Annotated in this window: 91 protein-coding genes and 2 tRNA genes (1 of these 93 only partly in view); 63 read left to right on the top strand and 30 right to left on the bottom strand. The window is 68.2% G+C overall.

The window, feature by feature from the left end:
- Positions 1–542: RNase H family protein (locus tag D6T64_RS17570; protein WP_119975973.1), on the bottom strand; the 542-nt coding region annotated here is incomplete at its 3' end.
- A gap of 329 nt (positions 543–871) precedes the next feature.
- Here D6T64_RS17570 and D6T64_RS17565 point away from each other — a divergent pair.
- The 4 genes from D6T64_RS17565 to D6T64_RS17550 all read left to right on the top strand — a co-directional run bounded on the left by D6T64_RS17565 (position 872) and on the right by D6T64_RS17550 (position 7,558).
- Positions 872–1,825 (top strand): lipase family alpha/beta hydrolase, encoded by a 954-nt coding sequence (locus tag D6T64_RS17565; RefSeq protein ID WP_119975972.1) that lies wholly within the window; start codon positions 872–874, stop codon positions 1,823–1,825.
- A gap of 383 nt (positions 1,826–2,208) precedes the next feature.
- Positions 2,209–3,642, top strand: coding sequence for an MFS transporter (locus D6T64_RS17560; protein ID WP_119975971.1), 1,434 nt, complete (start codon positions 2,209–2,211; stop codon positions 3,640–3,642).
- Positions 3,643–3,681: 39 nt separating this feature from the next.
- Positions 3,682–5,883, top strand: coding sequence for a molybdopterin oxidoreductase family protein (locus D6T64_RS17555; protein WP_267900497.1), 2,202 nt, complete (start codon positions 3,682–3,684; stop codon positions 5,881–5,883).
- Positions 5,876–7,558, top strand: coding sequence for an FAD-dependent oxidoreductase (locus D6T64_RS17550; protein WP_119975970.1), 1,683 nt, complete (start codon positions 5,876–5,878; stop codon positions 7,556–7,558). Before D6T64_RS17555 ends, D6T64_RS17550 begins: the two co-directional genes overlap by 8 nt.
- A 105-nt stretch (positions 7,559–7,663) precedes the next feature.
- On the opposite strand, the gene D6T64_RS17545 is transcribed toward D6T64_RS17550, so the two are convergent.
- Positions 7,664–8,041 (bottom strand): hypothetical protein, encoded by a 378-nt coding sequence (locus D6T64_RS17545; protein ID WP_119975969.1) that lies wholly within the window; start codon positions 8,039–8,041, stop codon positions 7,664–7,666.
- A 150-nt stretch (positions 8,042–8,191) separates the two neighbouring features.
- On the opposite strand from D6T64_RS17545, the gene D6T64_RS17540 reads away from it, so the two are divergent.
- Positions 8,192–8,731: a DUF4287 domain-containing protein gene (locus tag D6T64_RS17540; protein ID WP_119975968.1), complete on the top strand. Its 540-nt coding sequence runs from the start codon at positions 8,192–8,194 to the stop codon at positions 8,729–8,731.
- 359 nt (positions 8,732–9,090) lie between these two features.
- Here D6T64_RS17540 and D6T64_RS22705 read toward each other — a convergent pair whose 3' ends face one another.
- Positions 9,091–9,585, bottom strand: coding sequence for a hypothetical protein (locus D6T64_RS22705; protein WP_158594912.1), 495 nt, complete (start codon positions 9,583–9,585; stop codon positions 9,091–9,093).
- Positions 9,586–9,680: 95 nt separating this feature from the next.
- Between D6T64_RS22705 and D6T64_RS17530 the strand changes: the two genes are divergently transcribed.
- Complete coding sequence (locus D6T64_RS17530; protein WP_119975966.1) at positions 9,681–10,043, top strand: antibiotic biosynthesis monooxygenase family protein; 363 nt, start codon at positions 9,681–9,683, stop codon at positions 10,041–10,043.
- Between the two features lie 50 nt (positions 10,044–10,093).
- Entirely contained in the window at positions 10,094–10,360 is a 267-nt protein-coding gene (locus tag D6T64_RS17525; protein WP_119975965.1) for a hypothetical protein, read from the top strand.
- A 22-nt stretch (positions 10,361–10,382) separates the two neighbouring features.
- Here D6T64_RS17525 and D6T64_RS17520 read toward each other — a convergent pair whose 3' ends face one another.
- Positions 10,383–12,014, bottom strand: coding sequence for a molybdopterin-dependent oxidoreductase (locus D6T64_RS17520; RefSeq protein ID WP_119975964.1), 1,632 nt, complete (start codon positions 12,012–12,014; stop codon positions 10,383–10,385).
- Between the two features lie 76 nt (positions 12,015–12,090).
- Here D6T64_RS17520 and D6T64_RS17515 point away from each other — a divergent pair, with 76 nt between their 5' ends.
- The 6 genes from D6T64_RS17515 to D6T64_RS17490 all read left to right on the top strand — a co-directional run bounded on the left by D6T64_RS17515 (position 12,091) and on the right by D6T64_RS17490 (position 19,095).
- On the top strand, positions 12,091–14,631 hold the full coding sequence (locus tag D6T64_RS17515) for a DEAD/DEAH box helicase (RefSeq protein WP_119975963.1): 2,541 nt from the start codon (positions 12,091–12,093) through the stop codon (positions 14,629–14,631).
- Positions 14,631–15,683: a Gfo/Idh/MocA family protein gene (locus D6T64_RS17510; protein WP_119975962.1), complete on the top strand. Its 1,053-nt coding sequence runs from the start codon at positions 14,631–14,633 to the stop codon at positions 15,681–15,683. The genes D6T64_RS17515 and D6T64_RS17510 overlap by 1 nt, the downstream gene beginning before the upstream one ends.
- 70 nt (positions 15,684–15,753) lie before the next feature.
- Positions 15,754–16,242: a histidine kinase gene (locus D6T64_RS17505; protein WP_119975961.1), complete on the top strand. Its 489-nt coding sequence runs from the start codon at positions 15,754–15,756 to the stop codon at positions 16,240–16,242.
- A gap of 76 nt (positions 16,243–16,318) precedes the next feature.
- A complete protein-coding gene (locus D6T64_RS17500) occupies positions 16,319–17,170 on the top strand; it encodes a DUF4097 family beta strand repeat-containing protein (protein ID WP_119975960.1) in 852 nt (283 codons plus the stop codon).
- Between the two features lie 48 nt (positions 17,171–17,218).
- On the top strand, positions 17,219–18,244 hold the full coding sequence (locus tag D6T64_RS17495) for an ATP-binding cassette domain-containing protein (RefSeq protein ID WP_119975959.1): 1,026 nt from the start codon (positions 17,219–17,221) through the stop codon (positions 18,242–18,244).
- Positions 18,241–19,095 (top strand): ABC transporter permease, encoded by an 855-nt coding sequence (locus tag D6T64_RS17490; RefSeq protein WP_119975958.1) that lies wholly within the window; start codon positions 18,241–18,243, stop codon positions 19,093–19,095. The genes D6T64_RS17495 and D6T64_RS17490 overlap by 4 nt, the downstream gene beginning before the upstream one ends.
- Positions 19,096–19,208: 113 nt before the next feature.
- Here the strand turns inward: D6T64_RS17490 and D6T64_RS17485 are convergent, their stop codons facing one another.
- From D6T64_RS17485 to D6T64_RS17440, 10 genes are all read right to left on the bottom strand, one after another.
- Complete coding sequence (locus tag D6T64_RS17485) at positions 19,209–19,688, bottom strand: LysM peptidoglycan-binding domain-containing protein (RefSeq protein ID WP_119975957.1); 480 nt, start codon at positions 19,686–19,688, stop codon at positions 19,209–19,211.
- Between the two features lie 160 nt (positions 19,689–19,848).
- Positions 19,849–21,261 (bottom strand): L-serine ammonia-lyase, encoded by a 1,413-nt coding sequence (locus tag D6T64_RS17480; protein WP_119975956.1) that lies wholly within the window; start codon positions 21,259–21,261, stop codon positions 19,849–19,851.
- A gap of 172 nt (positions 21,262–21,433) precedes the next feature.
- Positions 21,434–22,054, bottom strand: coding sequence for a WxL domain-containing protein (locus D6T64_RS17475; protein ID WP_147364606.1), 621 nt, complete (start codon positions 22,052–22,054; stop codon positions 21,434–21,436).
- Positions 22,055–22,263: 209 nt separating this feature from the next.
- Positions 22,264–24,609: an ice-binding family protein gene (locus D6T64_RS17470; RefSeq protein WP_158594911.1), complete on the bottom strand. Its 2,346-nt coding sequence runs from the start codon at positions 24,607–24,609 to the stop codon at positions 22,264–22,266.
- Positions 24,610–24,683: 74 nt separating this feature from the next.
- Complete coding sequence (locus D6T64_RS17465) at positions 24,684–25,820, bottom strand: DUF916 domain-containing protein (protein ID WP_199719212.1); 1,137 nt, start codon at positions 25,818–25,820, stop codon at positions 24,684–24,686.
- Between the two features lie 320 nt (positions 25,821–26,140).
- On the bottom strand, positions 26,141–26,761 hold the full coding sequence (locus D6T64_RS17460) for a WxL domain-containing protein (protein ID WP_158594910.1): 621 nt from the start codon (positions 26,759–26,761) through the stop codon (positions 26,141–26,143).
- A 162-nt stretch (positions 26,762–26,923) separates the two neighbouring features.
- Positions 26,924–27,517, bottom strand: a complete 594-nt coding sequence (locus D6T64_RS17455) for a CoA-binding protein (protein ID WP_119975952.1) — start codon at positions 27,515–27,517, stop codon at positions 26,924–26,926.
- Positions 27,514–28,836, bottom strand: a complete 1,323-nt coding sequence (locus D6T64_RS17450) for an O-acetylhomoserine aminocarboxypropyltransferase/cysteine synthase family protein (RefSeq protein WP_119975951.1) — start codon at positions 28,834–28,836, stop codon at positions 27,514–27,516. Before D6T64_RS17450 ends, D6T64_RS17455 begins: the two co-directional genes overlap by 4 nt.
- A 168-nt stretch (positions 28,837–29,004) precedes the next feature.
- Positions 29,005–30,105: a fatty acid desaturase family protein gene (locus D6T64_RS17445; protein ID WP_119975950.1), complete on the bottom strand. Its 1,101-nt coding sequence runs from the start codon at positions 30,103–30,105 to the stop codon at positions 29,005–29,007.
- A 157-nt stretch (positions 30,106–30,262) separates the two neighbouring features.
- Positions 30,263–31,855 (bottom strand): dolichyl-phosphate-mannose--protein mannosyltransferase, encoded by a 1,593-nt coding sequence (locus D6T64_RS17440; protein WP_233551336.1) that lies wholly within the window; start codon positions 31,853–31,855, stop codon positions 30,263–30,265.
- Positions 31,856–31,906: 51 nt separating this feature from the next.
- Between D6T64_RS17440 and rsmI the strand changes: the two genes are divergently transcribed.
- The 21 genes from rsmI (at position 31,907) to D6T64_RS17335 (ending at position 57,260) form a co-directional block, all read left to right on the top strand.
- Positions 31,907–32,773 carry a 16S rRNA (cytidine(1402)-2'-O)-methyltransferase gene (gene rsmI / locus D6T64_RS17435; protein WP_119975949.1) on the top strand — a complete coding sequence of 289 codons (867 nt, stop codon included), beginning with the start codon at positions 31,907–31,909 and terminating at the stop codon, positions 32,771–32,773.
- Positions 32,774–32,854: 81 nt separating this feature from the next.
- A complete protein-coding gene (gene metG / locus D6T64_RS17430; RefSeq protein WP_119975948.1) occupies positions 32,855–34,507 on the top strand; it encodes a methionine--tRNA ligase in 1,653 nt (550 codons plus the stop codon).
- On the top strand, positions 34,500–35,495 hold the full coding sequence (locus D6T64_RS17425) for a TatD family hydrolase (protein ID WP_119975947.1): 996 nt from the start codon (positions 34,500–34,502) through the stop codon (positions 35,493–35,495). The genes metG and D6T64_RS17425 overlap by 8 nt, the downstream gene beginning before the upstream one ends.
- A 158-nt stretch (positions 35,496–35,653) precedes the next feature.
- The gene (gene rsmA, locus D6T64_RS17420) at positions 35,654–36,454 is read left to right on the top strand and encodes a 16S rRNA (adenine(1518)-N(6)/adenine(1519)-N(6))-dimethyltransferase RsmA (protein ID WP_233551358.1); all 801 of its coding nucleotides are present in this window, start codon (positions 35,654–35,656) and stop codon (positions 36,452–36,454) included.
- A 266-nt stretch (positions 36,455–36,720) separates the two neighbouring features.
- Positions 36,721–37,335 carry a hypothetical protein gene (locus D6T64_RS17415; RefSeq protein WP_119975945.1) on the top strand — a complete coding sequence of 205 codons (615 nt, stop codon included), beginning with the start codon at positions 36,721–36,723 and terminating at the stop codon, positions 37,333–37,335.
- Between the two features lie 9 nt (positions 37,336–37,344).
- Positions 37,345–38,280, top strand: a complete 936-nt coding sequence (locus D6T64_RS17410; RefSeq protein ID WP_119975944.1) for a 4-(cytidine 5'-diphospho)-2-C-methyl-D-erythritol kinase — start codon at positions 37,345–37,347, stop codon at positions 38,278–38,280.
- A gap of 100 nt (positions 38,281–38,380) precedes the next feature.
- Positions 38,381–40,174, top strand: a complete 1,794-nt coding sequence (locus tag D6T64_RS17405; protein WP_119975943.1) for an ABC-F family ATP-binding cassette domain-containing protein — start codon at positions 38,381–38,383, stop codon at positions 40,172–40,174.
- Between the two features lie 213 nt (positions 40,175–40,387).
- On the top strand, positions 40,388–41,278 hold the full coding sequence (locus D6T64_RS17400) for a MetQ/NlpA family ABC transporter substrate-binding protein (protein WP_233551328.1): 891 nt from the start codon (positions 40,388–40,390) through the stop codon (positions 41,276–41,278).
- A gap of 110 nt (positions 41,279–41,388) precedes the next feature.
- Positions 41,389–42,417 (top strand): methionine ABC transporter ATP-binding protein, encoded by a 1,029-nt coding sequence (locus tag D6T64_RS17395; protein ID WP_119975941.1) that lies wholly within the window; start codon positions 41,389–41,391, stop codon positions 42,415–42,417.
- Positions 42,417–43,076 carry a methionine ABC transporter permease gene (locus D6T64_RS17390; protein WP_119975940.1) on the top strand — a complete coding sequence of 220 codons (660 nt, stop codon included), beginning with the start codon at positions 42,417–42,419 and terminating at the stop codon, positions 43,074–43,076. The genes D6T64_RS17395 and D6T64_RS17390 overlap by 1 nt, the downstream gene beginning before the upstream one ends.
- A gap of 213 nt (positions 43,077–43,289) precedes the next feature.
- Positions 43,290–43,778, top strand: a complete 489-nt coding sequence (locus tag D6T64_RS17385) for a hypothetical protein (protein WP_119975939.1) — start codon at positions 43,290–43,292, stop codon at positions 43,776–43,778.
- Positions 43,775–44,911 carry a phosphate ABC transporter permease subunit PstC gene (gene pstC / locus D6T64_RS17380; RefSeq protein ID WP_119975986.1) on the top strand — a complete coding sequence of 379 codons (1,137 nt, stop codon included), beginning with the start codon at positions 43,775–43,777 and terminating at the stop codon, positions 44,909–44,911. Before D6T64_RS17385 ends, pstC begins: the two co-directional genes overlap by 4 nt.
- Positions 44,912–44,919: 8 nt before the next feature.
- Positions 44,920–46,185 carry a phosphate ABC transporter permease PstA gene (gene pstA, locus D6T64_RS17375; protein WP_119975938.1) on the top strand — a complete coding sequence of 422 codons (1,266 nt, stop codon included), beginning with the start codon at positions 44,920–44,922 and terminating at the stop codon, positions 46,183–46,185.
- Positions 46,182–47,942 carry a phosphate ABC transporter substrate-binding protein PstS gene (gene pstS / locus D6T64_RS17370; protein WP_199719210.1) on the top strand — a complete coding sequence of 587 codons (1,761 nt, stop codon included), beginning with the start codon at positions 46,182–46,184 and terminating at the stop codon, positions 47,940–47,942. Before pstA ends, pstS begins: the two co-directional genes overlap by 4 nt.
- A gap of 10 nt (positions 47,943–47,952) precedes the next feature.
- Complete coding sequence (locus tag D6T64_RS17365; RefSeq protein WP_119975937.1) at positions 47,953–50,727, top strand: hypothetical protein; 2,775 nt, start codon at positions 47,953–47,955, stop codon at positions 50,725–50,727.
- A 130-nt stretch (positions 50,728–50,857) separates the two neighbouring features.
- On the top strand, positions 50,858–51,949 hold the full coding sequence (locus tag D6T64_RS17360; protein ID WP_119975936.1) for a hypothetical protein: 1,092 nt from the start codon (positions 50,858–50,860) through the stop codon (positions 51,947–51,949).
- A 33-nt stretch (positions 51,950–51,982) separates the two neighbouring features.
- On the top strand, positions 51,983–53,308 hold the full coding sequence (locus tag D6T64_RS17355) for an Ig-like domain repeat protein (protein ID WP_119975935.1): 1,326 nt from the start codon (positions 51,983–51,985) through the stop codon (positions 53,306–53,308).
- Positions 53,309–53,448: 140 nt separating this feature from the next.
- The gene (locus tag D6T64_RS17350) at positions 53,449–54,609 is read left to right on the top strand and encodes a hypothetical protein (RefSeq protein ID WP_119975934.1); all 1,161 of its coding nucleotides are present in this window, start codon (positions 53,449–53,451) and stop codon (positions 54,607–54,609) included.
- Positions 54,606–55,397, top strand: coding sequence for a hypothetical protein (locus D6T64_RS17345; protein ID WP_119975933.1), 792 nt, complete (start codon positions 54,606–54,608; stop codon positions 55,395–55,397). Before D6T64_RS17350 ends, D6T64_RS17345 begins: the two co-directional genes overlap by 4 nt.
- The gene (locus tag D6T64_RS17340; protein WP_119975932.1) at positions 55,394–56,389 is read left to right on the top strand and encodes a sortase; all 996 of its coding nucleotides are present in this window, start codon (positions 55,394–55,396) and stop codon (positions 56,387–56,389) included. Before D6T64_RS17345 ends, D6T64_RS17340 begins: the two co-directional genes overlap by 4 nt.
- Before the next feature lie 37 nt (positions 56,390–56,426).
- Positions 56,427–57,260, top strand: a complete 834-nt coding sequence (locus tag D6T64_RS17335; RefSeq protein WP_119975931.1) for a phosphate ABC transporter ATP-binding protein — start codon at positions 56,427–56,429, stop codon at positions 57,258–57,260.
- Between the two features lie 16 nt (positions 57,261–57,276).
- Here D6T64_RS17335 and D6T64_RS17330 read toward each other — a convergent pair whose 3' ends face one another.
- Positions 57,277–57,768, bottom strand: coding sequence for a MarR family winged helix-turn-helix transcriptional regulator (locus tag D6T64_RS17330; RefSeq protein WP_119975930.1), 492 nt, complete (start codon positions 57,766–57,768; stop codon positions 57,277–57,279).
- A 92-nt stretch (positions 57,769–57,860) separates the two neighbouring features.
- On the opposite strand from D6T64_RS17330, the gene D6T64_RS17325 reads away from it, so the two are divergent.
- The 3 genes from D6T64_RS17325 to D6T64_RS17315 all read left to right on the top strand — a co-directional run bounded on the left by D6T64_RS17325 (position 57,861) and on the right by D6T64_RS17315 (position 60,446).
- Positions 57,861–57,932, top strand: a tRNA-Gln gene (locus tag D6T64_RS17325).
- A gap of 93 nt (positions 57,933–58,025) precedes the next feature.
- Positions 58,026–59,468 carry a bifunctional UDP-N-acetylglucosamine diphosphorylase/glucosamine-1-phosphate N-acetyltransferase GlmU gene (gene glmU, locus D6T64_RS17320; RefSeq protein WP_119975929.1) on the top strand — a complete coding sequence of 481 codons (1,443 nt, stop codon included), beginning with the start codon at positions 58,026–58,028 and terminating at the stop codon, positions 59,466–59,468.
- On the top strand, positions 59,469–60,446 hold the full coding sequence (locus D6T64_RS17315) for a ribose-phosphate diphosphokinase (RefSeq protein ID WP_104178544.1): 978 nt from the start codon (positions 59,469–59,471) through the stop codon (positions 60,444–60,446).
- A 261-nt stretch (positions 60,447–60,707) separates the two neighbouring features.
- On the opposite strand, the gene D6T64_RS17310 is transcribed toward D6T64_RS17315, so the two are convergent.
- Positions 60,708–61,073 (bottom strand): hypothetical protein, encoded by a 366-nt coding sequence (locus tag D6T64_RS17310; RefSeq protein WP_119975928.1) that lies wholly within the window; start codon positions 61,071–61,073, stop codon positions 60,708–60,710.
- A 464-nt stretch (positions 61,074–61,537) separates the two neighbouring features.
- Complete coding sequence (gene gndA, locus D6T64_RS17305; RefSeq protein WP_267900496.1) at positions 61,538–62,995, bottom strand: NADP-dependent phosphogluconate dehydrogenase; 1,458 nt, start codon at positions 62,993–62,995, stop codon at positions 61,538–61,540.
- 222 nt (positions 62,996–63,217) lie between these two features.
- On the opposite strand from gndA, the gene D6T64_RS17300 reads away from it, so the two are divergent.
- The 4 genes from D6T64_RS17300 to D6T64_RS17285 are packed head-to-tail and all read left to right on the top strand — an operon-like array spanning position 63,218 to position 67,093.
- Positions 63,218–63,805: a gluconokinase gene (locus D6T64_RS17300; RefSeq protein ID WP_233551323.1), complete on the top strand. Its 588-nt coding sequence runs from the start codon at positions 63,218–63,220 to the stop codon at positions 63,803–63,805.
- Entirely contained in the window at positions 63,805–65,205 is a 1,401-nt protein-coding gene (locus D6T64_RS17295; RefSeq protein WP_119975926.1) for a GntP family permease, read from the top strand. Before D6T64_RS17300 ends, D6T64_RS17295 begins: the two co-directional genes overlap by 1 nt.
- Positions 65,205–65,996, top strand: coding sequence for an SDR family oxidoreductase (locus tag D6T64_RS17290; protein ID WP_119975925.1), 792 nt, complete (start codon positions 65,205–65,207; stop codon positions 65,994–65,996). Before D6T64_RS17295 ends, D6T64_RS17290 begins: the two co-directional genes overlap by 1 nt.
- Positions 65,997–66,034: 38 nt before the next feature.
- Positions 66,035–67,093, top strand: a complete 1,059-nt coding sequence (locus D6T64_RS17285) for an L-idonate 5-dehydrogenase (protein ID WP_199719209.1) — start codon at positions 66,035–66,037, stop codon at positions 67,091–67,093.
- Between the two features lie 10 nt (positions 67,094–67,103).
- On the opposite strand, the gene D6T64_RS17280 is transcribed toward D6T64_RS17285, so the two are convergent.
- Positions 67,104–67,847: a FadR/GntR family transcriptional regulator gene (locus D6T64_RS17280; RefSeq protein WP_119975923.1), complete on the bottom strand. Its 744-nt coding sequence runs from the start codon at positions 67,845–67,847 to the stop codon at positions 67,104–67,106.
- A 272-nt stretch (positions 67,848–68,119) separates the two neighbouring features.
- Here D6T64_RS17280 and D6T64_RS17275 point away from each other — a divergent pair, with 272 nt between their 5' ends.
- From D6T64_RS17275 to mfd, 3 genes are all read left to right on the top strand, one after another.
- Complete coding sequence (locus tag D6T64_RS17275) at positions 68,120–68,719, top strand: 50S ribosomal protein L25/general stress protein Ctc (protein WP_119975922.1); 600 nt, start codon at positions 68,120–68,122, stop codon at positions 68,717–68,719.
- A gap of 83 nt (positions 68,720–68,802) precedes the next feature.
- Positions 68,803–69,384, top strand: coding sequence for an aminoacyl-tRNA hydrolase (gene pth / locus D6T64_RS17270; protein WP_233551354.1), 582 nt, complete (start codon positions 68,803–68,805; stop codon positions 69,382–69,384).
- 736 nt (positions 69,385–70,120) lie between these two features.
- The gene (mfd, locus tag D6T64_RS17265; RefSeq protein WP_119975920.1) at positions 70,121–73,756 is read left to right on the top strand and encodes a transcription-repair coupling factor; all 3,636 of its coding nucleotides are present in this window, start codon (positions 70,121–70,123) and stop codon (positions 73,754–73,756) included.
- On the opposite strand, the gene D6T64_RS17260 is transcribed toward mfd, so the two are convergent.
- Positions 73,686–74,906 (bottom strand): Na+/H+ antiporter NhaA, encoded by a 1,221-nt coding sequence (locus tag D6T64_RS17260; RefSeq protein ID WP_119975919.1) that lies wholly within the window; start codon positions 74,904–74,906, stop codon positions 73,686–73,688. The two genes, mfd and D6T64_RS17260, sit on opposite strands and share 71 nt — an antisense overlap.
- Before the next feature lie 227 nt (positions 74,907–75,133).
- Here D6T64_RS17260 and D6T64_RS17255 point away from each other — a divergent pair, with 227 nt between their 5' ends.
- On the top strand, positions 75,134–75,862 hold the full coding sequence (locus tag D6T64_RS17255) for a MazG family protein (protein WP_119975918.1): 729 nt from the start codon (positions 75,134–75,136) through the stop codon (positions 75,860–75,862).
- Between the two features lie 142 nt (positions 75,863–76,004).
- Here the strand turns inward: D6T64_RS17255 and D6T64_RS17250 are convergent, their stop codons facing one another.
- Both D6T64_RS17250 and D6T64_RS17245 read right to left on the bottom strand, forming a co-directional pair.
- Positions 76,005–77,159 (bottom strand): ABC transporter permease, encoded by a 1,155-nt coding sequence (locus tag D6T64_RS17250; RefSeq protein ID WP_233551321.1) that lies wholly within the window; start codon positions 77,157–77,159, stop codon positions 76,005–76,007.
- Positions 77,156–78,094 carry an ABC transporter ATP-binding protein gene (locus D6T64_RS17245; RefSeq protein WP_119975983.1) on the bottom strand — a complete coding sequence of 313 codons (939 nt, stop codon included), beginning with the start codon at positions 78,092–78,094 and terminating at the stop codon, positions 77,156–77,158. The genes D6T64_RS17250 and D6T64_RS17245 overlap by 4 nt, the downstream gene beginning before the upstream one ends.
- A gap of 157 nt (positions 78,095–78,251) precedes the next feature.
- Here D6T64_RS17245 and hisS point away from each other — a divergent pair, with 157 nt between their 5' ends.
- The 7 genes from hisS to D6T64_RS17210 all read left to right on the top strand — a co-directional run bounded on the left by hisS (position 78,252) and on the right by D6T64_RS17210 (position 85,089).
- Positions 78,252–79,532 carry a histidine--tRNA ligase gene (gene hisS, locus D6T64_RS17240; protein ID WP_119975917.1) on the top strand — a complete coding sequence of 427 codons (1,281 nt, stop codon included), beginning with the start codon at positions 78,252–78,254 and terminating at the stop codon, positions 79,530–79,532.
- 126 nt (positions 79,533–79,658) lie between these two features.
- Positions 79,659–80,939: a phosphopyruvate hydratase gene (gene eno / locus D6T64_RS17235; RefSeq protein WP_119975916.1), complete on the top strand. Its 1,281-nt coding sequence runs from the start codon at positions 79,659–79,661 to the stop codon at positions 80,937–80,939.
- A 107-nt stretch (positions 80,940–81,046) separates the two neighbouring features.
- The gene (locus D6T64_RS17230; protein ID WP_119975915.1) at positions 81,047–81,595 is read left to right on the top strand and encodes an FtsB family cell division protein; all 549 of its coding nucleotides are present in this window, start codon (positions 81,047–81,049) and stop codon (positions 81,593–81,595) included.
- Positions 81,592–82,149 carry a DUF501 domain-containing protein gene (locus D6T64_RS17225; RefSeq protein WP_119975914.1) on the top strand — a complete coding sequence of 186 codons (558 nt, stop codon included), beginning with the start codon at positions 81,592–81,594 and terminating at the stop codon, positions 82,147–82,149. The genes D6T64_RS17230 and D6T64_RS17225 overlap by 4 nt, the downstream gene beginning before the upstream one ends.
- Entirely contained in the window at positions 82,146–83,435 is a 1,290-nt protein-coding gene (locus tag D6T64_RS17220; RefSeq protein ID WP_119975913.1) for a S8 family peptidase, read from the top strand. The genes D6T64_RS17225 and D6T64_RS17220 overlap by 4 nt, the downstream gene beginning before the upstream one ends.
- A gap of 39 nt (positions 83,436–83,474) precedes the next feature.
- On the top strand, positions 83,475–84,965 hold the full coding sequence (locus D6T64_RS17215; protein WP_119975912.1) for an NAD(P)/FAD-dependent oxidoreductase: 1,491 nt from the start codon (positions 83,475–83,477) through the stop codon (positions 84,963–84,965).
- Between the two features lie 47 nt (positions 84,966–85,012).
- Positions 85,013–85,089: transfer RNA gene (locus D6T64_RS17210), tRNA-Leu, on the top strand.
- A 29-nt stretch (positions 85,090–85,118) separates the two neighbouring features.
- Here D6T64_RS17210 and D6T64_RS17205 read toward each other — a convergent pair.
- The 3 genes from D6T64_RS17205 to D6T64_RS17195 form a co-directional block, all read right to left on the bottom strand.
- Complete coding sequence (locus D6T64_RS17205; RefSeq protein WP_119975911.1) at positions 85,119–85,562, bottom strand: YdeI/OmpD-associated family protein; 444 nt, start codon at positions 85,560–85,562, stop codon at positions 85,119–85,121.
- An 86-nt stretch (positions 85,563–85,648) separates the two neighbouring features.
- Positions 85,649–86,575, bottom strand: a complete 927-nt coding sequence (locus D6T64_RS17200) for a Ppx/GppA phosphatase family protein (RefSeq protein WP_119975910.1) — start codon at positions 86,573–86,575, stop codon at positions 85,649–85,651.
- 19 nt (positions 86,576–86,594) lie between these two features.
- A complete protein-coding gene (locus D6T64_RS17195; RefSeq protein ID WP_119975909.1) occupies positions 86,595–88,730 on the bottom strand; it encodes a hypothetical protein in 2,136 nt (711 codons plus the stop codon).
- A 238-nt stretch (positions 88,731–88,968) separates the two neighbouring features.
- On the opposite strand from D6T64_RS17195, the gene D6T64_RS17190 reads away from it, so the two are divergent.
- Together D6T64_RS17190 and D6T64_RS17185 are read left to right on the top strand one after the other, a co-directional pair.
- Entirely contained in the window at positions 88,969–90,282 is a 1,314-nt protein-coding gene (locus D6T64_RS17190; RefSeq protein WP_119975908.1) for a D-arabinono-1,4-lactone oxidase, read from the top strand.
- A gap of 19 nt (positions 90,283–90,301) precedes the next feature.
- Positions 90,302–91,819 (top strand): glycoside hydrolase family 1 protein, encoded by a 1,518-nt coding sequence (locus D6T64_RS17185; protein ID WP_233551319.1) that lies wholly within the window; start codon positions 90,302–90,304, stop codon positions 91,817–91,819.
- Between the two features lie 15 nt (positions 91,820–91,834).
- On the opposite strand, the gene D6T64_RS17180 is transcribed toward D6T64_RS17185, so the two are convergent.
- Both D6T64_RS17180 and D6T64_RS17175 read right to left on the bottom strand, forming a co-directional pair.
- Entirely contained in the window at positions 91,835–92,569 is a 735-nt protein-coding gene (locus D6T64_RS17180; protein WP_119975907.1) for an ABC transporter permease, read from the bottom strand.
- Complete coding sequence (locus D6T64_RS17175; RefSeq protein WP_119975906.1) at positions 92,566–93,369, bottom strand: ABC transporter ATP-binding protein; 804 nt, start codon at positions 93,367–93,369, stop codon at positions 92,566–92,568. Before D6T64_RS17175 ends, D6T64_RS17180 begins: the two co-directional genes overlap by 4 nt.
- A gap of 233 nt (positions 93,370–93,602) precedes the next feature.
- Between D6T64_RS17175 and D6T64_RS17170 the strand changes: the two genes are divergently transcribed.
- Positions 93,603–94,169, top strand: a complete 567-nt coding sequence (locus tag D6T64_RS17170; protein ID WP_119975905.1) for a LemA family protein — start codon at positions 93,603–93,605, stop codon at positions 94,167–94,169.
- A 28-nt stretch (positions 94,170–94,197) separates the two neighbouring features.
- Positions 94,198–95,082 carry a M48 family metalloprotease gene (locus tag D6T64_RS17165; RefSeq protein WP_119975904.1) on the top strand — a complete coding sequence of 295 codons (885 nt, stop codon included), beginning with the start codon at positions 94,198–94,200 and terminating at the stop codon, positions 95,080–95,082.
- An 81-nt stretch (positions 95,083–95,163) separates the two neighbouring features.
- Here D6T64_RS17165 and D6T64_RS17160 read toward each other — a convergent pair whose 3' ends face one another.
- On the bottom strand, positions 95,164–96,390 hold the full coding sequence (locus tag D6T64_RS17160; protein ID WP_119975903.1) for a winged helix-turn-helix domain-containing protein: 1,227 nt from the start codon (positions 96,388–96,390) through the stop codon (positions 95,164–95,166).
- 224 nt (positions 96,391–96,614) lie between these two features.
- Between D6T64_RS17160 and D6T64_RS17155 the strand changes: the two genes are divergently transcribed.
- A complete protein-coding gene (locus D6T64_RS17155) occupies positions 96,615–97,901 on the top strand; it encodes an AI-2E family transporter (protein WP_233551318.1) in 1,287 nt (428 codons plus the stop codon).
- Positions 97,902–97,917: 16 nt separating this feature from the next.
- Positions 97,918–99,183, top strand: coding sequence for a threonine ammonia-lyase (gene ilvA / locus D6T64_RS17150; RefSeq protein ID WP_119975902.1), 1,266 nt, complete (start codon positions 97,918–97,920; stop codon positions 99,181–99,183).
- Between the two features lie 123 nt (positions 99,184–99,306).
- On the opposite strand, the gene greA is transcribed toward ilvA, so the two are convergent.
- The gene (greA, locus tag D6T64_RS17145) at positions 99,307–99,795 is read right to left on the bottom strand and encodes a transcription elongation factor GreA (RefSeq protein ID WP_119975901.1); all 489 of its coding nucleotides are present in this window, start codon (positions 99,793–99,795) and stop codon (positions 99,307–99,309) included.
- Between the two features lie 116 nt (positions 99,796–99,911).
- Positions 99,912–100,364 carry a DUF4307 domain-containing protein gene (locus tag D6T64_RS17140; RefSeq protein WP_119975900.1) on the bottom strand — a complete coding sequence of 151 codons (453 nt, stop codon included), beginning with the start codon at positions 100,362–100,364 and terminating at the stop codon, positions 99,912–99,914.
- 103 nt (positions 100,365–100,467) lie between these two features.
- Between D6T64_RS17140 and mca the strand changes: the two genes are divergently transcribed.
- Entirely contained in the window at positions 100,468–101,340 is an 873-nt protein-coding gene (mca, locus tag D6T64_RS17135) for a mycothiol conjugate amidase Mca (protein ID WP_233551317.1), read from the top strand.
- Positions 101,337–101,615, top strand: a complete 279-nt coding sequence (locus tag D6T64_RS17130; protein WP_119975899.1) for a hypothetical protein — start codon at positions 101,337–101,339, stop codon at positions 101,613–101,615. The genes mca and D6T64_RS17130 overlap by 4 nt, the downstream gene beginning before the upstream one ends.
- A 15-nt stretch (positions 101,616–101,630) precedes the next feature.
- Here D6T64_RS17130 and trhA read toward each other — a convergent pair whose 3' ends face one another.
- Positions 101,631–102,332 (bottom strand): PAQR family membrane homeostasis protein TrhA, encoded by a 702-nt coding sequence (trhA, locus tag D6T64_RS17125; protein WP_119975898.1) that lies wholly within the window; start codon positions 102,330–102,332, stop codon positions 101,631–101,633.
- A gap of 91 nt (positions 102,333–102,423) precedes the next feature.
- Between trhA and D6T64_RS17120 the strand changes: the two genes are divergently transcribed.
- The 3 genes from D6T64_RS17120 to D6T64_RS17110 form a co-directional block, all read left to right on the top strand.
- The gene (locus D6T64_RS17120) at positions 102,424–103,209 is read left to right on the top strand and encodes an isoprenyl transferase (protein WP_119975897.1); all 786 of its coding nucleotides are present in this window, start codon (positions 102,424–102,426) and stop codon (positions 103,207–103,209) included.
- 1 nt (position 103,210) lies between these two features.
- The gene (locus D6T64_RS17115; RefSeq protein WP_233551316.1) at positions 103,211–104,386 is read left to right on the top strand and encodes an aminotransferase class V-fold PLP-dependent enzyme; all 1,176 of its coding nucleotides are present in this window, start codon (positions 103,211–103,213) and stop codon (positions 104,384–104,386) included.
- Between the two features lie 242 nt (positions 104,387–104,628).
- On the top strand, positions 104,629–105,866 hold the 5' portion of the coding sequence (locus D6T64_RS17110; RefSeq protein ID WP_233551315.1) for a PhoH family protein. It continues 112 nt past the right edge of the window; only the first 1,238 of its 1,350 coding nucleotides appear in the window; the start codon lies at positions 104,629–104,631; its stop codon lies beyond the right edge, outside the window.

Genomic DNA, 105,866 nt, shown 5'->3' with positions numbered 1-105,866 from the left:
GGCGCGGCCTTGACGGCGGCGCGGGCAGGCGGGGCATCCGCTGCCGCGATCGTGGCCCCGACCGGAACGGGCGGGCCGCCGCGGGTGTAGCCGGGTCCCTCGACCGGGGCGCGGCCGCGCTGGAACGCCTCGGCTGCGGTGCGGGCGCGGATGTCGGCGGCTTCGTTGAGCGGGTGTCCCACGTGCCCCTTCACCCACTCGAACCGGTAGCGGCGACCGGCGAGGGCTTCGTCGATCTCCTTGAGCAGGTCGAGGTTCATGACCGGCTTGCCGTCGCCCTTGCGCCAGCCCTTGGCCTTCCAGCCTTTCATCCACTTGGTGACGGAGTTGATCACGTACTGGCTGTCGCACAGGATGAGCAAGTCGTCGTCGAGGTGCGCGGTCGCGCGGAACAGCTCGAGTACGGCCTTCAGCTCACCCTGGTTGTTGGTGGCGTGTTTCCAGCCGCCGGCGCCCCAGTTGGCGTCGTCCACGTACCAGGCCCACCCGGCCGGCCCCGGGTTTCCGAGCGCGGATCCATCGGCGGCAGCAGTAATCGTCATCCCTCCAGTCTGCCAGCGCCCGCGCCGCGTCGTGACCCGCGCCTAAGGGTTCGGTGCGAGTCTGGTTCGACACGGATGAATGCGCTTACGCTCAGGGGACGGCAGCGTGAGCCTTCGTCACTTCTTCTCATTCCCTCTGCAGACTTCCCTCTGCAGGCGGGGGTTCATGCGTCCCGGCGGTCCCGGTGCAGAGCTGCACCCGCGGTGGGTCATCCCACCGCCTCAACCCCCGCCCGCACGTCTTCGGACGGCCGGACCCCGCGCAGCGCCGTCCCGGCCCGCGCAGATGACGGCGGCGCGCGTGGCGCCCGCCGCGAGAGGCTCCACCCATGTCCCCCCAGATTTCTCCTACAGTCCTGACCCGGGTCACGGCGCTCGCCGCGGCCGCACTGCTTGCCACCGGCCTCAGCGTCGCCACGACGGCGGCCGCAGCCGACGTCGAAGCCGGAGCCGCGGCATCCGTCACCGTCGAGTCAGCGATCATCGCTCCGACCGTCGACGGCACCGCCGTCTCCCCGGCCGGCGCCAACGACTGGTCCTGCGTGCCGTCGGCCGCGCATCCGTTCCCCGTCGTGCTTGTTCCCGGGACCTTCGAAACGATGGTCAAGAACTGGTCGACGCTCTCGCCCGTGCTGAAGGACGCCGGCTACTGCGTCTATGCGCTCGATTACGGCGAGGCGAACGGTATCGCCGCGTCGGGGCCGATCCGCGAGTCGGCCGCCGAACTGGCGACGTTCGTGGACACCGTGCGGGAGGCATCCGGTGCCGCCCAGGTCGACCTCGTCGGCCACAGCCAGGGCGGCATGATGCCGCGTTACTACATGGGCTTTTTCGGAGGCGCGGCCGCCGTGCACCACCTCGTGGGCGTCGCGCCCTCCAACCACGGCACCGAGGGCGTGCTGACCCCGACTCCCGACCAGGTGCCCGCGGACATGGGCGGCCTCGAGCCGGTGTGTGCGGCCTGCTCCGACCAGGCTGCGGGCTCGGAGTTTCTCGCCGAGCTCAACTCGATCGGTGACCTCGTCGCCGTGCAGGCCGGTGGTGGCCCGTTCTATACGGTGATCTCCACGGTCAACGACGAGGTCGTCACGCCGTATCAGAGCCAGTTCCTCGCCGGGCCGACCGACCGGGTGACCAACATCACCATTCAGAACCTCTGCCCGCTCGACCCGATCGAACATGACCAGGCTCCGAACGACCCGGTGGTGCACCAGCTCGTGCTGAATGCCCTCGTGCAGCCGGCCGGCCCCGCCGACCCGCTGTTCCAGCCCGCCTGCCTTTAATCTCCGGGTTGGATGGCCACGGTAGCTGTCCCCAAGCCCAGCCGGACCCGCAGCGAGACTCGCGAAGGGGCGTTTTTGGCATCTCGTGAGCGAGAAGCCAAAATCGGCCCCAGGGGCTCGCGCCCGGCCGCACGGCGACCGAACCGCGCCGCCCTCGCTCCCGGAATGAATCTGGTCCGTGCCCGGGGCCACCACCACGAGAGCGGATGCCCCGGACCGGGCCGCCCGAATGTGACGAACAGATGACAGCGCCCCAACACGCATCCCTCGCCCGTGTGATCATCTAGTGACCGAACGGTAATCGCGACCACGGCTCTCGGAAACACGCTCTCTGTAGCGTCTTCCATAAGCCAGTAGGCCACCAACCCTGAGGGAGCCCCGCGATGTCATCAACCGTCGAGTCTGCACCACTGCACTCTGGAACGTCGGGTGCGCCAGCCGTCGGCACCGCCGCCCCGTCCTCCGTTCTCGTGCACCGCCCCGGGCGCTGGATCGACAACTGGAACCCCGAGAACAAGGAACAGTGGGAAAACGGCGGCAAGCTCATCGCCGCCCGCAACCTCAAGTGGTCGATCTTCGCAGAGTTCCTCGGCTTCGTCGTCTGGCAGCTGTGGAGCATCGTCGTGGTGTCGCTTCCCGCCGCCGGCTTCACCTTCACCACCGCCGAGGTCTTCTGGCTCATCTCGATGCCGAGCCTCGTCGGCGCGACCCTCCGGTTTCCCTATACCTTCCTGGTGCCGAAGTTCGGTGGCCGCAACTGGACCATCATCAGCGCCGGCCTGCTGCTGATCCCCTCGATCGCCCTCGCCATCTGCGTCGGCAACCCCGACACCCCGTTCGGCGTGATGCTGTTCGTCGCCGCGCTCGCCGGCTTCGGTGGCGGCAACTTCGCCAGCTCGATGTCCAACATCACCTACTTCTACCCGCAGAGCCAGAAGGGCTACGCGCTCGGCCTGAACGCTGCCGGCGGCAACCTCGGTGCTTCGATGGCCCAGCTCATCGTGCCGATCGTGATCACCCTCGGCGCCGTCGGCACGCTCAACATCACGTTGGCCGGCTGGTTCTGGGTTCCCTTCATCGTGCTCGCCATGTGGGGCGCCTGGAAGTACATGGACAACCTGACCAACGCGAAGGCCGACTTCGCCGGTTCCGTCGCCGCGCTCAAGGAACCGCACCTCTGGATCCTCGCCGTGCTCTACATCGGCACCTTCGGCTCTTTCATCGGCTTCGCGAGCGTCTTCCCGAAGCTCATCGCCGACCAGTTCCCCGAGTACTCCACATTCCAGGTCGCCTCCGCGTCGCTGTCCCTCGCCTTCATCGGGGCTCTCGTCGGTTCGCTGGCCCGCCCGATGGGCGGCAAGCTCGCCGATAAGTTCGGCGGGGCATCCGTCACCGTCGTCGCCTTCGGCGTCATGGCCGTCGGCGCCCTCATCGTCACCCTGGTGCTGCCGCTCGGCAACTTCTGGGCGTTCCTCGGCAGCTTCGTGCTGATCTTCGTCGCCACCGGAATCGGCAACGGCTCGACCTACCGCATGATCCCGAGCGTGTTCTCGGCCCGCAGCGGTGTGGCCAACGCCCACCACAACTCCGGCGACGTGAACACCCAGCGCAAGACCGCCGCCGCCCTCGGCCTCATCTCGGCGATCGGTGCCTACGGCGGATTCATCATTCCGCAGGTGCTCGGCTACTCCAAGACCACCACGGGCGACTACACCAGCGCGATCTACGGCTTCGCGGTCGCCTACCTGGTCATGATGGGCGTCACCGCGTTCGTCTACATGCGCCGCGGCTCCTCGGTCGCCGGCCAGAAAATCTAGGCTGACCGCTTCACCGCCTCAATAAAAGGAGCACGACCCGTGACTGCCCCCGCTGCATCCGCCGCCCCCGTCGGAGTGACCGCCACCCATTGCCCGTACTGCGCCCTGCAGTGCGCGATGACGCTGACGAAACCTTCCGACCTGCCGGTGACGGATGCGGCGGGTTCCGTCGTGCAGGCCCCGGTCACCGTGAGCGGCCGCGCCTTTCCCACCAACCGTGGGGGCCTCTGCAAGAAGGGCTGGACCAGCGCCGAACTGCTCGCCTCGCCCGAGCGCATTCTCGAGCCGATGCTCAAGCAGCCCGACGGCGGCTTCGCCCCCATATCGTGGGAGGACGCCCTCGACCTCGTCGCCGAGAAGCTGCGCGGCACCCGCGCCGAGCACGGCGCCGACGCGGTCGGCGTCTTCGGCGGCGGTGGCCTGACCAACGAGAAGGCCTACCAGCTCGGAAAATTCACCCGGGTCGCCCTCGGCTCCAGCCGCATCGACTACAACGGCCGGTTCTGCATGTCGAGCGCCGCGGCCGCCGGCAACCGGGCCTTCGGGCTCGACCGCGGGCTGCCGTTTCCGGTAGACGCCCTCGACGCGGCGGCCACCATCCTGATTCTCGGCTCGAACGTGGCGCAGACGATGCCGCCCTTCATCGGTCACCTCGAGGGCGCCCGGCAGGCCGGCGGGCTCATCGTCGTCGACCCGCGCCGCACCGCGACCGCCCGGCTCACCGAAGACGGCGCCGGCATGCACGTGCAGCCGACCCCGGGCAGCGACCTGATTCTGCTGCTCGGGCTGACGCACATCGTGATCACCGAGAAACTCGCCGACCGCGACTACCTCGAGACCCGCACGACCGGGTTCGATGCCCTGCGCCGCAGCGTGAGTGCCTGGTGGCCCGAGCGCGTGCAGGAGAAGACCGGGGTTCCGGTCTGGCAGCTGCGCGACCTGGCCCGCCGACTCGCCGCCGGGCCGAGCAGCTCGACGCCGGGCACGGGAGCGGGCACGTACATCCTCACCGGGCGCGGCGTCGAACAGCACGCCGACGGCACCGACACCGCAACCGCCGCGATCAACCTCAGCCTCGTGCTCGGCCTCGTCGGCACGAGCCACTCCGGCTACGGCACCCTCACCGGCCAGGGCAACGGCCAGGGCGGCCGCGAACACGGCCAGAAGTGCGACCAACTGCCCGGCTATCGCAAGATCGCCGACCCCGCCGACCGCGCCCACGTCGCCGGCGTCTGGGGCGTCGACCCCGACACCCTGCCCGGCGTCGGGCTGCCGGCCGTGCAGCTGCTGCAGTCCCTCGGCCAGCCCGGGGGAGTGCGCACCCTGCTCGTGCACGCCGCGAACGTGGTCGTGTCCGCCCCGAACGCCGGCGCCGTGCGCGAGGGGCTGGCTGCCCTCAACTTTCTCGTCGTCAGCGACTTCTTCTTCTCCGAGACGGCGTCCCTCGCGAACGTGGTACTGCCCGTCACCCAGTGGGCCGAGGAGGAGGGGACCATGACCAGCCTCGAGGGCCGCGTCATCCGTCGCCGCAAAGCACTCGACGCGCCCGCCGGGGTGCGCAGCGAACTGTGGATCCTGCAGCAGCTCGCCGAACGCCTGGGCGCGCCGTCGACCTGGAGCGCCGAGCCGGCCGCGGTCTTCGATGAGCTGGCACGTGCGACCGCGGGCGCGCTCGCCGACTACTCCGGCCTCAGCCACGCCCTGCTCGACACCGACGTGCCCGCCTTCTGGCCGTTCCCGGTCGGGGCGGCCGGCACTCCGCGCCTGTTCCTCGAGCGCTTCGCCCACGCTGACGGCCGCGCCCACATCGTCGCCGTTCGGCCCGTCTCGACGGATGCCCCGGACCGAATTCTTCAGGGGCACGGCGACGGCACTCTCACCCTGATCACCGGTCGCCTGCTCGAGCATTACCAGTCCGGCGCACAGACCCGGCGCGTGCCCGAGCTGCTGGATGCCCAGCCGGCCGCGCGCCTGCAGGTGCACCCGGCGACGGCCGAGCTGCTGTCGATCGTCGACGGCGGCTGGGTCGAGGTGGGCAACGACCGGGGAACCGTGCGCTGCCAGGCGCAGGTGACCACCGACATCCGTCTGGACACGGTGTTTCTGCCGTTTCACTTCGCCGGCGAGGGACGGGCGAATTCGCTCACGGATGACGTGACCGACCCCATCTCGGGCATGCCCGAATTCAAGAAAACGACGGTGCACGTGCGTGCGCTGCAGGAAGCGGGCGCCCGTGTCTGATTCGAAACCCACCCCTCGCACTGCGGAACGCATCGTGCTCGTGGGTTACGGCCCGGTCGGCGCGCGTTTCGTCGAGGAACTGCTGCCGAGCGTGCGCACCGGGCGGGTGCAGCTGACCGTCGTCGGCGCCGAAACCGCCGAGGCCTACAACCGGGTACTGATCGCCGAATACGCCGTCGGTCACGCCGAACGCGAGTCGCTCGAGATCACCGACACGGATGCCGCCCGGGGCGCCGGGGTGCGCATCCGCACCGCCGTCAGCGTGACAGCGATCAACCGCTCCCGCCGCACGGTCACGCTCAGCGATGAGACGTTTTTGCCCTACGACCGGCTCGTTCTGGCGACCGGCGCCCGTGCGAACGTCCCTACCCTCGACGGTGTCAAACGGTTGCGCCGCGAACACATGATGCCGGCGACGGATGCCGCCGCCCTCGACTGGGCCGGATCCCCCCTCCCGCGCGGGGTCACCGTGCTGCGCGACCTCGCTGACGCGGAAACCGTGCTCGCCGCGGTGCAGGCCGGCAAACGCATCGTCGTGCTCGGCGCCGGCGTGCTCGGCATGGAGATCGCCCTCGCTGCCGCCCGCGCCGGTGCCGAGGCCTGTGTCGTCTACCACGGCGAGATCCCGATGGGCCGCAACCTCGACCGCGGCGGCGGCACCGTGCTCGCCCGCAGCGCCCGCCGCGCCGGGGTCAGCATGGTCAACCACTCCCGCGCTGAAAGCCTGCTCTTTCACATCGACGACGACGGTGTCGAACGCTTCGACGCCCTGATCTGCGCCGACGGCAAGCAGATCAACGGCGACCTGCTGCTGCTCTCCTGCGGTGTCGGCGCCCGTACCGAACTCGCTCAGATCGCCGGGCTGCCGGTGTCGACCGGAATCCTCGTCGACGAAGCACTGGTCAGCTGGGGCGACCCCTTCATCTACGCGATCGGCGACTGCGCGCACATCGCGCCGCGGCCTGAGGCGGGCGCCGGCAAGGCTGCGCTGACACCGTCGGGCGGCCCGTCGGGCCTGATCGGTCCGGGCTGGCGCCAGGCCGACTGGCTCGCCGCCCGCTTCGTGGCCGAGCTCGCCTGGGCGCACCCCGCCGATGCCGCTTCGGCGACGGATGCCGCGGTGCACGTCACCCTGCCCGCGAACCTGCCCGCCGTGGTCATGTTGAAGGCCGAGGGGATCGATGTTGTCGCCGTGGGAAACACGAGCGCCGACCCGTGGGATGAGCCGGCCGCCGACATCCGCTCTCATGCTGAGGGGTGCGGGCCGAGCCCGCTGCGGGTGGCGCAGTGGGCCGACCCCGAGCACGGCCGCTACGTGAAGACCGTCACGCGCGGCGGCATCCTCGAAGGCTTCGTCTGCGTCGGGATGCCGCGCACGGCCGCCGAGCTCACCCTGCTGTTCGAGCGCGGCAGTGAGCTGCCCGCCGACCGGTCGGTGCTGCTGCGCTACGACGGCCCCGACTACGAGCCCGCCGCGGGCAGCGCCTTCGCGCTCGACGCGACCGTCTGCTGGTGCAACGGCGTCACCGTCGGCGCGATCGCGGCCTCGCAGCAGGCCGGCAACGGCACCGTCGCGTGCATCGGCACCGCGACCCGTGCGGGCACCGGCTGCGGCGGCTGCAAGACGCGCATCGGCGAGGTGCTCGAGCGTTTCACCGCCGGCGCCGCCGCCTGACCCGCCGCTCGGGTCGCGAAGGGAGGACCAGAAGGCGAAGACTTATCAATTCGTCCTCCCGGCGGCGACACGCGTGCACTTCGTCCTCCTTTAGCCACAGCGGGATCAGGTGCGAACCAGGTGCTCGTGTGCCTGACGCAGCGCGGTGGTTCGGTAGAGGGCGACGGGAAGGGCGAAGCGGCCTGCGGCGGGCAGGGGTGAGAGACCCTCGGTGAGGCCCGCGAGGTGCTGGGCCAGAAGCGGATACGCGCTCTCGACCACCGCGGTGAACTCGGCTTCGTCCTCGCGCAGGCTGTGTAGTCCGCTGGCGATGGCGGCGGCCCAGGGACTGGCATCCGCTACGGTCTGACGCGTGATGCCCACGATCGAGACGCGATCGGCCGCCCGCACGGCGTCGAGTGAGGGTCGCAGCGGGGTGCGCGGCAGGCTGAGGATGATGGCGTTCCAGCGCGGGGCAGCGTTCCGGGGTGATACAGGGGTCATGGCGGGGTCCTTGCAGGTCTCGTCGACGCGATGCTTCGAGGCTACGGGCGTGCTGTTTCGGCCGCATTGCTCCGCGGTATCCGACTGTGTCGTGCGACTCTCGCCCGCCGGACCCCGATGTGAGTTGCGATTCGGGTGTTGACTGGCGGCATGGACCCCGCCCTGCAATCGATGATCGACAACCTGCCCGCCGCGACCGGCAAGAGCCTGCCGGAGTGGTTTGCGGTGCTCGAGGCGAGCGGCCTCGACAAGCACACGGCGCTCCTGAACCATCTCAAGTCCGAGCACGGAGTGAGTCACGGCTTCGCCAACGGCATCGTGCTGCAGTATCGCAACCGCGGGGTCTCGCAGGTCGATGAGGACCTGGTCGGCGCGCAGTACACCGGCGCGAAAGCCGCGCTGCGTCCGCTCTACGACACTCTGGTCGCGACCGTGTCCGACTTCGGAAGCGACGTCGAGATCACCCCGAAGAAGTCGAGCGTGTCGCTTCGGCGGCACAAACAGTTCGCCCTGATCGAGGCCCCGAGCGCCAAGCGGCTGCAACTCGGCATCAACCTGGGCGACACTCCGCCGACGGAACGACTGCTGCTGGCCGGCGGTATGTGCACCCACAAGGTCTCGGTCACCTCGGCCGCCGAGATCGACGCCGAGCTGCTCGGCTGGCTGCGCGCCGCCTACGACCGCGCCTGACTCGCCGGGCTGGCCCTCCACGCTGCCGGGCGCACGAGCGGCCGGAAGGTCATGCGCCGAGAACCTGCACGGGCGCGTGTGCTGGTGCGACGCACATCGGCTCCCGCGCCGACAAGCTGCACGTGCGCCGAAAGTGTGCCCGCCGACACGCGGCAGAAGTTGCTGCCGCGCCGACAACCTGCACGTGCGCCGTACAGGTGCGTCGCAACGCTGCTGCTGCGCCGGGAACCTGCACGCTCAGGTGGTCATGCGTCCCAAAACTGCTCGTGCGCGTGGCCGGCCACGCGCACGAGCAGTTTTGCGGCGCAGCAACCTTTCGGAGCATCCTCGGGCCGCTCAGTGAGATCGCCCAGCACGAGTCAGAACTCGGTCCAGGGGCTCGCGGCGACGTGCTCGACGGGCGGCGACGGCGTGCGCAGGTGCCGCCGCTCGGCCAGGTGCACCAACCAGCCGGCGGTGATCGCGGTCACAATCGTGACCGGGATGCTTGCGACGAACAGCCCGTACCAGACGAAGAAGCCGCCGCCACTGAACACCACCCCGAGCGCGAGTGCCAGCACCAGCACGCCCAGAACCGCGCCACCGGCGGCCTGCCCTGACCGAGCGCCGGCCGTTCTCATCAGGCCCCGGTCGCGGGCGGCCACGAGCGACCAGCCGCCGGCCAGCGCCGCGCCGGCGACGACGGCGCCCGTGACCCCGAAGGGAAACGCCGCGCCGACCGCCTCGAACAGGTCCAGGCCCTCGCGAAACTGCCGGTTACTTCCGAGTACCGTGATCGCCCAGGCCACCACGCCGAGCACGAAACCGAGCAGCGGAGCTATGGCTGCAAGCCAGCGGTACCGGTGCCACGTCATCACCCCACCCTATGGGCTCCGCTCGCAGCCGGACGTGCCACGATAGAGCCATCCGTTCGGCACCTCGACTCCACCTCCCTGACGAAAGCAGCGCTATGACCGTCATCAAGATCAACGCCATCACCGTTCCCGCCGACAGCGGCGACGAACTCGCCCAGCGCTTCGCCGCCCGCGCCGGAGCCGTCGACGGCCAGGCCGGCTTCGAAGGCTTCGAGCTGATGAAACCGACGGATGCCGACCGCCACACCTGGCTCGTCATCACCCGCTGGGCCGACGAAGAGTCCTTCCAGGCCTGGCTGTCCTCACCCGCGTTCGGCCACGGACACGGGCAGCGCCCAGCCGCGACGACAGACTCGAGCGCGACCGACGCGGCTGCAGACGCCAAGCCCGCCCCCTCACACGTCGGCCTCAGCAGCGAACTGTGGTCGTACGAGATCGCCGGCGGCTCGCAGGGCTGACCCGCCGTGATTCCGGGGGCCTGTGGATAAACCAGTCGTAGGCTGAGGTCATGACCTCCGCAGAGATGCCTCCGGCCGCCGCAACCCCGGCCGCCGCACCGTCGAATGACGCAGCGCTGACCGCCGTCCGTGGATCGGTGCGCTTCAACTACAGCCGCACCTCGGTCGTGAGCGTTCTCATCGCGATCCTGCTGATGCTGACCGGAGCGGTGCTGCTGACGTTCACCCAACTCGGCATCCTCGCCTGGACGCTCACCATCGTCGGCCTCGCGGTCGAGCTGTTCGCCATCAGTCGCCCCCGGGTGGAACGCTCGTAACTCGCACCCGTACCCGGCGCAGCTACGAGACGTTCACCCTGATCGCGTGATGCCCGGTTGCCCCGTCGGGGGCGACGTCGGCGGTGGCCGCCGTTTGAACGAGACCCTCGGCATCCGTCGCCCGCACCCGCACAGTGTGGCCGCCGGCCGTTGCGTTCCAGGTGTACATCCACTGCCGCCAGGTGTCGATCGAGATGGCATCGGCGAGCGTCGCCGCTTCCCATGGACCGTCGTCGACCTGCACCTCGACGCCGCTGACGCCGACGTGCTGCGACCAGGCCACGCCGGCGACGGTGATGGGACCGGCCGACAGGGGCGCGGTCGCTCGCGGCACGTCGATGCGGGACTGAAGTTTGACCGGGCCGAGCTCCGACCAGCCGCGCGGCGTCCAGTAGCCCTGTTCCTGGTCGAAGCGGGTGAGCTTCAGCTCCACGACCCACTTCGTGGCCGAGACATAGCCGTAGAGCCCGGGCACGACCATGCGCACCGGGTAGCCGTGCTCGAGCGGCAGGGGCTCGTCGTTCATGCCCACGGCGAGAATCGCGTTGCGCTCGTCGGTCAGCGCTTCGATCGGCGTGCCGGCGGTGAAACCGTCCTGGCTGGTCGAGAGCACCATGTCGGCGTCGGCGCTCGGGTTCGCCCGGGCCAGCAGATCGCGAATCGGGTAGCCGAGCCACTTCGCGTTGCCGATCAGGTCGCCGCCGACGTAGTTCGACACGCACGCGAGGGTCGTCACGCTCTCTTCGAGCGGCAGGGCGAGCAGGTCGGCGAAGCTGATCTCCACCTCGTTCTCGACCATGCCGGTGATCTTCAGCCGCCAGGTGCTCGGGTCGATGCGGGGCACCTGCAGGGCGGTGTCGATGCGGTAGAAGTCCGCGTTGGGGGTGATGATCGGCGCGAGCCCGTCAATATCGAAGCTCGCTCCGGCGGCGATCGGGGCGGCGGCGGCGGATGCCGCGGGCAGCGTGAACAGGGCGCGTGCGGCATCCGCTGCCCGCGTACCGGCGAGCATGACTTGGCCGCCGACCAGTGCGAGAAACCCGACGCCGGCGCTGACGCCGGTCCAGGTGAGGAAGCGGCGGCGGTCGAGGCCCGCCTCGGGATCGGGGGCGCGCTCGCCGTCGAGGGTGAGGCGGCCGGGCGGACGTTCGCCGTCGAGCAGGCCGGGCGCCCGCAGCTTGGTCATCAGAACGGTCAGCACGATGGCGGCGACGGCCATCGCCACGACCGAGGGCAGGGCATCGAAGCTCGACGCGCTCGCCCGCGACAGGGCCGCGAACAGCGCGATCGCGCCGGCCACCACGACGAGCACCCGGCCGAACGGCGGCCGACGGTACTCGAGCACCCCGGCCAGCAGCGAGAGTGCGAACAGGACCAGGCCGATCAGCACGACCAGGGCGATCTTATCGGCGGTGCCGAACACCGCGATCATGAAGTCCTTGACCCCGGCCGGTGCGAGGTCGATCAGCAGCGCGCCGACGGATACGATCGGGCCGGCCGTCGGGGCGAACAGCGCCGCGGTCAGTTCCGCCGCGCCGACGCCCGCAAGAGCGGCGGTTGCCCCGGCGAGGGCCGGAAACCAGAACCGGGTTCCGCGAAAGGTTCCGCGACGGAGGGGAACACGCGGAGCGGGGGAGACGTCGAGCAGGGGCATACCTGTGAGCCTACAAAGGCTGGCTGTGCGGGAGGAGTGGAAAAGGTTACGGAACATAGTGCAGTCTTAAGGGACCATGGCCACGCTTGAGAGACTCCCCGACACCGGTTCCGCCCCCGATCCCGACGTTCTGTTCGAGGCCTTCGAGGCCTGGGCCACCGGCCAGGGGCTGCGCCTCTACCCGGCGCAGGAGGAAGCGGTCATCGAGGTCGTCTCGGGCGCCAACCTGATCCTCAGCACCCCGACCGGAACCGGCAAGTCCCTGGTCGCCGTCGGCGCCCACTTCGCGGCCCTCTCGGCCGGCAAGCGCAGCTTCTACACCGCGCCGATCAAGGCCCTGGTCAGCGAGAAGTTCTTCGCCCTCGTCGAGATCTTCGGCGCCGCGAACGTGGGCATGATGACGGGGGACTCGAGCGTCAACGCCGACGCTCCGATCATCTGCTGCACCGCCGAGATCCTCGCGAACCTCGCGCTCCGCAACGGTGAGGACACCGAGGTCGACCTCGTCGTGATGGACGAGTTCCACTTCTACGCTGACCCCGACCGCGGCTGGGCCTGGCAGGTGCCGCTGCTCACCCTGCCGCGCGTGCAGTTCATCCTGATGTCGGCGACCCTCGGCGACGTGAAGTCGATCGCCGACGACCTCAGCCGCCGCACCGGCCGCGAGACTGCCCTCGTCACCGGCGTCGAACGCCCGGTGCCGCTGCACTACTTCTACGAGACCACGCCCGTGCACGAAACGGTTGAAGACCTGATCAAGACCGGGCAGGCGCCCGTCTACATCGTGCACTTCGCGCAGGCCGCCGCGCTCGAACGCGCCCAGGCCCTCGCGAGCGCCAAGGTCGCCACCCGCGAGCAACGGGATGCGATCGCCGAGCTGATCGGCGGATTCCGCTTCACGACGAGCTTCGGAAAAACCCTGTCCCGCCTCATTCGCATGGGCATCGGCGTGCACCACGCCGGCATGCTGCCCAAGTACCGCCGCCTCGTCGAGCAGCTCGCCCAGCGCGGACTGCTGCGCGTCATCTGCGGCACCGACACCCTCGGCGTGGGCATCAACGTGCCCATTCGCACCGTGCTGTTCACCGCGCTGACCAAGTACGACGGCGTGAAGATGCGCCAGATCAACGCGCGCGAGTTTCACCAGATCGCCGGCCGCGCCGGCCGGGCCGGCTACGACACCGCCGGAACCGTCGTCATCCAGGCCCCCGACCACGAGACCGAGAACCTCAAGGCCATCGAGAAGGCCGGTGACGACCCCAAGAAGAAGCGCAAGATCGTGCGCAAGAAGGCCCCCGACGGCTTCGTGTCGTGGGGTGAACCGTCGTTCCGGCGGCTCGTCGACGCCGAGCCGGAGACCCTGCACTCGAGCATGCAGATGACCGCCGCGATGCTCATCAACGTCATCGGCCGCGGCGGCGACGCCTTCGCCCACGTGCACGCGCTCGTCTTCGACAACCACGAGCCGTGGAAACGCCAGCTCGTGCTCGCCCGCCGGGCGCTCGGCATCTACAAGACACTGCGTTCGGCCGGGATCGTCGAGCAGCGGTACGACCCGCGCAACGACCGGTTCGACATCCGCTTGACCGTGGATTTGCAGGCGAACTTCGCGCTGAACCAGCCGCTGTCCCCGTTCGCGCTGGCCGCGTTCGAGCTGCTCGACCCCGATCCGGCGATGGAGACCGGCTCCGGCAACTACGCGCTCGATATGATCTCGATTCTGGAGTCAACCCTCGACAACCCGCGGCCGGTGCTAATGGGGCAGCAGTTCGCCGCCCGCGGCGACGCCGTGAACGCGATGAAGCGCGAGGGCATCGAATACGACGAGCGGATGGCGCTGCTCGAGGAGATCACGTATCCCAAGCCCCTCGAAGAGCTGCTGACGTACACGTTCGAGACTTACAAGCAGTCCCAGCCCTGGATCGCCGACTTCGAGTTGCGGCCGAAGACCGTCGTGCGGGACATGTACGAGCGGGCGATGTCGTTCGGCGAGTTCATCGCCTTCTACAAGCTCGCCCGCAGCGAGGGCGTCGTGCTGCGCTACCTGTCCGACGCGTACCGCGCCGCCCGGCAGACGATTCCCGATGAGGCCAAGACCGAAGACCTGCTCGACCTCATCGAATGGCTCGGCGAACTGGTGCGCCAGGTCGACTCGAGCCTGCTCGACGAGTGGGAGGAACTGATCCACCCCGACCTCGCCGAGCACGAGGCCGACTCGAAGGCGATTCTGCCGCCCGCGCCACGCCGCCTGACCACGAACACCCGGGCGTTCCGCATCCTGGTGCGCAACGAGTTGTTCCGCCGGGTGCAGTACGCCGCGCTCGAAAACTACGACGCGCTCGGCGAACTCGACCGGGCCCACGGCTTCACCGACGAAAACTGGGGCGCCGCGATGGACGGCTACTACGCCGAGCACAACGAGCTGCTCACCGGCGGCAATGCCCGCAGCTCCGACCTGCTCATCATCGAGGAGACGAAGACCGCCTGGATCGTGCGGCAGATCTTCGACGACCCGGCCGGCGACCATGACTGGGGCATCAGCGCCGAGGTCGACCTGGCCGAGAGCGACGACCTCGGCGAAGCCGTCGTGCGCGTCACCGGCGTCAACCGCCTCTGATGACCCACGAACAGAACCGAACCAGCGCGATTCGCACGGGCATCATCGGCTACGGGCTGTCCGGGCGCGTCTTTCACGCACCGTTCGTCGCGGCGCACCCCGAGTTTGCGCTCGACACGATCGTCACGGCCGACGCGGGCCGCCGCGGCCAGGCCGCGGCGCAGCATCCGTCGGCGCGCCTGGTGAACACCGCCGACGACCTGATGATGGATGCCGCCTCCCGCCTCGACCTGATCGTCATCGCCTCCCCGCCGGCCACGCACGTGCCGCTGGCGCACGCCGCCCTCGATGCCGGACTCAACGTGGTCATCGACAAGCCTTTCGCCGTCACCGCCGCTGACGGCCGCGAACTGATCGAGAAGGCCGAGCGGCTCGGGCTGATGCTCACCGTCTTTCAGAATCGGCGCTGGGACGGCGACTTCCTCACCCTGCAGGCGCTGATCGCGGCCGACCGGCTCGGCGAGGTGCGCCGGTTCGAGAGCCGTTTCGAATGGTTCAAACCCGGGCAGGGCAAGGCCTGGAAGGCCGTGGCGACCCCGCGTGAAGGCGGCGGCGTGCTCTACGACCTCGGCGCGCACCTGCTCGACCAGGCCCTCGTGCTGTTCGGGCCGGTCGAAGACGTCTACGCCGAGGTACTCACTCGGCAGCCGGGAGGCCCCGCCGACGACGACACCTTCGTCGCCCTACGGCACGCCAGCGGGGTGCACTCGCACCTCTGGATGAACGGCCTCACTGGGCAGAAGGGCCCGCGCTTTCGGGTGCTCGGCTCTGAAGCGGCGTACACCACCTGGGGCCTCGACACTCAGGAGCCGGTGCTCAAGCTCGGCGGTCTGCCGACCGACCCGGGCTTCGGCGAGGTGCCCGAAGGGCGCTGGGGTCAGCTCGGCCTCGACGGCGCGCTCGCACCCGAGCCGACTCTGCCAGGCGACTATGCCGCGTTCTATGCCGGAGTCGCCGACGCCCTGCTGCGCGGCGAGCCGGTGCCGGTGGACCCCTACGACCCGCTGCGGGTCATCGACCTGATCGAACGGATCCACGAAAGCACTCGCTGATCTCCTCCAGAGTCACAGGATGACACCATGAAACCTTGACATGACACCAACGTGGTGTCACCATGGTGTCATGGAACTTGAACAACACATCAGCGACCTGCAGCGCCAGCTCGTGGATGCCGCGGCGAACGGATCCGACGACACCCGTGTTGTCGCCGAACGGCTTGCCGCCGGCCTCGACGCCGCGGCTCGCGTTGTGATCCTCGACGCGCTGTCGGCTGCCGTGGCCGAAATCACTCGCGACCTGGCCCCCGGCTCGGTCGACCTGCGGCTGCGGGGCCGGGAGATCGACTTCGTCGTCACTGCGGCCGGCACCGAGCGGGACCACGACGACCTGCCCGCCGCGCCCGTCGACCTCGACGATGTGAGCACCTCACGCACTACCCTGCGCCTGCCCGACGCCCTCAAGTCCCGGGTCGACGATGCGGCGGCCGCCGACGGCCTGTCCGTGAACACCTGGCTGGTGCGGGCGGTCGCAGCGGCCCTGGCACCCAAACAGCGCCGATCGGCGCAGCGCACGCTGCGCACCGGCGACAATTTCGCCGGCTGGGCGCGGTAGCCCCTCTTCGCTCAGCGGGCGCAGCCCGTTCGTACCCGATCGACTCATGCACACCCAGAGAAAGGGAGGCGCCAGCGTGCCCACCTACAGCACCCCTACCCCGATCGACCTCGCCATCAACCTGCAGGTCGGCCGGATCGAGATCATCGCCGGTGACAGGGCCGACACCGTCGTGACCGTGACGCCGACCAACTCGGCCAAGGCCGTCGACCGTCGCGGTGCCGAAGAGACCAAGGTCGACTTCGACGGCCAGCGGCTCACCATCACCGGTCCGAAACCCCGCCTCAGCTGGATCGGCCCCGGCCCGACCGACTCGGCCGACGTGCAGATCGAACTGCCCAGCGGGTCTCGGCTCACCGCGGAGATCGCGGTCGGCAACGTGCTCACCACCGGCCGGCTCGGCGCCACCCGCATCAAGAGCTCCACCGGCAGCGTCGACGTCGACGGCACCGGCGATCTCTGGCTGCGCGCCGGCCACGGCAATGCCACGGTGGCACGGGCAGACGGCGGCATCGACGTCACCGCCGATCACGGCCAGATCCGACTCGGCATCGTCACCGGGGATGCGATGCTCAAGGCATCGCACGGCACGATCATGATCGGAGAGTCCGGCGGCGACGTCGAAGCCAAACTGTCGTACGGCGACCTCGAGATCACCCGGGCGCTCGCATCCGTCACGGCGAAGACCGCGTACGGCAACATCGACCTGCGCGAGGTCTCGGGCGGGTCGATCGAGGTCGAGAGCGGCTTCGGCCAGATCAAGATCGGCGTGAAGCCGGGCGTGCCCGCCTGGCTCGACCTGTCCTCGAAGGACGGCCACGTACGCAATGAGATCGCCGGCGACACTGCCCCCGCGCCTTCTGAGCAGAACGTCGCCGTGCGTGCGCGCACCCAGTTCGGCGACATCACCATCCAGCGCGCGCGCTGAACCACCGCCCACCGCCCACCACACGGTTCACCAAAGGAAACTCTCGACATGAACACCCCAGCGATTGACGTGCGCGGACTGCGCAAGTCCTATGGCTCCACGGTTGTGCTCGACGGCGTCGACCTCCAGGTTGCGGCCGGGTCGGTCTTCGCGCTCCTCGGCCCGAACGGTGCCGGCAAGACGACCATCGTGCACATCCTCTCCACCCTCCTCGCGGCCGATGGCGGCCAGGCTGTCGTGGCCGGCCACGACGTGAAACGGGACGCCGACGGCGTGCGCGCCGAGATCGGACTCACCGGACAGTTCTCCGCCGTCGACGGCCTGCTCACCGGCGAGGAGAACCTGCTCCTGATGGCCCGGCTTCGCCACCTCGGCGCGAAACGGTCGAAAACGCGGGTGGCTGAGCTGCTCGAACAGTTCGACCTCGTCGATGCCGCCCGCCAGCCCCTCGCCACCTACTCCGGCGGCATGAAACGCCGCCTCGACCTCGCGATGACACTGGTGGCAGCTCCCAGCGTGATCTTCCTCGATGAGCCCACGACCGGCCTCGACCCGCGCAGCCGCCGCACGATGTGGGACATCGTGCGCGACCTCGTCGCCAGCGGAACGACCGTGCTGCTCACCACGCAGCAACTCGAGGAAGCCGACCAGTTGGCCCACCGCATCGCCGTGCTCGACGGCGGCCGTATCGTCGCCGCGGGAACGCCCGACGAGCTCAAACGTCTCGTGCCCGGCGGGCATATCCGGCTACGATTCGCGGATGCCGCGGCGCTCGATTCCGCGTCCCGCCTGCTCGCGGGGTCCACGCGTGACGACACCGCACTCGGGCTCACCGTGCCGAGCGACGGCACGGTCGGCGCCCTGCGCACCGTGCTGGACCGCCTCGATGCCGTGGGTATCGACGTCGCCGACCTCAGCATTCACACGCCGGATCTCGACGATGTCTTCTTCGCCCTCACCGGCCAGAAAGACCTGACTGGTTCCCATGCCCCCGGGTCGAACGCCCCCGGCGACAACGCCCCGCGCTTGAACACCCGGTCCGACCGGGTCGACACGACAGGAACAGCATCATGACCACAACCACCGCCCGGCCGCCGGCCGCCCCGCGACCGCCGGCTCCGGGCATCCGTCGCCCGTCGCACGTCGTCGCGGACTCGATCACGATGCTGAACCGCAACCTGCTGCACATGGTGCGCTACCCGGGGCTGTCCCTGTTCACGATCGTGTTGCCGGTGGTCATTCTGCTGCTGATCGTGTTCGTGTTCGGCGGCACTCTCGGCGCCGGCCTGCCCGGAGTCGACGCCGAGGGTGGGCGCGCGGCGTACCTCGCCTACGTGATGTCGGGCATCCTGGTGATCACCATGGCCGGAACGGCGGGCGGCACCGCAACCACGGTCTCGATGGACATGACCGAGGGAATCACGGCGCGGTTCCGCACGATGGCGATCTCCCGCGCTGCGGTGCTTGCCGGGCACGTGCTCGGCAACACCATCCAGGCGATCATCGCCGTTTCCCTCGTGCTCGGGGTCGGCGTGCTCATCGGTTTTCGGCCCACCGCGTCACCCCTCGAGTGGCTCGCCGTCGCCGGTCTGATCGCGCTCATCGCCTATGCGATCAGCTGGCTCGGGGTCGCGATGGGGATCAACGCGAAGTCCGTCGAGGTGGCGAGCAACCTGCCGCTCATCCTGACCGTGCTGCCACTGCTCGGCAGTGGCTTCGTGCCGACCGACTCGATGCCGGCCTGGCTGCAGGGCTTTGCGCAGTACCAGCCCTTCACCCCGTTCATCGAGACCATCCGCGGTCTGCTGCTCGGCACCCCGCTCGGCTGGAACCCGGCGCTCGCGGTCGGCTGGTGCGTCGTGATCGTGATCATCGGCTACGTCTGGTCGACGGTGCTCTACGAGCGCAAGTCAGTGCGCTCCTAGGGCGACGAGGGGCCTCCTGCGCTGCGAAAAGCGGATGAAACTGACCAAAGTGGCTGAAGAGCGGATGTGTCGTGTGTTTTTTCACGCCGCATCCGCTTTTCGTATTAGCGGCTTTAGAGCTTGGCGGTCCAGTCGAGGTTGATCTTCTGGTTGATGTAGATGCTTTCGCCGAGGCCCGGCACGGAGGGGTTCATGGTCAGCATCAGCTGCACCGGAACGTTGAACCGCTGGGCGATATCGAAGAAGGAGTCGCCCTCGACGACCGTGTAGGTGATGAGGGCGCCGGCGCTGTTGGCCACGGCCGAGCCGCGGGCCCCCGGGGTGGCGCCGAGGTCCATCGCCGGGCCCTGGGGGAGCGGCTCCGGATCGTCGTTGGGCACGATCACGGGTACTTCCGGGTTGGGAATCAGCTCGGCCACCGGTTCCTCGGTCACCTCAGGAACGGGCTCGGGGGTCGGAGACGGTGTCGGCGTCGGTGAGGGGGTGGGCGCGGCGGTCGGGGTGATCGTCACGGTGACTACCGGGGCCGGTTCGCCGGCGCAGCCCGACAGCAGCACGGCCGGTAGCAGCAGCGCCGGGGCGAGTACAAGCATCCGTGTGAACCGGGGGCGCGCGCGGTGTGTCTGGCGGATGATGTCGGCCCCCTTGCGGATAGATTCCCCGGTCGAGCACCAAAACGCGCGGCCGTAGGAACGGTTCTCTCAGCTTAGGGGTATGACTAGACGACCCGTTGGCCCCTGATTGGGGGGCGTCTCAGCATTCGATGACGTTGACGGCGAGGCCGCCCTCGCTGGTTTCCTTGTACTTCGTCGACATGTCGAGCCCGGTCTGCCGCATCGTCTCGATCACCGTGTCGAGGGAGACCAGGTGGGTGCCGTCGCCGTGCAGCGCGAGCCGTGCCGCCGAGACCGCCGTCGATGACGCGATCGCATTGCGTTCGATGCAGGGCACCTGCACGAGCCCGCCGACGGGGTCGCAGGTGAGGCCGAGGTGGTGTTCCATCGCGATCTCCGCCGCGTTCTCCACCTGACGGGGCGTGCCGCCGAGCACCGCGCAGAGCGCGCCGGATGCCATGGCGCACGCCGATCCGACCTCCGCCTGGCAACCGCCTTCCGCCCCGGAGATCGAGGCGTTCGCCTTCACCAGCGAGCCGATGGCCACCGCGGTGAGCAGGTATCGGCGGAGCCCGCCGGCATCCGCCCCCGGAACGAACCGCAGATAGTAGTGGCCGACGGCCGGAATGATTCCCGCGGCACCGTTGGTCGGCGCGGTGACCACCCGCCCGCCGGCCGCGTTCTCTTCGTTCACGGCGAGGGCGAAGGCGTGCAGCCACTCGGTCGAGGTGTCCCGTTCGCGCAGCGGCAGCCGGTCGTACTCTTCGAGCCGCAGGCGCACCGCGGCGGCCCGGCGCTTCACCTTGAGTCCGCCGGGCAGCGTGCCGGCCGCGTTCAGGCCCGCCTCGGTGCACTCGTGCATCGCGTCCCAGATCGCATCGAGCCCGGCGTCGAGCGCGTCGGCGCCGTGGATCGCCTCCTCGTTGATTCGGGCGACCTCGCAGATGCCCAGGTCGTGCTCGTCGCAGAGGGCGAGCAGTTCGGCGCTCGAGGAATAGGGCAGCGGATGCGGCTGCTCATTCCGGGCATCCGGTGCCGCTGTCGGTTTCGCGCCGTCCTGCCGAATGAACCCGCCGCCGATCGAGTAGAAGGTGCGCTCGAAGAGGGCGACCGCGGGGCCCGAACCGGTCGACTCTGAACCGGTCGCGCCCCACGCGGAGAGGGTGAGCGCATTCGGGTGGCCCGGCAGCCGGGTGCGCGGCTCGAAGGTCACGTCGCTCGGCGCGACGGCGATGGTGTGGCCGCCCACCAGGGTGAGGGTTGCTCCGGGAGCCAGGCCCGACCACGCGGCACGCACGTCATCAGGGTCGCAGGTTTCCGGCCGTAACCCGGCGAGCCCGGCGAGAACCGCATCGGGGGTGCCATGGCCGAGCCCGGTCGAGCCGAGCGACCCGAAGAGGGCGCAGTGCACCCGCACGACCTGGGGCAGCAGTCCGGATTCGGCGAGCTGCTGGGCGAACACCCCCGCCGCGCGCATCGGGCCGACGGTATGGGAGCTGGATGGACCGATGCCGATGGAGAACAGGTCGAGAGCCGAGACGTACGCAGTCACCCGTCCATCGTACGTCCGCCCCGAAGGGGGACGTTCGCAGGGACGCGCACACGGACCCAGGGGGTGCACCCCAGACGGGTCAAGCCCCCCACGGATTGACAGCGGAGGGCTTGAGCTCGGGGCCGCGAGCTGCGGCGCCCGAGGGGCGCCGTTACAGCGGTGTGACTGAAGACTACGCGATGGTGAAGGTGATGGTGGAAACGTAGGGGTTGACGGCGGTGGAACCGACGGCGGCAGAGAAGTTGGAGCGGTAGGAGTTGGCCGGCACGGCGAGGCTGAAGGTCGGGGCGAGGGTGAAGCTGCCCTTGCCGAGGGTGCTGGAGGAGACGAGCGACTGCGCGGTGCCGCTCATGACGACGGCGCTCGTGGTCGGTGCGGCGTCGGAGCCCGCGCCGGCGCTGACGGTGCCGGGGGTGATGGTGAGGTTGCCGACCGGCAGGGTGCGGGCGGTCAGGTCGATGGTGCCGGCGGCGCTGGTGAAGTCGGTGGCGCTCGCGGTGAGGCTCCAGGCCGCGTTGGAGCCGCGGGCGTTGGTGATGTTCCACGCGGAGGCGGTGCCGGTCGAGGTCTTGGCGTTGATGCCGTCGAGGGTGACACCGGTCATGGCGTCGGGGGCGGTGGCGGTGGCACTGAGGTTGCCGGCCGAGACGGTCGAGTCGATCGTGTCGGTGCTGTCGACGGCGTTCGCGGGGGCGAGGGCGGCGAAGAAGAGGATGCCCGTGGTGGCGATGATTCCGAAGGCTGAGGTGCGAGCGCGCATGGTGTGGGTGTCTTTCAGAGAGGGTGCCGACACGTGTCGGAGAAAAGTGGAGAGCGGACTGTGCAGGCCGTGAGGCCGAATTCGTCATCCGCTGGAACGGGTTCCTGGGCGTATCCCAATACTCACACGGGGGGTGCGGGATCCCACGGTCGCCAGCGCAGGGTTGAATCAGGGTTGGCTCAAGATTTTCGCACCCCGCACACGGGGGTGCCGGAACGAGACCGTTCTGTTCCGCTGCGGGGTCAGCTGATGGTGAAGGTCAGCACCGAAACGTAGGGGTTCAGCGGCGATCCGTCGACGGCGCCGGTGAAATTCGAGCGGTAGGCGTTCGGCGGAATCGCCAGGCTGAAGCTCGGCGAGAGCAGATAGGTTCCGCGATTCGGTCCGCTCGTGGTCACGAGCGTCTGTGCGGTCTCTGAGAGAGCCAGCGCCGGAGCGCTGATCCCGTCGACCGGGCCGCCGTCGGTGCCGGCCGTGATCGTTCCGGGCGTGATGACGAGTCCGCCGGCGGGCAGGGTGCGGGCCACGGTCTCCACGGTGCCGGCGGCGCTCGTCGGCACGCTCGCGCTCACCGAGAGGGTCCAGGCGGCTCCGGTGCCGCGGTCATCCACGATCACCCACTGGTCCGAGGTTCCGGTGGAGTACTGGGTTTCGATGCCCTGCAGCACCACGCCCGACAGCGTCGCGCCCGAGGTCGTCGCGGTCAGTGGGCCGGCCACCGGCGTCGGGTTGGTGAACACGTTGTTCGACAGGGCCACCGCGCCGGCGAGGGTCAGCGCGCGGCCGGTGAAGGACGCATCCGCCCCGACCGAGATGGCGGCGAGGCCGAGGATCGTGCCGGAGAACGACGCGGTCGCCCCCAGTGACACCGCCCCGACGACCTGCCAGAACACCCGGCTGGCATCGGCCCCATTGATGAGTACGACGGAACTGCCCGCCGCCGAAGCGAAAGCCGCCTCGATCTGAAAGATGAAGACCGCGTTCGGGTTGCCCTGGCCGTCGAGGGTCAGGGTGGTGCTGTTGGCCAGCGCGGCGCCGGCCCGGTAGATGCCGGCCGTGAGCGTGCGGCCGGCGAGGTCCCCGGCGAGGGTCGCCGTCGGAGTACGCGAGGCGGCATCGTCGTAGGCCAGCTGCAGGTCGGCCTGCGCTGCCGCCGCCACGCTGTCGCCGGGGTAGAGCGACCCCGTCAGGGTTCCCGGCGGAAAACCGGTGATCGCCGTTCCGGGGAACACTCCGATGTCCCCGCCGATCGTGCTGCTGCCGGTGCTGGCGACGGATGTCGTGGCCAGCACCGCGAAGCTGCCCGCCGACCCGAGGTCCACGGGCTGGGCAGTGATGAACACGTTTGTGTTGAGGGCGACGGTGTCACCGAGGGTCAGCGCGCGGCCGGTGAAACCGGTGCTGTTGCCGATGCTGATGCCGGACTGGCCGAGAATGGTGCCCATGAACGTCGAGGCTGCGCCGAGCGAGGCGGTGCCGGCCACCTGCCAGATGACGCGGGCGGCCTGGGCACCGTTGATGAGCCGGATGACACTGCCCGCCGAGGTCGTGAGCCCGGCGTCGAGCTGGAAGATGAACACGCCGTTGCGGTTGCCCTGGCCGTCGAGCACGAGTTCGGTGCCGAGCGTCAGCGCGGCGGCGGCGTCGTAGACCCCCTCGGTGAGGGTGCGGCCGTTGAGGCTGCCGGCCAGGGTCGCGGTCGGAACGCGGCCGGCGGCATCCGTGATGGCGGTCTGCAGGTCGACCCTGGCCTGCGCCGCCAAGGCGTCGCCGGCGTGGATCGTGCCGGAGATCACGCCCGGCGGAAAGCCGGTCACCGTGTTGCCGGGGCTCACTCCCAGGTCGCCGCTCAGCGTCGTGCCGCCGCTGTTGGCGACGGATGCCCCGGCGAGCACCGAATACGCGGCCGCCGACCCGAGGCCTACGGTGGGTTCGGTCGTGAAGACGTTGCTCGACAGGGCGATGGCCCCGTTCAGGGTCAGCGCCCGGCCGGTGACGCTTGTGCCGGCACCGACGGCGATCGCCGCCATGCCCATGATGGTTCCGGTGAACGACGCGGTCGCGCCGAGCGCGACGGCGCCGACGACCTGCCAGATCACATTGGCCGGGCGGGCACCGTTCCGCAGCCGAATCTCACTGCCGGCGGCCACGTCGAACGCGGCGTCGATCTGAAAGATGAAGACCGCGTCTGGGTTGCCCTGCGCGTCGAGGGTGAGCGTGGTGCTGACCGAGATCGCGGCCGTGGCCTTGTAGACGCCGGCGGTGAGGGTGCGGCCGGCCAGGTCGCCCGCGATGCTGCCGGTGGCCGCCCGCGTGGCCGCGTCGCTGTAGGCGTTCTGGAGGTCGACCCTGGCCTGGGTCGCGGCGGCATCACCGGGATGGATGTCGCCGGTGACGATACCCGGCGGAAACCCGGAGACGGTCGTGCCGGGGCTCGTTCCGATGTCGCCGCTGTAGGTGGAGGGCCCGGTGTTGGCGATGGAGGTGCCCGCCAGCAGCGAGTATGTGCCGGCGGTGCCGAGGTCGACGGGCGACTCGACCGCGGCAGCGGGGGAGGGAGCGACGAACAGTCCGGCCAGAAGTGCCATGCCGGTCAGGGTTGCGAGCAGGGTGCGGCCGGTCCACCGGCGGCGGTGGGGTGCCCGCCGTCGGTGGGCGGGCATCAGCTGCGGGGCCGGCGGAGCGGTGGCTCGCCCGGCGCGGTGGTCGTGGCGGAGGTGGGGATGTCTGTCGTGGTGCCCGCGGCATCCGTCGTCGGCGTGGGCGACAGGGGGATAGCCGCGGGTGCCTGCGAGACGGGTGCCTGCGAGACGGATGCCTGCGAGACCTGGGCCAGGGCGGCGCGGGCCTTCTTCACGAACAGCACGATGCGCCAGATTGCGAAGCTGAGGGCGGCGAGCAGCAGCAGCAGTCCGGCGATGAACCACCAGGGCGCGTAGTTCACACCGGTGTCGGCCGTGTCGGTGCCGGCGGCGGAGGTCACGGTCGCGGTGGCGGTACCGAGCTGCAGGAACGGAGCGGGCGAGACCTGAGCGGTGAGCTCGAGGGTGGCTCCGGGCAGGATGCTCTCCGGCGCCGTGAACGTCACGGTCTCGTTCGCTCCGATGATGCTGTTGAGGTCGAGTTCGGCAGTGGGCGTGAGGATCGAGTTGCCGGTGTTGGTGATGGGCAGGGTGAACGTGAGCGCGCCGTCGGCCTTCGTATAGCTGAGGTCGCCGTGTTCGAGCGTCTCGACCGGGGTGCCGGCCACGGTCAGATAAATGCGCACACCCTGGCGCTGGATCACATCGATTCGTGTCGCGGCGTCGCCCCCGTCGGTGGTGGTGTCGCCCTCAACCGTGGGGCTCTGGATGATGAGTCCCCCCGGGTAGTCGCCCGGCCGGGTGCCGACCGGAACCGAGAGGGTGAAGGGAACCCTCGCCTCGGATTCGGCCGGAACGGTGATGCTGTCGGCATCCAGGGTCGTCCAGGCTCCCGAACCGACCTGGGTGTCGCCCTGGTCGGCGAGGGCGAAGGCGCCCTGCGGGGTGCTCATCCCGTCGACAGCGTAGGTCAGGAGGGTGACGGCTTCGCTGGTGTGGTTGGTCACAATGGCGGTCGCGTCGATGCTGGACCCCGCGTCGAGCGTGATGTGGAAGAAGTCGGCTTCGAGTTCGGGGCGGATGCCGAGGGTGCCGTCGTCGACGGCGCTCGCCGGAGTCGTCGGCGCGAGTGCGAACAGCAGCGGCGCGAGCGCGGCGATGGCCAGCAGCAGGGCGCAGCGCTGCCGGGCGAGGGCCCTCGAAGTGGGGTGAGTCATGGGGTGTACCTTAGCTGAGAATGCCGTTATGGCGCCCATCCGGGAGCCCGCGCGCGTTGGCAGCGCGGGGACCTGTCCATCCTCACACGGGGGGTGCGTCTCCCCGGTGTCGCGGGCGCAGTGTTGAATCAGGGTTGGCTCAAGATTTTCCGGAGCGGTGCCGAGGTCGAGAACCGGGCTGTTGGTGACCTGATCAGGCGTGGACTGGGCTGAGCATCAACTTGGCTCAGTGAGCGTCGGCAGCAGACGACGGTGGCGGCCCTCCCTCGGGATCTGTCTGCCCGCCGCCCACCCCGCCAGCCCGACAGCACGCCACGCCATCAGCTGATGGTGAAGGTGAGCACCGAGACGTAGGGGTTCTGCGGCGACGTCTCACGGTCGGCTGAGAAATTGGAGCGGTAGGCGTTGGCCGGCACGGTGAGGTTGAAGGTCGGGGTCAGGGCGTATGCGCCCTTGCCGAGTTTCGGTGACCATACCAGGGCCTGGGCCTCGTGTGACATGGTAACGGGCGCCGTAGTGGGAGCGGCATCGGCGACGCCACCATTGAAGGCCGTGACCGTGCCGGGCGTGATGGTGAGGCTCGCAGCGGGCAGGGTTCGGGCATCCGTATCGGTAGTGCCGGCGGCGCTCACGAAATCGGTGGCACTGGCGCTGAGGCTCCAGGCGGCGCCCGAGCCGCGGGCGTTGGTGATCGTCCATTCCGACGCGCTTCCCACGGAATTCTGCGCGGTCAGACCATCGAGGCTGACGGGGCTCATGGCTTGCGGCGCGGTGACGACCGCGGTGAGCGGGCCGCCGCTGATTGCGACGCTGATGGTATCGGTGGAGTCCGTCGCTGCCGCGGCGGACGGAGTGACGAGGGCAGACCCGGCAACGGAGCCGACGAGCGTGCCGAAAGACACCACGACAAGAGCGGAGAGTGCGCGACGCCAATTCGACATTTTACCCTTTTGACCTTGGGTTCCACTGATTTCGCGTCCGTGCTTATCAGGGTGATTCCCGGCTACCAGAGTCATATCGTAGCAAGATGCAGCGGCTGCAATTACCGCCAAAGGTCCTGACTTGGGGGACAGGCATTCAGCCGTCCCCCAGCGCAAAACCCGTTAGCGAATTGTCTTGCGTGCGGTGATCTGGCCGGTGTCGAATCCGAGCAGGTGCAGGCCGCCGTGGAACCGTGCGTGCTCGATCTTGATGCAGCGATCCATCACGACCGTGAGGCCCTTGGACTCGCCGTATTCGGCCGCGTCCTGGTTCCAGATGCCGAGCTGCACCCAGATGACGGGGGAGCCGATCGCGAGCACGTCGTCGATCACGGCGGGGATGTCGGTGCCGCGACGGAACACGTCGACGATGTCGGGTACCTCGGGCAGTGACGCGAGGTTCGGGTAGGCCTTCTGGCCGAGGATCGTGTCGGCGTTCGGGTTGACGAAGTAGACGCGGTAGTCGCTCGACTGCTGCAGGTAGGTGCCCACGAAATAGCTCGATCGGGCCGGGTTCGGAGACGCGCCCACGATGGCTATGGACTTCGCCTGGCGCAGGATCTTCAGCCGGGCCTTGGCGTCGGGGCCGACCCAGGTGCGCTGGGACTTCAGCAGCTTGGCCAGCGGTGAGTCTGTCGGCACCGAGCAGCTCAGGCCGTTCACGAGCTGGACGGTCTCGTTTGCCGGGGTCTCCGGGGTGGTCAGCGTGGTGCTCATACATTGCCTCCGATGGAGCTCGAAACGGACAGAGAAGCAGTGGCCTTGGTCAGCGCCTGGTCGAGGTCGTAGATGATATCGGCGACGTCTTCAATGCCGACGCTCAGGCGAACGAGCCCGGGAAGCACGCCCGCGTCGACCAGCTGCTGGTCGCTCAGCTGCGCGTGGGTGGTCGAGGCGGGATGGATGACGAGGGTCTTCGCATCGCCGATGTTGGCGAGGTGGCTGGCCAGGTCGACCGACTCGATGAAGGTGCGGCCGGCGTCGCGGCCGCCCTTCACGCCGAAGCTGAAGACCGAAGGGCTGCCGTTCGGCAGGTATTTGAGGGCGCGATCGTAGTGCGGGTGGCTGGGCAGCCCTGCCCAGTTGACGAAGTCGACCCGCGGGTCGGCCTCGAGCCATTCGGCCACGACGCGAGCGTTCGCGACGTGTGCCTGCATGCGGTACGGCAGGGTCTCGACGCCCTGTGCCAGCAAGAAGGCGGAGTGCGGGGCGAGGGCCGGGCCGATGTCGCGCAGCTGTTCGGCGCGCAAGCGGGTGAGGAAGGCGTATTCGCCGAAGTTGCCGGCCCACTCCAGACCGCCGTAGCTCGGCACGGGCTGGCCGAAGAGCGGGAACTTGTCGCTGTGCCAGTTGAACCGGCCGCTCTCGACGACGACACCGCCCATGGTGGTGCCGTGTCCGCCGAGGAACTTCGTGGCGGAGTGGATGACGACGTCGGCGCCCCACTCGATCGGGCGGCAGAGGTAGGGGGTGGCGAGGGTCGCGTCGATGATGAGGGGGATGCCGGCGGCGTGGGCGACGGCGGCGAGGCCCTCGATGTCGGCGACCTCGCCGGAGGGGTTGGCCACGATCTCGGCGAAGATGAGCTTGGTCTTGTCGGTGATCGCGGCGGCGTAATCGGCCGGGTCGGTGCCGCTGATGAAGGTGGTGTCCACGCCGAAGCGGCGCAGGGTCACGTCGAGCTGGGTGATCGATCCGCCGTACAGGGCGGCGCTCGAGACGATGTGGTCGCCGGAACCGACGAGGCTGGCAAAGGTGATGTACTGCGCCGAGAGGCCGCTCGCGGTCGCGACGGCGCCGAGTCCGCCCTCGAGGCTTGCGATCCGCTCTTCGAACGCGGCCACGGTCGGGTTCGAGAGACGCGAGTACACGTTGCCGTATTTCTGCAGCGCGAATCGGGCCGCGGCATCCGCCGTGTCGTCGAAGACGAACGCCGTGCTCTGGTAGATGGGTAGGGCGCGCGCGCCGGTTACCGCATCGGGGATGTTGCCCGCGTGAATTGCGCGGGTTGAGAAGCCGTACTCGCGATCTGCCATGGCCCTACGGTAGCCGTCGCCACCGACAGGGCGCCGCAGGGCCGTAACGCGACGACATTGAACGCGGCGACAGTGAACGCGGCGACATCGATCGCGGCGACATTGAGCACGGCAGAGGAAAGGCCGCCACCCCGCGAGGGGTGACGGCCTTGTCGGTCGAGAGTGGGCTCAGGTGCGGCGGTACTGGCCGCGCATCGGGCAGTCGAAGGGGTCACGGGCCGCGAGGCCGACTCGGTTGAGGTATTCGATGACGATTCCGTAGCTCTGGAAGAGTCCGGTCTCGGTGTAGTTGATGCTGTGCGAGTCGCAGTATTCCTTGGCGATCTCCCGAGCCTTCTTGAGGTGCGGGCGGGCCATGTTCGGAAACAGGTGGTGCTCGATCTGGTAGTTCAGGCCGCCCATGAAGGTGTCCATGGCCAGGCCGCCCTTGATATTGCGCGAGGTGAGCACCTGGCGACGCAGAAAGTCCACGCGGCTGTCGGCCGGAAGCTGGGGCATGCCCTTGTGGTTCGGGGCGAAGGAGGCACCCATGTACACGCCGAAGACGGCCATCTGCACGCCGATGAAGGCGAAAGCCATGCCCAGCGGCAGGAAGTAGAAGATCACGGCGACATAGAGCAGGATGCGGGTGGTCAGCATGGCGATCTCGGTGCCGCGCTTGTCGACCTTGCCCTTGCCGAACACGGTCTTGAAACCGTGGATGTGCAGGTTGATGCCCTCGAGCGTCAGGAGCGGGAAAAACAGGTAGCCCTGCTTGCGCGTGATGAACGAGGTGAGCCAGTTGACCTCGGAGGCGTCCTTCTCGTTGAAGCGGATGACGTCGGGCTCGATGTCGGGGTCCTTGCCGATCACGTTCGGGTTGGCATGGTGGCGGCTGTGCTTGGTCATCCACCAGGCGTAGCTGATGCCCACGAAGAGGTTGGCCAGAACGCGTCCGGCGCGGTCGTTGGCCGGGCCCGAGGTGAAGACCGCGCGGTGCGAGGCCTCGTGGGCGAGAAAAGCGAACTGGGTGAAGATGATGCCCAGGGCCGCTGCGATGAGCAGCTGGAACCAACTGTCGCCGAGCAGCACGAAGCCGGCGGCCGCGCCGAGGAAGGTCACCACGAGGATTGAGAAGACCACCCAGTAGTAGCCGGTGGCGCGCCCGAGCAGCCCGAGGTTGCGCACGGTGTGCAGCAGCGAGGAATATTCGCTCGCGGGATTCTTCGAATCTCCACCCGGCCGGGTCCTGATGATGCGGACCGTGGGTGCGGCAGTTGCTTCCGACATGAGGCCTTCTGGTTCGTGGGACTTCTCAGCCGGGACGTGAGCAAATACTCGTAGATCAGATACCCGTCAGTCTAGGGTCGACCGCTGGGGAAAAGCGACGTTTTCACGCCGCATTCCCAGTCGCTATATGCCATCGGGGGCATATATCGACCCGAGATCAGCGCCAACTTTCCATCCAGGTATGTATCCGCCAGAAGTCGTACGAGGTCTGCGAACCGGTCCACAACGGGTAGAAAAAGGCGCTCACGAGGGTCGCCACGATCAGGAAAATGACGATGATCCGCACGCCCGTGAGACTGCGATCGCGCAGCCAGACGGACCCCGGTTTGGGGACGATTGTTAAGGCGCCCGTAAGGTAGGGGTCAGCATACGGCTCACGGTTCGGCGCGGCGATCTGTTTCATGATCACGCCGATGCAGAACGTGAGCCCGAGCAGCAGGTACGGCTCGAAGGCGATCGTGTAAAACTGGAACACCGTGCGGTTCAGGTACATCAGCCACGGCAGGTAGCCGGCGACCATGCCCATCAGGATGAATCCGACCGTCCATTCGCGATAGCGGGCCACCCGATAGACCAGGTAGAACAAGGCGGCGGTCGACGCCCACCAGATGAGCGGGTTGCCGATCGAGGTGATCGCTGCGGAGCAGACGTCGTAGCCGCATCCGTTCTCGCCGCGGTTCGACCCCTCGTAGAACATGCTCGTGGGGCGAATCATGAACAGCCAGGTCAGCGGGTTCGACTGGTACGGATGCGGCGTGCTGAGCCCCACGTGATAGCTGTACGCCGCGTCCTGGTAGTGCCAGAAACTCTGCACCGAGTGCGGCACCCAGGCGAGGGCGCCGGTCCAGGCGGCGCCAGCCCCGTCGGCCCACTCTCGGTAGTAGCCGCCGCGGGTGACGAACCAGCCGGTCCAGGACAGCAAATAGGTCATGACGGCGATCGGAACGAGCAGCAGGAAGGTGGCGGGTGCCTGCTTGAGCACGGCGGCGCTCAGCCAGAACGGCACGCCGGCGCGGCGGCGGGCGAGGGCGTCGACGACCACGAGATAGACGCCGAAGGCGGCAAGAAAGTACAGCCCCGACCACTTGACCGACGCCGTGAGTCCGAAGGCGAGGCCCGCGGCCAGCAGCCACGGCCGCCACCACAGGGTCGGGCCCCAGCTCGGTTCCGCGCCGCTGTCCCGCCGGGCGGCCAGCCACGCCGCCAGCCGGGTGACGTGCCAGTCCCGGTCCATCAGCACGGCGCCGAACCCGAGCAGGGCGAAGAACATCAGGTAGTTGTCGAGCAGGGCAACCCGCGACATGACGATCGCGTGGCCGTCGATCGCGAACAGAAACCCGGCGATCGTGGCGAGCACCAGCGAGCCGAACAGCTTCTTCGCGATGAGCATGAGCAGCACGACCGCGAGCACGCCGATGATGACCGTCGTGATGCGCCAGCCCCAGCCGCTCTCCGGCCCCAGGGCGATCATGCCGAGGCCGATCAGCCATTTGCCGAGCGGCGGATGCACGACGAAGGAGGCATCCGTGGTGAAGATGTAGGAGTTGCCGGCGGCGAAGAGGGCGTCGGCGTTTTCGGGCCAGGTCGACTCGTACCCATTGTTCAGCAGGGTCCAGGCGTCCTTGACATAGAAGGTCTCGTCGAAGACCAGCGAGTGCGGGTGGCCGAGATTCCAGAGGCGCAGCGCGGCGGCCAGGATGACGACGAGGAGGGGGCCGGCCCAGCGGACCACGCGACTTGATGCAAGCACCTGACCATCGTATAGAGCGACCGTTGCGGTGGAGCCTGCGAGACTGGATACATGATCATCCTCGCCGCCACCCCCATCGGAAACCTGGGGGATGCCTCGACGCGCCTCATCGAGACGCTGCGCACCATCACCGTCATCGCGGCCGAAGACACCCGCGTCACCGTGCACCTGCTCAAGGCCCTCGGGGTAGAGAACCGCCCGAAGCTCATCAGCCTGCACGACCACAACGAGCGCGACAAAGCCGCGGAGCTCGTGGAACTGGCCCGCGACACCGACGTGCTCGTGCTGAGCGACGCCGGCATGCCCACCGTCAGCGATCCCGGCTTTCACCTCGTTGACGCGGCTGCGGCCGCCGGCGTCACGGTCACGGCGCTGCCCGGCCCTTCTGCGGTGCTGACCGCCCTCGCAGTGTCGGGCCTTCCGACCGACCGCTTCACCTTCGAGGGGTTTCTGCCGCGCAAACACGGCGAACGGGTGTCGACCCTCACCGCTCTCGCCGCGGAGCAGCGCACCATGGTGTTCTTCGAGTCCCCGAACCGCCTCGCGGCGAGCCTGACGGATGTCGCGGCCACCCTCGGCGCGGATCGCCGCCTGGTCGTCTGCCGCGAACTGACCAAGTTCTACGAAGAGGTCAAGCGCGGCACCGCGAGCGAATTGGCCGAGTGGGCCGCCGCGGGAGTCAAGGGCGAGATCGCGATCGTCATCGCCGGCGCCGAGGTTCGGGTTCTGTCGCTGGAAACCGGGGTCGCGGAGGTGCTCGCGATGGTGGCGAGCGGCATCCGTCTGAAAGAAGCCGCGGCCGACGTGGCGGCGGCAAGCGGACTCGGCAAACGCGAACTCTACGAGGCGGCACTGCAGCAGAAGGCCCCGGCCGGGCCGAAAGCCGAGCGGGTCGGCGGGCGCGAACCGGGCCGCTGATTACATCCCCGGTGGCACGCGGGGCGTAACGCGGGCGGGGCCGGTTGGGGCGAGCGATGCTGCCCCGCATAAGATGTGAGCATGTCTGACGGCTCTTCTTTTTACATCACCACGCCCATTTTCTATGTGAATGACGTGCCCCACATCGGGCACGCCTACACCGAGGTGGCCGTGGATGTGCTCGCGCGCTGGCACCGCCAGCGGGGTGACGACACCTGGCTGCTCACCGGCACCGACGAGCACGGCCAGAAGATCCTGCGCACCGCGACCGCCAACGGCGTGTCCCCGAAGGAGTGGGCTGACCGCCTGGTCGAGACCGCGTGGAAGCCGCTGCTGGAGACCGTCAACATCGCCAACGACGACTTCATCCGCACCACCGACGAGCGCCACGAGCGCAACGCACAGAAGTTCCTCCAGCACCTCTACGACGCCGGCCACATCTACACCGGCGAGTATGAGGGCTACTACTGCGTGGGCTGCGAGGAGTACAAGCAGACCACCGACCTCGTCGACGGCACCGGCGACTACGCCGGTCAGCCGGTCTGCGCGATCCACTCCAAGCCCGTCGAGCTGCTGCACGAGAAGAACTACTTCTTCCGCATGAGCGCGTTCGCCGACGAGCTGCTGGCCCTCTACGAGGCCAACCCGAACTTCATCCAGCCCGAATCGGCCCGCAACGAGGTCATCTCGTTCGTGAAGAGCGGCCTGAGCGACCTGTCGATCTCGCGGTCGAGCTTCGACTGGGGCATCAAGGTGCCCTGGGATGAAACCCACGTCGTGTACGTCTGGTTCGACGCGCTGCTCAACTACATCACCGCGATCGGCTACGGCGAAGACGACGAGACCTTCAACAGCCGGTGGCCGGCGACGCACGTCGTGGGCAAAGACATCCTGCGCTTCCACGCCGTGATCTGGCCCGCCATGCTGCTCGCGGCCTCGGTGCCGGTGCCCAAGCAGATCTTCGGCCACGGCTGGCTGCTGGTCGGCGGCGAGAAGATGAGCAAAAGCAAGCTCACCGGCATCGCGCCGAGCCAGATCACCGACACCTTCGGCTCCGACGCTTTTCGCTACTACTTCATGCGCGCCATCAGCTTCGGCCAGGACGGCTCGTTCTCCTGGGAGGACCTGTCGGCCCGCTACCAGTCCGAACTCGCCAACGGCTTCGGCAACCTCGCCTCCCGCGTCATCGCGATGGTCGTGCGCTACTGCGACGGCGCTATCCCCGCCGCCGGCCCGCTCAGCGAGCGCGACGCGGCCATCCACGCCACCGAGCTTCGAGCGACGGATGCCGCGGGCGAGGCCATCGACCGCCTCGCCATTCACGAGGCCCTCACCGCCGTCTGGGAACTCGTCGACGAGCTCAACGGCTACCTCACCCTCGAAGAGCCGTGGAGCCTCGCCAAGGACCCGGCCAAGCGCGAACGCCTCGAGACCGTACTCGCAACCGCCGTGCGCGGCCTCGGCACCCTCGCCGTGCTGCTGTCCCCGGTCGTGCCGCTCGCCACCGCGAAGCTCTGGACCGCCCTCGGCGGCACCGGCCTCGTCACCGACCAACGCATCGACCAGGCGGCGGAGTGGACCGGCTCCGGCCGGGTCACGCCGCTCGAAGCGCTGTTCCCGCGCATCGAGGCGACCGTCGAAGCCGCCGCCGCTGCCCCGGTGGCGCCGGCCGCGCCGGTAGTGGCGTTGCCGGCCGTCTCCGCTGCTGCCGTCACGGAGCCACGGGATGCCTAACAGCGGCACCGGTGATGCGTCAGCTGCGCAAGCGGACTTCGTGTCGCCCTACGGCGCCCCGATTCGCCAACGCGAGCAGACGAAGGGGCGGGACCTCGAGTACCCGCCACTGCCCGAACCGCTCGTCGTGCCCATCTACGACAACCACACCCACCTCGAGATCAGCGACGGGGAGCATCCGCTCAGCTACGGCGAACAGCTCGACCGGGCGTCGAGCGTCGGCGTGCGCGGAGTCATCCAGGTCGGCGGCGACCTCGAGACCTCGCGCTGGTCGGCCGAGACAGCGCTCATCGAGCCCCGCATGCTCGCCGCCGTCGCCCTGCACCCGAACGAGGCGCCGCTGTATGACCGGGCCGGCACCCTCGACGATGCCCTGGCCGAGATCAATGAGCTCGCCGGGCGCCCCCGCGTGGTGGCGATTGGCGAGACCGGGCTCGACTTCTTCCGCACCGGCGAAGACGGCCAGGCCGCCCAGTACGCGAGCTTTGAAGCCCATATCGAGATCGCCAAGGCGCGGGGCCTCGCGCTGCAGATTCACGACCGCAACGCCCACGCCGAGGTCATCGAGACCCTGCTGCGCGTCGGCGCGCCCGAGCGCACGGTCTTCCACTGCTTCTCGGGAGACGCCGAAATGGCCGCGATCTGCGCCGAACACGGCTGGTACATGTCGTTCGCCGGCAACGTGACGTTCAAGAACGCCGCGCCGCTGCGCGCTGCCCTGGCCGCAGCGCCGCGCACCCTGCTGTTGGCCGAGACGGATGCCCCCTTCCTCACCCCCCTGCCCTACCGCGGCCGCCCCAACGCGCCGTACCTGTTGCCCCACACCCTGCGCGGCATGGCCGCACACCTCGAAACGGATGTCGCCCTGCTCGCCGCACAAATCACCTCCAACACCGAACTCGTCTACGGCCGCTGGGACGCCGAACCGGTGACCTCGCTCCTGGATCCCGCGGCTACGGTCGCCGGCCCCGACGGGCCCCTCGCATGACCGGCCGCCACAGCGCCGAGGAGCCGGCGGTGCCCGCCGTGCCGCTGTCGCCCGAGCTGACCGCTGCTGCCGAGCTGACCGAGTCCGCTGAGCTGACCGAGGCTGCGAAGCCCGGCAAGACCCTGCTCGGCCCCGCTGAGATCCGCGACCTGGCCGAGATGCTCGGCGTGAACCCCACGAAGAAACTCGGCCAGAACTTCGTCATCGACGCCAACACCGTGCGGCGCATCGTCAAGGTCGCCACGGTTTCCCCCGGAGACACCGTGCTCGAGGTCGGCCCCGGGCTCGGCTCGTTGACGCTCGGACTGCTCGAGATCGGGGCATCCGTCGTTGCGGTCGAAATCGATGACCGCCTGGCCGAGCAATTGCCGCTGACCGTCGAGCTCATGCAGCCCGGCGCTCCGCTGACCGTCATTCGGAACGATGCGCTGAAGATCACGGAGCTTCCCGGCGACCCTTCGCGGCTCGTCGCGAACCTGCCCTACAACGTGTCCGTGCCGGTGTTGCTCTACCTGCTGGAGAACTTCGCATCCATTCGCGCCGGCGTCGTCATGGTGCAGGCCGAGGTGGGGGAGCGCCTCGCGGCGCCGCCCGGCAACAAGGTCTACGGCAGCCCGAGCGTGAAGGCCGCCTGGTACGGAGCGTTCCGCACCGCGGGAAAGGTCAGCCGCCAGGTGTTCTGGCCCGTTCCCGGGGTCGACTCGATCCTGATCGCGTTCGAACGCCGCGCCGAGCCGCTCGAATCCGAGGAACTGCGGCGGGCGACGTTCGCGCTCGTCGATGCGGCATTCCAGCAGCGTCGCAAGATGCTGCGGCAATCGCTCTCGGTCGTTCTCGGCGACTCGGCCACGGCGTCGGAGGTCATGACCCGCGCCGGAATCGACCCGACGACGCGGGGCGAGCAGCTCACGGTCGACCACTTCCTCGCGATCGCCCGCGCCCAGCTCGCCACCGCGTAGCCGCACGGCGGGCGCCCTCGCGTCCGCTCCCCGAAGTCGCGCAGCTGCCGCGTGACTCGGGGGATGCCCGGGCCTGACCGGCGCAACTGCCGCGCAGCGGCGCAGCTACCGCGGAGCACGTGTTCGGAGGAATGGACTTGGAGCTGCGCGGTAGCAGCGCCATTGCGCCATAGGCGTGCCTACAGCGCAGCGGCGCAGGTACCGCGCGGCGAAGCGGATGCCCGGGGCTGCCCCTCGAGGCACGCACGGCGGGCTAGATTCAACCCATGACACCGATCAACAGCAGCAGCGAGGGCATCAGCGACGAGGCCCTGATCGCGGCGACGGGCCGTTCCCGGGACGACTGGTTCGCGCTGCTCGATGAGCAGGGCATGGCCGGGGCGCCCGCCCACGGGCGCTGGCCCTCGAAACCGGCGTGGCCGCATCCGCAGATCGCCCGCTGGCTGCACGACGAACACGGGGTCGACGCGTGGTGGTGCCAGGGCATCACCGTGGGTTACGAGCAGGCACGCGGCCTGCGCCGACCCGGCCAGCGCGCCGACGGCACCTTCGAGGTCAGCGCCTCGAAGACGTTCGCACTCGAGCAGACACAAGCCCTCGACGTGGTTGTCGCTGTGCTCACGGCTTCCTTGGGAGCGCCGTCAAGCCGAAGCAGCACTGCCGCTTATGCCACGGCGCGCTGGCCGTTGCCCGGCCAGATTGGCGCCACCGAGAGCGGCGGGTCGCTGCTGGCGACCGCGAACCCCACGAAAAACGGCCGCACCTCGGTGACCCTCACCAACCAGCGACTCGCCGACCCCGGCGCTCTCGCCCCGGTCAAAATCGCCCTGACCGCGTGGCTCGCCGCCGCCGGATTCGAAGCCACGCGCGCGCTGGGCTAAGTTGAATCCATGATCACCCCGGCAGGTTCGCAGGTAGTGCACGCGCGGGCCCCCGGAAAGATCAACGTCTTTCTGAAGGTCGGCGCCGTGATGGACGACGGCTACCACGACCTCGCGACCGCGTTTCAGGCCGTGTCGCTGAGCGAAGACGTGCGCGCCTACCCGGCCGACGACTTCTCGGTGCAGTTCACCGGCTCGATCGACACCTCCGGCCTCGCCGTCGACGGCAGCAACCTCGCCATCAAGGCCGCGCGCCTGCTCGCCCGCAAGACCGGCTTCCGCGGCGGGGTTCACCTCGAAATCGAGAAACACGTTCCGATCGCCGGTGGTATGGGTGGCGGGTCAGCGGATGCCGCCGCCACCCTGCTCGCCTGTGACGCGCTCTGGGGAACGGCCGCGAGCAAGGACGAGCTGCTCGAACTCGGCGCCCAGCTCGGCGCCGACGTGCCCTTCGCCTTCACCGGCGGCACCGCGATCGGTACCGGCCGCGGTGACCAACTCAGCCCGGCCCTGGCCAAGGGCAAGTTCCAGTGGGTGCTCGCCATCGCCGACTTCGGCATGTCGACCCCGGCCGTCTACAAGGAGCTCGACCGGCACCGCACCCGCCACGCGCAGGACATCTTTCCGGCGCAGCGCCAGCCCACCGTCGACGCGAACGTGCTGCAGGCGCTGCGCGCCGGCGACGCGGTCATGCTCGCCGAAAGCCTCTACAACGACCTGCAGGCCCCGGCGCTGCACCTCGCACCGGGCCTCGGCAAGGTGCTGCAGCTCGGCGAGGAGAACGGCGCACTGGCCGGCATCCTCTCGGGCTCCGGCCCCACGGTGGCCTTTTTGGTAGCGGATGCCGACAGCGCGCTCGAGCTGCAGGTCGCCCTGAGCGCCGCCCGGCTGCGCGTGGTGCGGGCTACCGGCCCGGTACGTGGTGCCCGCCTCATCCACGACTAACCGCCCCGCGGCATCCGCGCACCCACCGCTTGTCGAGATCTCAACCAGCGACGAACCGGGCACAGGCGGCCGGCGCGGGCGTCGGCTAAACTCGGAGGCTATGGCACATCTGCTCGGGGCTGAGTCCCTACACCTCGAATTTCCCACCCGCGTCATCTTCGACGAGGTCACCGCCGGCCTGAACGAGGGCGACCGCATCGGCGTCGTCGGCAAGAACGGCGACGGCAAGTCCACCCTCATGCGCCTGCTCGCCGGCCGCATGGAACCCGACGGCGGCCGCGTCACCCGTCGCCGCGGCGTCACGATCGGCATGCTCGACCAGTCCGACGACCTCGTATCCGGCCAGACCGTGGGCCACACCGTCGTCGGCAACATCGAGGAACACGTCTGGGCCGGCGACGCCAAGGTGCGCGACGTCATCGGCGGCCTCGTGCGGGACATCCCCTGGGATGCCCTCGTCGACGACCTCTCCGGTGGCCAGCGTCGCCGCGTCGCCCTCGCCGCGGTGCTGATCGGCGACCACGACGTCATCTTCCTCGATGAGCCCACCAACCACCTCGACGTGGAGGGCATCAGCTGGCTCGCCGGTCACCTCAAGACCCGCTGGGCCACCCAGTCCGGCGGCCTCGTGGTCGTCACCCACGACCGGTGGTTCCTCGACGAGGTCTGCAACATCACCTGGGAAGTGCACGACCGCCTCATCGAACCCTTCGAGGGTGGTTACGCCGCCTACATCCTGCAGCGCGTCGAGCGCGACCGCATGGGTTCCGTCGTCGAGGCCAAGCGCCAGAACCTGATGAAAAAGGAACTTGCCTGGCTGCGCCGCGGCGCCCCGGCCCGCACCGCGAAGCCCAAGTTCCGCATCGACGCCGCGAACGTGCTGATCGAGAACGAGCCGCCGCCCCGCGACACCGTGTCGATGCAGTCGATGGCCATGCAGCGCCTCGGCAAGGACGTCGTGGACCTCATCGACATCGGCGTGAAGTTCGGCGATAAGACCGTGCTGAACGACATCACCTGGCGCATCGCGCCGGGGGAGCGCACCGGCATCATGGGCGTCAACGGCGCCGGCAAGTCCACGCTGCTGAACCTCGTCGCCGGCTCGCTGCAGCCCACGACCGGACACGTCAAGCGCGGCAAGACCATCAAGGTCGCCGTGCTCACGCAGCAGCTGTTCGAGCTCGACGAGATCCGCAACGACCGCGTCAGCGACGTCATCGGACGCCAGAAGACGAGCTACATGGCCGGCGGCAAGGAGATCACGCCCGGCCAGATGCTCGAGCGCATGGGCTTTCTGAGCGCGCAGCTGACCACCCAGGTCAAGGACCTCTCCGGTGGACAGAAGCGCCGCCTGCAGCTGCTGCTGATCGTGCTTGACGAGCCGAACGTGCTGATCCTCGACGAGCCCACAAACGACCTCGACACCGACATGCTCGCCGCCATGGAAGACCTGCTCGACTCCTTCCCCGGCACCCTGCTCGTCGTCTCGCACGACCGATACCTGATCGAGCGCGTCACCGACAACCAGTACGCGGTCATGGACGGCGCCTTCCGCCACCTGCCCGGCGGCGTCGACCAGTACCTCGAGCTGCGCCGCAAGGCCGTCGCCGGTCCCGCACAGGGCTCGCCGACGGATGCCTCCGGTCCGGCCAAGAAGGTGTCCTCCCTCGGCGGCGCCGAGCTGCGCAACGCGCAGAAGGAGCTCGCCTCGATCGACCGCAAGGTGATCAAACTGCAGGACCGCATCGTGCTCAAGCACGAGAAGATCGCCGCCCACGACCAGTCCGATTTTGTCGGTCTCGGGGCGCTCGGTGTGAAACTCAGCGAACTCGAAGCATCCGTCGCGGCGCTCGAAACCCGCTGGGTCGAACTTTCCGTTCTCCTGGAGAGCTAAGCGCGCAGGTTCTGTGACAGCGTGTGTCACGGGTGGTCTGGGCTCGCAGTTTCGCCGGTTATCGTTGTCAGGTGCCTCGCGGAGCTGCGGCACAGACCCCCACCTTTTTCTCAGTGGTTTCTCTGTGCCCGGATGCGCTCGTCGATACTGACCGGCACTCCACCCACAGTCAAAGGAAATCCCGTGCAAAACCCCCTCAAGCAGTCTCGTTCCGTGAAGAAGTCCTGGCTCAGCGCCCTCGTGGCCGTTCCGGTTGTCGCGATGCTGGCCGGATGCGCCGGCGGCTCGAACGAGGCGGCCACGGGCACCGAAGACGACGTCATCCAGATTGGTGTCATCGGCGCGAGCGACCCGTACTGGGACATCTATCAGGACGCCGCCGCCGAAGAGGGCATCAGCATCGAGCTCGTCGACTTCGCCGACTACACGCAGCTGAACCCGGCCGTCAGCGAAGGCGAGCTGGACATGAACCAGTTCCAGCACCTGGTCTTCCTCGCGGACTACAACGTGTCGAGCGGCTCCGACCTGGCCCCGATCGGTTCCACCGCGATCTACCCGCTCGGCCTTTACTCGACTCAGTACGACGGTCTCGACGAAATCTCGGAGGGCGACACCGTCGCCGTGCCGAACGACGCGACCAACCTCGCCCGCGCGTTGCTGCTGCTGCAGGCCGAGGGCCTCATCGCCCTCGACGGCGGCGGCAACAACCTGTCCGGCCTGCAGGACATCGATGAGGAGAACTCGAAGGTGACCGTGACGGCGCTCGAAGCCTCCCTCACCGCAGCGTCGCTCACCGACGTCGCCGCGGCCGTCATCAACAACGACTTCGTGGAGAAGGCCGGCCTCACCTTCGAGGGCGCCCTCGCCGCCGACGACCCGACCGATGAGGGCGCGTTCGCGTACATCAACGTCTTCGCCTCGCGCGACGAGGACAAGGACAACGAGACGTTCCTGAGGTTGATCGAGATCTTCCAGACCAACCAGGACGTGCAGGACGGCCTGCTCGCCGTGTCCGGCGACACTGCGGTGCCGCTCGCCGCAACGACCGCCGAGCTCGAAGAGGCCCTCGTCGGCGTGACCGCCGACGTCGAAGCCGCCGAGTAGTCTTTCTCCCCACCCGCGTCGTCCACCCGCGTCACCCGAACGAACCCCGCGCGTGAGCAGCCGGTGCCGCGCGCACCGGCTGCTCACTCGTGATTGAAGGAAGAACATCCATGAGCGTTGTGTCGCTGCGGAACGTCAGCAAGAGCTACCCGAGCAGCACGAAGGGTGGCGCCACCGTCACGGCCATCGACTCGGTGAGCCTCGACGTCGAGGCCGGCGACATCTACGGCATCATTGGGTATTCCGGTGCCGGCAAGAGCACTCTGGTTCGCCTCGTGAACGCGCTCGAACGCGCCACCGGCGGCGAGATCTTCATCAACGGGCGCGACATCGTCGGACTGCCCGAGCGCGAGTTGCGCAAGATCCGGCTCGGCATCGGCATGATCTTCCAGCAGTTCAACCTGCTCGGCTCGCGTACCGTCGCCGGTAACGTGGCGTATCCGCTCGAGGTCGCCGGGGTGCCGAAGTCGGAGCGCGTTGCGCGGGTCGCCGAACTGCTGAGTTTCGTCGGCCTGAGCGACAAGGCGGCGTCGTACCCCGACCAGCTCTCCGGCGGCCAGAAGCAGCGCGTGGGCATCGCCCGGGCGCTCGCGACCTCCCCGAGCATCCTGCTCGCCGACGAGGCCACCAGCGCCCTCGATCCCGAGACCACGCACGAAGTGCTCGCGTTGCTGAAGCGCGTCAACGCCGAACTCGGCATCACAATCATCGTCATCACACACGAAATGGATGTCATCCAGACCATCGCGACGAAGGTCGCGGTCATGGACCAGGGCGCCGTCATCGAGCGGGGTCCCGTGTTCGACGTGTTCTCGAACCCTCAGCACGCGGCATCCGCTCGTTTCGTGTCGACGGTCGTGAAGGGGGTGCCGTCGGCGTCCGAGCTCGCGGTGCTGCGCGAACGCCACTCCGGACGTATCGTGACACTGTCGTTCCGCGACACCGCGGTGGACCAGTCCGAGGTCTTCGGCGAGTTCGTGCGTGCCGACGTTCCGTTCCAGGTGATCTACGGCGGGGTCAACGAAATCCAGGGGCGTCCGTTCGGTCACCTCACCCTCGCCCTGCATGCCGATGATGACCGAGTGGATGCCGCGCTCGGCCGCGTGCGCCTGCTCACGACCGTGACGGAGGTGCGCTGATGGATGCGCTGATGAACCTGCTGCCCGAATTCTGGACGGCCACCGGCGAGACCCTGTACATCGTCGCCGCCACCCTGTTCTTCGGTGGCATCGGCGGGCTGATCGTGGGCCTCGGGCTCTACCTGACCCGCGGCGGCAGCATCCTCGAGAACAAGCCGGTCTTCGTCGTGCTCAATGTGCTCGTCAACCTGATCCGGCCGATCCCGTTCATCATTTTTCTGGCCGCGGCCCAGCCGCTTGCTCGCTCGGTGACCGGCAGCGGCATCGGCAACGACGCCGTCATCTTCACCATCTCGCTCGCCGCCTCATTCGCGATGGGCCGGATCGTGGAGCAGAACCTGCTCACCGTGACGCCCGGAGTGATCGATGCGGCCCGCAGCATGGGCGCCGGCCCCATCCGCATCATCTTCACGGTTCTGCTGCCCGAGGCCCTCGGCCCGCTGATCCTCGGCTTCACGTTCATCTTCGTTGCGCTCGTCGACATGTCGGCGGTGTCCGGTATCGTCGGCGGCGGCGGGCTGGGAAACTTTGCCATTCAGTATGGCTACCGGCAGTACGAACCGGTCGTGACCTGGGCCGCCGTGCTGCTGATCATCATCCTCGTGCAGCTCGTACAGTTCCTCGGCAATTCCCTGGCCCGAAAAGCCCTGCGCCGCTGATCTTCGCAGCAGCGTTGTCGTCAGCCTGAAGGCGGTAGAACACGAGTACCACCCCAAACTGCGCACTCGCCCGGCTCAGGGGCACGGTCACTCACTGTTCATCTAGCAGTCAACATCAGTAAATGTATTGGAACAATCGGATTCACCGCTGCTCAATAGTTTCTTCCTGTGCCAGTACACCGCGGGCCGTCTCTAGAGAGTTGCACCACAGCAATGGGCGTTCCACGGATTACTTTCACGCGCTTTTCCAGCGCGGGTAGCGCCAAACTCGCGCCCTGGCGGGAGCACCGCCGGCGCGTCATCGAGCGCACCGGCCCAACCGCGACCGGGCCGACAACCGAGAGCGCCGACCGCTCCGTCGTCTGGCAGCTGCTGTCGGCCAACAACCGCGAACTGGCACGCAGCGCGGATGTCTACGTCGACTTCATCAGCGCCCGCGCCTCGGCCGTGCACGCCGCCGAAGGCGTGGCCTCCCGCGGAACCGTGACCCTGGTCAGTGACGACCAGCGCGGCGCCTACGGTTGGTTCGTCGACGTCGACCAGGTCACCGAGATCGTCTGCGCCAGGTGGTATGTCGCCGAGCGGGAACGTCGGCACGCCGTGGAACTGACCCTGGCGAGCCTCCCGCTGGCACGCATCGCCGACGGTGCGCGCCAGCACGTCGAGTGGCAGTTGCCCGCACCGCGGGTCGCGTCGCGATGAGCGACCGCACGACCCCTCCCGATGCGGACCGCCCCGCCAACCGCGACGAGACGCGCATCATCCCCGTCGTCTCCGGGTCCCGGGACCTGCTGGCCACCGAGATCCTCGAACTGATCTTGACTGACTCCGTCCTTGACCAAGCGGATGCGCCGGACTCCGGAGTCGCCCCGCGCCGCCTGACCACACGGGCCAGCACCCAGGACCGGGTGTTCGAGTGGATCTCCCGCGGCGCCGGCACCCTGGTGCTCACGATCATGAGCCTGGTCGGGCTATTCCTGCTGATCCAGGGCAACCAGGCCCTGTCGGTCGCCGGCTTCGACTTCTTCACCACCGAAGCCTGGGACCCGAACTCGGGAAACTTCGGCATCGCGGCGGTGCTGGCCGGAACGATCCTCATCGCCCTGACCGCGATCGTGCTCGCAGTGCCCCTGGCCGTGGCGACGGCCCTGTACATCAGTGAATACGCCCCCCGCGCCATCCGCCAGGTGCTGACCAGCATCGTGGACCTCATGGCCGCGGTGCCGAGCGTCGTCTACGGCCTCTGGGGAATGTTCCTGCTCGAGCCGAACATCCTCGGGGTGTCGCAGTGGATCAGCACGTACTTCGGCTGGATTCCCGCGTTTGCGGTGACGGGGTTTGACCCGAACGATCCGTTAGCCAGCCCGACCGTGTTCACGGCATCCACCTTCATCGCCGGTATCGTCGTGGCACTGATGGTGGCCCCGATCGCCACCTCGATCATGCGCGAGGCCTTCACCCAGGCCCCGATCGGCGAGCGTGAGGCGGCCCTCGCCCTCGGCGCGACGAAGTGGGGCATGATTCGCAGCGTCGTTCTGCCATTCGGCCGCGGCGGGATGATCGGCGGAACCATGCTCGGCCTCGGCCGGGCCCTGGGCGAGACCATCGCCGTCTACCTCATCATCAGCCCGGTTTTCGCGGTGCAGCCGCACATCCTCGAGAAGGGGTCGAACTCGATTTCGGCGCTGATCGCCCTGCGGTACAACGAGGCGTCGCCGTTCGAGATCTCGGCCCTCATGGCGGCCGGTCTCGCCCTGTTCGTGATGACCCTGTTCGTGAACTTCGGGGCATCGATCATCATTGCCAAATCCCGATCCGGAGCGTCGAGCGACTAATGCCCCCCATGCCCACGACCGTTCTGGATGTCGTCTCCCCGACCCGCGTTCCGGTGAACCCGGAACTGCCGGGTCCCGAGCAGCGGCGCAGCACCGGTGGCCTGCGCCGCCATGATGTCTTCGCGCTGCTGGGCTCCGTGCTCGCCGCAGTGGGCCTGGCCAGCTGGCTGCAGAACCAGCTGTTCGCCTTCCAGGGCGTTCTCGCCTTCATCATCGTCGCCCACGCCCTGTTCATGCTCTTCTACGCGGTGCTGATCGGGCTCACCGAGTCCGCCCCGGTGGTCGTCGACAAGCTGGTCACGACCCTCGTGCACTCCCTGGGATTCGTCATGCTGCTCGCCCTCGCGGCGGTGGTGACCTTCACCTTCGGCCGCGGCTGGGAAGCCCTGGCGCACGTGAACTTCTTCACCCAAGACATGAGCAACGCCGGCCCGCTCGACCCGCTGACGGCCGGCGGCGTGCTGCACGGCATGGCCGGCACCCTGATCATGATCTCGATCGCCCTGGCGATCAGCGTGCCACTCGGCATCACGACCGCGGTCTTCCTGAGCGAATTTCCCGGACGGTACGCCGCCGTGGTGCGCACGGTCGTCGAGGCCATGACTGCCCTGCCCTCGATCGTGGCCGGGCTCTTCATCTACGCCACCATCATCCTGGGCCTCGGAATCGAGCGGTCCGGGTTCGCAGCATCCTGCGCCGTCACCGTCATGATGCTGCCGATCATCATCCGTTCCGCCGATGTTGTGCTGCGCCTGGTTCCCGGCAACCTCAAGGAAGCCGCGTTCGCACTGGGGTCGAGCCGCTGGCGAACGGTGTGGACCGTCACCCTGCCGACCGCGCGCTCGGGACTGACCACCGCGGTCGTGCTGGGAACGGCCCGGGGGATCGGGGAAACCTCCCCGGTGCTGCTCACGGCCGGCCTGACCACGTTCCTCAACCTGAACCCGTTCTCGGGACCGATGGTCTCCCTGCCGCTGGCGACGTTCGCCTTCGTCAAGTCACCAGAACCCAGCATGATCGCTCGGGGGTTCGGCAGTGCGGCCGTGCTGATGCTCGTCGTGCTGGTGCTGTTCTGGCTCGCCCGGGTCATCGGCGGCCGCGGTCCTGGCCAGCTGACGCCGCGCCAGAACCGCCGCATCACCGAGAACTCGCGCGCCCTGAACTACCGATATTTGGCCAAAGACGTCAGCATCCAGCGAGCCTCGCGGGCCCTGTCGGCCGAGGGAAAGTCTCGGCGATCCGCTGTGCAACGCACGAAAGGCAAACCGTCATGATCCGTACCCCGCAGCGGGGCGCCTGGCGCCGCCGTGTCTTAGGGATCCTGCTTGTCACGGCTGTGCTGGGCGGCCTGGCCGGTTCACCACAGCCCTCCGCCGTCGCCGTGGGCGCCGCGCACTATCCGATTGCCGGTGTCGGCTCAAGCTGGTCGGCCAACGCCCTGCAGCAGTGGATCCGCAACGTGTGGGACAACTACAAGTGGAAGGTCACCTACGACGATTCGGGCTCGTCGGCCGGGCGGCAGCAGTTCGGCCAGCAGAACGGCGGCAAGGACTTCGCCGTGTCGGAGATTCCCTACGCCCTCAAGGACAGCGACATCGTCGACCCCAGGCCCGCCCGGCAGTTCGCCTATATGCCGATCGTCGCTGGCGGCACCGCGCTGATGTACAACCTCGTGATCGGCGGCAAGAAGGTCACCAATCTGCGCCTCTCGGGCGATGTCCTGGCCAAGATCTTCACCGGGGCCATCACCCGCTGGGACGACGCCGCGATCGCCGCCGACAACCCGAAGCTCGCCCTCCCGGCGGTTCCCATCATTCCCGTCGTGCGGTCCGACGGCTCGGGAACGACCGCCCAGTTCACCTCCTGGATGTTCAAGGAGCACCCGGCGGTCTGGCAGGCCTACTGCGCCAAGCTCGGCAAGTCGAACTGCGGCATCACCTCCAACTATCCGATGCTGACCGGTTCGCCGTTCATCGCTCGGTCGGGTTCGAACAGCGTGGCGGCGTACGTGGCCCAGACCCACGCGCAGGGCTCGATCACCTACGTCGAGTACTCCTACGCGCTCAACGCCCGCTTCCCGGTGGCCAAAATCCTCAACTCGGCCGGTTTCTACAACGAACCGACGGCATCCAATGTGGCAGTCGCCTTGATGGGCGCGACCATCAACGAGGACACGGCCTCCCCGGACTACCTCACGCAGCAGCTCGAGGGCGTCTACCGCAACGCCGACGCCCGGTCGTATCCGCTGTCCTCCTACAGCTACATGATCGTGCCGACCGCGCTCGAGTACGGATTCACCGAAGACAAAGGCTTGACCCTGGCCGATTTCACGAACTATTTCCTCTGCGAGGGGCAGCAGCAGGCCGAGGTGCTCGGGTACTCGCCGCTGCCGATCAACCTCGTGCAGGCCGGCCTCAACCAGGTGAAGAAAATCCCGGGCGGTGACCCGACCGGCAAGGACATCGCCCAGTGCAACAACCCCACGTTCTCGCCCGACGGCAGCAACAAGCTGGCCGCGACGGCTCCGCAGCCCCAGGCCTGTGACAAGATCGGGCTTGACCAGTGCGCCACCGGAACCGGTGGGTCGAAGGACACCGCCACGGCCGTGAGCACCGCTGGCGGGGCTACCGCCGCCGCGGGCACGAACGCCGTCACCGGCTCGGCGGCCACCGGAGCGAACGCCACCGACACGGCGGCGGCAGCGGATGCGTCCGGAGCGGCAGCCGGGGGAGTCGACGCCATCGGTGGCGAGTCGACCCTGGCGGCAACAGTTGTCGCCGGCATCCCGGTGCAGCTCGCAGCGAACCCCGCCGTGACCCTGTCGGGAATCGCCACCGTGCTCGCGTCCACGCTGGCCCTGGTGATGATTCTCGCGCCGCCCTTCATCTCCCGGTCGCGGCGCCTGGTCGGGGTGCGGGGGCCTCGGCGCGGGCCGCGCGGCGGCCGAAAACGATCCTCGGTTCCGAAAATTCACCTGCCGTTGTGGCGTAGACCACGGTCCCCTGATTCCCCGGTTACGGATGGTTCCTAACGTGAGCGCTATGCATCGTTCGAGGCGCCGTCGCGCCGCCACTCAGCGCAACGGCCGCGCCGTCTTCGCGCTGCGGGCAACCTGCTTTGCGGTGGCCGTGGCATCCGCCGGTGGATTGTTGCTGATCGATCCGAGTGCGCTCGTCGGCGCCCAGGCCAGCACCGCCGCGATTCCGCTGACGGTCAACTGGGTAGACGATTCCAGCACGGCGCAGGAATTCCAGCCGCCGCGCGACACCGAGAACGTGCACCACTCGGAATTCGACGACATCTCGGTCACCGTGTCGCAGACGACCAACCTCACCGACCAAGCCCTGGTCGTAGACGTGGCCGGTTTCGCCGGCACCCGCGAGGCCACAGACAGCGGCGGCATGTACTGGTCGACCGCCCAGAACTTCGTGCAGGCCATGCAGTGCTGGGGTGAGGACCCGTTGGCGGCCGATTTCGCGGAGACCTGCCAGTGGGGTGGCCGGTATGCCGCGAACAACGGACTGGGCGACACGGTCTACTCCGATGTGGTGCCGCGCCTCGCGACAGCGGATATGGCACCAGGCGGGAGCAGCACCATCGACAATCCGTTTCGCACAGTGCAGGGCACCATGGTGACCGCCAAGCAGATCTTCGGTGGCGTGGGTATGAAGGAATCAACCTATCCGTTGCTGAACTACTTCAGCCCCGCAACCACCAACGAGGTGCAGGGAGCGCGCATCAACTCCGACGGCACCGGATCATTTTTGTTCGAAACGCAATCCTCCGACCAGGCGCCCCAGCTCGGCTGTGGCTCCGAAGATCACGCGCGTTGCTGGCTGGTGCTCGTGCCCCGCGGAACCCACTACAGCGGACCGACCGAGAGTGGCACGAACGAGGGCTGCAGTGGCCTGATCGACGCGAAGACCGAGAAGCCCTATGTTTACGGCCGCGCCAACTCCATCCAGGCCGGCAGCCCCGTGAACGCGCAGTGCGACTACTGGGCCAACCGCATCAACATTCCGCTCGACTTCGACCCCACCGGCCAGACCTGTGCGGTCGGCAGCTCTGAGCGTCGCACGATCGGTTCGCAACTGATGGTGGGCGCGATGAGTTCGTGGCAGGCGAGCCTCTGCCAGGAGCAGGGTGCCGCCTTCAGCTTCTCGAGCAACCCGGATGCTCTCGCCCGCGCCCAGCTCCTGCAGGGACAGGCCGATGCCGGTTTTCTCTCCTGGCCGCTCAGTGACGGCGAAGCGGAGTACGAGAGCGACAAAGAAATGCTGGCAGCGACCGAGCTCAGCTACGCCCCCGTCGCGGTGACCGCACCGGTTGTGGCCTTCGTCGCCGAGTTCGCGAATGGTCGGCAGGAGGAACTCACGGTGTCACCCCGTCTCATGGCCAAACTACTGACCCAGTCCTACACCTTCGCCGTTCCGAGCAACTCCTCGGACCCGGATAAGAACTTTGCCCATTTGAACGCCGTCAACCGCAGCTACCAATACCTCAATGAAGATCCCGAGTTTCGGCAGCTCAATCCGAACAACTGGCGTCAGTTCACGATGAACCCGTCGATCTCACTGCCCGGCCCGTCGGGCGCCGACGCGATCAAGCAGGTCTGGCGCTGGATTTTGGCCGATGACGAAGCCAGTTCCTGGCTCACCGGTGAGGCCGATGAGAACGGAATGAAGGTCAACCCCTTCTACCTGCCCGCCGGCCACGCCGATGCCCAGGTACCGGTTTTCATCACCGACCTGGCCGACCCTGACCAGGGCGACTACCTGCTCGACGAGAGCGGAGCGATCACCATGCGTCCGGTCGGCCTGAAAAGCATCGCCGGCACCGGTTTCAGCCTGACGGATGCCGCGCTTGAGACGTTCATGAAGGCCGACGAGAGCCTGGTGCCGATCAAGCTCAACGCCGAGAAGTACCGTTTCGACTCGCTGCAGTACGCGCCCTATGCCGAGTCCCTTCTGACGGCGTCGCGCGATACCTTCCGCGGCGATTCCCACTCCAAAACGGTGTGGGATGCGACCCGCATCAACGCGGCCGGCGAGCTTGGGGACTGGATCAGCGGCGGCACCCAGATCCCGGGTAAGAAGTTCATGATCGCCCTGACGGATGCGTCGTCCTCTTCCCGCTACGGTCTGAGCAACGCCGGATTGGTGCGCGCCAACAGTGACGAGGCCGTGTTGCCGACGAACAAGACCATGCAGAGCGCGCTCGGTGCGCTCAGTAGTGCGGAATCTGCGACCGTGCGACAGGTCGACCCGTCCCTCGTGACGACGGGGGGATATCCGCTCACCATGCTGACCTACCTCGCCGTCAATCTCACCGCCAGCGACGTCGACGGCCGCGGCGACTACGCCGGCATGATCGATCAGGTCACGACAGCCGGCCAGGTTGTCGGAACCCAGCGCGGCGAACTGCCGCTGGGGTATGCGCCGCTGAGCGATGAACTCGTCTCGCAGGCGAAAGCCGCCGCGGCCGCCATCCGGGCGTTCATCAACCCCGTCGTCGACTCGCCCACGGCAATACCCTCGCCCGACTTCTCGGTCACCACGACCACGTCGACCGGTCCGGCCCAGGACGACTACTTCGCCGGTGAGGTCGCGGATGCGTCGGTCGTTCCGGTTGCCGATGCGGCCGGGGCCGGCCTGGATACGACGGCCCTGCCCGCGACCGTGACCGACCGCACCCCCGAACTCGTCAACGCTGCCGGCGTGGGCAAGACCGCGCTCGCACTCTCGCTGGGCCTCGGCCTCAGCGGGGCCGTGTTCGCGCCCACACTCCTGAGAGGGCGCCGACTTCTCACCCTCTAAGTTTTCGGCTCTGCCGCTCCAGCCCCGGCAGAGACGAAGAAACCCCCCTCAAGGATTCGAAGCATTGAGGGGGGCACGTCCACTCGGACTGCACTACACGGGCACACTATCAACACAGATTGGTAACAGCATGCAGAAGAAGAACCAGCGTCGTCTCGGCCTCATCGCCGGGCTTGCGCTCGTGGGCGTGGCCTTCGGCACGATCCCCGCCTTCGCCGACCCGGCGGCCGGCACCTACGCCCAGCTCTCGGGCACCGGCTCCGACACCACCCAGGACCTCGTGGGTGGCCTCTCCACCGCGGTCACCGCCATCGGCAACTACGACGCCACCGGCACGGAAACCATCCAGACCAAGTCGGGCGGCCCGTCGTTCCTGCGCCCCAACGGTTCGGGCAACGGCGTCAAGGCGCTCAGTGCCTCGATCAACAGCACCGGCATCAAGGTGTGGAACAGCGTCGACATCACCGGCCAGCTGGACTTCGCCCGCAGCTCGAGCGGACCCAAGGGCTCGGGGTCCGACCTCACCTACATCCCGTTCGCGAAAGATGCCGTCACCTACGCCGTCAACGCCGGCGGCTCCTTTCCCCGCGATATCCCCATCGGCTCGTCCTCGCAGGACAGCGTGAGCCCGGCTCCCTTCACGCTGCGCAACATCTACCGCTGCGCCGTCACCGAGTACGCCGACGCTGACTTCAACACGGTTGCGATTCGTGCGCTGCTGCCGCAGAGCGGATCGGGAACGCGTTCCTTCTGGCTCTCAACCCTCGGCCTGACCGAGACCGATGTCGCCAGCTGTGCCACCGACATCGGCAACACCGTGCAGGAGCACAGCGGTGCTCAGGTCACCGGAATCGGTGACATCGTGCCGTTCTCGATCGCACAGTATGTCGCCCAGGGCAACCACAACACCCTTCCGACCACCGTTCTCGAACGTCGTTACCAGGTCGCCCTCGGGTCGATCGGTGGATCGAAGCCGGTCATCAACAACGACGGCGTCGTCGAGCTCAACTCCGCGTTCCCGATCAGCCGCAACGTCTACAACGTCGTTGCTACGTCGCGTCTGTCCGGAACCAGCGCTGCCGACCTGCTGCTGCAGGCCACGTTCGCCGGTACCAGCTCAACGGTCTGCTCCAACACCGCGCTCATCAAGCAGTACGGCTTCGGCTCCGCCGGCACCCTCTGCGGCAACACCACCACGTACAAGTCTCCCTACACCCTGTAATCGCGAATTACTGAAGAAGGAAACAACACTCGCATGAAAAACTTCTCCCGCAAGATCGCCGCGGTCGCCGTCATGGGCGCCGTCATCCTCGGCAGCTTCTCCGCTGTCCAGGCGGCATCCGCTGCCACGACCGACTCCAACTACATCGGGGAATTCAGCATCACCCCGACCACCGGAAAGGTTGACGGCTCGCACCACGAGTTCGGCAACATGATCACCAGCCACAGCGCAGCCACCGGTTGCCCGGCCGGCTACCGCGGCATGAGCGGTACCTTCGTCTTCCAGGACGGCGTCACCAAGGGACCGATCGCTACCGCGCGCAAGACCGACACGACCCTCTACGGGTCGACCGGCCTCGACGGCAGCCCGATCTCCGCCGACCAGAGCTACAGCCTCCCGACCAACAACCCGTTCGTCAGCGTGCGTCCGTGGCCGACCGTCGGCGTGGTCAACCCGGGAGCCTTCGAGCTGCGATACTACTGCTTCTCGCTCTCGACCTCGGTTGACTACGTGAACGACAAGTACTACAGCCTCGCGATGACCCTGTCCGCCGACTCGACCACCTGGTCGGTTGCAGTTCCCGCCGCGGCCTCGACCACGTCGCTCTCTGCTGTCAGCAACAGCGACTCGACGGTTACCCTGACCGCCACGGTCAAGGATGAGAACGGTGTTGCCACGTCAGCGGTCGGCGACGTTGACTTCCTCGATGGCACCGGTACCGTCATCGGAACGGCGGCGCTGTCCAACGGCGTTGCCACCTTCACCACTCCCGTGCTTGCCTCTGGCGCTTCGTACACCTTCACGAGTCGCTTCGGCTCCACGTCGGCTGACCTGGGCGATTCCGCGTCGACCGGCTTCACGGTGAACATTGCTGGAGAAACCTTTGCCGCCACAACGGTTTCGGTTGTCGTGCCCTCCGGCATCGGCGGCTTCAGCCTGACGGGTGTGGCCAGTGCCGTCACCCTTCCGACTGCGGCCCTCGACACGGTGTCGAACACCCTCAAGTCGACCGGATCCCTCGGCTCGGCTGTCGTCACCGACACGCGTCAGCTCGGAACAATCGCGTGGAGCCTCACCGGCACCGCCGGTGACTTCGTCGACGCGACCGACGACACCAAGGTCATCGACGGCAAGGCTCTCGGCTGGGTTCCGGTGCTGGTCGGCACCGACAACGCCGGCGTCGCTGGCGCTTCGGTCGCCGCCGCTGCCACTGGACTGAAGGTGCCGAGCACGCTCGCCACCGGCTCCGTCGTCGACGGCAAGCTCCTCACCGCCACGTCCGCCGCCCTCAACTTCGAGGCCCCCGCGAACACGCCTTCCGGCAGCTACTCCACGACGCTCACCCTAACGCTCATCTAGTCAGAGTTTTCGTCACAGCGCACACAGCACAGTACTGAGCCGAGACCGGGCAGAACCTGCCCGGTCTCGGCTTCACCCCGTTCGTTGCTTGCCCTGCTCGCCCACCCCCTGCTCGCCCACCCCTGATCGTTGAAGAGGCCATGTTCATCCTGTCGTCACCGCTCGCCTTCCTCGCCACCGTCGCCCTGGCCATCGCTCCGCTGTTGCCCAGCGCCACGGCATTCGATGTCACCGCCGCCAGTGCCACCGCGCCCGGCGTTATCGCACCGAGCGTGACCGCGGACGAGAGCGCCGTGTGGAGCGTGCACCCCGCATCCGCTGAGGGGCCAGACGAGCGCGAAACCTTCAGCTATCAGGTCGATCCCGGCACGGAGATTCGTGACTTTGTCGCGATCATCAACTCCGGCCCGGTCGCTGCCACCTTCGCCGTGTACGCCACCGACGCCATCAATGACTTCGAGACGGGCGGCTACAGCCTGCTGCCCGCCGACCAGCCGCCCGTGGACGTGGGCGCCGCCATCGCGCTCGACCTGTCCGAAATCACCCTGGAACCCGGCACCCAGGCCGTCGTTCCCTTTCGCGTGACCGTTGCCACCGATGTGACCCCGGGCGACCATGCCGCCGGAATCGTCGCCTCGGTGACGAAGGCCGGCGACGGCACCAGCGGCCAGGCCGTCAGCCTCGACCAGCGCGTGGGCGCCCGGGTGATCCTGAACGTGAGCGGCGCTCCCACGGTCTCCGTCGAGACGGCCGGAATGGTCACCCGCTTCGATTCGCCCTGGAACCCCTTCGCCGGGGGAACCCTGCACCTCGACTACGCCGTCAAGAACACGGGTAACCTCCGGGTCGACGTGGAGCAGGCCGCCACCGTGACCGGCCCCTTCGGGATCGGTCTCGGAACGATGGCACCTGCCGCACTGACCACGGTGCTGCCGGGCCAATCCGTTCACGTCACGGCTGAGCTTGCGAATGTACCGCCGCTGTTCGCGGTCTGGGCCGATATCTCGCTAAGCCCGGCACCGACCGGAGGCGAAACGCCACAGAACGCCGGAATGGAACTGGCTTCGTCAACGTCGTCGACGATGGCTGCGGCCATCCCCTGGACGCTGCTGCTCGTCATCGCCCTCGTGGCCACGGCGATCTTCCTCATCGTTCGTTATGTGCGGGTGACCCGGGAGCGCTTCTTCGACGCCCTCGACGAAGCCGCCGATCAGGCCAAGGTAGAGGGCCGCCGCGAGGCGCAGAACGCCCTGCGGGCAACCAACGCTGCGCCGACCCCCGCTCAGGTGCCCGTCGCATGAGACGGACCCTCCTGAATCGGACCCGGCAGGGACTCCTCGGCGGCGCCGCACTGATCGCTCTCACGCTGGGCGTGGCGACCGCCGCCGTATCGGCAGCCGCTGGGACATCCGTTCCCTCCAGCACACCGTCGCCCCGCTCGATGAGCGTCACAGTCGAGATTCCCAGCACCACGCCCACGCCCACCCCGAGTGCCTCCCCGACGACGGCCGCCGTGTCGACCGGCTCGACCGACACGGGCTCACCCGAGACCGGCTCCGGGACCGCCGTGACCGGCGGTGCCGCCGAGACCACACCGAACGCCACCGGCACCGACTCCGCTGTCGCCCGGCCCGTGAATGCGAGCCCGACCCCGGACGCGCCGCCGCTGACCCTCGACTCCCCTCGGGTGGCGCCCGGCGGCACCATCACGGTGTCCGCCGGCGGATACACGCCCGCCGAGGAAATCCGGGTGGTGCTGTACTCCGAACCCATCGTGCTGGGCACGGCGACGGCGGATGCCGCGGGCACCTTCTCGGCGACCTTCACTCTCCCCGCGGACCTCCGCACCGGCACCCACACCATCGAGGCGACCGGCTTGACCTCGGGCGTGGTGACGAACTCCACCCTGATCGTGGTCGGCACCGCCGGCGCGTCGAGCGGTTCGCTGGCCAGCACGGGCCAGCTCTGGTGGTTCGTGCTGGCAATCGGCGCCCTCGGCACGATCGCGGTCTTTCTGATCGGCGGTTTTCGCGGCTGGTGGTTCACCGCCTGGGGAACCCGCCGCAGCAGCGAAGGGCAGAAAGCATGACCCCCGGCACGACGGATGCCGTGGACACACCACGCAAGGCTCCCACACGCCAAAACGACCGCGGGGGACACAGCGCCGTGCGGGTTCCCCGCTGGCTGAGCCGCCCGCCGGCTCGCACCCGAAAACCTCCCGTTCCCGTCGCTCCGAACGAGCTGCGCTGGTGGAGCGGCGTGGTGTGGCTGCTGTTGTCGGCGTTGCTCCTGGGCTTCGTCGGCCATGTCGTCGTTCTCGGCGCGCTGCAGCAGGCCCGCAGCCAGAGCCAGCTCTACCAGGAGCTGCGGTCCAATCTTGCCCAGGCCATCGTGCCCCTCGGCCAGCTCGACGGAGACTCCAACCCGACCCCGGCCGGTACCCCCATCGCCCTGATCCAGATCCCGAGCCTCGGCATCAGCGAGGTCGTCGTCGAGGGCACCACCGGCGACGACCTGCGGATGGGCCCTGGCCACCGGCGCGATACCGTTCTGCCCGGACAACAGGGCACGAGCGTGATTTTCGGGCGCCAGGCCGCTTACGGCGGAACCTTTCGCGACCTCGGACGGCTGCAGCCGGGGGATGCCATCACGGTGACCACGGGGCAGGGGGTCGGCACCTTCGAGGTGTTCGGCATCCGTCGCGCCGGTGATCTGCTGCCGACCCCGCTCGACTCCGGCCAGGGCCGGCTCGAACTGGTGACCGGTGACGGCCCCGCTCTCGCGCCGACCGGTGCGCTGCACGTCGACGCCACCCTCACGAGTGAGGTGCGGGAGACCCCGTCGCGCGTCTTCACGAGTGCGGTGCTCGCAGAGTCGGAACTGGCTATGCAACCGGATGCCGACAGCGGACTTCCGACCCTGTTCTGGCTGCAATGGCTGGTGGTCGCCTCCATTGCGGTGCGTTGGCTGCTGCGCACCTGGGGTGGCGCCCAGGCCTGGATCGTGGGCGTGCCCACGCTGCTGGCGCTCGGCGCGGCCGCGGCCGACTCGGCCATCGGCATGCTCCCCAACCTGCTCTGACCCCGCGTTCCCACCCAGATACCCGAGAAAGACACTGATGACCACCTTCCTGGACATTCCGGCCCTCGATTTTCCGGCCGCGCCTCCCGTCAACGCCCTGGCCACCCTGGACGCCCAGTCGATCTCGGCCTGGTTCGGTACCCACAAGGTGCTCGACCGGGTATCGCTCACGATGGAGGCGGGGCAGGTCACGGCGTTGATCGGGCCGTCGGGTTGTGGCAAGTCGACATTCCTGCGCATCCTGAACCGCATGCACGAACTGGTCCCGTCAGCTTCCCTGGCCGGCGAGGTGCACCTCGACGGGCACGACATCTACGACGCGTCCCGGCGCCTGACCGACGCGCGCAAGGAGATCGGGATGGTCTTCCAGAAACCGAATCCCTTTCCGGCAATGTCCATCTACGACAACGTCGTCGCCGGGCTCAAACTGACGGGCACCCGCATCTCGCGCTCGGACAAGGACGAGCTCGTCGAGGTCTCGCTGACCAAAGCCGGGCTGTGGAAAGAGGTACGCGACCGCCTTCGCGCACCCGGCGGCGGCCTCTCCGGAGGTCAGCAGCAGCGCCTCTGCATCGCCCGCTCGCTCAGCGTGCGCCCGCGGGTGCTCCTCATGGACGAGCCCTGCTCGGCCCTCGACCCGACCTCGACGCGCGTGATCGAGGAGACGATGACCGACCTCGCCCATGAGGTCACGATCGTCATCGTCACGCACAATATGCAGCAGGCCCAGCGGGTCTCCCAGAACTGCGCGTTCTTCCTCGCCGCGCAGGGCACCCCCGGCGGCATCGTCGAGCACGGCCCGACCGAGCTGATGTTCGGCGACCCGATCGACAGCCGCACCGCCGACTACGTCAACGGCCGCTTCGGCTAACCAACCGCCCGTGCACTCAGTCGAAGTCGAGGCTGAGCTTGCGCAGCAGGTCGGCGAGGTGTGCCTGCTCGGCCACGGTGAGCGTGCCCAGCAGCTCGGCCTCGGCGTCCACGAGCCGGGTGATGGCGGCGTCGACGCGACTGAGGCCATCCGCTGTCATGCTGACCCGGATGCCGCGGCCATCGTTGGGATCGGTGCGCCGCTTCACGAGGCCCCGCTCTACGAGCCCGTCGATACGGTTCGTCATGGTGCCGCTCGAGACCAGGGTCTGCAGCAGCAGCGCCTTCGGGCTCAGCTCATAGGGGGCGCCGGCGCGTCGCAGCGCCGACAGCACGTCGAATTCCCACGACTGCAGCTCGGAGCGGGTGAAGGCGGTGCGCCGTGCGCGGTCGAGATGCTTCGACAGCCGGGCGACCCGGGAGAGCACCTGCAGCGGGGAAAAGTCCAGATCAGGGCGTTCTCGCAGCCAGGAATCCACAATTCGGTCGACTTCATCATGGCCAGGCATTCCCCCATTATCCCGGCTCGGGGCCGTGGGTGCCGCCCGAGCCGCCCGCGTCTGGCAGACTTGAGGGGTTGTCGACCACACGGCCGACGCGTTCCGCCATAGTGTAACGGCAGCACGGCAACCTTTGGAGTTGTTCGGTCCAGGTTCGAATCCTGGTGGCGGAGCCCTCACCCACGATGATTCATTCCACGATGACCACGCGCCCACATCCCGGCGCAGACCTTTCCGCAGTGAAGAAAATTCAGAGGACTCCCCACGTGACAGACTCCCGACTCGCCATCATCGTGCTCGCCGCCGGACAGGGCACCCGCATGAAGTCCACGCTGCCGAAGTTGCTGCATCCGCTTGCCGGGGTACCGATCGTCAGCCACGTCTTCGCCACCGCACGCGCGCTCGACGCCGCGCACGTCGTCACCGTCGTGCGGCACGAACGTGACCGCCTCGCCGCCCTCGTGACCGAGGACCTCCCCGAGAGCCTCATCGTCGACCAGGACGAGATCCCCGGCACCGGCCGCGCCGTCGAACAGGCCGTCGAAGCGCTGCCGGCCGACTGGGACGGCGACGTGCTCGTCATCAACGGCGACGTGCCGCTCCTCGACGCCGCGACCCTCACCGCGTTTCTCACCGTGCACCGCGGCAGCGCCGCCTCCGGCACCGTGCTCTCGGCGTTCCCCGACGACCCCACCGGCTACGGGCGCATCATCCGCTCGGCGGCCGGCGCGTTCGACCACATCGTCGAGCAGAAAGATGCGACGGATGCCGAACTCGCCGTCGACGAGATCAACGCCGGCGTCTACCTGTTCACGCTGACAGCGCTGCGCGACCAGCTCGCCCAGCTCACCCTCGACAACTCCCAGGGCGAAAAATACCTCACCGACGTGGTGGGCCTGCTGCGCCGCGCCGGCTCCGAGGTCACCGCCGTTCCCGTCGACGACCCGTGGCTGGTCGCCGGGATCAACGACCGCGCCCAGCTCAGCGAGGCCGCGCAGAAGCTCAACGCGCTCATCGTGCGCGGCTGGCAGCTCGCCGGCGTGACCGTGCAGGACCCGGCCACCACCTGGATCGACCTCAAGGCCGCCCTCGCGCCCGACGTGACGCTGCTGCCGGGCACCCAGATCGAGGGTGCCACGACCATCGCGACGGGCGCCATCATCGGGCCCGACACGACCCTGCGCGACTGCGAGATCGGGGCCGGTGCAATCGTGAAGCGCACCGACGCGACGCTCGCGGTGATCGGCGCCGGGGCATCCGTCGGCCCGTTCTCCTACCTGCGCCCCGGAACCGTGCTCGGCGAAGACGGCAAGATCGGCGCCTTCGTTGAGACCAAGAACGCGCAGATCGGCGCCGGCAGCAAGGTGCCACACCTCAGCTACGTCGGTGACGCCGTGGTCGGGGAGCACTCGAACATCGGTGCCGGCACGATCTTCGCCAACTATGACGGCGTGGCCAAGCACCACAGCACGGTGGGCAGCCACGTGCGCACGGGGTCGCACAACGTCTTCGTGGCGCCGATTACAATTGGTGACGGAGCTTACACCGGAGCAGGAACGGTCGTGCGCAAAAACGTGGCGGCCGGGGACCTCGCAATCAGTGTGGCTCCGCAGCGCAACATGGGTGGGTGGGTTCAGGCTCACCGCCCCGGAACGGATGCCGCCACAGCCGCATCCGAGAGTACTAACAGCACGGTGAGTGGAGAATAGGTGTCGGAGATCAAAACCAGCGGAGACAAACGACTAGTACTGGTCTCGGGGCGAGCGCACCCGCAGCTCGCGCTCGACATCGCCACGGAACTCGGCTCTGAGCTCCTGCACACCGACGCCCGCACCTTCGCCAACGGCGAACTGTATGCCCGCTTCGACGAGAGTGTGCGCGGCTCGGATGCCTTCGTCATCCAGTCCCACACGGCCCCCATCAACGAGTGGCTGATGGAACAGCTCATCATGGTCGACGCGCTCAAGCGGGCCTCCGCCAAGCGCATCACCGTCGTCGCGCCGTTCTACCCGTACGCCCGCCAGGACAAGAAGGGCCGCGGCCGCGAGCCGATCTCCGCCCGCCTCGTCGCCGACCTGTTCAAGGTTGCCGGCGCCGACCGCATCATGTCGATCGACCTGCACGCCGCGCAGATCCAGGGCTTCTTCGACGGCCCCGTCGACCACCTCTTCGCGATGCCGGTGCTGCTCGAGCACTTCCGCGAGAAGCTCGACCCCGCCACCCTCACCATCGTGTCGCCCGACATGGGCCGCGTGCGCGTCGCAGACATCTGGAGCGACCGCCTCGGCGTGCCGCTCGCCATCATCCACAAGCGTCGCGACCCGCTCGTGCCGAACCGGGTCAGCGTGCACGAGATCGTCGGCCAGGTCGAGGGCCGCGTCTGCCTGCTCGTCGACGACATGATCGACACCGGACGCACCATCGCCCTCGCCGCCGAGGCCCTGCGCGAGGCCGGCGCCATCGGCGTCGTCGTCGCCGCGACCCACGCCGTGTTCAGCGATCCGGCCGTGGACATGCTGCAGAACCCGGCCATCTCGGCCGTTGTCGTCACCGACACGCTGCCGATCCCGCCGGAGAAGCGCTTCCCGACCCTGACCGTGCTGCCGATCGCACCGCTGCTCGCGCGCGCGATCCACGAGGTCTTCGACGAGGGTTCCGTCACCTCGATGTTCGACGGCGCCGCGTAGCGCCAGATTTGATGCAGCCCAGCCGCTCGCGAGTGGGCGCAAATAGCCCCTTGCCGCTCGCGAGTGGGCTCAAATAGCCCCTTCGACGGCGATCATGGGGCCATTTGAGCCCACTCGCGGTGCCAACGCCTGCCCAAGGGGTCATCTGTGACACCTCGCGCACGAGGTGTCACAGAACGTCCCGGGCCAGCCCGTTCGTCCTGAGTGGTCACAGGTCGCTCGGGTTGGGACACCCGGACGGTCTGGTGTGATGTGGATCAGTTAGGCCGGTGTACCCGGGGTGACCTGTCTCGGGGCGCTCGGAATGATGCCGAGCGCCGTCACGAAGGTCTCGCGCTCGTGCTGGTCGATGGCGTAGCACTGCCACCCGAAACCGCCGGCGCCCGAGAGCTCGAACCGGGCGTCGTAGTCGACCGACTGGGGGTAGTACTGGGCGACGGCGGCGAGGCATCCGTTGGTCGCGGTGGTCGTGGCGACCTGCACGGTCGTCAGCACGCCCGGCACGACGAGAGCCACGAGCCCGAGCACCACGATGACCCGCATCGCGCGGGTCAGGTGTTTGCTGCGCAGCGGGCGCTCGTTGCCGGAGGGTTGGTAGCCGGACAGTTCGGGGTGCTCATTCGACATAGTCATATTCTCTCCCCAGTATTCCAGACGGGGGTGGGAAACGGCCCGAGGCATCCGAACTCTGACACCTCGTTCGCGAGTGGGCGCAAATAGCCCCATAAGGTCATGATGACGGCCGCGAGTGGGCGCAAAAGGCCCCATGATCGCCGCGCAAGGGGCCATTTGCGCCCACTCGCGATGGGCGAGGGAGTGGCATGGGCCCAGCGGGTACACTTCGCGGGCCGTGCCGCCGAATCAACGCAAGCAAGCCCCGTTTGTCCCCATACACATCAGCTCTGGCGCCCTTCGTCCGTACGCCCAGGACAAGCAACGTCAGGGCTCTCGTGCATCGGGAAGATACCAATGGCCCCGGCCCGAGTCGTGAAGACTCGGGCCGGGGCCATTGGGCTGGTCGTGGTGAGCGGATGCCGGCGGGCTGCTGTCTGAGACGAGCCCGGCATCAGCTGCCCGCGAAGCGGATGCTGCTAGTGCGACGACCCCTCGGTCGCGACCTCGCTGCGGTCGCCCGACCACAGCGTGTGGAACGTGCCGGGCATGTCGACGCGCTTGTAGGTGTGCGCTCCGAAGTAGTCGCGCTGGCCCTGCACGAGGGCGGCGGGCAGGCGCTCGCTGGCGAGCGAGTCGAAGTAGCTCAGGCTCGAGCCGAAGCCGGGAACCGGCACGCCCGAGAGCGCGGCGGTCGAGACGACGCGGCGCCAGGCCGCCTCGCTCGTGGCGACGGCATCGGCGAAGTACTTGTCCACCAGCAGGCTCGGGATCGACGGGTCGTTGTTGTAGGCATCCACGATGCGGTTCAGGAACTGCGCGCGAATGATGCAGCCGCCGCGCCAGATGGTCGCGATGGCACCCTTGTCGATGCTCCAGCCGTACTTGACTGCGCCGGCGATGATCGCGTCGAAGCCCTGGGCGTAGGCGACGATCTTCGAGGCGTAGAGCGCCTGGCGCACATCTTCCTGGAAGGTGTCGCCGACGATGGCGATTTCGGGGCGAGCGGTGAGCGTGGCACGCACCGGGCCGCGCTGTTCCGGGTGGGCGGAGACGGCGCGGGCGAAGACGGCTTCGGCGATGCCGCCGACGGGAACGCCGAGGTCGAGGGAGTTCTGCACGGTCCAGACTCCGGTGCCCTTGGAGCCAGCCTCGTCGAGCACGATGTCGATGAAGGGCTTGTCGGTCTTCGGGTCCACCTGGCGCAGGATCTCGGCGGTGATCTCGATGAGGTAGCTGTTCAGCTCGCCGGTGTTCCACTCGGCGAAGATGTCGGCGATCGCGGCGGGGGAGTGACCTCCGACGCGGCGCAGCAGGTCGTAGGCCTCGGCGATGAGCTGCATGTCGGCGTATTCGATGCCGTTGTGGATCATCTTCACGAAGTGGCCGGCACCGTCGGTGCCGATGTGGGTGACGCACGGCACGCCGTCGATGATCGCGGCGATCGACTCGAGGATCGGGCCGAGGGTCTTGTAGGCCTCCACGGAACCGCCGGGCATGATGCTGGGACCGTGCAGTGCGCCCTCTTCGCCACCGGAGATGCCGGCGCCGACGAAGTTGAGGCCCTTGGCGCTGTTCTCCTTCTCGCGACGGATGGTGTCCTGGAAGTCGGCATTGCCGCCATCGACGATGATGTCCCCGGGCTCGAAGAGCGCGGACAGCTGGCTGATCACGGCGTCGGTACCCTTGCCGGCCTGCACCATGATGATCGCGGTGCGCGGGGTGGTCAGGCTGGCGACGAAGTCTTCGATGGTCTCCGAGGCGATGAAGCCGGCCTCGGGGTGTTCGCTGGTCAGCAGCTCGGTGCGCGAGTAAGAGCGGTTGAACACGGCGACCGTGTTGCCCTCCCGGCTGGCGAGGTTGCGGGCGAGGTTCGAGCCCATCACCGCCAGTCCCACTACGCCAATGTTTGCCTGTGCTGCGCGGGTTTCTGACACGTCTACTCCTTCGGGTCGGGTTGTCCAGACCACTGTCAAGCGTATCCCGCCCGGCTGCATGCGCCCACAGACGGGGGACACAGTGCGACACGGGGGAGACCTATCCTCGGTTTGACAGATCAGACATAACGCGTAGCGTTGCTTAATGAAATCAGATTTATTGCGAGCAATCGCTCCATGATCCGATGTAATGAAGCAACGGCCGACAATCGCGGAGCGTCAATGACTGATGAAACCACCCGTCCCACCCTGCCAGGGGCTCACCGTCCGATCGTCGTGATGGGAGTGCAGGGCTGCGGCAAATCCACTGTGGGGCAGGCACTCGCCGACTCCCTCGGACTGCGCTTTGTCGACGGCGACGACCTGCACTCGAGCGAGGCCCGCGCGAAAATGGCGTCGGGGCATCCGCTCACCGATAATGATCGCCTGCCCTGGCTGGCCCGCGTCGCGCAGACCGTGGCCGATGCCCTCGCCCCGACCGAGACAGGCGGCGGTGAGCCGATCGTCATCGCCTGTTCCGCCCTCAAGCGCGGCTACCGCGACCTGATGCGCGGCATCGTGCCGAGCCTGGTGTTCATGGAGCTCTACGGCAGCCAGGCCCTGATCGCCGAGCGCCTCACCCACCGCAACCACGAGTACATGCCTCCGACCCTGTTGGACTCCCAGTTCGAGGCTCTCGAGCCCCTCACCGCCGACGAAGCGGGCGCCCGCATCGACCTCGTCAACTCACCCGTCGCCATCGTCGCCCTCATTCTCACCCAGCTCACTTCACCAGCAACCCCGAACGAACCGAAAGAGATAGCTCACTGATGACCGATCTTGACCTGAACTGGGTGCTGTCGACGCCCGCCCTGCTGGGCGTCGCCGCCGCATCCATCGCCGTACTGCTCACCCTGATCATGAAGTTCAAGGTTCACGCCTTCCTCGCCCTGATCATCGTGAGCCTGCTCACCGCCGTCGCCACCGGCATCCCGACCACCCAGCTCATGCCCACCCTGCTCAGCGGCTTCGGCGGAACCCTCGCGAGCGTCGCCCTGCTCGTGGGCCTCGGCGCGATGCTCGGCCGCATGCTCGAAACCAGCGGCGGCGCCCAGGTGCTGACGGATGCCCTCATTCACCGCTTCGGGGAACGCAAGGCGCCGCTCGCCCTCGCCGTCGCGTCCCTGATGCTCGGATTCCCGATCTTCTTCGACGCCGGCCTCGTCGTCATGCTGCCGATCATCTTCGCGGTGGCCCGTCGCCTCGGCGGTTCGTTCCTGAGCTACGGCTTCCCCGCCGCCGTCGCGTTCTCGGTCATGCACATCTTCGTGCCGCCGCACCCGGGGCCCGTCGCAGCCACCGGCCTGCTCGGCGCCGATGTCGGCCTCGTGCTCATCTTCGGCCTCGTCGTCGCGCTGCCCACCTGGTACGTCGTGGGCCACCTCTTCGGCGCCTACGTCGGCCGCAAGTACAACATCCCGGTTCCCTCCATCCTGCGCGGCAGCACCGGCGACTTCACCGATTTCGCCTCCGCACCCAAGGTCGGCACCATCATCGCCCTGCTGCTGCTGCCGATCCTGCTCATCTTCATGAACACCGGCCTCAACATGGCCGCCACGGCCGGACTCGTCTCCCTCGACGACACCTGGGTTCAGGTGCTGCGTGCCTTCGGTGAAACCCCGATCGCCCTGCTGATCACCGTGCTGCTGGCGATGTTCCTGCTCGGCACGCGCAAGAACAAGTCCTCAACCCTCGTCGAATCCGTCGTCGACAGTGCACTCGGCCCGGTTTCCGCGGTCATCCTCATCACCGGTGCCGGTGGCATGTTCGGTGGCGTGCTGCGCGCCAGCGGCATCGGCGGCGCCCTCGCCGAGTCCCTCGACGCGGTCGGCCTGCCGGTCATCGTCGCCGGTTTCGTGATCGCCGCGATCATCCGCATCGCTCAGGGCTCGGCCACGGTCGCCCTCACGACGACCGCGGCGCTGCTGCAGCCGGTGGTCATGGGCAACTCGACCTTCAACCCGGTCGAACTCGCCGCGATCGTGCTGGCCCTCGCGGCCGGTTCGGTCTTCGCCGGGCACGTCAACGACTCCGGTTTCTGGCTGATCAGCCGGTTCTTCGAGATGGACACCAAGACGACCCTGAAGACCTGGACCGTCGGCCAGGCCCTCGTCGGAGTGGTCGGCTTCGTGATCGCCCTGGCGATCTACCTCATCGCCAGCCTGTTCTGATGACCGCGAGTCCCTTCACGGCGTCCACCCCATTCAGCATCGAAGGCCGGGTGGCCCTGGTCACCGGGTCGAGCCGCGGCATCGGCCGGGCGATCGCCGAGGGATTCGCGGCCGCCGGGGCCCTCGTCGTACTCAACGGCATCAACCCCGAACGCCTCGCAGCGACCCACGCCGAGTTCGCTGCGCGCTTCGGCGCCGAGCGGGTCTTCTCCCGGGCCTTCGACGTGACGGATGCCGCGGCCGTCACCGCGGGCATCAACTGGGTCGAAGAGACGGTCGGGGCACTGCGCATCCTCGTGAACAACGCGGGTGTGCAGCACCGGGTTCCGCTGCTCGACCTGGACGTCGCCGACTGGGAGCGGGTCATGACGACCAATCTCACGAGCGCGTTTCTGGTGGGCCGGGAAGCGGCCCGCCACATGATCCCGCGCGGCGCCGGCAAGATCATCAACGTCGCGTCGGTGCAGACCGACCTCGCCCGACCGACGATCGCGCCGTACACGGTGTCGAAGGGCGGCCTGCGCAACCTCACCCGGGCGATGACCGCCGAGTGGGCCGAGCATGGCCTGCAGGTCAATGCCATCGCACCCGGCTATATCCACACCGAGATGACCCAGAACCTCGTCGACGATGAGGCCTTCGACTCCTGGATCCTCGGCCGCACGCCGGCGCACCGCTGGGGAACCGTGACCGACCTGGTCGGGCCTGCGCTCTGGCTGGCCGGCGACGGTTCTGACTTCGTCAACGGGCAGGTCGTCTTCATCGACGGCGGCATGACCGTCGTCGTCTGACCCGACATCCCATCCCCTCGACACCCATTGGAGACCCCGTGAGCACCCCCACCGACGTCCAGATCCCCACCCACACCCTGGCCGTCGTCGCCCACGCCGCCGGCGACCTGCGCGTCGACACCGTGCCCGTCGCGGTGCCCTTGCCCTCGGAGGCCCTCATCGCGGTCGCCTACGGCGGCATCTGCGGCTCCGACCTGCACTACTGGCAGCACGGCGCCGCCGGCGAATCGGTGTTGCAGGCCCCGATGCGCCTCGGCCACGAGGTCGTCGGCACGGTCATCACTGCCGCCGCGGACGGCACTGGTCCGGCCGCCGGAACCCCGGTGGCCGTGCACCCCGCCACGCCCGGCGCCGGCGACGGCAGTCCGTTTCCGGCCGACCGGCCGAACCTCTCGCCCGGCTGCAGCTACCTCGGCAGCGCGGCACGCTTTCCCCACACCGAGGGCGCCTTCGGCAGCCACGTCGCCCTGCCCTCCCGCATGCTGCGCCCGCTGCCGAACGGCCTGTCGCTTCGCGACGCGGCCCTCGTCGAACCCGCGAGCGTCGCCTGGCATGCGGTCTCGCGGGCCGGCGCCGTGGCCGGCCGCCGGGTACTCGTCATCGGCGCCGGCCCGATCGGCTCCCTGATCGTGGCCGTGCTGAAACGCGCCGGCGCCGCCGAGATCATCGCCGTCGACATGCATGAGCGTCCCCTTGCGGCCGCCCTCACGCTCGGCGCCACCCAGACGCTGCGGGCGACGGATGCCGCGGCCATCGCATCCGTCAACGCCGACGTGGTCTTCGAATCGTCCGGCAGCAGCCGCGGCCTCGCCTCCGCCGTGCGCGGCGCCCGCCGCGGCGGGCGCGTCGTGATGGTCGGCCTGCTGCCGACCGGCGAGCAGCCCGCACTCATCAGCCTCGCCATCACCCGCGAACTCGACTTGGTCGGCTCCTTCCGTTTCAACGACGAGATCGACGAGGTGCTGGCCGCCCTCGCCGACGGCTCCCTGGTCGTGGAGCCCGTGATCACCCACGAGTTCGCCGCCGCCGACGCGCTCGAGGCGTTTGCGGTCGCCCGCGACGCGTCGGCGAGTGGCAAGGTGCTGCTGCGGTTCTGAGATCTGAAGCCTAGAAGAATACCCGGGGGGTGGAGGCCCAGGCGGACTCCACCTCCGCGATTGTGCGCCGCATGATCAGGTCCATCGACTGCCGGGCCAGGTCGGGGTGCCCACCCTGGATGGCGTCGGCGACATCGACGTGCCACTGCAGGGCCGTTTCGTGCGGGTGCGTCGGCATCAGGCCGAGGTCGGTACGTCCCGAGAGCACGGCGGCGATAACAGCGTCGAGCTTGGCGAACATCTCGTTGCCCGAGCCGTGCAGCACCAACCGGTGGAACTCGATGTCGAGTTCGAGAAAACGCTCCACGTCGCCGGCGCGGCCCACCGTGCGCATTTGCGCGGCAACCCGCATGAGCTCGTCGGACATCGCGGGCGGGCAGTGTTTCGCGGCCAGTTCCGCGGCCATCGGCTCGACGGATGCCCGCAGCTCGGTCAGCGACCGCAGCTGGCTGCCCTTGCCGGTTCCGGCAATACGCCAACGGATGAGCAGGGGGTCGAACGCATTCCAGGCCGACTGGGGTCGCACCCGGATCCCGACGCGTTTGATGGATTCCACCAGCCCCATCGAGGCGAGCACCCGCACGGCCTCCCGCACGACGGAGCGACTGACGCCCTGCTCCCGTTCGATCTCCTCGGCGAGCATCACCGTGCCCGCCGCCGTCGCGCCGCTGACGATCGGCTTGCCGACCGCGTCGACCACCCGGTTGTGCAGGCTGGACGGCTGCAGGGGGGACGGCTGCAGGGGGGACGACATGGTTCGACCCTACCGACTCTCGCCCCCGGCCCCGAGTCGGGCCGTGTGCACGCCGGCCGACCAACGCGACACGCCCGACCTGTGTAAACTAAGGAACTGAACTTCGGCGAGGGATTCCGCCGAGCCTGCGAAAGCAGGCCCACGGCATCCGTTATCGACGCGGCGGATGAGTCTACGGCCTTTCCTCACGCTGACATGCGTTCGAGTTGAACCAGCTATTCATGCTGGGCCACCACAACAATTGGGCCTGTCGGTCCGCTAGGAGAAACACCATGGCTAAAGAGACCAACAAGGTCACCGCAGAACTGCGCACCAAATTCGGCAAGGGCGCGGCCCGCAAGCTGCGCGTGCTCGGCTACATCCCCGCCGTGATCTACGGCCACGGCACCGTGCCGGTGCACGTGTCCCTGCCCGAGCACAAGATCGGCCTGCTCCTGCGCAAGGCGAACGCCATCCTCGAGCTCGACATCGAAGGCACCAAGCAGCTCACCCTCGTCAAGGACGTGCAGAAGGACCCGTTCCTGATGATCATCGAGCACATCGACCTCATCGTCGTCGTCAAGGGTGAAAAGGTGCAGGTTGACGTCAACGTGCATATGGACGGCGAGTCCTTCGCCGGCACGATCGCCGACTTCGACACCAAGAGCCTGCTGCTCGAGGTCGAAGCGACCGAGATCCCCGAGCGCCTCACCGTCAGCATCGAAGGCCTCGAAGACGGTGCCCAGGTTCACGCCAAGGACATCGTTCTTCCCGAGGGCGCCGTTCTCGTGTCCGACCCCGAGGCCCTCGTCGTCTACGTGCACACGCCGCGTGGCGAAGACGAAGAAGAGGTCGCGGCCGACGCCGAGACCCCCGCTGCAGCCGCCGAGTAGTTCACTCTCCCTGCACCATGCTTGACCGGTTTCGCCAGGCAACTCGTTCGCTGTTCCATCCCAACTCCGCACGGAGGCACGACCTGAACGAGAACTCTTGGCTCGTAGTCGGGCTCGGTAACCCCGGGCCCGGCTATGCCGGAAACCGCCACAATGTCGGTCAGATGGTCCTGGCGCAGCTCGCCGACCGCCTGAACGTGAACTTCAAGAACCACAAGACGAACTCCGCCGTCGCGGAGGGCCGCAGCAATCCCGGCGGCCCCAAGCTGATCCTGGCCAAGCCGAACAGCTTCATGAACCTTTCCGGCGGCCCCGTCGCGGGTCTGCTGCGTTTCTACTCCATCGAACCGTCGCACCTCATCGTCGTGCACGACGAGCTCGACCTGCCCTTCGACAGCCTCAAGCTCAAGGTCGGCGGCGGGCACGGCGGTCACAACGGCCTGCGTGACATCATCTCGGCCACCGGCACGAACGACTTCATCCGGGTGCGGGTCGGCATCGGCCGCCCTCCGGGCCGCCAGCCCGCAGCCGACTTCGTGCTGCACGATTTCGCCTCCACGGAGCGGGCGAACCTGCCCATTCTGTTAGCGGATGCCGCGGACGCCGTCGAACTCATCGCGAACGACGGTATCGTCGCGGCCCAGCTCAAGGTGCACACCGCCTGACCCGCCTCCAGCTGCCGCCTGCCCCGCGCGCGATGGCTGGGTGCGGCATCCAGCCGCCCGCCTGTACCCCGGCGCAAGTCCCGCGCAGCGGCGCAGCTACCGCGCAGCGGCGCGGCGAATCGCGCGCCGACCGGCCTGGGCCGAGTCACGCGGTACGTGCGCCGCTGCGCCGCAGGCACGCCTACCGCGCAGCGGCGCACGTACCGCGCACCCCCTGTGGGCGGGGTGGCCGGGGGCGTACATACCGCGCAGCGGCGCAACTACCGCGTAGCGACCCGGTTTCCGCGGCGGATGCTCCGCTCGGCTCAACTGCGACCCTGCTGCGTCCGAAACCTGCTCGTGCGCCCCTGCCGTGCGCCCGTGCCGTGCGACGGAAAGCTGCTGGTGCGCCGGAAAGTTGCTGTTCGGTGCGTTGATGCGCCGAAAAGCTGCTCGTGCGCCTGGCAGGCCACGCGCACGAGCAGCTTTGGGCAGCACGAACCTGACCGCCGGATCTTCTCCGTCCGCTGGCATCGGGCAGCGAGAGCTGCACGCCGTGGCTACCTGCCGGCGCGGCCGGGTGGTGGGCCGTTGTCAGCGACGGATTCCTCAATATCCGTCGCTGATTTGTCGCCGCAGAGCAGGTCCGACCTCTTCGACGAAGATTCACCCGAAAAACTCGGTCAAGCCTGAAGCGCGGCCTTCGGGCGCGATCTCCGTCGAATGGTACAGCCCGAGCGCCGCGTAGACTTGTCCAGTGATCCTTCAGGGCTTAATCGCAGCGCTTTCGCGCGCGTCCACGTTCGACAACGCCTTGACTTTCGCGGGCCGCGATGCGGACTTCTCGCTGACCGAGGGCCTGCACGCCCCACTCCTCGCCGGGCTGCTCAGCCAACGCAGCGCCCAAGCGCTGCTCGTCATCACGGCGACCGGCCGCGAGTCCGAGGCCCTGCGCGACAACCTCGCTGGTTTCGCCTGCGACGCGGAGATCATCGACTTTCCGGCCTGGGAAACCCTGCCGCACGAACGCCTGAGCCCCGGCGCCGAGATCGTCGGCCGGCGCCTGCACGCGCTACGCCGCCTGCGCGAGTGGGAGGAGTCCGCGCCCGAGACGCGCAAACCGCTCATCGTCGTCGCCTCGGTGCGCGCCGCGCTGCAGCCCGTCGCCGACAACCTCACCGACTACGTGCCCGTAGACCTCACAGTGGGGGCCCGCGGCCACGACCTCGCCGCCATCACCCTGCAGCTCGTCAACGTCGCCTACGCGCGGGTCGACATGGTCACCCGGCGCGGCGAGTTCGCGGTACGCGGCGGAATCCTGGATGTCTTCCCGCCCGTGGCGTCGCATCCGTTTCGGGTCGAATTCTTCGGCGACGAGGTCGAGCAGATTCGCGCATTCTCGGTCGCCGACCAGCGGTCCTTCCCCGAGCCGGTCACCAACGTGCTGCTGCCCCCGAGCCGCGAGCTGCTGCTGAGCCCCGCCGTGCGCCAGCGCGCCCGCGAGATGCAGCACGAATTTCCGAGCCTCGCCGGCATGCTCGCCAAAATCGCCGAGGGCATCCCGGTTGAGGGCATGGAGAGCCTCGCTCCCGCCCTCGTCGACCGGCTCGTGCCGATCACCCACTACCTGCCCCTCGAAACCGCCGTCGCCGTCATCTCGCCGGAGCGCGTCGCGAGCCGGGCGATCAGCCTCGCCGAGACCAACCGCGAGTTTCTCTCCGCCGCGTGGAGCGCCGCGACGGCCGGCGCCGACTCGCCGATCGACCTCGAATCCGGCGACTTCCTCACCCTCAGCCGGCTCAAGGACACCGTGAAGTTCAGCCGCCCCGGGGAGCCGTCGTCGAAGCGGGTCTGGTGGACGCTGAGCACGTTCCAGGCCGCGCCGACGGATGCCCCCGCCGGCGACCCCGCGGACCTCGACCGGTACGACATGGACGAACTGCTCACGGTGCGGATCGACGCCACGGCCGTGCCGAGCTTCGCCGGCAGCGTCGAGGGTGCCGTGGGTCACCTCACCGACCGCCTCAAGTCCGGCTGGACGGTCGCGATCGTCGCCCAGGGCGCCGGGCTCGTGGAGCGTGCGGCCGACGTGCTCGCCGAGCACGAGCTGCCCGCCCGCATCGTCACCGAGTTCCCCCTCGAACCGGAGGCCGGTATCGCGTACCTGCTGAAGGCATCCATCGATCATGGTTTTGAGATCCCCGAGACGAAACTCAGCCTGATCAGCGAATCGGAGTTCTACGGCCGCACCGTCGGCTACGACGGCCGGCAGATCAAGAAGCTTGCCAGCCGCCGAAAGAACGTCGTCGACCCGCTGCAGCTGGTCGCCGGCGACCACGTGGTGCACCAGACCCACGGCATCGGCCGATTCCTCGAACTGACCCAGCGGGAGGTGTCGAGCGGTGGCCGCAACCCGGTCAAGACCACCCGCGAGTACCTCGTGCTCGAATACGCGCCCGCCAAGCGGGGGCACGCCGGCGACAAGCTCTACGTACCCACCGACCAGCTCGACCTGGTCAGCCGCTACGTCGGCGGCGAGGCCCCGACGCTCAGCAAGATGGGCGGCAGCGACTGGTCGACCGCGAAGAGCAAGGCCCGGCACGCGGTGCGCGACATCGCCGTCGAACTCGTGAAGCTGTACTCGGCGCGCATGGCGAGCAAGGGCCATGCCTTCGGCCCCGACACGCCCTGGCAGCGCGAGCTCGAGGAGGCTTTTCCGTTCGTGGAGACCCCCGACCAGCTCACCACCATCGACGAAGTCAAAGCCGACATGGAACGGCCCATCCCGATGGACCGGCTGCTCTCCGGCGACGTCGGCTTCGGCAAGACCGAGGTCGCCGTGCGCGCCGCCTTCAAGGCGGTGCAGGAGGGCAAGCAGGTCGCGATGCTCGTGCCCACGACCCTGCTGGTCAGCCAGCACATGGAGACCTTCAAGGAGCGCTTCGCCGGGTTCCCCGTGCACCTGCGTGCTCTCAGCCGGTTCCAGACCGAGAAGGAATCCCGCGAGACGGTCGCCGGCATGCTCGATGGCACAGTGGATGTCGTCATCGGCACCCACCGGCTGCTCTCGCCCTCGATCATCTTCAAGGACCTCGGCCTCGTCATCATCGACGAGGAGCAACGCTTCGGCGTCGAGCACAAGGACGCCCTCAAGAAGCTCAAGACCAACGTCGACATCCTCGCGATGAGTGCCACGCCCATCCCGAGATCCCTCGAGATGGCGGTCACCGGCATCCGTGAAATGTCGACCCTGGCGACCCCGCCCGAAGACCGGCACCCGATCCTCACCTTCGTCGGCCCGTACTCCGAGCGTCAGGTCGCCGCCGCGATCCGGCGCGAGCTGCTGCGCGAGGGGCAGATCTTCTTCGTGCACAACCGCGTGACGAGCATCAACCGGGTCGCGGCGAAACTGGCCGAACTCGTACCCGAAGCCCGCATCGCGGTCGCCCACGGCCAGCTGCCCGAAGCGCAGCTGGAGCAGGTCGTCGGCGACTTCTGGGAGCGCAAGTTCGACATCCTGGTCTCGACGACGATCATCGAAACCGGCCTCGACATCGCCAACGCGAACACGATCATCATCGATCGGGCCGACAAATTCGGGCTCAGCCAGCTGCACCAGCTGCGCGGCCGCGTCGGCCGTGGCCGGGAACGCGCCTACGCGTACTTCCTCTACGACGAGAACAAGCCGCTCTCCGAGACCGCGCACGACCGGCTCGCGACGATCGCGGCGAACAACGAGCTCGGCGCGGGCATGCAGGTGGCGCTGAAAGACCTCGAGATTCGCGGCGCCGGCAACCTGCTCGGCGGCGAACAGGCCGGCCACATCGCCGGCGTCGGCTTCGACCTCTACCTGCGCATGATCGGCGAGGCGGTGTCCACATTCCGCGGCGACGTGGCCGAGGGACAGACCGAGCTGCGGCTCGAACTGCCCGTCGACGCCCACATCCCGCACGACTTCGTCGACAGCGAACGGCTGCGCCTCGAGGGCTACCAGAAGCTGTCGAGCGCGAGTGCGCCATCCGCTGCCGCCGACCAGATCGACCTCGTGCTCGAGGAACTCACCGACCGTTACGGCGAACCGCCGACCCCGGTGCAGAACCTGATCGCCGTGAGCCGGCTGCGCTGGCAGGCCCAGCAGGCCGGCCTCAGTGAGGTCGTCGCGATGGGCTCCAACCTGCGCATCGCCCCGGCAGACCTCGCCGATTCACTGCAGGTTCGCCTGCAGCGGATGTACCCCGGCGCCCGCTACGTGAACGCGACCGGAGCCATCACGGTTCCGATGCCCCGGCCCGGGGGAGTGGCGCCGAACGACGCCGAGCTGATCAGCTGGACGGGGTCGCTGCTGACCGCGCTGTTTCCGAAGCCCGTCGATAGTGTCGTGCCCGCGAGCTGACCACGACGGCGCTGATCACCATGGACAGCGCCGAGCCGATCAGTACCGCGAGCACGGCCTCGTCGATGACCACACGGTCGCCGGCGAAGGCCAGCTCGGCCATCAACAGCGACACCGTGAAACCGATGCCGCCGAGGCACGCGACGACGACGATGTCGATGAAGGCCAGGCCGGGCTTGGATCCCGGTTTCGCATTCTTCATGCCCCGGCGGGCGACGCTTGTGCCGATCCAGCCGAAGAGGGTGATGCCGAGCAGCTTGCCGACCGGAAGCGCGACGACGATTCCCCAGAACGCCGGGCTGATGTCAGACACCGCGATTTGCGGGATCGTGACCATCGCGGCGAAACCGGCGAACAGCGGCAGCACGATGGCGTTGGAGGCCGGTTCGAGCAGGTAGTGCGCGCGCCCGGCCGGGCGGCGGGCCATCACGAGGCCGAGGATCACGCCGGCGATCGTCGCGTGCACCCCGGAGAGGTAGGTGAAGTACCAGGTCAGCACGCCGAGCACCACGAGGGCGCTGATGATCGGCCACTGCGGCTTGCGGCTGAGCACCCAGGTCGCGCGGGGCTTCAGCAGCCGGCTGGTCAGACCGAACAGGGTCGCGGCGATCACGGCGAAGCCGAGAAAGTCGAGGCTCGCGTTGTCGGTGAAGAAGAACGCGATGATCAAAATCGCGACGAGGTCGTCGAGCACGGCGAGGGCCAGCAGGAACACCCGCACGCGGGTGGGGATGCCGCGGCCGAACACGGCGAGCACCCCGATGGCGAAGGCGATGTCGGTCGCGGTGGGAACGGGCCATCCGTTGCTGAAACCGGTGCCCGCCGTGATCAGCAGGTAGATGCCGGCGGGCACCATGACCCCGCCCATGGCGGCGATGGCCGGCAGGCTCGCCTTGCTCACACTGTTCAGATCGCCGATCACGAGCTCGCGCTTGAGTTCGACGGCGACGTTGAAGAAGAAGATGGCGAGCAGGCCGTCGCTGATCCAGTGCCGGATCGAGAGGTCGAGGCCGAAGATGCCGGTGGGCAGAGGCTCGCTCGTGGCGGCGATGAAGCCCGGGCCGAAGGTCAGGTTGGCCAGCACGAGACCGATGGCCGCTGCGATCAGCAGCAGGATGGCCGAGTAACGCTCGGAACGGAGAAAAGTCATGGGGGGAGCCAGTCTGCCCAGCGGTCGCGCCGCCGGATTAGTGCCGAGTGAGGGAGCCGGATGAATGAGGCGCGGAGGGCCTGAGTGGTCGGCACGCACTCCCCAGTTTAGCAGCGGGTGATATTCCAGCGATTTGAGCGAGGCGGTTCAGCAGCGCGAACGACTCGACGGTGACCACGGCGAGAGCCCGCCTACGATTGAAGGACCGTCTCGCCCAAGGAGTTTTCATGACCACGCCGCATGCCCCGAGCCCGCTCGACACCCTCATTCAGACCGTCGCCGTGCTGCGCGGCCCGGGCGGATGCGCGTGGGACGCCGACCAGACGCACGCCTCGCTCGTGCAGTACCTCGTCGAGGAAAGCCATGAACTGATCGAGGCGATCGAGGGCGGCACCCGCGAGGAACTGCTCGAGGAGCTCGGCGACGTGCTCTACCAGGTGCTCTTCCACGCCGACCTCGCCTCGAAGACCCCGGGTGAGAATTTCGACATTCAAGACGTCGCCGCGCACCTGAACGCGAAAATGATCGGGCGGCATCCGCACGTTTTCGGCGACCTGACCCTCGCCACCGCGGCGGACGTCTCGGCCGCCTGGGACGGGTTCAAGGCCGAGGAGAAGCCCGAGCGCACGAGCGTGCTCGACGGAATCCCGCTCGGCATGCCCGCGCTGGCCCTGGCCGACAAGGTGCTCGGTCGCGCCCAGAAGATCGGCCTGCTCGAGGTGGACACGTCTTTCCCGCTCCAGATCGAGAGCGAAGACGATCTCGGCCCGTTGCTGCTCGCGATCGTCTCGGCGGCCAAGGCCCGCGGCCTCGACGCCGAGCGGTCTCTGCGCACCGCGCTGCGCGACCTGCAGTCCGAGATCCGCGACCACGAGACGACCTCCGCGACGGATGCCGCCGCTCCCGCTTCAGAGGATGCCTTCGACGCCGGCATCATCGGCCTCCCCCGCTCCTAAGGAGAACCCTGCGGCGGGATTCCGTAGGTCGTCTTGCGGGGTTTCGACCGCGCCACCAGCGGGACCGATCTCGCCGGTTGAGCCTGCGCGCGAAGCGCGCTGGTCGAAACCAAGTGGGCCGACCCTCGGACTGCGGGAGGCCTCAGGCGATGCGGCTGCCGGCGGCCAGGCGGCGGGCCGGCGTGATCGTGCGGCGCCAGGCCCACAACAGCGCGCCGACCGCGAGCGCCACGTGAATCGCGAGCCCGACGAACCAGGACGGCAGCGCGCCGTCGTAGATCTCTTGCTGGGTCGGGCCCGGAACCTGCATCCCCGGATACTCACCCGAGTAGCTGTCGTATCCGTTCGCGGCCTCGTCACACGCGTCGTACTCCGTGGCCAGCTCCGGCGGCGTCTGCGCCTGCCGCACGCTCACGGCGATCCAGCCGAAGGAGTCGCTCGGGGAGCCGTTCTCGTCGAAGACGCCGGGGGAGGCATCCGCCACCACGACGTAGGGGTTCGCGGCGAGAATCCACCAGTAGTAGTCGAAGCGCGGGGTCTCGTAGGTCGTCGTCTCGGGCACGCCACAGACGACGTTGGACTGCTCGCCGGTCTCCGGGTCGAAGTCGGAGCTGAGCACGGGTGTGAACGTGCTCGTCACCGTCGCCTTGGTCGCCGCTCCCAGCAGCCCGAACGCGATGAGGGTGCCGAGGCTGAGCGCTGCCACCAGCAGGTAGGTCACGACGATCGAGAACAGCGGCCGGATGACCACGCCGGAGAGCCCCACGCCGATCGCCGCGATGACGCCGAGTTCGATCGCGAGCACCAGGATCGACGTGCCGATCGTGGCGGCCGACACCTCCCCGGCACTCACCGCGAAGATCAAAAAGGGCACGGATGCCGCCAAAAACGCGAGCGAGGTGATCCACGCGGCCACGAACTTGCCGAGCACGAGCTGTCCGGCGCTGATCAGGGTCACCTGGGTGGTCGCGAGGGTGCCCGCGTCCCGGTCGCCGTTGACGGCGTTGCCGCTGAGCGCGGGCGAGACGAGCGTTCCGAGCAGCAACACGAAGAACACGATCATCGAGAAGACGCCACCGCCGCCCACGTACTCTGCGGCCGTCGCGTACCAGAGCAGCGTCGTCACCAGTGCGACGAGCAGCACGAAGATACCCAGCAGCACATACCAGGCCTTGCCGCGCACCCGCTGGCGCAGTTCGAGGGTGACGATCAGCCAGAGGCCCGACATCCAGTCGGCGAACGATGCCGCCCCTTCGGCGGGTGCGCCGTTCGTGGGGGTGTTCGTCGCGGCCGTCATGAGGCGATCTCCGTCGTGCTGGTCGGGCGGTTGAGGTCGAGAAAGGTGTGTTCGAGGTTGCCGACGGCCGGGCCGAAGTCGCACACCGGCACATCCGCTCGAATCAGCCGCCCGAGCAGCTCGGCGGCGGCGACCTCCCCGGTCACCTGCACGAGGGTGCCGAGCTTGTCGACGCTCGTGATGCCGGGGGAGACCCCGATCGTCGTCAGCGCTGCGGCGAGGGCCGGCGCATCGAGCGAGCGGATGCGCCACGCCCGGGAACTCGCACCGGCGCGGGCGAGCGCTTCCGGGCTGGCCGTGCGCCCCTTCGTCAGGTACACCGCGGCGTCGGCCATCTCGTCGAGCTCGGCGAGCACGTGGCTGGAGACGAGCACCGCGGTGCCCTCGCCGGCGAGGCGGCGCACGAGCTCACGCAGGTTGATGCGGGCGGCCGGGTCGAGGCCCGATGCCGGCTCGTCGAGCAGCAGCACCGACGGGGAGTGCACGAGCGCTCGGGCGAGGCTCAGGCGCTGCTTCTGGCCGCGGGACAGTACCCGCGAGGGCCGATCGGCAAGCTCTTCGAGACCGGTCAGGGCGATGAGTTCTTCGGCGCGGGCGGCTGCCGCCGGTCGGCTCAGGCGGTACATGCGCCCGGTGGTTTCGAGCGCGGCCCGCACGGTGAGGGTCGGCCAGGAGCCGAGCACGTCGGGCATCCAGCCCATGCTCGCCCGCACCAGCTGCGGCTGCGTCGCCGGGTCATGGCCGTTCACCGTTATGGTGCCGGCGTCGGGCGCGAGCAGGGTCGCGAGCATCAGCATCAGGGTGGTCTTGCCGGAGCCGTTCGGCCCGATGAGCGCCGTGACCGAGCCCGGCGGAATGCTGAGGGTGGCATCGGCGACCGCCTGAACGCTGCCGAAAGCACGGCTCACGCCGCTGACCTGAATACCGAGCTGCATCGCGTCCCCCATGGTTGCCGATCGTGGTTGACCCCGAGTCTAGGGGGTCCCTATTCGGGTCTCACTATCCGAGGCCGCACGCGCGTTCGGGGTGATTCCGGCCTCGAAGCGGATGCCGCGGCGCAGCCCGCCGCGCCCGACCTGAGACAATTAATCCATGGCGACACCAGTAACCCCTCCCCGTGGCATGCGCGACTTCCTCCCCGCCGACAAGGCCGCGCGCGAGCACGCGCTCGGCATCATTCGGCAGAGCTTCGCCTCCCACGGCTTCGACGAGATCGAAACCCCCGTCATGGAGGACTCCGCCCGCCTGCACTCCGGCCTCGGCGGCGACAACGAAAAGCTCGGCTTCGCGGTTCTGAAGCGCGGTCTTTCCGCCGCGGATGTCGCATCCGCCGCCGACACCGACAACGTGCTCGCGCTCGCCGACCTCGGCCTGCGCTTCGACCTGACGGTGCCCCTGGCCCGTTTCTATGCCAGCCACCGCGCCGAGCTGCCGACGGTGTTCCGTGCAATCCAGATCGCTCCGGTCTGGCGGGCCGAACGCCCGCAGAAAGGCCGCTTTCGCCAGTTCGTGCAGTGCGACATCGACATCATCGGCGAATCCGGCCCGCTCGCCGAGATCGAGCTCATCACGGCGACGAGCGCGACCCTCGACGCGCTCGGCCTCGCGGGGTGCTCGATCCGTATCAACGACCGCCGCATCCTGACCGGGCTGCTCGCCCACTGGGGCGTCACTGCGGACGCCGGCGAACGCGCCCTGATCACCCTCGACAAGCTCGACAAGATCGGCGTCGCCGGCGTTGTCGCCGAACTCGAGGCCCTCGGCATCATCGGCGCGGGCGTCACCCCCGACGCGGCAACCGAGACCCTGACCGCCCTCGGTGCCGGCGGCTGGACGCTCGGAACCGACGCTGCAGGCGAGGCCCCCGCCTGGCTCGACGCCGCCGCGTTCGCCGACCTCGAAGCACTGCGCGCCGCCCTGCCCGGCGTCGACCTCGTCTTCGACCCGACCCTCGTGCGCGGCATGGGCTATTACACCGGAACGATCTTCGAAATCGCCCATCCCGATCTCGGCTACTCCCTCGGCGGCGGCGGCCGCTATGACGGCATGATCGGCCGTTTTCTCGGCACGGATGTCCCCGCCTGCGGTTTCTCGATCGGTTTCGAACGCATCGTGGACCTGCTCGGAGCGGATGCGGCATCCGCTGACCGTGCGGTGGTGCTCGTGCACGAGAAAGACGCCGACCCGGCTCGCCTCGTGGCGCTGAAGACCGCCCTCGTCGAGACCGGCCTGCGGGTGCGACTGGAGAAGCGCACGAAGAACCTGAAGGCCCTCCTCGAGCGGGCCGGAGCGGCCGGCTACGGACGCTTCGCCATGGTCGGGGACGACACCGTCGATGTGGGTGCCCTCGAATTCAAGGCACTCGGCTCCTAACCCGGGCCCTCACCCGGGCCGGTCAGGGAACCGGCCGGAGCCACTGGTTAGACTGACACCGGATTACAGCGTTGTTTTCCTTGACTCACCCCGACTCACCCCAACACCCAGAAGCAGGAGATAGTTGTGGCCCTTATTGAGGCAGTAGACGCACGCGAAATTCTCGACTCCCGAGGCAACCCGACCGTCGAGGTCGAGGTTCTTCTTTCGGACGGCACCGTCAGTCGGGCCGCCGTTCCCTCCGGAGCCTCCACCGGCGCCTTTGAGGCCTACGAGCTTCACGACGGCGACAAGTCGCGGTACATGGGCAAGGGTGTGCTCAAGGCCGTTGACTCCGTCGTCGACGAGCTCGGGCCGGCGGTCGAAGACATCGACGCGACCGACCAGCGCGTCGTCGACGCGGTGCTGCGCGAGACCGACGGCACCGATAACAAGGAGCGCCTCGGCGCCAACGCCATCCTCGGCGTCAGCCTCGCCGTGGCCAAGGCCGCCGCCAGCTCGGCCGGCCTGCCGCTGTTCCGCTACCTCGGCGGCCCGAACGCGCACACCCTGCCGGTGCCGATGATGAACATCATCAACGGTGGCTCCCACGCCGACAACGACGTGGACATCCAGGAATTCATGATCGTGCCGCTCGGCGCCGAGACCTTCAGCGAAGGCCTGCGCTGGGGCGTCGAGACCTACCACGCCCTCAAGGGCCTGCTCAAGTCGAAGGGCCTCTCCACCGGCCTCGGCGACGAGGGTGGATTCGCTCCGAACCTGCCGAGCAACCGCGCCGCGCTCGACCTCATCGTCGAAGCCATCGAAATCGCCGGCTACACGCCCGGCACCGACATCGCCCTGGCCCTGGACTGCGCCGCGAGCGAGTTCTTCAAGGATGGCGTCTACCACTTCGAGGGCAAGGAACTCTCTGCCTCCGAGATCGTCGCCTACTACGCCGAGCTCGTCGAGACCTACCCGCTCGTTTCCATCGAGGACCCGCTCGAAGAAGACGACTGGGACGGCTACGTGCACCTCACCGCCCAGCTCGGCGACAAGGTACAGATCGTCGGCGACGACCTGTTCGTCACCAACCCGGAGCGCCTCGCCAAGGGCCTGAACCTCGGCGCCGCGAACTCGATCCTCGTCAAGGTCAACCAGATCGGTACCCTCACCGAGACGCTCGACGCCGTGGCCCTCGCCCAGCGCAACGGCTACACCGTCGTGATCTCGCACCGCTCCGGCGAGACCGAGGACACCACGATCGCCGACCTCGCTGTCGCGACCGACTCCGGCCAGATCAAGACCGGCGCCCCGGCCCGCAGCGAGCGCGTCGCCAAGTACAACCAGCTGCTGCGCATCGAAGAAGAGCTCGGCGAGGCCGCGGTCTACGCCGGCCGTTCCGCGTTCCCGCGATACACCAAATAACACGAAAACCCGCACCACCAGCACCACCGGGTCCTCTCCGCCACGCGCGGGGAGGACCCCTCCCACACCCGTAACCCGCAGCAGCCGTCCCGCCGAAAGGAGCCGTCGTGAGCCGCACTCCGCCCGGCCGCTCCCGTATGCGTTCGAACACGCCGCCCCCGGTCGACCCGGATACGGTCGAAACGCCCGTCGCCGGCTGGCTGCGCGGCATCCGCTTCTCAGGTTTTTCGCTGATGATGATGGGAATCCTGGTGATGGCCGTCGTCGTTCTCGCGCCGAGCCTGCGCACCTATGCCGAACAACGCCAGGAGATCAACCGGCTCAGCGCGAGCGTGGACGACCAGCGCACCGAGGTCGACGACCTCGAAATCGAACGTGACCGCTGGGACGACCGCACCTTCGTGACCACCCAGGCCCGGGAGCGACTGAGCTACGTGCTGCCTGGGGACATCAGTTTTCTCGTGATAAATGACCTCCCGGTGGCCGCCGGCCAGGCGGATGCCCCGCCCGTCAGCGCCGAAATCCAGGACACCGATATCGATTGGCTTGATTCCATGTTTGCCTCTGTGATGACCGCCGGGCTCGCGCCCGAGGCCGCCGCCCCCACGTCTGACGCCGCCGTGCCCGGCACCACCGTTCCCGAGGTCACCCCGTGACCCGGCCGCCGTTCGAGCCCTTCACCGAGGCCGACATCGCGACCGTGACCGCCCAGCTCGGACGCCCGGCCCGCGACGTCGTCGGCATCCCCGCGCGCTGCGTCTGCGGCGCCCCGACGGTGGTGGCGACCGCGCCCCGACTGCACGACGGCACGCCCTTCCCCACGCTGTACTACCTCTGCCACCCCGGGGCGACGGCCGCGATCAGCGCGCTCGAAGCGACCCAGGTCATGAACGAGTACAACGCGTTGCTTGCCGAGGACGAGTCCGTGCGCGAGGCCTACGCCGCCGCCCACGCGAGCTTCCTGGCCGATCGTGAAACGCTCGGGACCGTGCCCGAAATCGCCGGCATCTCCTCGGGTGGCATGCCCACCCGGGTGAAGTGCCTGCACGCCCTCGCGGCGCACTCCCTGTCGGCGGGCCCGGGCGTCAACCCGATCGGCGACCTCGCGCTCGCCCGCGCGAACTGGTCCCCGACCGTGTGCGTCTGCCTCGACTACACCGCGAATACCGACACCACGAATACCGACACCACGAATACCGACACCGCATGACCCGACGCGCGACGAGGCTGTGGCGCCGCATCGGCGTGGGCATCGGGCTGACCCTGGCGCTGACCCTGGTCGGCGGCTCCGTCGTGCTCGATGCCCCGGCGGCGCGCGCCGACCAGATTCGCGATATGTCCTACTGGCTGACCGATTACGGCTTCACGAAAGCATGGGAGACCACCCGAGGCGCCGGCGTCACCGTGGCGATCATCGATACCGGAGTCGACGGCAGCATCCCCGAATTGAATGGTGCCATCGTCGGGGGAACGGATGTCTCGGGTATCGGCTCCTCCAACGGCCAGACCCCGGTCGGCGTGAATCCCGCTCACGGTACCCTCGCCGCATCACTCCTGGCCGGCCGCGGCACCGGCGAGGAATCCGGGCTGCTCGGTGTTGCCCCGGAGGTGTCGCTCCTTGCCGTCTCGGTGGCCCTGGGCACCAGCGAATCCACCGTGAGCAACGACGACCAGATCGCCGAGGGCATCCGCTGGGCCGTGGACAATGGCGCCGACGTCATCAACATGTCCCTCACCCGCAACACCCTGGACTGGCCCGAAAGCTGGGACAGCGCGTTTCTCCACGCGTTCGACAACGATGTGATCGTCGTCGCGTCCGCGGGCAACCGGGGCAGCGGCACCGAGGAGGTCGGAGCTCCGGCGACCATGCCCGGCGTGCTGACCGTCGGCGGCGTCGACCGCGGCAAGGAGGCCAGTTTTGACGCGTCCACCCAGGGCATCACGATCGCCGTCGCCGCGCCGAGTGAAGAGCTGGTCGGCGTGACCGTGGGCGGCGGCTACGTGCAGTGGGGCGGTACGAGCGCGGCGGCCCCGATCGTTGCGGGCCTCGTCGCACTGGTGCGGGCCGCACACCCGAACCTCGACGCCTCCGAGGTCATCAACCGGGTCGTCGCGACCGCAGACGCCAACGGTCACGACGTGCCGAGCCCGATCTATGGCAACGGCCTCATCAACGCCGCCGAAGCCGTCGCCGCATCGGTGCCGCGCGCCTACGGCCAGACCCCGGCCGAGCAGCTGAGCGAGTGGATCCACCTGCACCGTCGCGCCGACACCGCAACGGAATCCGTGCCGACGGCCGAACCGCTGCCGCCACGTGAGGTAGCGCCCGACCCGGCGCTGCCGACACGGAATGTGGTCTCCGCGTGGCTGCCGACACCGCTCACGGTGACGTACATTACTGTTCCGCTCCTCGTGCTCGTGGGATTTGGTACTCTAGTAGTGCTGCTCGGCACTGGAGCCACTCGGCATATCAGGCGAATTCGGCGAAAACCGTAAGCATTCGCGCATCAGAATCATGTAGGAGGCCTTTTCATCGTGCCCAAAATTCTCATCGTCGGTGGTGGCTACGCCGGTTTTTATACCGCGTGGAAGCTTGAGAAATGGCTGCGATCCGGTGAAGCCGAGGTCACCATGGTTGACCCGCTTCCGTACATGACGTACCAGCCCTTCCTCCCCGAGGTCGCTGCCGGATCCATCGAACCGCGCCACGCGGTCGTCGCTCACCGCCGTCACCTGCAGAAGACGAACGTTGTCGCTGCCAAGGTCACCTACATCAACCACGCCGAGAAGACCGCGACGATCACGCCGCCGATCGGTGAGCCCTACGAGTTCGCCTACGACATCGTCGTGGTGACCGCTGGCGCCGTCTCGCGCACCTTCCCGATCCCGGGTGTCGCCGACCAGGCCATCGGCCTCAAGACCATCGAAGAGGCCGTCGCGATCCGCGACACCGTGCTGCGCAACTTCGACCTCGCGGCGGCCCTCCCGGCCGGCCCTGAGCGTGAACGCCTGCTCACCTTCGTCGTTGTCGGTGGCGGTTTCGCCGGCATCGAGGCTTTCGCGGAGCTGCGCTCCTTCGCGACGTCGCTGCTCACCAAGTACCCCGAGATCAGCTTCGATGAGACGCACTTCCACCTCATCGAGGCCATGGGCCGCATCATGCCCGAGGTGTCGCTCAAGACGAGCCTCTGGGTCATCGAGAACCTCGCCGGCCGTGGCGCGCAGATCCACCTCGACACGCAGCTGAAGAGTGCCGTCGACGGCAAGATCGAGCTCTCCACCGGAGAGATCTTCGAGACCGACCTCATCGTCTGGACCGCCGGCGTCATGGCGAACCCGTCGATCGTGCGTCACACCGACCTTCCGATCGAAGAGCGCGGCCGGGTTCAGACCCGCGCCGACCTGCGCGTCGGAACCGAAGACGACATCGTGCAGGACGCCTGGGCGGCCGGCGACGTCAGCTGCGTGCCCGATCTCAGCGGCGGCGGCGTCGGCGGCAACTGCGTGCCCAACGCGCAGCACGCTGTGCGCCAGGGCAAGCTCATGGCCAAGAACATCGTCGCCGTCTTGCGCGGCGAAGGCGCCAAGGAGTACAACCACAAGAACCTCGGAGCCGTTGCCGGCCTCGGCGTCGGCGTGGGTGCCTTCCAGAGCGGCAAGTTCGCCATGACCGGTCTTCTCGCCTGGTTCGCGCACCGCGGCTACCACGGCCTCGCGATGCCGAGCTTCGAGCGCAAGTTCCGCGTGATCTGGGGCTGGGTGAACAACTTCTTCCTCGGCCGCGACATCGTCTCGCTCGGCGCCACGCAGACGCCGCGCGCGGTCTTCCAGGAGTTCGCATCGCGTCCGAAGCCCCCGGCCGAGGCGGCCCCCGCCGCCGCGGCCCCGGTCAAGACCACGGCCCCGCGCGCACCCCGTGCGCCGCGCAAGCCCACGGTGAAGGCCGCTGCTCCGACGACGGATGCGCCGGCATCCGCTGCCCAGGCCGCTCCCGTCGCCGAGACCGCCAAGGTCGACGCGAAGTAGCCAGCACCACCTGCACCCCGCGGAGCGCACAGCGCTTCGCGGGGCGCGCCCCCGTAGCCCAATCGGCAGAGGCAGACGACTTAAAATCGTTACAGTCTGGGTTCAAATCCCAGTGGGGGCACCACGAATCGACCTGCGCGGTAAAGCCGACAGTCAGGAATCCGCGTGCAGCTGGCTGATCGTCTTGTCTACCCGGCGGCTGCGAGTGTCCTCGGCCTTCGCCTCGGCGATGCCGCGAGCGAGTTCTTTCTGCTGGCTGTACGACAGCTTCTGCCAGGCCGCGGTTGCCGCGGGATCGGCCGCGAGTGCGACGGCGAGCGATTCCGGCACCTCGACCACGCGGGGCGCATCGTCGCGCTCGATCAGGACCTCGACCGTGTCTCCTCCGCCGAAGCCCGACGCGGCCCGGTGCTCAGAACTCAGCCCGACCAGATTTCGGCCGCCCATCACGGCCGTTCTGTTGCGGTAGCTGTAGCCGCCGTTCAGCGTGACGACGACGGGAACGCGCTTACCGCCGAGCTCGGCGACGACCTCGTCGGGGATCACGATGCCGACGTTGTTGCCGAGCTGCAGCAGGTCTGTGGTGAATCGGGGCATGGGTCCAGTCCGTTCTGGTCGCAATCCGAAAGCGACCATGCTAGCGCGGTCGTCCGGGTCGCATCTCTCCCGAATGCCGCAGCGGTTCAGCCGAGGCGGTCGAGGTAGCGCAAAATGATGCCCTCGCGCAGCGCCCACGGCGAGACCTCGAGCTCGTCGGTGCGAAATGCTCGCATCGCCTCACTCAGCACAATGCCGCCGGCGACGATCTGAAAGGTGCGGTCGGCGGTGATGCCGGGCAGGGCCGGGCGGGCGTCGGCCGGAATGCGCGCGAGGCGCGGTACCCAGTTGTCGAGTTCGGTGCGGCTGAGGCGCAGCCGGCCGCCGGAGCCGAAGCCGTCGGAGGTCGATCCCGCGAGCCGGGCGAGCGAGCGGATGGCTTTGGACGACCCGACCACGTGGTCGGGCGCGGGAAGCGCCGAAAAGGCCGCGACGGCATCCGTCAGCAGCGCAGCGGCGTGCTCGTGCAGTTTGCGCACCTGGCCCGGCAAGGGGGGATCGTCGTGCAGGAACCCGATTGTCGACCGGCCGGCGCCGAGTGGCAGTGAGATGGCCACGTCGGGGTTCTCGCCCGACCCGGCCGCGATCTCGAGCGAGCCGCCGCCGATGTCGAAGAGCAGGATGTTCTCGGCCGACCAGCCGTACCAGCGCCGCACGGCCAGAAACGTCAGCCGTGCTTCGTCCTCGCCCGACAAGACCTGCAGCGCCACCCCGGTCTCTTTTTCGACCCGTGCCAGCAGCTCGGGACCGTTGGTCGCCTCGCGCAGCGCCGAGGTTGCGAAGGGCAGCAGCTCGTCGATGTGATGTTTTGCGGCCACATCGGCGGCGTTCTGCACCGCCGTGAGCACGGCCTGAATGCCCTCCTTGGTGATGGCTCCCTCGGGAGTGAGATACCGCATCAGGCGCAGGACCGACTTGTCGGTGGCCATCGGCACCGGCGGAGCACCGTTATGGGCGTCGACAACGAGCAGATGGACGGTATTCGACCCGACGTCGAGGACTCCTAAGCGCACACTCTGACGATAGCGCGCGCTAGGCCTGCGTCGGAGCCACGAACCGTTGCCACGCCCAGGCACCGCAGCTGAGGGCGGCGAAAGCGGCGGCGGCAACCCACAACAGCGCGATCGTGCCGTCGCTCTGCCAGACGGCAACGACGGGGGAGAGCACGCCGAACAGCACGGTGAGCGCCGCGAGGGTCAGCCCGACCCAGACCAGCGGCGACCATGACAGGATGCTGCGGCCGCTGGTGCTGCCGATCGGCACGAGGATGAACACCGCCGAGCCGATCGCAGCGAGCACCAGGGTGTTGACGATCTCCGCGACCAGGGCTGTGCCGAAGTTCTCGGCGGCGGGCAGCACTCCCAGCACGAACCAGCCGAACACGGCCAGAGCGATCAGGCTCGCGGCCCGCACGGTGGCCAGCTGGCCACGGTGCGCCGGAGTGGCTCCGGCGACCACGGTCACGCTGCCGAGCAGGCCGAACAGCAGCGCCGGTTCCACGCCGAAGACCCGGGAACCGATCGCGGTGAGAAAGATCAGCAGCAGATAACGCGGCAGAAACGTGATGGTGGCATCGAGCTTCAGCACCCGCGAACTCCACGACAACGGGGCGATGGATGCGACGAGGTTGACCAGGAAAAGGGCGATCACCACGGCGACGAGTAACCGCAGGTACGCCGGTTCGCTGACGATCGGGCCGGAGAGCATGACGAGTGTCGCTGCCGCTACGAGTGCCGCTGCCCCCAGCAGCCAGCGGTTCAGCCGCACGGTGGGCGCGGTCTCGAACTCCTCGCGCACCCGGTTGCGGCCGGCGAGCGAGCTTCCGCGCCAGAACGGCCGACCGTGGCGTGCGCGCGTGATCGTGCCGGCGAGCAGCCGGGCCGGAACCGCCAGCAGCAGTACGGCGCCGACGGCGAACAGCACCGCCTGCAGCCAGGGGTAGTCGGAGCCGGTGAAGGGGGAGACGACCGCCGTCGTGAACCGCGTCGGATCGTTCCAGGTGCCGGGCTGCAGCGCGGCTAGGTCATCGCCTGGGTCGTCGGACGGGGCCGCTTCGGGTGTGCCCGGGGTCGTCGGCACCGGGGTGCTCGGAGCCGTCGTGGCGCTGTCGGTGGGGTTCGGGGCATCCGTCGCGTCATCGGTCGGAGCCGACGTGGTCGCTCCCGGCTGGGTCGGTGTGGTCGACGCCGAGGGGGACGGGCTCGCCGAAACTTCGGCGTAGAGCACCGACACGGCCGGGCTGCCGCCGCTCAGGTTGCCGGCCTCGTCCTCTTGCGCGGCGATCACGTTGTAGGTGCCCGCGGCGACGCCCCCGGCCGAGCACTGCCAGGCACCGCCGGATACGACGGCCGTGCACACCGAATACGCCCCGGCGAAGACGGTCACCGTGGCGCCGGTTTCACCGGTACCGGAGTACACCGCCCCCGCCGTGGACAGCCGCGCGCCGTCCCGCGGTGAGGCCAGCGCCGGCGCCGCGGGCACGTCCAGGTCGAACCGCACCGTCACGGGTGCGCTGTCGTTCGACGACGACGGCCCGCTGATGCTCTGTTTGGTCTGGCTGGCCGTGACGGCCACGCTGCCGCTGGCCAGAGTTCCCTCGATGAAGCACGCCCAGTGCCCGCCGGTGTCGGCGGTGGCCACGCAGGTCTGGCCGTTGGGCAGCACGGGCGAGACGGATGCGCCGGGCTCGCCGGTTCCGCGCACCATGCCGTTTGAGGCAGACTGGCCGCTCGGGCCGCCGAGAACCGTCGGGGCGCCGAGCACCGACACGGTGATCTGGTCGTTCAGCTGGGACTGCCCGGTGACCACGACGCGCAGCACGACGGATGCTCCGTTGGGCAGATTCGCGTCGCAGGTCCAGGTCGTCGTCCCGTCGGGCCTGATGATGCAGAGCGGATCTCCGCCGGTGGGCGAGAGCAGCTGGACTTCCTGGTCGGCCTCCCGGGTTCCTGCGACGGTCGTCGTGGAGCGCCCGATGAAGACGCCGTCCGGGGGACTCGAAATCGTCGGAACGCCTTCGAGCGTCGGCGACGGGGTGGGAGTCGTCGTGGCGGCGCGAGGCTCAATCGTCGTCGATTCTTCCGACACCGCTGAGACCGACACCCCGGAGAGCGCTGCCGCGGGGCCGGCTTCGGCGAGGACCGGGCCGAGAACCACGGCTGCGAGCACCGCAGCGGCTACAAGCGTGAAAGAGGATTGGCGAAGCCGCACTGATCTCGTCAGTAGTTTTCGCCACGATCCGGTCACGCGCCTCCCCGTCCCCCCATTTCACGGGGATACCGACGGAATGTCAATCTCTTGAAGGCGTCGGCACGACACGAAGCCTCATTCGTTATGCGGCAGACTGGCGAGGTCCGGTCGACGCGACCGACCACGCAGCCCGTGCGGCCGAGGGAAAGGCGGGCCGATGACCACCAGCGGCAGCATCTGGCGCAATTGGGCCCGCACCGAAGCCGTGCGGCCGGTGCGTGTCGAGCGACCGACGACGCCCGCCGCCGTTCAGCGCGCGGTGATCGCCGCCAGCCGAGCGGGCCTGCTCATCAAAGCGGTCGGATCCGGACACAGCTTCTCCGGCGTGGCGGTGGCCCCCGGGGTCCTGCTCGACCTGCACGACCTCGGCGGGCTGCTCGGCGTTGACCCCCACACGCAGCAGGCCACTTTCGCCGCGGGTACGCCGCTGCACCGCATTCCGGCGCTGCTGAAGCCGTGGGGCCTGGCCCTGCAGAACCTCGGTGACATCGATCGCCAAACGGTCGCCGGGTCCACCTCGACCGGCACCCACGGCACCGGCGGCAGCTTCGGCGGGCTCTCGACCCGCGTCGTGGCGCTCACCCTGGTGACCGGCGACGGCTCCCTGCTGCACGTGAGCACGACCGAGAATTCCGACCTGCTCCCGGCGGCGCGTATCGGGCTGGGCGCCCTCGGCGTGATCGTCGACCTCACCGTGCAGTGTGTGTCCGCGTTCCTCCTGCACGCCGTGGAGGGCTCCGAACCGCTCGACGATGTGCTCGGAAGCTACCTCGAACGCACCGAACGGGCCGACCACTTCGAGTTCTACTGGTTTCCGCACACGCAGGCGGCGTTGACCAAGACCAACACCCGGCTTCCACCCGGGGCGGAACGCAGCGACCATAAACGGCTGGCGCGTTGGTTCGACGACGGGTTCGTCGCCAATGACGTCTACCGGGCGACCTGCGCCCTGGGATCCGTGGTGCCGGCTGTGGTTCCCGGCATCAATCGGCTCGCCGAGCGCATCATCGGTCGCCACGAGTACACGGATGCCTCGCACCGCATATTCGTGTCGCCGCGCCGTGTACGCTTTCGCGAAATGGAATATGCCCTGCCGCGCGCGGCCGTTCCGGCGGCGATGCGTGAGCTGCGCCGACTCATCGAGCGCAGCCGCTGGATGCTGTCTTTCCCCGTCGAGGTGCGTTCCGCGGCCGCCGACGACGCCTGGCTGTCGGGCGCCTACGGTCGGGACACCGGTTACATCGCCGTGCACCGGTACTGGCGGGAGGACCCGGCTCCGTTCTTTCGTGACGTCGAGGCGATCATGCTCGCCCACGACGGGCGGCCGCACTGGGCCAAGCTCCACGAGCAAACGGCCGACTCGCTGCGCCCGATGTACCCGCACTTCGACGATTTCCTGCGCGTTCGTGACAGGCTCGACCCGGAGCGACGCTTCAGCAACCCCTATCTGGAAAGAGTCCTCGGACGATGAACCCCCGCACCACGAAACCTTGCTCTCTGAACTCCCGCACCGTGACGACCCGATGACGACCCCCGCCGCACGCGACTGGCCGCACCGGGCCGCCGAACTCGGCGGCCTGCTGCCCGACGGCTTCTCGGTGGGGGTGTCGTCCTCGGCCTTCCAGATCGAGGGGGCTGCCCGCGACGGTGGTCGCGGCGAGTCGGTCTGGGACGTCTTCACCAGCCAGGGCGGCACCGCCGCGGCCGGGCGAATCCGGGGAGGCTCCAACGCGTCCGTCGCCAGCGACCACGTCAACCGTTACGTCGAAGATGCCAAGCTGCTGCGCGACCTGGGCGTGGACACCTACGCGTTCTCGCTGGCCTGGCCCCGCCTGCAAGCGGATGCCCGCGGCGCCCTGAACGCCGCCGGCCTGGCGTTCTACGATCGCCTGCTCGACGAGCTGCTGGCCGCCGGCATCCGCCCCCGGGCCACGCTCTCGCACTGGGACCTGCCCGCCACCCTGCGCGGCGGCTGGATGAACCGCGACACCGCTGGCCGGTTCGGCGACTACGCCCACGAGGTGGGGGCGGCGCTCGGCGACCGCATCGACTCCTGGGTGACGCTGCACGAACCCGCCACGGTCACCGTCGGCGGCTACGGAATCGGCGTGCACGCCCCCGGCCGGGCATTGCTCTTCGACGCGCTGCCCGCGGCCCACCACCAGCTGCTCGCGCACGGCCTCGCCGTGCAGGGCCTGCGCGCCGCCGACGTGCGCGGCGGCATCGGCCTGGTCAACGCCTACTCGCCGGTGCTGTCCGCGACCGACCGCGACGAGGACCGCTCTTACGCCGACCTCGTCGACCTGCTCTACAACCGGGTTTTCGCCGACCCGGTGCTGCTCGGCCGCTACCCCGACCCGCTCGAACCGTTCGCCGTCGAACTGCGCACCCTGCTCGAGGCCGACCCCGCCGACCTCCGCACGATCCACCAGCCGCTGGACTTCTACGGCGTGTCCTACGTGCAGCCCACCCGCATCAAGGCCGGTCAGCCGCGTTCGGCCGTGCACGCGGTTGACCCGGATGCCCCGGCCGCGCCGGTCATTCCGGGCGCCGCCGCCCGGGCACGGCTGCCCTTCCACGCCGAGAAGCTGCGCGAGTTCCGGGTGACCGGCGACGGGGCATCCGTCGCCCCGGAATTCCTCGGCGTCGCCCTTGAGCAGCTGCAACAGCGCTACGGCGCCGCCCTGCCGCCGGTGTGGGTCACCGTCGGCGCGAGCACGGGCGAGGCAGCGGATGCCCGCGGCGCCGTGCACGACCCGCTGCGGATCGACTACCTGGCCGAGCACCTCGTGGCGGCACTCGCCGCGGTGCGGCCCGGAGGGGCCGCCGAAGGACTCGACCTGCAGGGCTTTCTGGTGCGCTCGATCCTCGACGGCTTCGAGTGGGAGGCCGGCTACACCGCGCGCTACGGCCTCGTGCACGTCGCCTTCGCCGATTCCCCGCGGGTCGGCACCCGCACCCCGAAGAGCTCCTATCGCTGGCTGCAGGACGTGCTCGCGAACCGCTAGCGCCGCGCCGCCGGGTCAGGGCGTGCGGCGGCGCAGGGTGACGGAGCCGAGTATCACCGCGCCCACGATCCACGCGCCGATGATCAGCAGTTCGCCAACGACGTAGGCGGAGTCCTCGGAGGCCGCCGCCACGGCCTGCAGCGCATCGATCGCGTGCGAGAGCGGAAGCCAGTCGCTGATCACGCGCAGCACGTTGGGCAGCTGGTCGCGCGGCAGGAAGAGCCCGCCGAGCAAAATCTGGGGGAACACCAGCAGGGGCATGAACTGCACGACCTGAAACTCGGTGCGCGCGAAGGCGCTCGCGAGCAGGCCGAGGGTCGTGCCGAGCACGGCATCCGCTACCGCGACGGCCAGCAGCAGCCAGATCGAGCCGGCGATCTCGAGGCCGCACACCCACACCGCGAAGGCCACGGCCACGGCGGACTGCACCACGGCGAGCAGCCCGAAGGCGAGCGTATAGCCGAGAATCAGGTCGCCCCGGCCGAGCGGCATCGACAGCAGGCGTTCGAGGGTGCCGGTGCGACGCTCGCGCAGGGTCGTGATGCTCGTCACGAGGAACATCACGATGAACGGGAACAGCGCGATCAGCGCCGGGCCAATGGTGTCGAACACCGGGGTGTCGGAGAACATCCACGCCATCAGCCCGATCAGCACGCTCGGCACCACGAGCAGCAGCCCGATCGTGCGGGGGTCGTGGCGTACCTGGGACAGCACCCGGCCGGCGGTCGCGAGGGTGCGGCGCGGGTTCATGAACGGTTCCCGTCGGTCGACGCGTGCCGCGCTCGGCGTGGCCGGGCCGGTGCGTCCGGCGACGGATGCTGGTCCGGCGACGGATGCTGCCCGATCAGCGCGAGGAACGCCGACTCCGTGTCGGCGGTTCCGGTGGCGGCCAGCAGCCCCGCGGGAGTGTCGTCGGCGAGGATCTCCCCGCCGCGCATCAGCAGCAGTCGATCACACCGGGCGGCTTCGTCCATGACATGGCTGGACACCAGCAGGCTCGTGCCGGTGGCGGCCAGCCGGTGGAACAGCTCCCACAGCTCCACGCGCAGCACCGGGTCGAGTCCGACGGTCGGCTCGTCGAGCACGAGCAGCTCGGGTGAGCCGAGCAGCGCCCCGGCGAGCGAGACACGGCTGCGCTGGCCGCCCGAGAGCGACGCGACGAGCTGGCCGGACTGCCCGCCGAGGTCGGTCGCCTCGATCACCCGATCCACATCCTGACGCGGGGCGCCGAGCACGGCCGCGAAGTACTGCAGGTTCTGCCGCACGGTCAGGTCGTCGTAGACGCTGGCGGTCTGGGTGACGTAGCCCACCCGGCTGCGCAGGCCGGCGGTACCCGCCGGTTCGCCGAGCACAGTGACCACGCCGCGCTGCACCACCTGCACGCCGACGATCGAGCGCAGCAGGGTGGTTTTGCCGCATCCGCTCGGGCCGAGCAGGCCGACGACAGCGCCCCGCGCGACGGAGACGGTCAACCCCTGAAGCACCGGATGTTTTCCCCGGCGAACGTGCAAATCGGTGATCGTGACCGCGGGGTACTCGGTGTGCTCCATACCCCGAACTCTTCTCAGAATCCGGGCCCACGTCAAGCCGGGTAGACAACGAGTTGCGAACGACGGCTCGAAAGTACCTAGGAGTGTGATGAGAAGCGGATGAGAGGCCCAGACTGCTTGGTTAGTATGAACGAAGCACCGCACGCCACCCGCCCGAACACCAGGCGGGTCGGACGCAATTCGTCAACACCGTGACACCTGTAACGTGCCTAATCTTGCAAGGAGACGCTGCCATGGAATGGCTCATCCCGGTTCTGATCGTCGTAGCCTTGGTCGCCATCATCGGCATCTACCTGTGGGCGACCTACAACTCCCTCGTCACACTCAACGTGCGTGTCGACGAGGCGTGGAGCGACATCACGGTGATGCTCAAGCGTCGGGCCGACCTGCTGCCCAACCTGATCGAAACGGTCAAGGGCTACGCGGCTCACGAAAAAGGCGTCTTTGAAAGCGTGACCCGTGCCCGAGCCGAGACCCTCGGCGCCCAGGGCCCGGCCGACGCATCCGTCGCCGAAAACCACATGCAGACCGCGCTGAAGAGCATCTTCGCCGTCGCCGAGGCCTACCCGCAATTGCAGGCCAGCCAGAACTACCTGCAGCTGCAGGGCGAGCTCGTCGACACCGAAGACAAGATCCAGGCCGCCCGCCGCTTCTACAACGGTGGCGTGCGCGAGATGAATACCAAGATCAAGGTGTTCCCGAACCACCTCTTCGCCGTCAACCTCGGTTTTAAAGAGCGCGACTTCTTCGAGGTCGCCGACTCCGCCGCGATCGCGGAGCCGCCCCGCGTGCAGTTCTAATCGCGTCCACTGCTAAGAAAGACACCCGATGTACAGCGCGATAGCAAAAAACAAGCGCAACACCGTCTTCATCATGATCTTCTTCTTCGTGATCATTGCCGGCCTCGGCTGGCTGGCGAACTACGTCTACGGTCCGCAGAACAGCTACGGCATTTTCATCGCTGTCGTCGTGATCGCCGGCCTTTACGTACTCATCCAGTACTTCGCGGCCGGCCGACAGGCGATCGCGATGAGCGGCGGCATCAAGCTCACGAGCAAGGCCGACCACCCGCGCCTCTGGCGCACGGTCGAGAACCTCGCGATCACGACCGGCAACCCGATGCCCGAGGTCTACATCATCAACGATCCGGCGCCGAACGCGTTCGCCACCGGCCGGGACCCGCAGCACGCGATCGTCGCCGCGACGACCGGGCTGCTCGACATCATGGATGACGCCGAACTCGAGGGCGTCATGGCCCACGAGATGGGCCACGTGCGCAACTACGACATCCGCGTGTCGATGGTCGTCTTCGGACTCGTCGTCGCGATCGGCTTCATCTCGGACATGTTCCTGCGCATGGCTTTCTTCGGCCGCAACAACAACAACGGCAACCCGGTCGTGATGGTGTTCGGCATCGTCGCGATGGTCGTCGCCCCGATCATTGCGACGGTGGTTCAGCTCGCGGTATCCCGGCAGCGTGAATACCTCGCGGATGCGACCGGTGCGCTCACCACGCGGCATCCGGATGCCCTCGCCAGCGCCCTCGCGAAGCTGGGGGCATACGGCCGGCCGATGCAGAAGCAGAACACCTCGATGGCCCACCTGTGGATCGCCGACCCGCTCAAGAAGGGGGCGATGGCCAAGCTCTTCGCCACCCACCCGCCGCTCGAAGACCGCATCGAGCGCCTGCAGGCCATGGGCAGCACGTTCTAACCCCCGCTCGATTCCGTGAGTGAGCAATTTATGCACTTCCCGAGCCCGGGAAGTGCATAAATTGCTCACTCGCGAGAGGGGTTAGCGCAGCTCTGCGGCAAGGGCGCCCGCGAGGGTGCCGCGCGGTGCCACCACGATCTCCCCGAGACCTTGCCAGGCGGCGGTCTCGCGCAGTACGGCGGCGAGACGACCGGCCGTGTCGGCGGGGACATCCGCTTCGTGCCAAGCCGCCTGCACCCGCAGCACCCCGTTCTGCCGGTCGTTCTTGAGGTCGACCCGTCCCACGATGCGGTCACCGAGCAGCACCGGCAGCACGTAGTAGCCGAACACCCGCTTCGGCTCGGGGGTGTAGATCTCGATGCGGTAGTGAAAGTCGAAGATGCGCAGGGCGCGCGCCCGCGCCCAGACGACCGGGTCGAACGGCGACAGCACCGCGGCGGCGTCGATGCGGCGGGGCAGGCGGGCGTCCCGGTGCAGCCAGGCCGGCGCACCCCAGCCGGGCACCGTCACCGGCAGCAGCTCACCGGCGTCTTCGAGATCCCGGATCGCCGCCAGCGCGGGCGCGGTCTTCAGGCGAAAATAGTCCGCGAAGTCCGCAGCAGTGCCGATGCCGTGTGCCCGCGCCGAGCGGCTCACCAGCTGCCGGTGCGCATCGACGCTCCCAATGTCCCGCCCGCGCAGCTCCGCCGAGAACACCTGCTGCGGCAGCGCATACACCCGTTCAAAACGGATGCGTCCGGCGCTCACCACATCCCCCCAGCGAAACAGCACCTCGAGGCCGGTCTTCACGTCGGACCAGCCCCACCACGGGCCGCTGCGCTTGTTGGCGTCGTGTTCGATCTCGCTCGCCCGCAGCGGCCCCTTCTCGGCCAGCTCGGCGAGCAGCCAGTCGAGCATGGGGCGGTTGGCGTTCGACCAGGCATCCGGGCTGTCCGTCGACCGGTCACGAAACTGCTGCATCCGCCAGTGGAACAGCGGCCAGGTGTCCAGCGGCACGAGCGAGGCCTCGTGCGCCCAGTACTCGGTGAAACGGGCTTCCCGGCCGGTGCTGAGCCGGTCGAGCTGTGCCTTGTCGTAGCTGCCGAGCCGACTGAACGCGGGCATATAGTGACTGCGCTCGAACACGTTGACCGAGTCGATCTGCAGCAGTTCGAGCCGGTTCACGAGGGCATCCAGCTGACGGATGCCCGGGGTCGCCACCCCCGACCGGCCGAAACCCTGCGCCGCGAGGGCAATCCGGCGGGCGAGGGCGGGCGACACCGACTGCGCGGGGGAACGCGGCTGAGTCGGAACGACGGACTGGACCATCTGACTGACTGTATCCGGTCGGCACCCCTCGTTCGCGGGCACGTCGGTGCTCATTCGCAGGGAGGCCGGTGTTCGTTTGCCGGGAGGTCGGTGTGGCGCCGTGCCACACGGGGCGCGCTCGGCTTGGTCAGTCCTAGACTGGCGGGGTGAGCGAATCCACGGGTAGGGCAGGCAGACGCTGGCGCGTGCGGCTCCGCGGGCGACCGGATTCCCCGGGTCGGGCCGTGACCCTCGCCGACCCGAGTGCCCGTCTCCCGCAGGTTCCGCTCCCGTCCGTTCCCGAGCCGCCCGTGCCGAACGGTGTCGACGAAAACCTGCCTCCGGGCATCCGTCTGGCCGCCGCCTGGTCGTGGCGCCTGCTCGTGATCGCGGCCGCGATAGCCGTCTTCGGCTTCGTCGTCATTCAGCTGCGCCTGATCGTCATCCCGCTGCTCGTGGCCGTGCTGGTCTCCGCTCTGCTGGTGCCGTTCGTCGCGTTCCTCGTTCGCCACCACTGGCCCAAGGGAATCGCCGTCGCCGTCTCCATGGTGGGCACTCTGCTGCTCGTCGCCGGGCTGATCACGCTCGCCGCAACACAGATCGCCGACGGTTCGGTCGGTCTCAGCGAGCGACTCGCCACCTCCTATGCCGGCTTCAAGGAATTCCTGCTCGTCGGGCCGCTGCAGCTGAGCGAATCCGAGATCAACAACTATCTCGACCAGCTCTGGACGGTCATTCAAAACGACAGCCAGGTCTTCATCAGCGGCGCGCTGTCGGTCGGGTCGTCCATCGGCCACCTCGCCGCGGGCGTTCTGCTCGCCCTGTTCAGCCTGCTGTTCATCCTGATCGACGGCAAGAGCATCTGGGGCTGGATCGTGCGCTTCTTCCCGCGCCGCGCCCGTGCCGCCGTCGATGGCGCCGGCAAGGCCGGCTGGGCCACGCTCGGCAACTTCGCCAAGGTGCAGATTCTGGTCGCCTCCATCGATGCGATCGGCATCGGCGCCGGCGCCGCCCTGCTCGGCGTGCCGATGGCCGTGCCGATTGCGATCCTGGTCTTTCTCGGCTCCTTCATCCCCATCGTCGGCGCCGTCGCGACCGGCATCGTCGCCGTGGTCATCGCTCTGATATTCAACGGATGGCCCATCGCGCTCGCCATGCTCGGCGTCGTTCTGCTCGTGCAACAGGTCGAGGGCCACGTTCTGCAGCCGCTGATCATGGGCACCGCCGTGAAGGTGCATCCGCTCGCCGTCGTGCTCGTCGTGGCGGCCGGCGCGCTGCTCGCCGGCATCCCGGGCGCCCTGTTCGCGGTGCCCATCGCGGCCGTGCTCAACGTCATGACGAGCTACATTTCGGGTGGCACCTGGCGCAGTGAGCTGCCTTCCCTGCCCGGTGCCGGCACCCGGGCGAGTTCGCCGCTCTGGAGCACGGTTCCGCAGAGCCGCCCCGGCTATGGCAAAACCAGCACCCGGGCCAGCCGCGCTTCCCGCGGCACTGCGACCATTTCCCCCACCGATAGAGAGCAACACCCATGACAGAGACCACTCACCCATGACCGAAACCAGCTCACCCACGACGGTGTCGACCCTGGCCGGACCGAGCCTTGCCGAATTCGAAGCCGCCCGGCTCATCGTGTCGCGTGTCGCCGAGGTGACCCCGATGGAGAGCTCCCGCTACCTGGCCGACCTGCTCGGTGCGCCCGTGCACCTCAAGTGCGAGAACCTGCAGCGCACCGGCTCGTACAAGATTCGCGGGGCCTTCAACCGGCTCTCCAAGCTCACCGACGAAGAGAAGTCCCACGGCGTCGTCGCCGCCTCCGCCGGCAACCACGCCCAGGGCGTCGCCTTCGCCGCCCGTGAGCTCGGCATCACGGCCACCATCTTCATGCCGATCGGTGTCGCGCTGCCCAAGCTGCAGGCCACCCGGGCCTACGGCGCCGACGTCATCCTGCGCGGCCACACCGTCACCGAACCGCTGCTCGCCGCGGCCGAATACGCCCGGGAGACCGGCGCGATCCTGATTCCGCCGTTCGACCACGCGGATGTCGTCGCCGGCCAGGGCACACTGGGACTTGAAATCCTCGACCAGGTTCCGGACCTCGACACGGTGATCGTGCCGATCGGCGGCGGCGGCCTCATCTCCGGAGTCGCGAGCGCGCTCAAGCAGCGCGCAGCGCTCGCCGGCCGCAGCATCCGCATCATCGGCGTGCAGGCAGCCAACGCGGCCGCCTACCCGCCCTCCCTGGAAGCGGGGGAGGCCACCGCGATCGTCATCGGCCCGACCATCGCCGACGGTATCGCCGTCGCCAAACCGGGCCTGCTGAACTTCGAGATCGTGCGTGCCTGCGTGGACGAGGTCGTCACCGTCAGCGAGGACGACACCGCCCGCGCCCTGCTCGTGTTGCTCGAGCGCGCCAAGCAGGTCGTCGAACCGGCCGGAGCGGTCGCCGTCGCGGCGATCCTCGCCGGCAAGATCACCCCGAGCACGACGGGCGGCTCGACCGTCGCGATTCTCTCGGGTGGAAACATCGACCCGCTGCTGATGCAGCGTGTGATCAGCCACGGCCTCGCGGCATCCGGCCGGTATCTCACGCTGCGCATCATGCTGCCCGACCGTCCGGGCCAGCTCGCCCGTATCTCGGAGTTGCTCGCCGAAGCCACCGCGAACGTCATCGAGGTGTTGCACACCCGCCACGGTGTCGGCCTGCAGATCAGCGAGGTCGAGCTCGACATCAGCGTGGAAACCCGCGGTCCCGACCACCGCCAGCACGTCGTCGACACCCTGCGCGCGGCCGGCTACGACCCGCACTTCGACTGATTCCCGCGGGGTCACCCAGCGGCATCCGCTACTGTCCCGCCCGCGCCGCGAGTGAACGCGGGATACGAAGCGGGGCCCGCCCAACCGAAGTTGAGCGGGCCCCGTCGACGTGACAGTTCAGAACTAGCCGGTGAAGGTCTCCACGTTGAGAATCTCAACCGGGATCTGCTTGCCGTTCGGGGTGGTGTAGGTGGTTGATTCGCCGACTTTCAGACCGATGATCGCGGAGCCGAGCGGGCTCTGCTCGCTGAACACATCGAGGTCGCTGTTGCCGCCGATCTCGCGGCTGCCGATCAAAAAACGGCTTTCGTCGCCGGCGATGGTCGCGGTGATCACGGTGCCGGGAGCGACGATTCCGTTGCTCTCGGGGGCATGGCCGACCTCGGCATTGCGCAGCAGCACGGTGAGCGTGCGGATCCGCGCCTCCATCTTGCCCTGCTCTTCTTTCGCCGCGTGATAGCCGGAGTTCTCTTTGAGATCGCCTTCTTCGCGGGCGGACTCGATCTTCTTCGCGATGTCGATGCGACCGAAGTTGCTCAGGGTATCCAGTTCCGCAGCGAGGCGGTCATATGCTTGCTGGGTCAACCAGGTGACCGTTGTGTCGGTACTCACGGTAGATCTCCTCCGTTCTGCTGCTCCGCGTCAATGGCCGCGCAAGTGCGCCAGTTGGCGCCCGGCCCGCAGATATAGTTGACGCCCCGACGCAACGTCAGGGCGAATATCACAGTTTAGGACAGCCAGCACTCGTAAATCAAACCCGTATTCGGAAGTTCCGTGGTGCGCACAATCTCCGTGAACGAGCGGTTGTACTGGGGGGATGGCGGCAGCTCGATGATCTTCCAGCCGATGACCGTGAAGCTTTCGTTGAGCGCCTGCACCGCGCAGGTCGACGCGCTGTTGACGGGCATCGAAACCTCGAAGGTGACGCTGACGCTGTTGTCGTCGATGATGCTGTGGTGGGTGTCGTTGGCTTCAATGACGACGGATGCGCCGTCCAGGCCCGTCCAGACGATCCAGGCGGTGAGCACGACGGCGAAAACGCCGCCGAGGGCCCACAGAGCGCGCTTGTCGCGAGTGCGAGCGCGCGGCGTTCGCCCGTAGCGTGATTCGAGCGTGGTGCCCTCAGAAGGGCGCCCGGTGGACGCGGCTGTTGGTGTGTCGGCGGTAGGTGTGGGTGGCACTGGCGACTGGACTCCCGGTTCGAACGATGGGCCTCGGCGCGATGCTCAGGCAGCAAGGATTAGGCTTGAGGAAAGTTTATCTGGCATTCCTGAGGAGTACGTTGTGTTGCGACTGCTGGCCGTTCACGCCCACCCCGACGACGAGTCGAGCAAGGGGGCCGCGACCTACGCGTCGTACGTGAGCGCCGGGGCCGAGGTGCTGATCGTGAGCTGTACCGGCGGTGAGCGTGGCAGCATCCTGAACGACGAATTAAACGGCAATGTTATGGCCGAACGGGACATGACTGGCCTCCGCCGCCTGGAGATGAAGCGCGCGCAGCAGGCCCTCGGGGTGCAGCACCGCTGGCTCGGTTACGAGGACTCGGGCATGAACGACGATAAATCGGTGCCGAAGAACTCTTTTGCCGATATCCCGCTGGAATACTCGGCGGAACCGCTCGTGCGCATCATCCGGGAGTTCCGCCCGCAGGTGCTCATCACCTATGACGAAAACGGCGGTTACCCGCACCCCGATCACATTCGTACCCACGAGGTGTCGCTCGAGGCCTATCGGGCAGCGGCCGACCCGGCCCGGTACCCACACACCGGTGCGCCGTGGCAGGTGTCCAAGCTGTACTACGACCGCATCTTCAACCTTGAACGCATCGATGCGATGTACCTCGCCCTGAGTGTGAAGGAGCCGGATTCTCCGCTGCTCGAACCGCTCAGCGAAGCCCGGGAATGGATGAAGGATCGCCCGGAGTTGGCGACCACCCACGTTCCGATCGGGGACTTCCTGGAGGCGAGGGACGCAGCGCTGCGCGCTCATGCCAGCCAGGTCGCCCCGACCAGCAGCTTCTTTTTCTGGCCGAACGATCTCGTACGCGAGGCCTGGCCCTACGAAGACTTTCAGCTCATTGACTCAAAGGTGGACACCGAAATGCCCGAATCCGACCTCTTCGCCGGCATCACCGACGAAGCACAGGACGAATCATGATCGCCTCGGTCACCGCGCCCGTGTTCGCCGCAGCGACCTTCGTGCTGCAGAACTCACCCGGGTCTGACCTCGACCCGAACACGGTCACGCCCGGCCCGATCGGCTTCGCAGCGATCTTTCTCGTGGCCGCGGCCACGATCCTGCTCGGATTCGACATGGTGCGTCGCATTCGTCGCACCACTTACCGGTCGGAGATCAAGGAACGCCTCGAGGCCGAAGTCGCCGCCAAAGACGACACCCGAGGCGACACCCGAGGCGACACCAAACCGGAGTAGCTCCGGCACCGGCCCTTACGGGTAGAGCGGATTCACGGCGATCATTGTAATGGCCGTGAAGTGGCAGAGGAACGCGACGACCGTGAGCGTGTGGAAGATCTCGTGGAACCCGAAGACGCCCGGCACCGGGTTGGGCTTCTTGAGGCCGTAGACGACGGCTCCCACGGTGTAACACAGCCCGCCGACCAGGATCAGCGTCATCATGACGGCGTTCGCGGCGAAGAAGTCGACGATGAAGATCAGCGCGCCATAACTCAGCAGCAGATACAGCGGCACGTACAGCCAGCGCGGCGCGTGGATCCAGAACACCCGGAACGCGATGCCGAGCACGGCGCCGCCCCAGACGATCCAGAGCAGCAGCGTCGCCTTCTCCGGAGGCAGGGCGAGCACGGTGATCGGCGTGTACGACCCGGCGATGAGCAGAAAAATGTTGGCGTGGTCGATCCGCTTGAGAATGATTCGGGTGCGCGGCTTCCAATTGAAGCGGTGGTAAAGCGCTGAGTTGCCGAACAGCAGCATCGAGCTCAGCACGAAGACGAACGAACTCCACTTCGCGGCCGGCCCGTCGGCGACGATGAGCAGCACGATGCCGGCCACGATGGTGACCGGGAAGGTGCCGGCGTGGATCCAGCCGCGCCAGGTCGGCTTGACCTCCTCGGGGTGGGCGTCGGCCGCTTCGATCAGCGGCAGGTGCGTGCTGGAATCCTCGGTTGACATGCTGCAAGACTACGACGTTGGAGGGCGGTCGTTCATGCTGCCGTCACCGCTCGCTGCGGGGTTCGGTCTCCGCGTGTACTAGCGTGACTGTGTGAAGAAACCGCAGGTCCCGCTCGCGCGGGGCATCCTCTACGGGCTGTACCAGCGCCGTTTGCGGCGCGGACTGACCCGTGACAACGTTCCCCGGCACGTTGCCATGATCATCGACGGCAATCGGCGCTGGGCGCGCCAGCTTGGCCTCGACTCGGTCTCGCACGGTCATCGCGCCGGCGCGGCGAAAATGCGTGAATTTCTCGAGTGGTGTGACGACCTGGGCATCAAGACGGTCACGCTGTACCTGCTCTCGGCCGATAACCTCACCAACCGCGAGTCCGAAGAACTGTCCGACCTGTTCGAGATCATCGCGGAACTCGCCGAAGACCTGTCCCACTACCGCGACTGGCGGGTGCAGCAGGTCGGCGCCAAAGCCTGCCTGCCTGATCCTCTGGTCGCCTCCCTCGACGCCGCTGAGGCGCGGACGAGTGCCCAGCGCGGCCTGCACGTCAACCTCGCCGTCGGCTATGGCGGACGCACCGAGATCACCGATGCCATGCGCAGCATCGTGGCGATGCACCTGCTCGAAGGCGGCACCCTCGAGGACCTGGCCGCCACGCTCACGCCCGAACTCATCGGCCAGCACCTGTACACGACCGGCCAGCCCGACCCCGACCTGGTCATCCGCACGTCGGGTGAGCAGCGCCTGAGCGACTTCATGCTGTGGCAGAGTGCGCACAGCGAGTTCTACTTCGTCGAGGCGCTCGGCCCCGACCTGCGCCAGGTCGACTTTCTGCGTGCGCTGCGCGACTTCGCGAAGCGCCAGCGTCGGTACGGCGGTTAGGGTGCCCAGAAAACGACCGGCAGGGGATGCCGCAGCGCAGGCCGCTCTCGCCACCTACCGCAGCGGGTTCCTCGAAGAACCCGGTTACCTCGACTTTGGCCGGGTTGGACCGCTTTCGGCGACGGTGGTCGCGGAGACTCTCGGCCAGACCGACCTGCTCTCCCGGGCCCGTTTCGGCAGCCTCGACGACCTCGACCACCAGCAGGAGCGGGCGATCTCGGCGGTCTCCCACGCCACCGGGTTTCGCGGCGACCAGATCGCCCTGCAGCCCAACACCACGACCGGGCTCATGCACGCCCTATTCGGCCTGACCGGAGAGGTGCTGCTCTCTCCCGCGGACTTTCCGAGCCTGCCCTTCGCCGCGGCGCGAGCCGCCGAAGCCCTGCACGTCGTCACCCCGCTGTGGTTCGATGCCAGCTCCGACCACGGCCGGGTGACACCGGGACTAATCCGGGACCAGCTCACCGAATCCGTCGCTGCCGTGGCGGTCTGCCTGGTCGATTCCCGCACCGGGTTTCGGGTCGATCTGGACGGCATCCGTCAGGTGATCGGAGATCGGCTGCTCATCGTCGACGCCATCCAGGGCTTCGGAGTCGTCGACGCCCCCTGGGAGGTCGCCGACGTGGTCGCCACCGGCGGCCAGAAATGGATGCGCGCGGGCTGGGGCACCGGATTCCTCGCGCTGAGCGACCGGGCCCTCGAGCGCCTGGTGCCGGTGTTCTCGGGTTTCGCCGGGGCCGAGACGGGCGAAGACGGCGGTGACCCCTGGGACGTCATCACCAGGCCCGCCGCGGGAGCCGGAGCATTCCAGGTGAGCAACGGCGACGCGATCGCCCACGCCCGGTTCGCGGCCGCCCTCGATGAGATAAATGCGGTGGGCGTGCCACAGATCGACGCGGCCGTGGCCGACAACGTGAGCCAGCTGATCGACCTCGCCGATGAGTACGCGGTACCGGTGCTCTCCTCCCGCGACGAACGCGAGCGCGCCGGCATTGTGGTGCTCGACCCACCGCGGGAACTCCTGACGCTTCTGAGCGCCTCCCTGCACAACCACGGCGTGACCGTGACGGTGCGCGGCGGTACCGTGCGACTCAGCGTGCACGCCGAGCTCCCGGGCGAGACCGTCGACATGGTCCGGGCGGCGTTCACCTCGTATTCCACCGCGGCGAGTTACTGAAAAGCCCTCCGGCGGTGCCCCCAAATCGGGGGCCGGGGCCCGGAAACGTCAGGTTAACAACACATTGCCACGGGCGTGTCCTCTTCCTTTCTCCAGCCGTGAGACGTAGCGTGGCGCTCATCGGATATGAGATCTGATCGAGACGGCCACCTACGTACGGCTCGAAGCCCTGATTGGGACGCTCTGAGTGGCCGGCTCGCCAAGTGAAAATTCGCGCCAGCCGGCGCAGGGTGGGAGTGGTTGTGACCGCTAACCGAACTGACTACCAGAGCGCAGCCCGAGCGGATTCGTCCGTTGAACAAGCAGAGCGCACCTTCGTGCTCGATACCTCGGTACTGCTCTCTGATCCGAAAGCGATTTTCCGTTTCGCCGAGCATGCCGTCGTGCTGCCGGTCGTGGTCATCAGCGAGCTGGAATCCAAGCGGAACGACCCGGAGATCGGGTATTTCGCCCGCCAGGCTCTGCGCAACCTCGATGAACTGCGGCTGAAACACGAACGCCTCGACTTTCCGATTCCCGTCGGCGAGGGCGGCACCCTGCGCGTCGAACTCAACCACTCGAACATGTCGGTCCTGCCGTCGGGTCTGCAACTGAACGACAACGACTCCCGCATCCTCGCGGTCGCCCTCAACCTCGCCAACGACGGCATGCTGGTCACCGTGGTGTCCAAGGACCTGCCCTTGCGGGTGAAAGCCGCCTCGCTCGGCCTCGCGGCCGATGAGTACCGGCACGAGCTCGCCGTCGACTCCGGTTGGACGGGCATGGACGAGATCACCCTGAGCGCGGAGCAGGTCAGCGATCTCTACGCCAAAGAGCTGCTCACCACCCGCCTCGTGCAGGACATGCCCATCAACACGGGCCTCGTGATCCACTCCGACCGGGGTTCGGCCCTCGGCCGGGTGACCGGCAAGGGTGAACTCAAGCTCGTACGCGGCGACCGCGACGTCTTCGGCCTGCACGGACGCTCGGCCGAGCAGCGCCTCGCGATCGACCTGCTGCTCGACCCGAGCATCGGCATCCTCTCGCTCGGCGGCCGCGCCGGCACGGGCAAGTCAGCGCTGGCTCTCTGCGCCGGCCTCGAGGCGGTGCTCGAGCGCCAGCAGTACCGCAAGATCATGGTCTTCCGCCCGCTCTACGCGGTCGGCGGCCAGGAACTCGGGTTTCTGCCGGGCGACCAGGGCGAGAAGATGGGCCCCTGGGCCCAGGCGGTGTTCGACACCCTCGGCGCGCTGGTCTCCGAGAACGTGCTCGAAGAGGTGCTGGAGCGGGGAATCCTCGAGGTCTTGCCGCTGACGCACATCCGCGGTCGGTCCCTGCACGACGCCTTCGTCATTGTGGACGAGGCCCAGTCGCTCGAACGCAACGTACTGCTCACGGTGCTGAGCCGCATCGGGCAGAACTCGCGGGTGGTGCTCACCCACGACGTGGCGCAGCGCGACAACCTGCGTGTGGGCCGGTTCGACGGGGTCGCGTCGGTCAT

The organism is Cryobacterium melibiosiphilum (assembly GCF_003602235.1).
Lineage (GTDB): Bacteria > Actinomycetota > Actinomycetes > Actinomycetales > Microbacteriaceae > Cryobacterium > Cryobacterium melibiosiphilum.
This window is presented reverse-complemented; position numbering and strand designations above follow the sequence as displayed.

What these genes read in the sequence shown, in the direction of transcription:
- ilvA (WP_119975902.1), top strand. Translation starts at nt 97,918, where the DNA reads ATGACCGAAACCAGCTCACCCACGACGGTGTCGACCCTGGCCGGACCG.
- trhA (WP_119975898.1), bottom strand. Translation starts at nt 102,332, where the DNA reads ATGTCAACCGAGGATTCCAGCACGCACCTGCCGCTGATCGAAGCGGCC.
- pstC (WP_119975986.1), top strand. Translation starts at nt 43,775, where the DNA reads ATGAGCGACCGCACGACCCCTCCCGATGCGGACCGCCCCGCCAACCGC.
- D6T64_RS17505 (WP_119975961.1), top strand. Translation starts at nt 15,754, where the DNA reads ATGGAACTTGAACAACACATCAGCGACCTGCAGCGCCAGCTCGTGGAT.
- pstA (WP_119975938.1), top strand. Translation starts at nt 44,920, where the DNA reads ATGCCCACGACCGTTCTGGATGTCGTCTCCCCGACCCGCGTTCCGGTG.
- D6T64_RS17290 (WP_119975925.1), top strand. Translation starts at nt 65,205, where the DNA reads ATGACCGCGAGTCCCTTCACGGCGTCCACCCCATTCAGCATCGAAGGC.
- D6T64_RS17390 (WP_119975940.1), top strand. Translation starts at nt 42,417, where the DNA reads ATGGATGCGCTGATGAACCTGCTGCCCGAATTCTGGACGGCCACCGGC.
- D6T64_RS17245 (WP_119975983.1), bottom strand. Translation starts at nt 78,094, where the DNA reads ATGCAGCTCGGTATTCAGGTCAGCGGCGTGAGCCGTGCTTTCGGCAGC.
- D6T64_RS17545 (WP_119975969.1), bottom strand. Translation starts at nt 8,041, where the DNA reads ATGACCCCTGTATCACCCCGGAACGCTGCCCCGCGCTGGAACGCCATC.
- D6T64_RS17345 (WP_119975933.1), top strand. Translation starts at nt 54,606, where the DNA reads ATGAGACGGACCCTCCTGAATCGGACCCGGCAGGGACTCCTCGGCGGC.
- D6T64_RS17365 (WP_119975937.1), top strand. Translation starts at nt 47,953, where the DNA reads ATGCATCGTTCGAGGCGCCGTCGCGCCGCCACTCAGCGCAACGGCCGC.
- D6T64_RS17310 (WP_119975928.1), bottom strand. Translation starts at nt 61,073, where the DNA reads ATGTCGAATGAGCACCCCGAACTGTCCGGCTACCAACCCTCCGGCAAC.
- D6T64_RS17405 (WP_119975943.1), top strand. Translation starts at nt 38,381, where the DNA reads ATGGCACATCTGCTCGGGGCTGAGTCCCTACACCTCGAATTTCCCACC.
- D6T64_RS17300 (WP_233551323.1), top strand. Translation starts at nt 63,218, where the DNA reads ATGACTGATGAAACCACCCGTCCCACCCTGCCAGGGGCTCACCGTCCG.
- D6T64_RS17175 (WP_119975906.1), bottom strand. Translation starts at nt 93,369, where the DNA reads ATGGAGCACACCGAGTACCCCGCGGTCACGATCACCGATTTGCACGTT.
- D6T64_RS17220 (WP_119975913.1), top strand. Translation starts at nt 82,146, where the DNA reads ATGACCCGACGCGCGACGAGGCTGTGGCGCCGCATCGGCGTGGGCATC.
- rsmI (WP_119975949.1), top strand. Translation starts at nt 31,907, where the DNA reads ATGATCATCCTCGCCGCCACCCCCATCGGAAACCTGGGGGATGCCTCG.
- D6T64_RS17165 (WP_119975904.1), top strand. Translation starts at nt 94,198, where the DNA reads ATGTACAGCGCGATAGCAAAAAACAAGCGCAACACCGTCTTCATCATG.
- metG (WP_119975948.1), top strand. Translation starts at nt 32,855, where the DNA reads ATGTCTGACGGCTCTTCTTTTTACATCACCACGCCCATTTTCTATGTG.
- D6T64_RS17180 (WP_119975907.1), bottom strand. Translation starts at nt 92,569, where the DNA reads ATGAACCCGCGCCGCACCCTCGCGACCGCCGGCCGGGTGCTGTCCCAG.
- D6T64_RS17410 (WP_119975944.1), top strand. Translation starts at nt 37,345, where the DNA reads ATGATCACCCCGGCAGGTTCGCAGGTAGTGCACGCGCGGGCCCCCGGA.
- D6T64_RS17455 (WP_119975952.1), bottom strand. Translation starts at nt 27,517, where the DNA reads ATGAGCACCACGCTGACCACCCCGGAGACCCCGGCAAACGAGACCGTC.
- D6T64_RS17275 (WP_119975922.1), top strand. Translation starts at nt 68,120, where the DNA reads ATGGCTAAAGAGACCAACAAGGTCACCGCAGAACTGCGCACCAAATTC.
- D6T64_RS17565 (WP_119975972.1), top strand. Translation starts at nt 872, where the DNA reads ATGTCCCCCCAGATTTCTCCTACAGTCCTGACCCGGGTCACGGCGCTC.
- D6T64_RS17170 (WP_119975905.1), top strand. Translation starts at nt 93,603, where the DNA reads ATGGAATGGCTCATCCCGGTTCTGATCGTCGTAGCCTTGGTCGCCATC.
- D6T64_RS17425 (WP_119975947.1), top strand. Translation starts at nt 34,500, where the DNA reads ATGCCTAACAGCGGCACCGGTGATGCGTCAGCTGCGCAAGCGGACTTC.
- D6T64_RS17205 (WP_119975911.1), bottom strand. Translation starts at nt 85,562, where the DNA reads ATGCCCCGATTCACCACAGACCTGCTGCAGCTCGGCAACAACGTCGGC.
- D6T64_RS17510 (WP_119975962.1), top strand. Translation starts at nt 14,631, where the DNA reads ATGACCCACGAACAGAACCGAACCAGCGCGATTCGCACGGGCATCATC.
- D6T64_RS22705 (WP_158594912.1), bottom strand. Translation starts at nt 9,585, where the DNA reads ATGACGTGGCACCGGTACCGCTGGCTTGCAGCCATAGCTCCGCTGCTC.
- D6T64_RS17280 (WP_119975923.1), bottom strand. Translation starts at nt 67,847, where the DNA reads ATGTCGTCCCCCCTGCAGCCGTCCCCCCTGCAGCCGTCCAGCCTGCAC.
- D6T64_RS17515 (WP_119975963.1), top strand. Translation starts at nt 12,091, where the DNA reads ATGGCCACGCTTGAGAGACTCCCCGACACCGGTTCCGCCCCCGATCCC.
- D6T64_RS17445 (WP_119975950.1), bottom strand. Translation starts at nt 30,105, where the DNA reads ATGTCGGAAGCAACTGCCGCACCCACGGTCCGCATCATCAGGACCCGG.
- D6T64_RS17525 (WP_119975965.1), top strand. Translation starts at nt 10,094, where the DNA reads ATGACCTCCGCAGAGATGCCTCCGGCCGCCGCAACCCCGGCCGCCGCA.
- D6T64_RS17255 (WP_119975918.1), top strand. Translation starts at nt 75,134, where the DNA reads ATGACCACGCCGCATGCCCCGAGCCCGCTCGACACCCTCATTCAGACC.
- D6T64_RS17490 (WP_119975958.1), top strand. Translation starts at nt 18,241, where the DNA reads ATGACCACAACCACCGCCCGGCCGCCGGCCGCCCCGCGACCGCCGGCT.
- D6T64_RS17450 (WP_119975951.1), bottom strand. Translation starts at nt 28,836, where the DNA reads ATGGCAGATCGCGAGTACGGCTTCTCAACCCGCGCAATTCACGCGGGC.
- D6T64_RS17495 (WP_119975959.1), top strand. Translation starts at nt 17,219, where the DNA reads ATGAACACCCCAGCGATTGACGTGCGCGGACTGCGCAAGTCCTATGGC.
- D6T64_RS17190 (WP_119975908.1), top strand. Translation starts at nt 88,969, where the DNA reads ATGACCACCAGCGGCAGCATCTGGCGCAATTGGGCCCGCACCGAAGCC.
- D6T64_RS17385 (WP_119975939.1), top strand. Translation starts at nt 43,290, where the DNA reads ATGGGCGTTCCACGGATTACTTTCACGCGCTTTTCCAGCGCGGGTAGC.
- D6T64_RS17395 (WP_119975941.1), top strand. Translation starts at nt 41,389, where the DNA reads ATGAGCGTTGTGTCGCTGCGGAACGTCAGCAAGAGCTACCCGAGCAGC.
- D6T64_RS17250 (WP_233551321.1), bottom strand. Translation starts at nt 77,159, where the DNA reads ATGACGGCCGCGACGAACACCCCCACGAACGGCGCACCCGCCGAAGGG.
- D6T64_RS17350 (WP_119975934.1), top strand. Translation starts at nt 53,449, where the DNA reads ATGTTCATCCTGTCGTCACCGCTCGCCTTCCTCGCCACCGTCGCCCTG.
- D6T64_RS17530 (WP_119975966.1), top strand. Translation starts at nt 9,681, where the DNA reads ATGACCGTCATCAAGATCAACGCCATCACCGTTCCCGCCGACAGCGGC.
- D6T64_RS17560 (WP_119975971.1), top strand. Translation starts at nt 2,209, where the DNA reads ATGTCATCAACCGTCGAGTCTGCACCACTGCACTCTGGAACGTCGGGT.
- D6T64_RS17415 (WP_119975945.1), top strand. Translation starts at nt 36,721, where the DNA reads ATGACACCGATCAACAGCAGCAGCGAGGGCATCAGCGACGAGGCCCTG.
- D6T64_RS17295 (WP_119975926.1), top strand. Translation starts at nt 63,805, where the DNA reads ATGACCGATCTTGACCTGAACTGGGTGCTGTCGACGCCCGCCCTGCTG.
- D6T64_RS17260 (WP_119975919.1), bottom strand. Translation starts at nt 74,906, where the DNA reads ATGACTTTTCTCCGTTCCGAGCGTTACTCGGCCATCCTGCTGCTGATC.
- D6T64_RS17520 (WP_119975964.1), bottom strand. Translation starts at nt 12,014, where the DNA reads ATGCCCCTGCTCGACGTCTCCCCCGCTCCGCGTGTTCCCCTCCGTCGC.
- pstS (WP_199719210.1), top strand. Translation starts at nt 46,182, where the DNA reads ATGATCCGTACCCCGCAGCGGGGCGCCTGGCGCCGCCGTGTCTTAGGG.
- D6T64_RS17460 (WP_158594910.1), bottom strand. Translation starts at nt 26,761, where the DNA reads ATGTCGAATTGGCGTCGCGCACTCTCCGCTCTTGTCGTGGTGTCTTTC.
- D6T64_RS17465 (WP_199719212.1), bottom strand. Translation starts at nt 25,820, where the DNA reads ATGACTCACCCCACTTCGAGGGCCCTCGCCCGGCAGCGCTGCGCCCTG.
- D6T64_RS17130 (WP_119975899.1), top strand. Translation starts at nt 101,337, where the DNA reads ATGATCGCCTCGGTCACCGCGCCCGTGTTCGCCGCAGCGACCTTCGTG.
- rsmA (WP_233551358.1), top strand. Translation starts at nt 35,654, where the DNA reads ATGCTCGGCGTGAACCCCACGAAGAAACTCGGCCAGAACTTCGTCATC.
- D6T64_RS17335 (WP_119975931.1), top strand. Translation starts at nt 56,427, where the DNA reads ATGACCACCTTCCTGGACATTCCGGCCCTCGATTTTCCGGCCGCGCCT.
- D6T64_RS17160 (WP_119975903.1), bottom strand. Translation starts at nt 96,390, where the DNA reads ATGGTCCAGTCCGTCGTTCCGACTCAGCCGCGTTCCCCCGCGCAGTCG.
- D6T64_RS17360 (WP_119975936.1), top strand. Translation starts at nt 50,858, where the DNA reads ATGCAGAAGAAGAACCAGCGTCGTCTCGGCCTCATCGCCGGGCTTGCG.
- D6T64_RS17340 (WP_119975932.1), top strand. Translation starts at nt 55,394, where the DNA reads ATGACCCCCGGCACGACGGATGCCGTGGACACACCACGCAAGGCTCCC.
- D6T64_RS17330 (WP_119975930.1), bottom strand. Translation starts at nt 57,768, where the DNA reads ATGCCTGGCCATGATGAAGTCGACCGAATTGTGGATTCCTGGCTGCGA.
- D6T64_RS17540 (WP_119975968.1), top strand. Translation starts at nt 8,192, where the DNA reads ATGGACCCCGCCCTGCAATCGATGATCGACAACCTGCCCGCCGCGACC.
- D6T64_RS17485 (WP_119975957.1), bottom strand. Translation starts at nt 19,688, where the DNA reads ATGCTTGTACTCGCCCCGGCGCTGCTGCTACCGGCCGTGCTGCTGTCG.
- D6T64_RS17355 (WP_119975935.1), top strand. Translation starts at nt 51,983, where the DNA reads ATGAAAAACTTCTCCCGCAAGATCGCCGCGGTCGCCGTCATGGGCGCC.
- hisS (WP_119975917.1), top strand. Translation starts at nt 78,252, where the DNA reads ATGGCGACACCAGTAACCCCTCCCCGTGGCATGCGCGACTTCCTCCCC.
- D6T64_RS17470 (WP_158594911.1), bottom strand. Translation starts at nt 24,609, where the DNA reads ATGGCACTTCTGGCCGGACTGTTCGTCGCTCCCTCCCCCGCTGCCGCG.